The sequence below is a fragment of the Paenibacillus sp. FSL L8-0470 genome (assembly GCF_038008625.1).
Lineage (GTDB): Bacteria > Bacillota > Bacilli > Paenibacillales > Paenibacillaceae > Paenibacillus_AQ.
Genome location: NZ_JBBOZM010000001.1, coordinates 3,328,075 through 3,443,417, shown reverse-complemented (window position 1 = coordinate 3,443,417; position 115,343 = coordinate 3,328,075). Strand labels below are relative to the sequence as shown.

Annotated in this window: 111 protein-coding genes and 3 pseudogenes (2 of these 114 only partly in view); 18 read left to right on the top strand and 96 right to left on the bottom strand. The window is 49.1% G+C overall.

Features of this window, described 5'->3' with window-relative positions:
• A protein-coding gene (locus NST99_RS15680; RefSeq protein ID WP_038591439.1) for a ferritin crosses the window boundary here: on the bottom strand, positions 1–44 show its 5' end (the start). It extends 460 nt beyond the left edge of the window; only the first 44 of its 504 coding nucleotides appear in the window; it begins with the start codon at positions 42–44; its stop codon lies off the left edge, out of view.
• 115 nt (positions 45–159) lie between these two features.
• Here NST99_RS15680 and nagZ point away from each other — a divergent pair, with 115 nt between their 5' ends.
• Complete coding sequence (gene nagZ, locus NST99_RS15675) at positions 160–1,491, top strand: beta-N-acetylhexosaminidase (protein ID WP_341092908.1); 1,332 nt, start codon at positions 160–162, stop codon at positions 1,489–1,491.
• A gap of 88 nt (positions 1,492–1,579) precedes the next feature.
• Here nagZ and NST99_RS15670 read toward each other — a convergent pair whose 3' ends face one another.
• The 5 genes from NST99_RS15670 to NST99_RS15650 form a co-directional block, all read right to left on the bottom strand.
• Positions 1,580–2,680: an efflux RND transporter periplasmic adaptor subunit gene (locus NST99_RS15670; RefSeq protein WP_341092907.1), complete on the bottom strand. Its 1,101-nt coding sequence runs from the start codon at positions 2,678–2,680 to the stop codon at positions 1,580–1,582.
• A 29-nt stretch (positions 2,681–2,709) separates the two neighbouring features.
• Positions 2,710–4,092 carry an ABC transporter permease gene (locus NST99_RS15665; protein ID WP_341092905.1) on the bottom strand — a complete coding sequence of 461 codons (1,383 nt, stop codon included), beginning with the start codon at positions 4,090–4,092 and terminating at the stop codon, positions 2,710–2,712.
• On the bottom strand, positions 4,089–4,802 hold the full coding sequence (locus NST99_RS15660) for an ABC transporter ATP-binding protein (protein WP_341092903.1): 714 nt from the start codon (positions 4,800–4,802) through the stop codon (positions 4,089–4,091). The genes NST99_RS15665 and NST99_RS15660 overlap by 4 nt, the downstream gene beginning before the upstream one ends.
• Positions 4,803–4,825: 23 nt before the next feature.
• On the bottom strand, positions 4,826–7,420 hold the full coding sequence (locus NST99_RS15655; RefSeq protein WP_341092901.1) for a hypothetical protein: 2,595 nt from the start codon (positions 7,418–7,420) through the stop codon (positions 4,826–4,828).
• A 185-nt stretch (positions 7,421–7,605) separates the two neighbouring features.
• Complete coding sequence (locus NST99_RS15650) at positions 7,606–8,439, bottom strand: helix-turn-helix transcriptional regulator (protein ID WP_341092900.1); 834 nt, start codon at positions 8,437–8,439, stop codon at positions 7,606–7,608.
• 147 nt (positions 8,440–8,586) lie between these two features.
• Between NST99_RS15650 and NST99_RS15645 the strand changes: the two genes are divergently transcribed.
• From NST99_RS15645 to NST99_RS15635, 3 genes are all read left to right on the top strand, one after another.
• Positions 8,587–10,641, top strand: a complete 2,055-nt coding sequence (locus tag NST99_RS15645) for a beta-galactosidase (protein ID WP_341092899.1) — start codon at positions 8,587–8,589, stop codon at positions 10,639–10,641.
• Positions 10,642–10,927: 286 nt separating this feature from the next.
• The gene (locus tag NST99_RS15640; RefSeq protein ID WP_341092898.1) at positions 10,928–11,665 is read left to right on the top strand and encodes an AzlC family ABC transporter permease; all 738 of its coding nucleotides are present in this window, start codon (positions 10,928–10,930) and stop codon (positions 11,663–11,665) included.
• The gene (locus NST99_RS15635; protein WP_341092896.1) at positions 11,656–11,982 is read left to right on the top strand and encodes an AzlD domain-containing protein; all 327 of its coding nucleotides are present in this window, start codon (positions 11,656–11,658) and stop codon (positions 11,980–11,982) included. The genes NST99_RS15640 and NST99_RS15635 overlap by 10 nt, the downstream gene beginning before the upstream one ends.
• A gap of 28 nt (positions 11,983–12,010) precedes the next feature.
• Here NST99_RS15635 and NST99_RS15630 read toward each other — a convergent pair whose 3' ends face one another.
• The 11 genes and pseudogenes from NST99_RS15630 to NST99_RS15580 all read right to left on the bottom strand — a co-directional run bounded on the left by NST99_RS15630 (position 12,011) and on the right by NST99_RS15580 (position 25,213).
• Positions 12,011–12,934 carry an alpha/beta hydrolase gene (locus NST99_RS15630; protein ID WP_341092894.1) on the bottom strand — a complete coding sequence of 308 codons (924 nt, stop codon included), beginning with the start codon at positions 12,932–12,934 and terminating at the stop codon, positions 12,011–12,013.
• 88 nt (positions 12,935–13,022) lie between these two features.
• Positions 13,023–13,430: a MerR family transcriptional regulator gene (locus NST99_RS15625; protein ID WP_341092892.1), complete on the bottom strand. Its 408-nt coding sequence runs from the start codon at positions 13,428–13,430 to the stop codon at positions 13,023–13,025.
• A 246-nt stretch (positions 13,431–13,676) separates the two neighbouring features.
• Positions 13,677–15,002, bottom strand: a complete 1,326-nt coding sequence (locus tag NST99_RS15620) for a hypothetical protein (protein ID WP_341092890.1) — start codon at positions 15,000–15,002, stop codon at positions 13,677–13,679.
• Entirely contained in the window at positions 14,999–16,087 is a 1,089-nt protein-coding gene (locus tag NST99_RS15615; protein ID WP_341092889.1) for a DUF58 domain-containing protein, read from the bottom strand. The genes NST99_RS15620 and NST99_RS15615 overlap by 4 nt, the downstream gene beginning before the upstream one ends.
• Positions 16,088–16,090: 3 nt before the next feature.
• The gene (locus NST99_RS15610) at positions 16,091–17,068 is read right to left on the bottom strand and encodes an AAA family ATPase (protein WP_341092888.1); all 978 of its coding nucleotides are present in this window, start codon (positions 17,066–17,068) and stop codon (positions 16,091–16,093) included.
• A 94-nt stretch (positions 17,069–17,162) separates the two neighbouring features.
• Positions 17,163–18,254 (bottom strand): GerAB/ArcD/ProY family transporter, encoded by a 1,092-nt coding sequence (locus tag NST99_RS15605; RefSeq protein ID WP_341092886.1) that lies wholly within the window; start codon positions 18,252–18,254, stop codon positions 17,163–17,165.
• 21 nt (positions 18,255–18,275) lie between these two features.
• Positions 18,276–19,436 (bottom strand): Ger(x)C family spore germination protein, encoded by a 1,161-nt coding sequence (locus tag NST99_RS15600; RefSeq protein ID WP_341092884.1) that lies wholly within the window; start codon positions 19,434–19,436, stop codon positions 18,276–18,278.
• Positions 19,433–20,881, bottom strand: a complete 1,449-nt coding sequence (locus tag NST99_RS15595; RefSeq protein WP_341092883.1) for a spore germination protein — start codon at positions 20,879–20,881, stop codon at positions 19,433–19,435. The genes NST99_RS15600 and NST99_RS15595 overlap by 4 nt, the downstream gene beginning before the upstream one ends.
• A gap of 145 nt (positions 20,882–21,026) precedes the next feature.
• The gene (locus NST99_RS15590) at positions 21,027–22,010 is read right to left on the bottom strand and encodes an aldo/keto reductase (protein WP_341092881.1); all 984 of its coding nucleotides are present in this window, start codon (positions 22,008–22,010) and stop codon (positions 21,027–21,029) included.
• A gap of 122 nt (positions 22,011–22,132) precedes the next feature.
• A pseudogene (locus NST99_RS15585) lies at positions 22,133–23,311 on the bottom strand (right-handed parallel beta-helix repeat-containing protein); the annotation flags it as partial.
• A gap of 1,041 nt (positions 23,312–24,352) precedes the next feature.
• A complete protein-coding gene (locus NST99_RS15580; protein WP_341092880.1) occupies positions 24,353–25,213 on the bottom strand; it encodes a DUF421 domain-containing protein in 861 nt (286 codons plus the stop codon).
• A gap of 207 nt (positions 25,214–25,420) precedes the next feature.
• Between NST99_RS15580 and NST99_RS15575 the strand changes: the two genes are divergently transcribed.
• Complete coding sequence (locus NST99_RS15575) at positions 25,421–25,627, top strand: DUF1657 domain-containing protein (RefSeq protein WP_341092879.1); 207 nt, start codon at positions 25,421–25,423, stop codon at positions 25,625–25,627.
• Positions 25,628–25,777: 150 nt separating this feature from the next.
• On the opposite strand, the gene NST99_RS15570 is transcribed toward NST99_RS15575, so the two are convergent.
• Positions 25,778–26,824: a Gfo/Idh/MocA family protein gene (locus tag NST99_RS15570; protein WP_341092878.1), complete on the bottom strand. Its 1,047-nt coding sequence runs from the start codon at positions 26,822–26,824 to the stop codon at positions 25,778–25,780.
• Between the two features lie 22 nt (positions 26,825–26,846).
• Positions 26,847–27,734, bottom strand: a complete 888-nt coding sequence (locus NST99_RS15565) for a sugar phosphate isomerase/epimerase family protein (RefSeq protein ID WP_341092877.1) — start codon at positions 27,732–27,734, stop codon at positions 26,847–26,849.
• A gap of 125 nt (positions 27,735–27,859) precedes the next feature.
• Between NST99_RS15565 and NST99_RS15560 the strand changes: the two genes are divergently transcribed.
• Positions 27,860–28,747 (top strand): helix-turn-helix transcriptional regulator, encoded by an 888-nt coding sequence (locus NST99_RS15560; RefSeq protein WP_341092876.1) that lies wholly within the window; start codon positions 27,860–27,862, stop codon positions 28,745–28,747.
• Between the two features lie 36 nt (positions 28,748–28,783).
• On the opposite strand, the gene NST99_RS15555 is transcribed toward NST99_RS15560, so the two are convergent.
• The 3 genes from NST99_RS15555 to NST99_RS15545 all read right to left on the bottom strand — a co-directional run bounded on the left by NST99_RS15555 (position 28,784) and on the right by NST99_RS15545 (position 31,336).
• Positions 28,784–29,944: a Gfo/Idh/MocA family protein gene (locus tag NST99_RS15555; RefSeq protein WP_341092875.1), complete on the bottom strand. Its 1,161-nt coding sequence runs from the start codon at positions 29,942–29,944 to the stop codon at positions 28,784–28,786.
• A 17-nt stretch (positions 29,945–29,961) separates the two neighbouring features.
• Positions 29,962–30,336, bottom strand: a complete 375-nt coding sequence (locus NST99_RS15550; RefSeq protein ID WP_341092873.1) for a hypothetical protein — start codon at positions 30,334–30,336, stop codon at positions 29,962–29,964.
• Positions 30,337–30,457: 121 nt separating this feature from the next.
• Positions 30,458–31,336, bottom strand: coding sequence for a LysR family transcriptional regulator (locus tag NST99_RS15545; protein ID WP_341092872.1), 879 nt, complete (start codon positions 31,334–31,336; stop codon positions 30,458–30,460).
• 126 nt (positions 31,337–31,462) lie between these two features.
• On the opposite strand from NST99_RS15545, the gene NST99_RS15540 reads away from it, so the two are divergent.
• Positions 31,463–32,365, top strand: coding sequence for a DMT family transporter (locus NST99_RS15540; RefSeq protein WP_341092871.1), 903 nt, complete (start codon positions 31,463–31,465; stop codon positions 32,363–32,365).
• A 38-nt stretch (positions 32,366–32,403) separates the two neighbouring features.
• Here the strand turns inward: NST99_RS15540 and NST99_RS15535 are convergent, their stop codons facing one another.
• From NST99_RS15535 to NST99_RS15450, 18 genes and pseudogenes are all read right to left on the bottom strand, one after another.
• Positions 32,404–33,174 carry a M15 family metallopeptidase gene (locus NST99_RS15535; protein WP_341092869.1) on the bottom strand — a complete coding sequence of 257 codons (771 nt, stop codon included), beginning with the start codon at positions 33,172–33,174 and terminating at the stop codon, positions 32,404–32,406.
• Positions 33,175–33,200: 26 nt separating this feature from the next.
• Complete coding sequence (locus NST99_RS15530) at positions 33,201–34,142, bottom strand: hypothetical protein (protein ID WP_341092868.1); 942 nt, start codon at positions 34,140–34,142, stop codon at positions 33,201–33,203.
• Entirely contained in the window at positions 34,139–35,476 is a 1,338-nt protein-coding gene (locus NST99_RS15525; protein ID WP_341092867.1) for an FtsW/RodA/SpoVE family cell cycle protein, read from the bottom strand. Before NST99_RS15525 ends, NST99_RS15530 begins: the two co-directional genes overlap by 4 nt.
• A complete protein-coding gene (locus NST99_RS15520; RefSeq protein ID WP_341092864.1) occupies positions 35,476–35,808 on the bottom strand; it encodes a PadR family transcriptional regulator in 333 nt (110 codons plus the stop codon). The genes NST99_RS15525 and NST99_RS15520 overlap by 1 nt, the downstream gene beginning before the upstream one ends.
• Before the next feature lie 164 nt (positions 35,809–35,972).
• Complete coding sequence (locus tag NST99_RS15515; protein ID WP_341097661.1) at positions 35,973–37,427, bottom strand: DHA2 family efflux MFS transporter permease subunit; 1,455 nt, start codon at positions 37,425–37,427, stop codon at positions 35,973–35,975.
• Positions 37,428–37,488: 61 nt separating this feature from the next.
• Complete coding sequence (locus NST99_RS15510; protein ID WP_341092863.1) at positions 37,489–38,058, bottom strand: TetR/AcrR family transcriptional regulator; 570 nt, start codon at positions 38,056–38,058, stop codon at positions 37,489–37,491.
• A gap of 116 nt (positions 38,059–38,174) precedes the next feature.
• Positions 38,175–38,831, bottom strand: a complete 657-nt coding sequence (locus NST99_RS15505; RefSeq protein WP_341092862.1) for a response regulator transcription factor — start codon at positions 38,829–38,831, stop codon at positions 38,175–38,177.
• Entirely contained in the window at positions 38,831–39,991 is a 1,161-nt protein-coding gene (locus NST99_RS15500) for a sensor histidine kinase (protein ID WP_341092861.1), read from the bottom strand. Before NST99_RS15500 ends, NST99_RS15505 begins: the two co-directional genes overlap by 1 nt.
• A gap of 31 nt (positions 39,992–40,022) precedes the next feature.
• Complete coding sequence (locus NST99_RS15495) at positions 40,023–40,802, bottom strand: CPBP family intramembrane glutamic endopeptidase (protein ID WP_341092860.1); 780 nt, start codon at positions 40,800–40,802, stop codon at positions 40,023–40,025.
• A gap of 209 nt (positions 40,803–41,011) precedes the next feature.
• Positions 41,012–41,090 (bottom strand): annotated as a pseudogene (locus NST99_RS15490) (phosphotransferase-like protein); the annotation flags it as partial.
• 32 nt (positions 41,091–41,122) lie between these two features.
• Complete coding sequence (locus tag NST99_RS15485) at positions 41,123–41,404, bottom strand: hypothetical protein (protein ID WP_341092858.1); 282 nt, start codon at positions 41,402–41,404, stop codon at positions 41,123–41,125.
• A gap of 94 nt (positions 41,405–41,498) precedes the next feature.
• Positions 41,499–42,155: a uridine kinase family protein gene (locus NST99_RS15480; RefSeq protein ID WP_341092857.1), complete on the bottom strand. Its 657-nt coding sequence runs from the start codon at positions 42,153–42,155 to the stop codon at positions 41,499–41,501.
• Positions 42,156–42,418: 263 nt separating this feature from the next.
• Positions 42,419–43,299, bottom strand: a pseudogene (locus tag NST99_RS15475) (RNA-guided endonuclease TnpB family protein); the annotation flags it as partial.
• Positions 43,300–43,497: 198 nt separating this feature from the next.
• Positions 43,498–43,671, bottom strand: coding sequence for a hypothetical protein (locus NST99_RS15470; protein ID WP_341092856.1), 174 nt, complete (start codon positions 43,669–43,671; stop codon positions 43,498–43,500).
• Between the two features lie 257 nt (positions 43,672–43,928).
• Positions 43,929–44,741, bottom strand: coding sequence for a nucleotidyltransferase domain-containing protein (locus NST99_RS15465; RefSeq protein ID WP_341092855.1), 813 nt, complete (start codon positions 44,739–44,741; stop codon positions 43,929–43,931).
• Between the two features lie 573 nt (positions 44,742–45,314).
• Entirely contained in the window at positions 45,315–46,397 is a 1,083-nt protein-coding gene (locus NST99_RS15460) for a hypothetical protein (RefSeq protein WP_341092854.1), read from the bottom strand.
• A 60-nt stretch (positions 46,398–46,457) separates the two neighbouring features.
• Positions 46,458–47,750, bottom strand: a complete 1,293-nt coding sequence (locus tag NST99_RS15455; RefSeq protein ID WP_341092853.1) for a sensor histidine kinase — start codon at positions 47,748–47,750, stop codon at positions 46,458–46,460.
• 80 nt (positions 47,751–47,830) lie between these two features.
• The gene (locus NST99_RS15450; RefSeq protein ID WP_341092852.1) at positions 47,831–48,490 is read right to left on the bottom strand and encodes a response regulator transcription factor; all 660 of its coding nucleotides are present in this window, start codon (positions 48,488–48,490) and stop codon (positions 47,831–47,833) included.
• A gap of 390 nt (positions 48,491–48,880) precedes the next feature.
• Here NST99_RS15450 and NST99_RS15445 point away from each other — a divergent pair, with 390 nt between their 5' ends.
• Positions 48,881–49,321, top strand: coding sequence for a DUF4395 domain-containing protein (locus NST99_RS15445; RefSeq protein WP_341092851.1), 441 nt, complete (start codon positions 48,881–48,883; stop codon positions 49,319–49,321).
• A 135-nt stretch (positions 49,322–49,456) separates the two neighbouring features.
• Here NST99_RS15445 and NST99_RS15440 read toward each other — a convergent pair whose 3' ends face one another.
• From NST99_RS15440 to NST99_RS15385, 12 genes are all read right to left on the bottom strand, one after another.
• Entirely contained in the window at positions 49,457–49,993 is a 537-nt protein-coding gene (locus NST99_RS15440; RefSeq protein WP_341092850.1) for a hypothetical protein, read from the bottom strand.
• A gap of 71 nt (positions 49,994–50,064) precedes the next feature.
• Positions 50,065–50,577, bottom strand: coding sequence for a GNAT family N-acetyltransferase (locus NST99_RS15435; protein WP_341092849.1), 513 nt, complete (start codon positions 50,575–50,577; stop codon positions 50,065–50,067).
• 49 nt (positions 50,578–50,626) lie between these two features.
• On the bottom strand, positions 50,627–50,779 hold the full coding sequence (locus tag NST99_RS15430) for a hypothetical protein (protein WP_341092848.1): 153 nt from the start codon (positions 50,777–50,779) through the stop codon (positions 50,627–50,629).
• A gap of 72 nt (positions 50,780–50,851) precedes the next feature.
• Positions 50,852–51,619, bottom strand: coding sequence for an ROK family protein (locus NST99_RS15425; RefSeq protein ID WP_341092847.1), 768 nt, complete (start codon positions 51,617–51,619; stop codon positions 50,852–50,854).
• Positions 51,591–51,818, bottom strand: coding sequence for a hypothetical protein (locus NST99_RS15420; RefSeq protein ID WP_341092846.1), 228 nt, complete (start codon positions 51,816–51,818; stop codon positions 51,591–51,593). The genes NST99_RS15425 and NST99_RS15420 overlap by 29 nt, the downstream gene beginning before the upstream one ends.
• Before the next feature lie 82 nt (positions 51,819–51,900).
• Positions 51,901–53,430, bottom strand: a complete 1,530-nt coding sequence (gene pdxR / locus NST99_RS15415) for a MocR-like pyridoxine biosynthesis transcription factor PdxR (protein WP_341092844.1) — start codon at positions 53,428–53,430, stop codon at positions 51,901–51,903.
• 29 nt (positions 53,431–53,459) lie between these two features.
• Entirely contained in the window at positions 53,460–53,774 is a 315-nt protein-coding gene (locus NST99_RS15410; protein ID WP_341092842.1) for an AzlD domain-containing protein, read from the bottom strand.
• Positions 53,771–54,514, bottom strand: coding sequence for an AzlC family ABC transporter permease (locus tag NST99_RS15405; RefSeq protein WP_341092841.1), 744 nt, complete (start codon positions 54,512–54,514; stop codon positions 53,771–53,773). Before NST99_RS15405 ends, NST99_RS15410 begins: the two co-directional genes overlap by 4 nt.
• Positions 54,515–54,696: 182 nt before the next feature.
• Positions 54,697–55,440: an ABC transporter permease gene (locus NST99_RS15400; protein WP_341097660.1), complete on the bottom strand. Its 744-nt coding sequence runs from the start codon at positions 55,438–55,440 to the stop codon at positions 54,697–54,699.
• 49 nt (positions 55,441–55,489) lie between these two features.
• A complete protein-coding gene (locus NST99_RS15395; RefSeq protein WP_341097659.1) occupies positions 55,490–56,284 on the bottom strand; it encodes an ABC transporter permease in 795 nt (264 codons plus the stop codon).
• Between the two features lie 70 nt (positions 56,285–56,354).
• Positions 56,355–57,419, bottom strand: coding sequence for an ABC transporter ATP-binding protein (locus tag NST99_RS15390; RefSeq protein ID WP_340898532.1), 1,065 nt, complete (start codon positions 57,417–57,419; stop codon positions 56,355–56,357).
• Positions 57,420–57,584: 165 nt separating this feature from the next.
• A complete protein-coding gene (locus tag NST99_RS15385) occupies positions 57,585–58,367 on the bottom strand; it encodes a GTP cyclohydrolase II (protein WP_076109261.1) in 783 nt (260 codons plus the stop codon).
• 166 nt (positions 58,368–58,533) lie between these two features.
• Between NST99_RS15385 and NST99_RS15380 the strand changes: the two genes are divergently transcribed.
• The gene (locus NST99_RS15380) at positions 58,534–58,860 is read left to right on the top strand and encodes a winged helix-turn-helix transcriptional regulator (RefSeq protein WP_038591312.1); all 327 of its coding nucleotides are present in this window, start codon (positions 58,534–58,536) and stop codon (positions 58,858–58,860) included.
• Between the two features lie 95 nt (positions 58,861–58,955).
• Here the strand turns inward: NST99_RS15380 and NST99_RS15375 are convergent, their stop codons facing one another.
• The 5 genes from NST99_RS15375 to NST99_RS15355 all read right to left on the bottom strand — a co-directional run bounded on the left by NST99_RS15375 (position 58,956) and on the right by NST99_RS15355 (position 62,946).
• Positions 58,956–59,843, bottom strand: a complete 888-nt coding sequence (locus NST99_RS15375; protein WP_341092839.1) for an ABC transporter permease — start codon at positions 59,841–59,843, stop codon at positions 58,956–58,958.
• Entirely contained in the window at positions 59,840–60,829 is a 990-nt protein-coding gene (locus tag NST99_RS15370) for an ABC transporter ATP-binding protein (protein WP_341092838.1), read from the bottom strand. Before NST99_RS15370 ends, NST99_RS15375 begins: the two co-directional genes overlap by 4 nt.
• Positions 60,826–61,947 (bottom strand): hypothetical protein, encoded by a 1,122-nt coding sequence (locus tag NST99_RS15365; RefSeq protein ID WP_341092837.1) that lies wholly within the window; start codon positions 61,945–61,947, stop codon positions 60,826–60,828. The genes NST99_RS15370 and NST99_RS15365 overlap by 4 nt, the downstream gene beginning before the upstream one ends.
• A gap of 52 nt (positions 61,948–61,999) precedes the next feature.
• Entirely contained in the window at positions 62,000–62,524 is a 525-nt protein-coding gene (locus NST99_RS15360; protein ID WP_341092836.1) for a sigma-70 family RNA polymerase sigma factor, read from the bottom strand.
• A gap of 146 nt (positions 62,525–62,670) precedes the next feature.
• Entirely contained in the window at positions 62,671–62,946 is a 276-nt protein-coding gene (locus tag NST99_RS15355) for a hypothetical protein (protein WP_341092835.1), read from the bottom strand.
• Between the two features lie 206 nt (positions 62,947–63,152).
• Here NST99_RS15355 and NST99_RS15350 point away from each other — a divergent pair, with 206 nt between their 5' ends.
• Positions 63,153–63,764 carry an Ltp family lipoprotein gene (locus NST99_RS15350; RefSeq protein WP_341092834.1) on the top strand — a complete coding sequence of 204 codons (612 nt, stop codon included), beginning with the start codon at positions 63,153–63,155 and terminating at the stop codon, positions 63,762–63,764.
• On the opposite strand, the gene NST99_RS15345 is transcribed toward NST99_RS15350, so the two are convergent.
• The gene (locus tag NST99_RS15345; protein ID WP_341092833.1) at positions 63,756–64,103 is read right to left on the bottom strand and encodes a hypothetical protein; all 348 of its coding nucleotides are present in this window, start codon (positions 64,101–64,103) and stop codon (positions 63,756–63,758) included. The two genes, NST99_RS15350 and NST99_RS15345, sit on opposite strands and share 9 nt — an antisense overlap.
• Before the next feature lie 86 nt (positions 64,104–64,189).
• On the opposite strand from NST99_RS15345, the gene NST99_RS15340 reads away from it, so the two are divergent.
• Positions 64,190–64,822: a hypothetical protein gene (locus NST99_RS15340; RefSeq protein WP_341092832.1), complete on the top strand. Its 633-nt coding sequence runs from the start codon at positions 64,190–64,192 to the stop codon at positions 64,820–64,822.
• Between the two features lie 200 nt (positions 64,823–65,022).
• Complete coding sequence (locus NST99_RS33730) at positions 65,023–65,208, top strand: ImmA/IrrE family metallo-endopeptidase (protein WP_445745031.1); 186 nt, start codon at positions 65,023–65,025, stop codon at positions 65,206–65,208.
• Between the two features lie 197 nt (positions 65,209–65,405).
• On the opposite strand, the gene NST99_RS15335 is transcribed toward NST99_RS33730, so the two are convergent.
• The 6 genes from NST99_RS15335 to NST99_RS15310 all read right to left on the bottom strand — a co-directional run bounded on the left by NST99_RS15335 (position 65,406) and on the right by NST99_RS15310 (position 72,118).
• Entirely contained in the window at positions 65,406–65,720 is a 315-nt protein-coding gene (locus NST99_RS15335) for a hypothetical protein (RefSeq protein WP_341092831.1), read from the bottom strand.
• Positions 65,721–65,835: 115 nt separating this feature from the next.
• Entirely contained in the window at positions 65,836–67,290 is a 1,455-nt protein-coding gene (gene nagE / locus NST99_RS15330) for an N-acetylglucosamine-specific PTS transporter subunit IIBC (protein ID WP_341092830.1), read from the bottom strand.
• A 34-nt stretch (positions 67,291–67,324) separates the two neighbouring features.
• Positions 67,325–67,843 carry a PTS sugar transporter subunit IIA gene (locus NST99_RS15325; protein ID WP_341092829.1) on the bottom strand — a complete coding sequence of 173 codons (519 nt, stop codon included), beginning with the start codon at positions 67,841–67,843 and terminating at the stop codon, positions 67,325–67,327.
• 22 nt (positions 67,844–67,865) lie between these two features.
• Positions 67,866–68,732, bottom strand: coding sequence for a PRD domain-containing protein (locus tag NST99_RS15320; protein WP_076109252.1), 867 nt, complete (start codon positions 68,730–68,732; stop codon positions 67,866–67,868).
• Between the two features lie 211 nt (positions 68,733–68,943).
• Positions 68,944–71,691, bottom strand: coding sequence for a CHASE3 domain-containing protein (locus tag NST99_RS15315; RefSeq protein ID WP_341092826.1), 2,748 nt, complete (start codon positions 71,689–71,691; stop codon positions 68,944–68,946).
• Positions 71,692–71,734: 43 nt separating this feature from the next.
• Positions 71,735–72,118 (bottom strand): DivIVA domain-containing protein, encoded by a 384-nt coding sequence (locus tag NST99_RS15310; RefSeq protein WP_038591281.1) that lies wholly within the window; start codon positions 72,116–72,118, stop codon positions 71,735–71,737.
• Positions 72,119–72,304: 186 nt separating this feature from the next.
• On the opposite strand from NST99_RS15310, the gene NST99_RS15305 reads away from it, so the two are divergent.
• Positions 72,305–72,868, top strand: coding sequence for a conjugal transfer protein TraR (locus tag NST99_RS15305; protein ID WP_341092823.1), 564 nt, complete (start codon positions 72,305–72,307; stop codon positions 72,866–72,868).
• Positions 72,869–72,870: 2 nt separating this feature from the next.
• Here NST99_RS15305 and NST99_RS15300 read toward each other — a convergent pair whose 3' ends face one another.
• The 11 genes from NST99_RS15300 to NST99_RS15250 all read right to left on the bottom strand — a co-directional run bounded on the left by NST99_RS15300 (position 72,871) and on the right by NST99_RS15250 (position 86,109).
• Positions 72,871–73,230, bottom strand: a complete 360-nt coding sequence (locus NST99_RS15300) for a helix-turn-helix transcriptional regulator (RefSeq protein ID WP_020432045.1) — start codon at positions 73,228–73,230, stop codon at positions 72,871–72,873.
• A gap of 902 nt (positions 73,231–74,132) precedes the next feature.
• Positions 74,133–75,425: a group II intron reverse transcriptase/maturase gene (gene ltrA, locus NST99_RS15295; RefSeq protein WP_341092822.1), complete on the bottom strand. Its 1,293-nt coding sequence runs from the start codon at positions 75,423–75,425 to the stop codon at positions 74,133–74,135.
• A gap of 640 nt (positions 75,426–76,065) precedes the next feature.
• Positions 76,066–76,641, bottom strand: coding sequence for a general stress protein (locus NST99_RS15290; protein WP_341092820.1), 576 nt, complete (start codon positions 76,639–76,641; stop codon positions 76,066–76,068).
• Between the two features lie 339 nt (positions 76,642–76,980).
• Positions 76,981–79,470: an ATP-dependent helicase HrpB gene (gene hrpB, locus NST99_RS15285; protein WP_341092819.1), complete on the bottom strand. Its 2,490-nt coding sequence runs from the start codon at positions 79,468–79,470 to the stop codon at positions 76,981–76,983.
• 191 nt (positions 79,471–79,661) lie between these two features.
• Positions 79,662–80,054, bottom strand: a complete 393-nt coding sequence (locus NST99_RS15280) for a DnaJ family domain-containing protein (protein WP_445745030.1) — start codon at positions 80,052–80,054, stop codon at positions 79,662–79,664.
• A gap of 71 nt (positions 80,055–80,125) precedes the next feature.
• Positions 80,126–80,509 (bottom strand): GIY-YIG nuclease family protein, encoded by a 384-nt coding sequence (locus NST99_RS15275; RefSeq protein WP_341092817.1) that lies wholly within the window; start codon positions 80,507–80,509, stop codon positions 80,126–80,128.
• A gap of 49 nt (positions 80,510–80,558) precedes the next feature.
• On the bottom strand, positions 80,559–81,383 hold the full coding sequence (locus tag NST99_RS15270; protein ID WP_341092816.1) for a DUF2087 domain-containing protein: 825 nt from the start codon (positions 81,381–81,383) through the stop codon (positions 80,559–80,561).
• A gap of 362 nt (positions 81,384–81,745) precedes the next feature.
• On the bottom strand, positions 81,746–82,555 hold the full coding sequence (locus NST99_RS15265; RefSeq protein ID WP_038591254.1) for an SDR family oxidoreductase: 810 nt from the start codon (positions 82,553–82,555) through the stop codon (positions 81,746–81,748).
• Between the two features lie 206 nt (positions 82,556–82,761).
• Positions 82,762–83,628: a transglutaminase family protein gene (locus NST99_RS15260; RefSeq protein ID WP_341092814.1), complete on the bottom strand. Its 867-nt coding sequence runs from the start codon at positions 83,626–83,628 to the stop codon at positions 82,762–82,764.
• The gene (locus tag NST99_RS15255) at positions 83,625–84,578 is read right to left on the bottom strand and encodes an alpha-E domain-containing protein (RefSeq protein ID WP_341092813.1); all 954 of its coding nucleotides are present in this window, start codon (positions 84,576–84,578) and stop codon (positions 83,625–83,627) included. The genes NST99_RS15260 and NST99_RS15255 overlap by 4 nt, the downstream gene beginning before the upstream one ends.
• Positions 84,579–84,645: 67 nt before the next feature.
• A complete protein-coding gene (locus tag NST99_RS15250) occupies positions 84,646–86,109 on the bottom strand; it encodes a circularly permuted type 2 ATP-grasp protein (protein WP_341092811.1) in 1,464 nt (487 codons plus the stop codon).
• A 517-nt stretch (positions 86,110–86,626) separates the two neighbouring features.
• Between NST99_RS15250 and NST99_RS15245 the strand changes: the two genes are divergently transcribed.
• Positions 86,627–87,771 (top strand): IS3 family transposase gene (locus tag NST99_RS15245; protein ID WP_341092810.1). Its coding sequence is split into 2 segments (ribosomal slippage): positions 86,627–86,900 and positions 86,900–87,771, totalling 1,146 coding nucleotides; the frame shifts between segments, so codons are not numbered across the junction.
• A gap of 111 nt (positions 87,772–87,882) precedes the next feature.
• Here NST99_RS15245 and ftsY read toward each other — a convergent pair.
• Both ftsY and smc read right to left on the bottom strand, forming a co-directional pair.
• Positions 87,883–88,881, bottom strand: coding sequence for a signal recognition particle-docking protein FtsY (gene ftsY, locus NST99_RS15240; protein ID WP_341092808.1), 999 nt, complete (start codon positions 88,879–88,881; stop codon positions 87,883–87,885).
• A gap of 67 nt (positions 88,882–88,948) precedes the next feature.
• On the bottom strand, positions 88,949–92,518 hold the full coding sequence (smc, locus tag NST99_RS15235; protein ID WP_341092806.1) for a chromosome segregation protein SMC: 3,570 nt from the start codon (positions 92,516–92,518) through the stop codon (positions 88,949–88,951).
• 270 nt (positions 92,519–92,788) lie between these two features.
• Between smc and fdhD the strand changes: the two genes are divergently transcribed.
• From fdhD to hydG, 3 genes are all read left to right on the top strand, one after another.
• Positions 92,789–93,544: a formate dehydrogenase accessory sulfurtransferase FdhD gene (gene fdhD / locus NST99_RS15230; protein WP_341097658.1), complete on the top strand. Its 756-nt coding sequence runs from the start codon at positions 92,789–92,791 to the stop codon at positions 93,542–93,544.
• 121 nt (positions 93,545–93,665) lie between these two features.
• The gene (hydE, locus tag NST99_RS15225; protein ID WP_341092805.1) at positions 93,666–94,742 is read left to right on the top strand and encodes a [FeFe] hydrogenase H-cluster radical SAM maturase HydE; all 1,077 of its coding nucleotides are present in this window, start codon (positions 93,666–93,668) and stop codon (positions 94,740–94,742) included.
• Between the two features lie 100 nt (positions 94,743–94,842).
• Positions 94,843–96,258: a [FeFe] hydrogenase H-cluster radical SAM maturase HydG gene (gene hydG / locus NST99_RS15220; protein WP_341092803.1), complete on the top strand. Its 1,416-nt coding sequence runs from the start codon at positions 94,843–94,845 to the stop codon at positions 96,256–96,258.
• An 88-nt stretch (positions 96,259–96,346) separates the two neighbouring features.
• Here the strand turns inward: hydG and hydF are convergent, their stop codons facing one another.
• The 18 genes from hydF to NST99_RS15130 form a co-directional block, all read right to left on the bottom strand.
• Entirely contained in the window at positions 96,347–97,615 is a 1,269-nt protein-coding gene (hydF, locus tag NST99_RS15215) for a [FeFe] hydrogenase H-cluster maturation GTPase HydF (RefSeq protein WP_341092802.1), read from the bottom strand.
• Positions 97,616–97,645: 30 nt separating this feature from the next.
• Complete coding sequence (locus NST99_RS15210) at positions 97,646–99,067, bottom strand: aspartate ammonia-lyase (protein ID WP_341092800.1); 1,422 nt, start codon at positions 99,065–99,067, stop codon at positions 97,646–97,648.
• A gap of 7 nt (positions 99,068–99,074) precedes the next feature.
• The gene (gene moaA / locus NST99_RS15205; RefSeq protein WP_445744968.1) at positions 99,075–100,115 is read right to left on the bottom strand and encodes a GTP 3',8-cyclase MoaA; all 1,041 of its coding nucleotides are present in this window, start codon (positions 100,113–100,115) and stop codon (positions 99,075–99,077) included.
• A gap of 27 nt (positions 100,116–100,142) precedes the next feature.
• On the bottom strand, positions 100,143–100,727 hold the full coding sequence (locus NST99_RS15200; RefSeq protein ID WP_341092797.1) for a 4Fe-4S dicluster domain-containing protein: 585 nt from the start codon (positions 100,725–100,727) through the stop codon (positions 100,143–100,145).
• Positions 100,724–102,121, bottom strand: a complete 1,398-nt coding sequence (locus NST99_RS15195; RefSeq protein WP_341092796.1) for a [FeFe] hydrogenase, group A — start codon at positions 102,119–102,121, stop codon at positions 100,724–100,726. The genes NST99_RS15200 and NST99_RS15195 overlap by 4 nt, the downstream gene beginning before the upstream one ends.
• A 32-nt stretch (positions 102,122–102,153) precedes the next feature.
• Positions 102,154–102,744: a 4Fe-4S dicluster domain-containing protein gene (locus NST99_RS15190; protein ID WP_341092794.1), complete on the bottom strand. Its 591-nt coding sequence runs from the start codon at positions 102,742–102,744 to the stop codon at positions 102,154–102,156.
• The gene (fdhF, locus tag NST99_RS15185) at positions 102,741–104,885 is read right to left on the bottom strand and encodes a formate dehydrogenase subunit alpha (RefSeq protein ID WP_341092793.1); all 2,145 of its coding nucleotides are present in this window, start codon (positions 104,883–104,885) and stop codon (positions 102,741–102,743) included. The genes NST99_RS15190 and fdhF overlap by 4 nt, the downstream gene beginning before the upstream one ends.
• A 133-nt stretch (positions 104,886–105,018) precedes the next feature.
• The gene (locus NST99_RS15180; RefSeq protein WP_341092792.1) at positions 105,019–105,336 is read right to left on the bottom strand and encodes a Na-translocating system protein MpsC family protein; all 318 of its coding nucleotides are present in this window, start codon (positions 105,334–105,336) and stop codon (positions 105,019–105,021) included.
• Positions 105,337–105,647: 311 nt separating this feature from the next.
• Positions 105,648–106,352 carry a ribonuclease III gene (gene rnc / locus NST99_RS15175; RefSeq protein WP_038591210.1) on the bottom strand — a complete coding sequence of 235 codons (705 nt, stop codon included), beginning with the start codon at positions 106,350–106,352 and terminating at the stop codon, positions 105,648–105,650.
• Positions 106,353–106,364: 12 nt separating this feature from the next.
• On the bottom strand, positions 106,365–107,603 hold the full coding sequence (gene fabF / locus NST99_RS15170) for a beta-ketoacyl-ACP synthase II (protein WP_076109231.1): 1,239 nt from the start codon (positions 107,601–107,603) through the stop codon (positions 106,365–106,367).
• 221 nt (positions 107,604–107,824) lie between these two features.
• Positions 107,825–108,058 carry an acyl carrier protein gene (locus NST99_RS15165; protein WP_019911228.1) on the bottom strand — a complete coding sequence of 78 codons (234 nt, stop codon included), beginning with the start codon at positions 108,056–108,058 and terminating at the stop codon, positions 107,825–107,827.
• A 121-nt stretch (positions 108,059–108,179) separates the two neighbouring features.
• Entirely contained in the window at positions 108,180–108,929 is a 750-nt protein-coding gene (gene fabG / locus NST99_RS15160; RefSeq protein ID WP_341092791.1) for a 3-oxoacyl-ACP reductase FabG, read from the bottom strand.
• A 34-nt stretch (positions 108,930–108,963) separates the two neighbouring features.
• Positions 108,964–109,896 (bottom strand): ACP S-malonyltransferase, encoded by a 933-nt coding sequence (gene fabD, locus NST99_RS15155; RefSeq protein WP_341092790.1) that lies wholly within the window; start codon positions 109,894–109,896, stop codon positions 108,964–108,966.
• Between the two features lie 97 nt (positions 109,897–109,993).
• Positions 109,994–110,983 (bottom strand): beta-ketoacyl-ACP synthase III, encoded by a 990-nt coding sequence (locus tag NST99_RS15150; RefSeq protein WP_341092788.1) that lies wholly within the window; start codon positions 110,981–110,983, stop codon positions 109,994–109,996.
• An 8-nt stretch (positions 110,984–110,991) separates the two neighbouring features.
• Entirely contained in the window at positions 110,992–111,981 is a 990-nt protein-coding gene (gene plsX, locus NST99_RS15145; RefSeq protein ID WP_341097657.1) for a phosphate acyltransferase PlsX, read from the bottom strand.
• A complete protein-coding gene (fapR, locus tag NST99_RS15140; RefSeq protein ID WP_076109228.1) occupies positions 111,965–112,561 on the bottom strand; it encodes a transcription factor FapR in 597 nt (198 codons plus the stop codon). The genes plsX and fapR overlap by 17 nt, the downstream gene beginning before the upstream one ends.
• A 267-nt stretch (positions 112,562–112,828) precedes the next feature.
• A complete protein-coding gene (gene rpmF / locus NST99_RS15135) occupies positions 112,829–113,002 on the bottom strand; it encodes a 50S ribosomal protein L32 (protein ID WP_019911234.1) in 174 nt (57 codons plus the stop codon).
• Between the two features lie 62 nt (positions 113,003–113,064).
• On the bottom strand, positions 113,065–113,574 hold the full coding sequence (locus NST99_RS15130) for a YceD family protein (protein ID WP_341092786.1): 510 nt from the start codon (positions 113,572–113,574) through the stop codon (positions 113,065–113,067).
• 148 nt (positions 113,575–113,722) lie between these two features.
• On the opposite strand from NST99_RS15130, the gene NST99_RS15125 reads away from it, so the two are divergent.
• Positions 113,723–114,961 carry a nucleotidyltransferase gene (locus NST99_RS15125; RefSeq protein WP_341092785.1) on the top strand — a complete coding sequence of 413 codons (1,239 nt, stop codon included), beginning with the start codon at positions 113,723–113,725 and terminating at the stop codon, positions 114,959–114,961.
• Here the strand turns inward: NST99_RS15125 and NST99_RS15120 are convergent.
• Positions 114,951–115,343, bottom strand: the final stretch of a protein-coding gene (locus tag NST99_RS15120) for a SepM family pheromone-processing serine protease (RefSeq protein ID WP_341092784.1). 645 nt of this gene lie beyond the right edge of the window; 393 of the gene's 1,038 nt are visible here — the last part of the coding sequence; its start codon lies beyond the right edge, outside the window; it ends in the stop codon at positions 114,951–114,953. The genes NST99_RS15125 and NST99_RS15120 overlap by 11 nt on opposite strands.

Sequence of the window (115,343 nt, the reverse complement as noted above, 5' to 3'; positions counted from 1 at the left end):
AAATTCATCTGCTCATTCAATGTATTCATTAATTCTTCCTTCATGGGTCCCTCACCTCGTCCTTTAGAGTAATTTGCTTGAAACAAGCTTTATGTAAATTCTCCTCCATCTTATCATCCATGCCAGTGAATCGGCAAACGAAAGGAAGATTAATTGCGAATGAAAATGATTTGGCTGAAATACCGGCACTTCACCCCGCGAGACTGGAGCAGACTCTTTCCTGTGACTGCCGTACTTACCGTCTTGCTTGCCATCAGCGGATGCGCAGGAAGCGCCAATATGCAGACAGGAAATATTTCTCCCACGGACTACATAACCGCAGCACCTTCCGCAACAGCGGCTGCAACAGCAACAGCAACAGCGACACCAATGCAATCAGCGGCCAGCGGCAGCGATACAATTGATGGCAAATTGGCAAATATGACACTGGAGGAGAAAATCGGGCAAATGCTCCTGGTCGGCATTGACGGCACCGAGCTAGATACCCAGGCAAAAAGGATGATTGCCGAAGACAAGGTCGGCGGAATTATCCTGTATAAAGACAACATCAGTAACCTGAAGGGCATGGTCAGCCTGATCAATGACCTGAAGAAGAGCAACGCGGAGAATCCGGTTCCGCTGTTCATGAGCGTAGATCAGGAGGGCGGCAAGGTCAGCCGCATGCCTGATGAATATGCCGCAATTCCGTCAAACGGGAGCGTTGGCGCAGCCAACAATTCCAGTGCTGCCGGAACGATGGGCAAGCTGCTCGCCAGAGAGCTGCTGTCAGCCGGGTTTAATATGGATTTTGCCCCTGTGCTGGATATAAACAGCAATCCCGATAATCCTGTAATCGGCGACCGTTCCTTCGGAAACACTGCGGACCTCGTCAGCAGATTAGGAATTGCTGAGATGAAAGGAATCGCCAGTGAAGGCGTTGTGCCGGTTGTTAAACATTTCCCCGGGCATGGCGACACATCCGTCGACTCCCATCTGGAACTGCCGGTCGTGAACAAAACTGCTGCGGAGCTGGCCAAACTGGAATGGCAGCCGTTCGAGGCAGCCATTCAGGAGAATGCGGATGCGGTAATGGTTGCGCACATTCTTTTTCCAGAGCTTGATGCTGATAAGCCTGCTTCTTTGTCCAGGGCCATTATCGGAGACTTGCTGCGTGAAGAGATGGGCTTTCAGGGAGTGGTTATTACCGATGACCTCACCATGGGCGCCATCACCGGGCACTACACGCTGGCTGCCGCAGCTGTCGATACCGTACAGGCGGGCAGTGATATCCTTCTTGTCGCCCATGAATACGGGAATGAGCAAGCGGTTCGGAAAGCGCTGCTGGACAGTGTTAAAAGCGGCATCCTCGAGGAGTCACGAATTGATGAGAGTGTCTACCGCATTCTTGCACTGAAGGATAAATACCGTCTGACCGACCAGCGGACAGCCGTACCCGATCTGATGAAGCTCAACCAGAATATCACAAGCTGGCGAAGTTCGCTTAACAAGTAACAAAAAGGCTGTTGAGACACTCTCAACAGCCTTCAACAAGCTAAACGGGCAGCCTGTTGTTATATCAACAGACTGCCCGTTATTTGTACTACTGAATAACTACTTTATCCCCGGGCTTTAGACCAGAAATAACTTCCGTCTTGTCCGTAGTTTCCAATCCGACCTTGATTTCCTGCCGTACATACTGTTCGTTTCCTTTATCCAGCATTACATATGCCAGATCTCCTTCATGCATAACAGCGATGCTGGAGACTACCGTGGCTTTCTCTTTACGCAACGTCTCAATTTCGCCGCTAAGGCTGAGGCCGCCGATTAAATGTTCATCCGGCTGGAGAGAAATAACCACCTCAAATTGCGGCAACTGGCTTGCTGCTGAGTTCTGCCCGCTGGTTGTAGTGGCGAATTTCGATACCTCTGTCACTTCACCTTTAAGCGTAAGATTCTTCATTGCAGTCATCTTGACTTTAACCTTCATGCCCTTCTTGATGCGGAAGATGTCCTGTTCCCCGACCTGTGCAATAAATTCAAGCTTGCTGAGATCAACAATCTTGCCGATGTACTGATTGTCCGTCACCATCTGCGGCCGTTCTTTACTGCTGTCATACAGGAAAATGCCAGTTGCAGGCGCATGATAGACCGCCGATTTGAGCTTATTCCTTTTGTCCGCCAGCTCCCGCTCTTGAATGCCTGCGTTGACCTTATTCAATTCCTCATTCATTCGGGCCGTTTCCTGGGCTGCCAGCGCTTTGAGCCGCTCTGCTTCAGTTCCGATTGGAGCTGCAGTTTCCGCGTCCTGTTGGCTGACGAATGAATTCAGTTCCCCCTCCAGCTGCGCTTTGCGAATGGCAGCCTCTGTGGTGGCAATTTCGTTTTGCAATGTGCTTTGGTCCAGAGTGAATAGCACATCTCCCTTTTTCACCTGGCCGGCGTTCTCCACCTTCCACGCTGTAACCTTTGAAGCGTAAGGAGCGTAGACCAGAGTCTCCTCTTGATACTGTGATTTCCCCTTCACCTGAACAGTACTCGTTATGGTCTCCTGAGTAACCGGAAAGCTGATCGCTTGCGTAGGCTCCATAACCATCTGAGGTTCTTCTTTTTTGATCACTTTGGTGAACAGTAAATATCCCCCTACACCCACGATGGCCGCAATAATGACCCATTTCAGAGTCTTTTTAATTATCCTCTTCATTGTTCGGCGTCCTTTCAATTTAAAAATAGCTAGTCCCGCTTAATAGCAGTAAGCGCATCTGTTCTTGAAGCGCTGATCGCCGGATAGATCCCCGACAGCACACCTGTCATAATAGCAAATACAAGTCCGATAGGAAGGTTCGTTTCCGGAATAATGAAATGTATACCATCACCAGCTGTACCCACAAGCCTGTTGAGACCGTATACGATCAAGTAAGAAAAGAGGACACCCAATAGTCCGCCCAAAAGCCCGAGCAGTGCAGCTTCCGTGATAAACATATTGCGGATCTGCCCCATATTCGCGCCCAGCACCTTCATAATCCCAATCTGCCGTCTACGCTGATGGGTGGACATGGTCATGGCAACAATAATGGAAATGGAAGCAATGACTAGAATAAAAACACCTATTCCAAGCGCTGCCATTTTGATTGTATCAAATTGCTCTTTAAGCTGATCCATCTGATATAGATTGTTGCTGGTGGTTAAAGACAGCTTCTGAATCATCTGTTCTACCTGCTTAATGTTGTCAACGTCGTCCACCTTAACCGTCACTGAGGTGTAATTACCTTCCTCAGGCACATTAATGACCGACATATTGTCAAAAGCAAGCTCTTTCCCGAGTTGAACCGCAGTATCCTGAGAGATATACATAATCTTGTCATAAGAAGCACGTTCATCACTAGTTCCCGTCGGTTTAGCCAGGATCCCCCCTACTTGCAGCGGTGAGCTGAGCTTGATGGCTCCTGAAGCGCTGCTATAGTCCTGCGCCTGTATCTGAAGCTGCTGCCTATACATTTCTGAAGGGAGCAGGCTCATACTGGTGTATTGAGCATTTAATTCCTGGTTAAAAGGATCTGCCGAAAGACGCTCATAGAGCTTCATACGGGTTTCATTGTCAATCAGGCCAAGTGTTGCCCCATAATTCAGCACAGTCATACCCGGGAGATTTGAGCCTCCTCCCTGTTTGAAGGTATGGCCGTACTTATTCAGCATCTCTAAGTCTGTTGCAATGACTCTGGCATCGCCTATTTTGTTGTCGACCGTGACAATCTGCATGTAGCCGACATCTTGAAACGGTGCGGCTGCGACTACATGATCCAGACCGCGGATAATCTCAAGCTTCTGCTCCGTCAGCTTACCTGGATTCAGGTTCTCGTTTGTTTCGGCAGGAGCCTTACTGCTGTCTCCGCCGCCATGCGAGGGGATACCGCCGCCTGGAGAGACCATAATTTCATCCATTTTAAAACTGCGATTGACCTCCTCGGTCATATAGTTCTGTGCGGATTGTCCAACACTAAGCGCAACAATGATTGCTGCACAACCGATGGAAAGTCCGGTCATACACAGCCCGGTAACCACCTTGCGCCGTTTGACCTGATCCCAGGCCATACGGGTTATATCTCTGATCTTCACTGCGTCTCCTCCTCTTGAGGTTCCGCTTCTGCTGCCTTTTGCTCTTCGGTAATTAAATAACCGTCCCGCAGGGAAAAGATGCGCTGCATTTGCTCTGCTACCTCATGTTCATGCGTGACAACAATAAAAGTAGTGTTCATCGTCCGGTTGAGCTTGAGCAGGATGTCGATGATTTCTTCCTCAGTCTTGGAGTCCAGATTCCCTGTCGGCTCATCCGCGAAGATAACCGATGGCTCCGTAATCAGCGAGCGGGCAATACTTACCCGCTGCTGCTGGCCACCGGACAGCTGGGAAGGAAATAAATCAGCTTTGTCCGGTATGCCGACCTGCTCCAGCAGCGCAAGCGCCTTTTGCTTACGGATTGATGGCGAGACGGACTGGAACACAAGCGGCAACTCCACATTCTCGCGCACGGTAAGACTGGTAATGAGCTCATAGGCTTGAAAGATAAATCCGATATGCTTGCGGCGAAACACGGAAAGCTTGTTTTCTCCCATCTTAACAATATCATGATCCGCAATGAAGATATGGCCTTCAGTCGGTTTCATAAGACCGGCCATCAGGTTCAGCATTGTAGATTTCCCGGAACCGGAACTGCCCAGCAGGGCAACCATTTCACCCTGCTTTACATTGAAGCTGATATCGTGAAGCACGGCGGTCCATTCGTTGCCGGTCTTAAAAGAGTGCTTGATATTTTCTACTCGCAACATAGAAGCTGCTCCTTCTTCCATTGTCATTTAGCGTTGGTATCTTTCTCAGTTATCAGCTGGCGGTCGATGAACAGGTTGAACACCTGGCCCCCAAGCTCCTGCCGCTCGCCTTGGAATTCATCAAATAAAGTTAATTTGTAAGTGCCGCCCTTGAGCTTCATGTACAGACTTTTGCTGAAGGACATCGAGAAGGTATTGCTCTTTCCTTCTGTCAGATCTGTACCTATAGTCAGCACTTTATCCTGTGTTACGCCAAAGGGATCCGTCATTCTAAGCACAAGCTTATGTCCTAAATCGCCACTGTCGATGCTGTTATCCCGGGTTAGATCATAGGTCATTGTGATGTTGATGGTGTCGTTTAGTTCCAAAAGTCTGCCTTCTGAGTTGATGACCGATAAATTATAGGGGAAGAAAGTGATCTTCGTTAAATTGCTTGCCGGCGCAGTGGTTTTAGGTGTGAGCAGCAGGGCGCTTGCATTAATAAAGCCGGTAGCCTCTTGTCCGCTCTCACTTAATTTGTTTCCTGTCACCCCGGAGCCTAATACCAGTGAGATGTCCTCGGCACTTACCGCCTTCGGCAGCTTCGCCCAGAATGAAACCAGCTGCATACCCCCAGGTGTTGCAGCATTGTCGGGTTGATTAGGTTTCGCATCAAAGAACTGCCCGTCCTTCGTTCTGTAATACGCCTGCAGACGGGCCATCTTGCTTTGTCTTTTCTCCTGGCTGCTTATGAGCAGTTCCGTGTACACAATTTTGGAGTTGGTCCCCTCGTAAACCGTCGTACGGCTCTCCTGAACATTGGCATTTTTACCTTTGCCGCTGATTTTGTAGGTGCCTCCGCGGTCAATATTATCTATTGCATTCAGTGAATTACTCATGCTGAGGTCCAGGAACGGCACCTTCTCGGTATTGACGGTACTGAATAAATTGATTCGTACATTTTCGAATTCCTCTGTATACGGAACCTTGGACAAGACTACAATCTCAGCGGACTTGCCCGGAGCCAGTGTTGCCGCCTCTTTATCGATCAGCAGATCCGTGGTCGCCGCTAAATCGTTAGTACCCAGCTTAATCGCTCCCGTAAGTTCGGGAAGCGTAAGGGTTACGGACTGGGTGTTGGTGATGTTCAGCTTGGCCATGACGATATCATCATCCTTCCAAGGATAACGTTGTAAAGACGTCAGGTTGTAAGAGAAGGAGCCAAATTGATTCGTGCGATTATAGACCTCCCCCTTTTGTACATCAGCACGAAGCGCATAAGGAATGGTAAAGTAGGCTACCGGAAAAATTAGTTTGGGAGACGCCGCCGCTACCGTCCCAGGTGTACCAGCGGGTTCGCCAGTGGTTGGGCCGGTGGTTGGGCCGGCCGTTTCTGTGGCACTGACAGCTTCAATCATCTGCAGCTGCAGCCCGGCTTGTTCGACCTCAAGGGGGACCTGCACCGTAAGCGGAACAACCTTTGTTTCCAACGGTTTTAGCGTGAGCCCGCTGAGTGCCTTGGCGTTCACCGGAAATGCTGTACCTTTGGTCGACTTCACGGCAAGCTCGTAACTCGGCAGGGTCACCGCCTTGTTGCCGGCGTTCTTCAGACGTAACTGAAAGGACCATACTCCGTGGGCGTCTTCTGAATAAACCGAAGCATTCACCAGCTGCATTTCCACGGTATTGCTGTTAATACCGACTTTTTTGACAGCACTTGGATTCACAACAAAATTAGGAGTAGACGCAACTGGAAGCTTGAAAGACATTTTGGGAAGCTCAAGCTTCAGGGTCTCATCCTTTTGTGTAAACTGCAGCTTCATGTTGTTGGTATTCAGGGCTGCGGGAATTTCCGCCAAATAGTAAATGCTCTTTTTCTCCTGCGGCTGAATCTTGTAACCTGCCTGTGCGCTGTTCACTGTCAGCTCGAAAGAGGTGCCGCTTGCCGTTTGGAGATATGGCGTGTATCCGGCTTCATTCAGAACCTTACTGCCCTTATTGGTAATGCTCAGTCCTACCTTGGCGTACACTTTTCCGCTAAATTTATAGAGCTGCAGGGAATCCGCACTTGCTGTAACTGGAATGTCATTCATAGTGGTGCTCAGGATCTTGCCGCGTTCAGCGGCTGTGGAATAGCCCGCCGGAATCGCCAGAGAACCCGCATTCTTTAGATACCCCTTGGCTTTGGCGTCCCATACGTACATGGCAATCTTCATTCCCTGCAGCGAAGTCGTTTGACCGACATTGACATAGTAGGTCACGCGCAGGCTGTCCTTGGCTCCGACCTTTTTCTTAAGCGCATCAGCAGTTACTGGATTAGCGGGAATGGCTGAACCTCCCGGAGTGACTACACGCGGAAAATAATGCGTCATATTGGCACTAGAACTGCCGTTGTTAGAGAGCTTAAGCGTATAGGCCAGAATATTGCCACCGGTTTGCGGCCAAATATTAACATCCTCCAATGCGGCAGTGACTCCTTGGCCTAATTGAATCGGATTGACTTTGACGGTTGCTGTTGTTGCTGCTGCTGGTGTTGTGCCTGCTGCTTCCGAAGAAGGAGCCGCTATCCCTCCGGCCACTTGACCGAGAACGATGGTGCTTAAGAGCAGAGCAACGTATGTATTTTTATGCTTTCTCACTTTCTTTCCCCTCCCAAGTCTATTAACTAGAATTATTATAGTTGTTGGCTGGAAGGTAAATGTAACCAAGTTGTAACTCTATGATGCGAATTTGTAACCTTTTTGTGCCAATGTTGCAAAAAAACAGCGCAACATGCGCTGTTTTCAGAACGGTGACCGTTAATATACCCTAATCGTTTGCGTCACTAAGAGCCGAAAGTCCGGCGGTACTGGCTCGGAGGCATACCTTCTGCCAGCTTGAACATTTTGATGAAGTAGCTGGATTGATGAAATCCGGTCTGATCTGCAATCTGCGCAACAGACAAATCGGAAGACACCAGCAGAAGCTTAGCCCTGGCCAGACGGCAGTCACTCAAATAACGGTTCGGTGTCTTACCCATGATGGACCGGAAGAGCCGCAAAAAGTGATAGCTGCTGTAACCCGCAAGCCTAGACATGCTCTCCAGTGTCCAGGGACGCTGGCAATCCTTATGAATCATGTCGGCTGTACGCCTAATGGAATGTCGGATCTCCAGGGGCACCGATCCATGAAGCGGCTCGGAATTTTGCAACAGTGTAACCAGAATTTCATAAAGTAAAGCCGAGAAACGAGGTTCACTCCGGGTTTCATGGACTGCGCTAAGCTCGAACAGCTCATCAAAAATAGACTCCAGCCCGGCATCTGGATCGAATGTAAAGAAATAACCCCGCGACTGATCTGCTTCCTCCAGTAGCGGCAAGGAAATGGCTGTATTGAAGTGAACCCAGCGCACTTCCCAGGGTCTGCGGGGATCAGAGCCATATTGCTGATATGCCCCTCTAGGGAACAGAAAGCCGCTTCCCCTTCCCATGGGAATCCGTTCTCCCTCCTGAAAAACATAACCCGTCCCTTCAAATACCAGATGGAGATTGTAGCTGTTCAGTACTCCCTCGCTTCTCCGTTCCGCATGCTGCGGAAAATGATTGTAATGCCCGAGAAATTCCGGATAGCATACATAGTGGGCGTAAGCCGGGGCGGGCAAGACCCATTGCTTTTTCATTTCGTCCCCCCTCTATTCTATACTTGGAAAGCAAACACGCAATATAGTCATATAATAGCAATATTATGTTATATCAGTTTTCATGTACCTGATAATACAATGGATTTGTAGAATATTCAAAGCATAATTTTACACTTGGAGGAACCTATGAAGAAACCAGTAGCAGCAGATCGGTTCGAGCTGGGCGTATGTTATTACCCCGAGCATTGGCCGGAAGAGATGTGGGAAGATGATTACCGCCGGATGGTGGAAACAGGCTTCACGATTGTCCGTATGGGTGAATTCGCCTGGTCCATTTTTGAACCGGAAGAAGGCGTGTATCAGTTTGAACTGTTCGACCGCGCCATTGATCTGGCTTACCGCCATGGACTCAAGGTGGTATTGGGTACACCGACGGCTACGCCTCCTGCCTGGCTTACCGAACGATACCCGGAAGTACTTAATGTGACTTATGAAGGTGTTACGCTCCAGCATGGCATGCGCCGGCATTACAATTACAGCAGCCCCAAATACCGCGAGTTATGCGCCCGGATTGTAGCTCAGCTTGCAGCACATTATGGCAATCACCCTGGAGTAACCGGCTGGCAGATCGACAACGAGCTGAACTGCGAGATCAGTGAATTCTATTCCGAAAGTGATCACAAGTCTTTCCGGAAGTGGCTGCAAGATAAATATGGCTCCTTGGAAAAACTGAATGAGGCATGGGGTTCAGTCTTCTGGAATCAGAGCTACACTAACTGGTCTCAGGTCTTTTTACCACGCCCTACCCCGGTCCCAAGACAGCCTAATCCGCATCAGGCGCTGGACGAGAAGCGGTTTATCTCTGATAATACGATTTCGTTTGCCAAGAATCAGGCCGACATTATCCGTGCAGCTGCGCCGGATCAATGGGTTACGACGAACGGGTTATTCGGCCATTTGGACAGTCATCAAATGAGTAATGAGCTGCTGGACTTTTTTAGCTATGATTCATACCCTCAGTTCTCCAGCATTCATACTGATCCTGCTGAACGAAATCCTCTGGGTGACCGGAGCTGGAGCCTGTCCCTCAGTGTTGTGCGTTCCATCAGCCCCAACTTCTGCATCATGGAACAACAATCCGGTCCAGGCGGCTGGGTGAACCGCATGGACATGCCCTCACCTAAACCGGGGCAGATGCGGCTTTGGACATACCAATCCATCGCCCATGGCGCAGATATGGTGCTGTACTTCCGCTGGAGAACGGCAACCATGGGCAATGAGATCTATTGGCATGGCCTCAATGATTACCATAATCAGCCCAACCGGAGAGTCCGGGAAGCGGCGCGCATCGGCCAGGAGCTGGCGGCATCCGGCAAAGAGATCATCGGGACACATGCTGAGGCCACAGTAGCCATTCTGCGGGATTATGACAATGAATGGGACGGTGAATATGATGTCTGGCACGGTCCTTTCATGTGGCAGAGCAACAAGGAATGGTTCAAAGCTCTGCAGCGGCAGCATATTCCCAGTGATATAATCTACTTGGGCCGCACTACAACCGTAGAGGAACTAGCCCGTTATCAAGTGCTGGTCTACCCGCATCCGGCCATCATGACAGATGAAACAGCGGCATTGTTGGATGAATATGTGCAGCAAGGCGGGAAACTGATCTTCGGTTGCCGGACCGGATACAAGGATAAGCGCGGACATTGCTATATGCGGCCTTTTCCCGGGGCGGCAAGACAGCTCTGCGGGGTAACAGTGGAAGAATTCACTGTTGTTAAAGGTACACGGCGTCCCACCTTTATCAGTTGGACTGAAGAACCTGAAGCACTGACGGGAGCCGACGCTTTTAACGATATCCTTCACGTGGAAGAAGACAGCGTGGAAGTCATGGCGACGTACGCTTCCGATTATTATAAAGGAAAACCGGCCGTTACCCGAAATCTCCGCGGTAAAGGTGAGGTGTGGTATTACGGAGCTGTATTCAATGAAGAAGCTGCGACAAGAATCATTGGTGCTCTAAATCTACGTTCACCGGCTGAACATTGGCTGGAGCTGCCAAGTGAGGTCGAGCTGCAAATCCGTCAAGGCGAATCCGCCAGCCTCACCTTCCTGCTGAACTACAGCGAAGAGCCTGCAGTGATCTCACTCAAAGAACAGAGAACAGATTTACTAACAGGAGAAAACATTTCGGGAACCTACAGTATGGAAGGGTTCGGTGTGCTGGTGCTCAAATAAGAGGATTAATTCAAGTAGAAAGTCCCGCTGCAGATAGTTTTGCAGCGGGACTTTTTCGTGAAGTTAGTGCACAGATTACATTACTTGAAGCAAACAGATGATCTCTCCATCAATCACTTCTTCGCTGACTTTCTTGTTCCCCAATGCCTCATGCATGCCTCAAGCCGATTCATTATCAGGTATTACAGAAATAATACCCTTGCAAACCACCGTTAATTGTTAGATATTAATATAATCTGTTTTTATTTCATCTTGATGATTCCATTGATAAAAAGGAGGAGCAACCATGAAACTGGAGCCTGTACAGGCGTCAGAAACTATTGACGTACAGGGCAAGGAGGAAAGCTTCCTGCAGGGAGTTAAGGATTGTATCCCCACTTTGCTCGGATATTTAAGTATCGGCTTTGCCGCCGGGGTTGTCGAGAAAACGGCCGGTCTTTCCATCGCTGAAATAGCTATGATTTCCATCATTCTCTACGCCGGTTCCGCCCAATTCATCGCGGCGGGAATGATAGCCGCAGGAAGCACGGGGGCCAGCATCATCATTACGATCCTGCTTGTGAATCTGCGCCACCTGCTGTTAAGTGCTGCGTTGTCCCCTTATTTCCGCCACCTCACACCCATGAGAAACCTGCTGATAGGCGCACTCTTAACCGATGAAACCTTTGGTGTCGCCATTCAGGAGAGTGCGAGAAAAAAACACATCAGCGAGAAATGGATGCATGGACTTAATGTCACCGCCTACCTGAATTGGTTGTTCGCGAACCTCGCAGGTGCTGTTCTGGGACAGTGGATCTCAAGCCCGGAGCAGTGGGGACTGGATTTCGCGCTTCCGGCTATGTTCATCGGACTACTGGTACTGACCATACTTAGTAGAAACAAATATGCACTGGATCTTATTGTAGGAGCTATTGCCGTAGTGGTTACGGTCGGTGTCTCCATCCTGTGGTCGCCTAATTTCGGTGTGATCGCTGCAGCTCTAATTGCACCTACGATAGGGTTGGTAATGCAAAAATGGAAATAAGACTGGATATCTTCTTGATTATCTTCGGAGCCGCATTGGTTACGTTCATTCCGCGGGTACTTCCGATGATGCTGCTAAGCCGGATCACCATTCCCGAATGGGGGATGCGCTGGTTGAGTTATGTACCCATTGCGATTATGTCAGCGCTCGTCGCCCAGGAGCTGTTCATTAAGGAAGGCAAATTCACTTCACTGTCATCGAATGTGGAACTGATCGCCGCCTTGCCCACCTTCTGGGTGGCCATAAAGACGCGCAGTTTGCTGGGAACCGTGCTTACCGGGGTTCTCTCACTCATGCTTCTGCGCTTGTTACTGTAACTCCTCGTGATTGCTGTTATCAGGCAAGTTAGCTGTTTTTTCCCCAGATTCTCCCTGTATGGCTGCCGATGTTCATGATCGCCTGCTGCGCTTCGGGCAGCAGGGCGGCCATGAATTGAAATACACTCCACATGTTCTTCCATACTTCCAGTGTAACCTCTACTCCATCAGCACGTGCGCGATCGGCCAAACGTTCCGCATCACTGAGCAGCACTTCTTGATCGCCAACCTGAATGTACAGATGGGGCAAACCGTGCAGATTGAGCCGTAACGGAGAGAGTATCGCTGGCTTCTCCCCGGAAGAACCTCCTAAGTAATCCTCCAGAATTCTCTGATTGCCCTCCCGGCTCCCCGTAGGATCTGAATCAGCCAAACTATCATAAGAATATCCGTCCAAATGTACGAGATCACTATGCGGCGAGAGCAGAAACGCCCCTGCAGGCAGCTTCTCCCCTGCATCCCGCACACTGATCATTGTCATCAAAGCCAGAGTGGCCCCTACCGAATCGCCGCCAAGGATAATGTCATCCGGCGAATATCCCTCCGCCAGCATCCAGCGGTATGCATTGAGGCAATCTTCATTTGCGGCCGGATAACGATGCTCCGGGGCAAGCCGATATTCCACTGTAAGTACAGGAACACTGCAGGCTGCAGATAATCTTGCTGCCAGATCACGATAGATCTCACAGTTCCCGGAGATAAACCCTCCTCCGTGAAAATATAGGATTGCTCGTTTTCTTCCTTCCGTTTCAATGCAAGGAGCGATGACCCATTCAGCAGCGAACTGCCGGATCGTTACTCTCTTCACTTGAACATCACCCGGAAGCGCCGGCAATTGCTTGGCAGCTTCGGCCATTTCAGAACGAATTTGCTCTGCCGGCTTTCCTAAACTGCTTCCTGTTTGTTTTAAGAAGCTTTTCATAGCTTGAAGCTGTTCGATCGGTGTCTGCATCCTATTCATTCCTCCTACAAGGTTTTGTCTGGATTGTAAACCCTGTAGTATGGTACGCAGTCAAGAGGCAATCTGTATTCTAGGTTCTTTATGGCTCCATCTTAAGAATATGCAAGGTTTCCTGCACCCCCGGATGTCTCTCGGCAGATTCGAGGTTGCTCTTCAGATCGCCTAACAGCGCCTTCGTCTTTTCCCGCTTTGATATTTCGAGGTCAATGCTAATGACTTTCTGCTCAATAACTGCGATAAAATCAGCGATCCCGATACTTCCGTCTGCCGACTTCACCAGTGCCTTCTTGATCTCTCTCAGCGTAAACCCGCAAGACTTGGCATTCTGGATAAAGACGATTCGATTCAATGTCTCTTGCGTATATTGCCGGTAACCGGATGCCGTCCGCTGTGGTGCCGGAAGCAACCCGTGCTTCTCATAATATCTAAGCGTTTCAATATTCACGTTAGCCTCTTTTGCCAGCTCCCCGCGCAAATATCGGGCCATCCTCTCCACTCCTCTCCGTATCCAACTATATAGACTGAACTTATAATTCTTCTATTTTGGGAATGACCGTGACTACAGAGAATGTTTGGACTTCCGGCCGCTGTTAGGTTTGGATTTCCTGAAATAACCGCGAATCGCGGTAGAAATCCAAACCTAAAGGCGGACGCTGTCGCTCCTGCAGTTCCAAAATTCCCCTCCGCCACTTTTCCCTACATGTAATTCTCAAGTTCAATCTATATATGAGATTTATTTCAGCCGGTCCTTCAAAGCTGAAACTTCAGCTGCCTGCGGCTCCTCCTCTCCGTATCTCGCCTGATTGTAAAGCCTAAGCAAACCTTCCGGAACTGCCGGGGTATTGCTGTCTCCATTACGGCGGCGGTTCTTCCCACCAGTCCATTCCTCCACATCCGCTCCCGTCTCTTGTGGAGTAAGAAATCCTTTCACTTCATATCCTTCGTTCCGATTGCCGTTAAGCCAACGGCGATACATCCAGCGTACCCGCTCACGGCCTCCATCCATTCCTTCCCAGCGGTCACTGTGTCTACGCAGCTTCAACCGGCTGCTCCAGTAATCCCGAATGCCTTGCACAGTCTTTCCCCAGGCGAAGATGCTCTCTTCTTCATCCTGAAAGGCATGATGCTCCTGCGGCGTTTCTCTCCGCAGCATGGACAGCAGGGCATCCAGTGCTCTGCGCAGCACTCCGCCTGTATTTCTGTAAAGCCAACGCAAGCCATAATAAAGCAAAGCTAGAATTGCCGCCGCTCCAATGGCATAAAACAAGACTTCGAAGATCATTGCCAGCAAACCCGGTTCATGAGTCTCGGCCGGAGGCAGCTCTAGTGGCTGCGCCGGAGGAGCAGCTTCAGGCTGAATCGGCTCCTCTGTTCCGTTAAACAAGGCGATGATCCAGTTCAAAAACATCCGGACTGTATTCCATAGAAGCATGCCTACAGCTTTGCCCCCGCCTGCCGCAAGCAAGCCGGCCACGACAATAAACAGCAAGACAAACATCCGGTTATGCCGTCTTATCCCTGCAGGCAGGCGCGCAGATTCACCGGCAAAAGAGCTGTAGCGAAGAAAGCTGGTATTCGTATCCAACAGTACTAATACCAGACACAGACTTCCACACCAGGTTAACAAGGACAGGTTGGACTCAAGTACAGGAATCCGGGTATTGATGATTGTAGCTGTAAAATAAACGGCAATTCCGGCAATGTACATTCCATTCCGGTTATTCCGGGAAGCGGCAGTCATCCCCAGATAAGCAAACAACACGCTGCAAGCAATAAAAGGAAGTGCAAAAATGGACAATTCACCGAATAAAAATCCTGACGCCACCCCCAGTAGAAGAGCGGAAAGCAGCTGCTTCCACTTCCGGTTGCATAAATGCCGCAGCAGCACCCCGGCCAGCGCCAGGAGAGGCAGAATGTACATCCATGGAAGGACAGCCTGCCCGGACTGCTGGTAGCTTTGAAGCAGAACCCATACCGGAAGAAATAGAAGCCATTCTATGAGACAAGCCAGCCATAAAGTCATAGACACTTTCATTCGGGGACCTCTAGCAGTGTTCATGCATACTCTCTCCCCTCATCCGGAATGTCGAGCCATTCCACTCCATTTCCCAGCAGTCTTAACTGCTCAGCTGCCAGCTCAAGCTCTGGGCCCCGGTGACAGGTAATAATCAGATAATCATTATCTTTATGCCCTTCTTCAGCTACTAACTCCAGTAGTCTTGACATAGGCAGCGTCCTGTCCAGGTTCAGCCGGGCCAAGAGCCCCAGTACATCCTCAAGTTGGCCCATCGGGTCTGCAGTCACCGGCTCCCGTTCACCTCCACCGTCCATTCTCCCGTTGCTAAGCAGCCCGGTGTCGATCCCGTGCCCTACTGCATATTCTGCTATCGTCGCTGCATAACGGATTCCCAGCTCAATTCGTTCCTTATCTGTAACGGTTCTCCACATGGAGTCACTGATCTCAACATTCAGACAGAGGAACAGCCGGGAATCGGCGGTGTAATCTTTTTGATGCACCTGCATATGCCCGGTTCTGGCCGTTGCCTTCCAGTTAATAGACGCAAGCGAATCCCCTGGACTGTACTCTCGGGTTCCGGCCGTCAGAAAAGGATCTTCAATAATCCATCTTTTGACCGGCAGTTCTCCCAGCCAGCTGTGTATCGGCAGAGGTAGCTCATAAAGGTCTATAATCTCCGGATAAACCAGCAGTTCCAATTGCAGGGAAAACGCCTTGCTGTTCCGGCTCATGCCAAAGAGGTCTCCGGTGGTCATCGTGACGCTTTCCAGCTTGAACAAGCCTCTTTGCTGACAACGGACTTGATGGCGACGTTTGATATGGCGGTAAGACCTCAGAAAAAACATACTTACGTGGTTCTGATAAATCTCCCCGCTGCTGACACCGAGATTCTCCTGGCTGCCGAACTCCAGACCCCGGGCTATGCTGGACTCCAGCCGCAGCCAGGGCAATGGGAGCAGCTTATTGTTGGCTATCTCCTCAACCATCTCCACCTGCTCTCCTTCATAAGCGGTTTTGGCCGAGAAATAGCGGGTGTAGCTGACTTTCTTCAGCGCATGCCGCTGATAGACAGCAGAAATCAACAGCAGCATCAGGAGTGTGCTGAGGATGAACCAGGGCAGTGCCATCTCTTACTCCACCCTTCCGCCGCTTGTAGCCGGGAGCGGCTCTGCCGGCACCTCCACTTCGCGCAGCTTCTGGAGCACCAGCTCTACCGCTTGCCCCTCCCGGGACCCCGGGCCGCGCTGCAGCACCAGCCGGTGGGCAAGGACGGGAACTGCCACTGCCTTGATATCATCCGGAATCACATAATTCCTGCCTTGAATCAATGCATACCCCTGGGAAGCACGCAGCAAGGCGAAGCCAGCCCGCGGGCTGGCTCCCAGCTTAACCCCCGGTGCAGTGCGGGTCGCTTCGACGATCCGGATCATATAAGCCAGCAAATCGTCACTGACATTCACTGCAGCCGTAAGCTGCTGAATCTCTTGAATCTGCCGGGCGGTTGCTACCGCAGTCGTGTGATCAAGCGGATTGTTCTGGCGGAACCGCTGTAGAATATGAACCCCTTGCTCAAAGGTTGGATAGCCGGTCATGATCCGCATCAGAAATCGGTCAAGCTGCGCTTCCGGCAGCGGGAAAGTTCCCTGACTGTCAACCGGATTCTGTGTAGCAATGACGAGAAACGGCGCTTCCAGCTCATGGGTCACACCATCGATCGTAATCTGCCGCTCCTCCATGCATTCCAGCAGGCTGGACTGGGTCCGCGGCGTGGCCCGGTTGATCTCATCGGCCAAGAGAATGCCGGCGAATACCGGGCCCGGACGGAATTGAAACTCCCCGGTCTTCTGATTATAGTAGTTGATGCCGCTTAAGTCAGAGGGCAATAAGTCCGGAGTGAACTGAATCCGCTTGAACGTACAGTCCAGCGAGCGGGCCAGTGTTTTGGCGAGCAGCGTTTTGCCTGTGCCCGGAACATCCTCCAGCAGCACATGTCCATTGGCGAGCAATGCTGTCAGCAGAAGGTTCACACCTTCCTCTTTGCCGACAATTACTTTAGCCAGATTGACTCTTATCGATTCTATTAATTGAGTTGCTTCTTGAAGATTCATAAATCAGGCACCATCCCATCGCTTTAGTGGTATGTATTAATTCCTAATCATACCAGAAAGCGCCTCCAATTTATAATAGATAAGTCTCCTGCGGTTATGTGGACGCCGTACTTATCTTGGAGCGGATGAAAGCAACAATGAAGTAATACACGGGGATGCATTCCACAATCAGCCAAATAATCACAGTGCCAAAGGCATTGTAATTCTTGTTGAATTGAGTGACATTGAGCGAATACAGATAGGCAATTGTGATCGAACCGATCGTCAGGAAAGGGATCATCACTTTTTTTGCTTTCTGCTTGGTCAAGTACAAAGCACATTTATGCGCTACATATATCAAAAAAGCGCTGTGTATAAACATCGAAGCAGACCAAAGCCCGATGAGCAGCGGGTCCGAATTGCCCTTTAAATCATCATGTGAAGTACTGCGGATCAATTGCAAATAAGGAAATTGAAGCTCCTTGCCAAAATGCGGGCCAAAATTCAGTATGGTCATCACCCAGATAATGAGTACGGTCAACATCACCGCAATTCCCGCAGCAATCAACCGTTTCAGCATTTTGTTGCTGATTTGGATATCCGGGGCAATAAACAATAACACCACCCATTCTCCGTACCAGGACGTTGTCATAATTGAATCCTTGAAGGCAACGCCTGGATCAGGGTAATGAAACAAAGCAGGAAGCATCGAGAAATCAGCGTTGGACAGAAACAAATAATAGCTAAAAGCGGTGGATAAAAGAAAGATCAGAAATATCCCGTCGGTCATGTAGGCCATCGTCGAAAAACCTAGGTATGCCGTATACATAATCACCAGCCCAATTACAATCTGAATAAACAGCGGTGGTGTCCCGCGCAAATAATTTGCACCGAAGAACAATACGAAATTTTCAATATCAAAGGAGACATAATAAACACACCAGATCAGCAGCAGAAGAACCATTACCCCATGCAGCCATTTGCCCATAATCTCCTTGCCAAAATCGACCCACACCTCTCCGGGTTTAAGCATCCCCACCTGAACCGTACAAAAAAGCGGAATGATTCCGAGCCCACAGCCTGCAATAATCGGAATCCAGCCCTGGAAGCCTGAGGTTGAGAGTAAACCCGGAATCAAAAACATCGAGCTCTGTGAGCCTAGAAAGACAACTGTAAAGCGGAACATCTGCCATTTGGATGTAGTCATAACGTCTCCTTGGAAATTCATTTATCTCTCCGAACCAAAATCTTCGATTGTGAAGTCAGCCGTTACCTTAATCTCAGCATTAGCGTAATAATCAGTCCAGCGTTCACGGAGCTTATTCCACGCCTTCGGATATTTCCATTCCACCACCATTCCAAGCTGTAGAACGTCAACCTGTGCCTCTTGAACAGACCGGACCGAATTCGAAATTTCTTTTACAATCCACTCCTGCAGTTTTCTTTTTATTAAGGGACTAAGATCATTAGCACTACGCCCCTCGGAGTCTTCAAGAAAAGTAATACTTGCTCTCCCTTTCACCTTTATTTGAAAGACAGGGCCTTCGCTTGTCATTTTCACAGTTCTTGAGGCGGAGTTGCTTTGGAATATAGCGCTGGCGGAACCCTTACCTTCCTCATCCCAGGTTATCGTATATTCAGGCAGCTCCAATCTTCCGGCCAGACGTCCCGCCCCCCATGCCAAAGCCCTGCTCTGCTTTACATCCAGAATCCCCTTCATTTTAGCGTCCTGGAACAGCATAACCCCTTGCACACCTGCCCAATACTCCGTTTTCCCTTGCTCGCTTGTTTCTTCTTTCTTACCGAATGACAGATAATTCATCGCATACCCCATATCTGAGGCTTCAGCTAACAGGCAATCCTTAACGCTTGTACTGAACAGGATATTCTCATTCGCAATATTCATCAGCACCTGGTCGGGATTCTGTTCGAACACAGGAGTTAACTTAAAAATATCTTTGGCTTTCCCGGGAGCAGCCATGATATATGTGTCCAGGGGAAATTCAGGTTTTCTTTCGAACCATTCCAGCACCTTCCCGATTCCCTGCTGGGCATATTCCTTTCCCAAGACGACAATTTTGATATGGGAGATCTCCAAATGGCGTGAAAGATCTTTTTGAATCATGATAGTCGCATCCTGAATAGTACGCGCGGTCTTTGAGACCAAAGTGTAGGCTTTGCCGTCTCCGGTTCCGCTCCCTGCTTGCGTACCTGACATCAGCCTATTGGGTAGAGGTGAGCTGATGGATACCTCAACTGTTCCGGGTTCTTTGCCAACATCAATATATAATCCATAAATAAAAGTCAATTCATCGAGCTCCACCTTAGACCAGCAGCCAGTCAGATTCAGCAGCATTAGGATAATGACGGCTTGCTTTATAAGTTTCATTGCCGCTTCTGTCTCCTTTGATTCTTCCTGTCTGTAAAGGATGTGCTGCGCTTATTCATGAACGGGGTTGGAACACGAAGCAGTGTATCCTTCCAATCCTGTAATACAAGTGGAGCGACCGGCTGCAAATAAGGAGTTCCAAAGGATTTAAGGTTGGCCAAATGGCCGTAAATCATAAAAGCAGCCACAAATACGCCCAATAACCCCATCGTTCCACCCAGGATCAGGAGCACAAAACGCAGTAATCTGAAAGTCAAACCCAGCTCCAAATGGGGAATGATATAAGAAGCAATCCCGGTAATGGAAACGACAATAACCATCGGTGCAGAAACAATACCCGCTTGAACCGCAGCCTGCCCAATTACGATACCGCCAATGATGGATACCGTCTGCCCTACTGGCTTAGGAATCCGGGTTCCTGCTTCTCTAAGTGCTTCAAAGGTCAGCTCCATGATCAGCGCTTCGGTCAAGGCAGAGAAAGGGATGTTTTCTCTTGCCGCGGCAATGGTTATCAAAAGATCAGAAGGAATGATCTGCGAATGAAAGGTTGTAATCGCAACATACAACGCAGGCAGCAGCATGGATATAATAGAAAAAAAGAAGCGGACCAGCCGGATCCAGCTGCCAGCATAAAAGCTTTGGTAATAATCCTCGGAGGATTGCAGCAGTGAGAACAAAGTTACCGGTGTCAGCAGAGCGGATGGAGTCCCATCCTGCAGCAGTCCCACCCGCCCTTCCATTAAAGAGGCTGCCACTGAGTCAGGGCGTTCTGTATACTGGAACACGGGAAAAGGCGAGAAGCTCCCCTGTTTCATATGCTCTGCCAAATAACTGATGCCAAGTACACCGTCGATCGACATTTTGCGTAACGTATCTTCTATTGAAGCCAGAAGCTCAGGCTTATACAGGCCTTCGATATACACCACATACACATCGGTTTTTGTATATTTGCCGATAGAGAAATGTTTGGTCTTTAGATCGGCATGTTTAATCTTGTGGCGCAGCAGCGATAAATTGGTGTCAATATCTTCGATGAAGGCCTCCTGGGGGCCGATGACAACCAGCTCGTTCTGTGATTCCGATACGGAACGTTTCTGATAGTGGGCAATCTCGAAATAATATAAATAGGGCAGCCCTTCGATACAGAGGACCGGATTGCCGCTGACTATCAGCTCTACCGCCCGATCGGAGTCAAATACCTTAATATAAGGAATGGCAAAAGCAGATCCCCGGTCGAGCCGTTCCAGAAAATTCGGCCAATCCGGTTCGGAATTCGCTTCGGATTTGAGCGGTGATGACACAAACTCCTGCAGGCTCAGTGTATCTACAATGGACGGAATATAGACCAGCATGCAGGTATGACCATATACGATAATAGACTGGTATACGGCATCGCTGCATCCTGTAAGCTGCTCTTTTATATTCTCCAGTATGCTGGCTGTCATCTCGCTTCACCTCCTCTGATCTTTAGAGAATCATACTTAGTTTTCCAATAGTTCATGAAGTTATGCATCTATTCCCTTTCCGCTCGCAGCACAAAGAGCCTGCTCACCAGCAGGCTCTTAAGGTTAATGCATCATGGGTAAAGATTCAGTTCAATCCCCCGATTACCGGATGCGGGATATACGGTTCTTCCAGTCTGCGGACTTCTTCCGGGGTCAGACGAAGGGACACCGCTGCTGCAGCATCCTCCAGGTGCGCCATCTTGGTGGCTCCGACAATCGGAGCGGCCACAGGTTTCTTCTGGAGCACCCAAGCCAAGGCCACCTGAGCACGCGGGACAGCCCGTTCCTCGGCGATTTCCTTCACCCGAAGTGCGACAATCCGGTCCGCCTCTTCCATTTGTGAATAAAGCTGCTTGGCGAATTCATCGCGCTCGGAACGGGGGCTCGATTCTTCCCAGTCCCTTGTAAGGCGGCCGCGGGCCAACGGACTCCAGGGAATCACGCCGATGCCTTCCGCTTCACAAAGCGGCAGCATTTCCCGTTCCTCCTCACGGTACAGCAGATTCACATAATTCTGCATGCTGACAAAACGGGTCCAGCCATGCTGCTCTGCAACGTACAGCGCCTTGAGAAACTGCCAGGCATACATGGAGGAAGCTCCGATATAACGGGCTTTCCCCGCCTTCACAACATCATGCAGGGCCTCCATCGTCTCTTCGATAGGCGTCTGGTTATCCCAGCGGTGGATTTGATACAAGTCCACATAATCCGTTCCCAGCCGCTTAAGACTGTGGTCAATTTCACTAAGTATCGCTTTGCGTGACAACCCGCCGCCATTGGGTCCCGGCCGCATTCTGCCGTGCACCTTGGTGGCAATGACCACTTCATCGCGGGAGGCAAAATCCTTCAGCGCCCGCCCAAGTATCTCCTCACTGGTTCCGTCCGAATATACATTGGCAGTATCAAAGAAATTAATGCCCAGCTCCAGCGCCTTTTGGATAAACGGACGACACTCCCGCTCATTCAGTGTCCAGGCATGCGACCCGCGTTCAGGAATGCCATAACTCATGCAGCCGAGGCAAACCCGCGAGACATCCAGACCGGTAGATCCCAGTTTCACATATTCCAAGATCAACAACTTCCTCTCTATACCAAATGTAATAATAGCCATTCCACTATAGTATAGCGCCGTTAACCGAGAAATAAAAACGCTCTTCCATCCAGTCCGGTTTACCCTCCTTGCTATAAAGATTACTGCAGCGTAGCTCCGATATTCGTGCCGCTTGGTGTGCCCGAGCCAATGAGGTCACTGCCGCTGGCCAGTTTCAGGAAGTTGCCGAGTGTGAAGGAACCATCCGCATTTCTGACGACTGAAGGAGTCAAGCTGGCGAAGTCGGTACTGCTCGCGGCCAGTCCCTTGGCATTCGTGCTGGCATTGCTCTTCCACCAGACATTGGTGCTGAGAACATCTGTACCGCTGGTTTTGTCACTGGAGCCGCCGGCAAAGCTCAGATTATTGGTAAACTGGTGTGTCCCTGTGTCAAAAGCAAAATTGCTTTGCCCATTGCTCCAAGAGGTATTGCCAGTAAGCTGAATGGAGCCCGGATTGCTATTGTAGGTGAAACCATGTTTTTTATTCTGGAAGGCGATGCTGTTCTGCACAATATGATTCACAGAAATTTTCTCCCCGCCCAGCTTGAATCCGTTGCCGTCACTGTTTGCCGTGCTGCTTCCATCTGAGGTTTGGCCATTTTTGTAGGCAATGCTGTTCTTGATCGTCACTACGCCAATCGGGCCTGTTTCCGATTTGGTATATAAATCCCAGCCGTCATCTGTATTCCATGCGGCAATACACTTGTCAAAGACGTTGCCCGGTCCAATCGTCAGCTTGGCGGCAAAACCATCAGCATCCTCCCCGTTGTCCGGGTCGAAATTGTCGTGGGAGTATACTCCGATGATCTGGTTATAGCTGGGCCAGTCGCTCATATTGGAGAGTGAGGAGGAATAGCGGCTAATCTGCAGCCCTGAATCCCGGTTATGGTGCATTTCTACATTCTCAATGATATTATAATTGCCGCCAATGAAGATCCCGTTATCTCCGGCACCTTTGATCTCAAGCCCCTTTACCTTCCAATAATGGCCATAAATCTGCAGTCCGCGTTCAGTAGACCCAAAGGATTCGGCGAAGAAATCAAGCACTGGTTTTTCGTTTCCGTAAGCCACAATATTTTTGCGCAAACTGGTGCTTCCGCTGTTCTCCCGTTCAATTGTCACTGGAGCGGAAAAAGTATAGGTTCCCCCGCGCAGATAGATAGTCTCTCCCGGGGCTACTCTGGTAATAGCTGAAGCCAGGGTCGTAGGACTGCCGATGGTTCCGGCATTTCCGGCCGCTCCATTCGGTGAGACATACAGTGAACCCGTTGCCGGAGTGGGTGCCGTTGTTGGTGCCACGGTTGGTGTTGGTGTAACGGTTGCTGTTGCTGTGGGTACAACTGTCGGAGTAGCCGATGGTGCTGGAGTAGGACTGGCCGTAGCCGTCGGTGCCACGGTTGCAGTTGCGGTAGGTGAAGGAGTTGGTGTCGTGGAATCCATAGTAGAAACAACTACATTGTCGAACTTGGCTGCTGTTTTATAAGCGACCAGTCCGATACCGCCGGAAGTCAAGTTGTTATCGTGTGCATTCAGTTGCAAGACATTATTCACATAAAAGTTGATCGTGCTTTCGCTTAGCTCTAGCTTAACCGTGTACACTGTACCGGCAGTGACAGGAAAGTCCGTTTTAGTGGCAAGTGTAGTGCTGGAGCCGCCGACCTTCTTTCGGATTTCCAGCGTACCTCCATTGCTGTTGGATAGCGAAGCCGCGTAATAATTATTGCCATCTGTATAACGGCCGCAGAGATAAGTGCGGTTTGTGCCGTTAAAGTTGTCAATTTTAACATCTGCCTGCACGCTGTAGTCAGTCCAGCTACTGTTTCCCGCCGAGGAGCGCCCTTCCGTATTGCCCGATTGATAATAGACATGAGAGCTTCCTTCCTGCACCACTGTCCATGAGCCTGACGTATGGGTCCAGCTGCCGGCATTGCCGGATTCAAAATCATCACTGAAGATGCTTGCCGCTTGAACAGATGGAATACTTCCACCCACCCCTGCGAGAACCAGCATAGCCGAAAGCGCAATCATTGCAGAGAATGCAAATCGTTTTTTTATTTTCACGTTAACATTTACCTCCAATAGGGTATATTCTTTCAGTACCTGTTGCGGTATTTACGAATTCATCCCTGTTTCCGCTTCTTCAAATCAGCACAGTATCTATCCCGGCATAGCATCACCCCTGATTATTACAGTTATGTGATATATTGAACACCGGGATAATCATCCACGGTGTACATTGCTGAGCATATGAAAAGCCAACAAAAAACATTCGTTTTTGTTGGCCTGCTCGTCTTGTAGGGCTATATGGACTTAAACTATTCAGCTTTGGATATAAGGTTTCAAACTTTGCAGCAGTGTCTGCAGCTTGCCGGAGCACTCTTCGTACATCTGTTTGGCTTCCTTATTGTTGGTGGAAAGGCTGAACAGTTCCAGATCGGCTTCACATTTCTTCAGCAGTGCGTATAGCTGGGGTTTATCCTGCGGCTTGGGCACCTGTACCTTGTCCGCATATAGATCCACGGTAAGTTCGCCATAGGAATCCACCTGGCCGAGGTATACATTTTCAGCGGTTAAACCCTGCTTTTCAAGCTGGCCCTGCAGCCAGCCACGGGACAGATTCAACGTGTCCAAAGGTTCATCCAAGATCTTGCCGTCCATAATGACGGCTTGTGATTCCTTTTCAGGAGCCACTTTAATGCCCATATCTTTTGGTGTCAGCGCCTGATTCTCCCGGGTAAGCAGGACGTTAATTGCTCCATCCGATTCCATGATCGCAAATTCAACATCTGCCAATTTGAAGACATCCTTCTTCCGCAGCTCCTCCAGCAATTCGTCAGTTGTTAAACGCTCTTTTTTCATATTTCCTTCCAGAATTTTGCCGTCTTTGATTAGCACAGTTGACTTGAAGTCAATGAAATCCCTGGCCTTCTTGCTCTTGATTTGCAGAAACTCGATACCAAGGGAGAATGCCACCCAGACGATCAGCGCAATTAATCCCAAATGCCATGTTTTATCGGTATCGAGGGATATGTAAGCCGCCAAGCTACCTACTGTAATTCCAGTGATATATTCGAAAAAAGACAGCTGCGAAACTTGTCTCTTCCCCAGCAGCTTTGTCAAAAAGAAGAGCACAACCACCGCGAAAATTGTCCGCCAAATCACCTCAAGCCATTCCGGCATGATTACTACCTCCTAAGTTTAGAATCACCGCATGTCAACACGCTCATTATTTGTTAAAAGGCGCAGACCTAACCAAGAAATAATTTCTTATTTAATCCAAAAGACCAATGCTTTAAATTACTATTTTTTTCCTGTATTTCTGCACCTTAACCTGTGGATACTATGACTCGTTCAGTTTGCTAACTACCTAAGAGGAGGCAATATCTAATGACTGTATCTTCACAAGTGAAGACTTGCCTGTCATCGCTGAAAAGCGCGCAAGCGAGTCTGGAGCAATTCGCGATGGAGACTCAAAACGAGCAGGCTAAAACTTTGTTCACAAGTGCGGCGGAACAGACGCAGCAAATTGTGCAGCAGGTTGAAGGACGAGTAACCGAATTGGAACAAGAGGAGCCTCAATACAAAGGCTTCTAGGATGTAATCTTTACTCAATAAACAAAAAGCAGCCGTATTTGCAGACATGTCTGCGGATACGGCTGCTTTATTTACGTGAACACTTGTGCGACAACAGGCGTGTTCAGGTTCGCACAACTTTGCCACCTGCTTCTACCCAAGCTGCATTTGCTACGCAGAACGGTTCATGACCTCAGCAATTTCAAGCTTGCGGCCGGTCTTGGCACTCTCAAGGGCGCCGAATACCATCGCCATGCTGTAGCGGTTATCCCTGCAGTCTGTTTCAGCAGGACGCTGCTCGGAGAGCGAAAGGAACATCTCTTCCAGACAGCCATGATGGAAGGTCTCATCCATCGAAACGGCCTGTGCTTCAACCTGCTCATAGTCACGGATGAACTTGCCGGACTGGTCACCACCTGCGATTACTTCAGCATATGGCATGCCTGCACCATCCCAGAGAATAACCCCTTTCTCCCCCTGAATCCGCCACGACGCTTCCCAAGAGGTGGGTGCACCTTCCGCACACCAGGACCCTTGGTAGCAAAATACAGAGCCATCCGACATTTCGAAGATGCAAATAGCGGCGGCTTGGCCTTCATACCAGGAGCCGGGTGGATTAAATTCCTGGCAGTACACTGTAACCGGATCAGCTCCGCTGATGAAACGGGCCTGATCGAAGGTGTGGATGGCCATGTCCAGCAGGAGCGGACTGCTCATCACCTCGCGGAAACCGCCGAAATGGGGTGCGAGAAAGAAACTCGCTCCGATATAACCCGTCCGGCCGACCGTACCTGCTTCGATTAGCCCGCGCAGCGAGCGGATGCGCGGATCGTACCTGCGGTTCTGCATGACAGCATGTGTTCGTCCGGTACGTTCCGACAACGCGACAATCTCATTACACTCCTCTATCGTTTCAGCCAAGGGCTTCTCGCTGAACACGTCACATTCCAGTTCAAGTGATGTACTTGCGATAGAATAATGACTGGACGGAACTGTGACGTCAAACACAAGGTTGGCACCCGTTTCTATAATGGCCTGCCGTATCTCCGTAAAGGCCGGAGTGGAAAGCCCATATTTCCCGGCCATAGCCTGTGCCGACTCCAGCTGGATATCTACTAGGGCAACGATTTCGACCTCCGGGCGTTTCAACGCATAGCTGATCCATTCATTGGCCATTCCTCCGCAACCGGCAATCGCTACACGGTATTTTGCTCTCATTGGTAGTTCCCTGCTTTCTGTATTAGACCGGATTGGGTACAAAGCTACCGCCGCGGCAGTGTTTCAAATAGTTCAGAGCATGAACTTGTCCGGTCATCTCCAGCTCATCACGATATACCGGGTCATGCCAGCCTTCAATGTCGATGGTACCTTTGTAACCGGCTTGGCGCAATATCGTGATCACATCAGCCCAGTTCGTGTCTCCAAAACCCGGGGTCCGGTGCCATACATAAGGCTTCGGACCATGAATGCCGTATTCCTTGACAATGTCCCAGGCGATTGTAGCATCCTTCCCATGGACATGGAATATTTTATCCGTCCACTTGCGCAGCTGCGGGAGCGGATCAATCAGGGCGACCATCTGGTGGCAGGGCTCCCACTCCAAACCGAGGTTATCTGCCGGAACCGCGTTGAACATCTTTTCCCAGGCTTTAGGATTATGCGCAATATTCCAGTCTCCGGAGTCCCAATTGCCGCCCATCGAGCAGTTCTCAAATGCTATTCGAACCCCCCGGTCAGCCGCTCTCTTGGAAAGTTCCCCGAAGACCTGCGTGAATTTAGGTATTGATTCATCTATTGACTGCCCTGTCAGACGTCCTGTGAACCCGGATACCATACCGGTGCCGAAGAGATGGGCATGATCAATCAAACGTTCCCAGCTGGCCAGGGTATCCGCATTATCGCCGGAACCGGTTAGCGGGTTGCCGAATATGCCGACTGAGGAGATGACAAAATCATGCTCAGCAGCCAGTTCCCGCACACGCGCCGCGGTTTCTGTCAGATTCGTCTCTCCGGTGGTCTGCCAAAAGGTAAGACTGAAGGATTCAAATCCGTGTCCAATAATTTGTGGAATTACTCTTACAGCATCTCCCCCACCAACCAGTGTTCCAATTCTCATAGTATCTTCCATCTTGTGTACCACTCCAATATTGGTTTATATTAAGTTCAGCAAATCAAGTATATAGCTCATTTGGTGAGAATTCTCGTCTTATCTTGTGTTAATATAGCTCAATATTGGGGGAGTTGAAAGAAGTCATGACTTATCCAAAGGAGCTTAAGGAATACCCTCAGCTCGAAGAGAAAACCTATCCGTTCCGCCTTTTTTTTAATGAGTGCCGGGAGGCAAAAGTGGAACAGAATATCCTTTTCTTGCATTGGCATGAGCATTTCGAAATCATTGTGATGCAGGAAGGCCATGCGATCTTTCATGTGGACAGCAAACCTTATGAAGCCGGGCCGGGTGATGTGATTATTGTTCCTTCAGGCGGTTTGCATGTCGGTTACAGTTTATACAGCGGAGATATTTCTTACGTATCCATCGTGTTCCATGCTTCACTGTTCAAAGACAGAAACCAGGACTCCCAGCATGAGCAATTCGTAGCACCCTATTTGAATAACCGTTTTCAGTTTCCGGTCAAACCCGCCGATCTGAACCCGGCTTGCTTCTGTTATTATCCCCTGCTGCAAGCCATCATTGCCGAGGTGCGCAGTAAAGGCCCTGCTTTTCAACTGGTCGTGAAGAACCAATTGCATTTGTTCTTTACCCTGCTGTCGCGCAGCTTTCCGCCGCAGCAATTGTCAGAAAGGCATCAGAGCGAGCGCCATTCCATTAACCGCGAACGATTTAAACCGCTGCTGGAGTATCTGGAAGCTCATTTTGATGAGAAGATCTCGATTGAATGGGCTGCAAAGTTTGTCAATCTGAATCCTTATCACTTCTGCAAAACCTTCAAAAAGCTGACCGGACGCACCTTTATCGACTATGTGAACTTAAGCCGGATCCATGAAGCTGAACGTCTGCTGCTGGATTCGGATTTGAGTGTGACAGAAATTGCCGGGAGAGTGGGCTGCGACAACCCCAATTATTTCACCAAGCTCTACAAGCAATACAAAGGGATTACTCCTTCCGGGGCGCGCAAATAGTTCTCTCCTACATCTATAATGATGTTTTATTGATAATTACATTTCGGATATTTCCACCCAGCGTCTCTGTTCAATAGAACGTTCAACAGCTTCCAGAACAGCCTGACATTTTACTCCGTCATGGAAGTTTGGCTCCGGCTGGCGTCCTTCCGCAATGGCGGTGGAGAGCTCCAGCATCTCGTGGATAAACGTATGCTCGAACCCGATGGTATGGCCCGGCGGCCACCAGGCTTCGGCATAATCATGGGCCGGATCGGTGGCAAGCACACGCCGGAAGCCCTGTACATCCTCGTCGTCCGAGGTTAAGTACACCTCCAGCTCATTCATCCGTTCGAAATCGAATTTCACGCTGCCCAGACTGCCGTTAATCTCAAAGGAATTGGTCGAGCGGTGACCCGCAGCAAAACGGGTAGCTTCAAAGCTGCCCAAAGCACCACTTACAAACCGGGCCAGAAACAGTGTCGCATCGTCAACGGTCACTTCTCCTTTGGGGGCATCTTTGCTTGCCTTCGCACTTAGGCCGGTCATCTCAGCGGCTAGCGGACGCTCTTTGATAAAGGTCTCGCTCATTCCGATTACTTCCTGCATATCGCCGACCAGGAAATGGGCAAGATCAATTAAGTGTGCTCCAAGATCGCCATGCGAGCCGGAACCGGCAATCTCCTTCTGCAATCTCCACACCAGCGGGAAATCCGGATCTATAATCCAGTCCTGCAGAAACCAGGCACGGAAATGATAGATCTTCCCGAGTCTTCCGCTCTCTATCAGCCGCTTCGCCAGCCTGACTGCCGGTGAGAACCGGTAATTGAAGCCCACCATATGAATGATGCCCGCATCCGTCGCAGCCTCCAGCATTTCACGGGAATCCGCAAGATTCAGCGCCAGCGGCTTTTCGCAGAAAATATGCTTGCCTGCTTTGGCTGCCGCCAGAGCAATTTCCTTATGGGCATTGCTGGGCGCGTTGATATCAATGAGATCAATATCCTCGCGGGAGATGAGCTCTTTCCAGTCGGTCACACTATCAGACCAGCCGAGCTGTAAAGCTGCTTCTTGCACCGCAGCGGTATTCCTCCCGCATATCATAGACATCTCAGGTCTCAGTGTCTGCGGAAAAAACATGGGAAGGCTGCGGTAGGCGTTGCTGTGGGCTTTGCCCATAAACTTGTAGCCAATCATTCCGATGCGAAGCTGTTTCATCTTATTCCTCCTTAGGTTCACTTTTCTTTGATGAAGCACGAACGACGAATTCCGTGGCAAATGACTTTGTAACCGCTTAATGTACACGCGTACATTCTTTCATGCCGTTTCACATTCGTCAACCTGAAATTCCTTTCGCCCTTTAAATACTTCCCCCAAATCAGTTCGCCGCTTCGGGCATCAATGTATCTCAATTTACGGTTGACGAATCCAGAAGAAGGCTCAGACCGTGAAATAGTAACAAGTTCGTAAATCAGCCGGTATACCGGCCGCTCCGCATTAGAATCCTTAATCCATTTAAGCTTGACATCCATATAACGCTTATAGATTTCTAAGGCTACCTCGGGTGTTAGAAGCGGGGCAAGCCTGTGCTCATCCAACGGTTGGAGCATCCCGCGTTGGCGTGCTGTCTTCCATCACCAAACGGTAATGCTGGGGAATTGCGACAATGTTCATTGCTTGCGTGCGCAGTCTATCAAAGTTTGCTTCCATTTCAACCTCCAGCCAATTGAGTTACTCCGGATAATCTTTCAGCCAAACCTGTACATGCTTCAAAAAACGCCGGGTTGCCGGTGATGCATACTTCATAGAATGAACGGCAATACCAAGCGAACGAAAACTGCGCTCCTCCAGCTCCAGCATAGCTACATTATGATTCTGGCGCGAGATGACCATTTCAGGGAGAACACTGATGCCGAGACCATTTTCCACCATTGCAATGATGGCATAATCATCTCCGGCCGTGAATTTGATATTCGGCTGGATTCCCGCCCGCTCAAATACACGTCTGGCATCATAATCCGATCCGGCCTTCTGGATAATGAAATCCTCATAGGCCATTTGCGCAAGCGGCATATATGGTGCTTTGCTCAAGGGATGTTCTTGGGAGAGAATGGCCAGCATCCGGTCCTGTTTCAGGGGAAACACCTCAAATTTATCCCGGGTGGGGAGTGAAATAAAACCGCAGTCGACGACTCCAGCCTCAATCCACTGCTCAATCTCCAGATAGCCGCCCTCCATCAGCTTGAATTCAATATATGGGTATTCCTTGCGGAACTCTTTAATCATCCCCGGCAGCCAATGCACAGACACACTGGTAAACGTGCCAATCGTAATCGTCCCCGTTTCCAGCCCGTGAATGTCGGCAACCTGCTGCTTCAACTGCTCATTCCATTTCAGAATTTCACGGATAGGCTGCACTACCTGCTCACCGTTGACTGTTAATTTGACCCCTGAGCGGTTTCTTACCAGCAGCGAAAAGCCGAATTCCATCTCTAGACTGCTGATGGTATGACTGATCCCGGACTGGGTAAAGCCCAGAACATCAGCAGCTTTAGTCAGGCTGCCCAGCTCCACAACCTTCAGAAACACCTCATATTTAGTGATGCTCAAGGACTCCGTCCCCCTTCTTAACTTTCATGAATTTTTCTCATGCTTCCTATGATAAACATTCAGTTACCTTATGTAATAAGCCATATTATACTATAATCACTTGACGTAAAGAAGGATGATGACGAGATGAAGCCGCTTAAGGCTGAGCTAATGCTCATTGTAGTAACGATGTTCTGGGGTTCCTCCTACATCTTCATGAAGATGGGACTGGATACACTGGGGGAATTTAATCTGATTGCACTGCGTTTCGGACTTGCTTTTGTGCTGGCGGCCATTTTGTTTCACAAGCGTCTACGCAGAATAGACCTTAGAACCCTGAAATATGGAGCACTGCTCGGATTCCTGCTGCTGGTCGTATTCACCTGCATCACCTTCGGACTGAAGACGACTACTACCTCCAATGCCGGATTTCTGGTCGCTTTGACCGTTATTTTTGTTCCACTGATTGATGTACTTGTTTTCAAAAAAAGAGTCGCTCCCCCGCAGATCTTTGGCGCTGTGCTGGCCATTTCGGGGATCGGGCTCCTGACCTTAAATTCCTCGCTGCATGTGCAGCCGGGTGACCTGCTGTGCATCCTGTCAGCAGTATTTTATGCTGTACAGATCCTGGTCACAGGAAAAGCGGTAAAAACCTGCGACTCCTTGAATATCGGCATTTTGCAGTTAGGTTTTGCCGGTGGGTACGCCCTTGTGCTGTCTGCTGTCTTCGAGACACCGTCATTGCCGTCTTCCATGCCAGGCTGGATTGCCATTCTTGCGCTTGGCATTCTCTGCAGCGCCTGCGGCTTTATCTTACAGCCGGTAGCCCAGAAGTACACTACCCCGACACGTACCGGCCTGATCTTCTCCCTCGAGCCTGTGTTTGCTGCCTTTTTCGGCTTCTGGTTTGCCGGGGAACAGCTGTCCATGCAAGGTTACACCGGGGCAGCGCTAGTGCTGCTGGGGATCGTCGCCTCCGAACTGCTGGGAAAAATGCCGCTGAACGCCAGCATGAACCGAATGCCGGGAAAACGCAGGGCGGATTTGTGAAACAGTCATGGCTATGGAGGCTTTGCGTAGCATGCTTGTTATTCTACATTAAAGGTAAAGTACTGTTTCGGAAAAGGCTCTTTAATCAGCGTAAAATGCCACCACTCTTTGCTGTACGGCTTAAACCCATGCTTCACCATAGCCTCTTTCAAAAGCTTGCGGTTGGCATGCTGCTCGGCGCTGACCAGTGAAGTATTATAATAGGAGATCTCGCCGAAAAAATCATACGGGCTGCCCATATCGACCAGGGCACCCGTTTTTTTGTCGGCGAGAGACAGATCAACCGTGCTGCCTCTGGAATGTCCCGACTTTTTGGCGATAAAACCAAGCTTGAAGAGATTTTGTTTGTCCAGCTTCGGATAATACTGCAGCTTCATCTTAATGTCTCCGGCATCCTGCGACCAGCGGACAAAATGATTAACTGCTTTTTGCGGGCGGTAAGCGTCATATATTCTAAGAATGTATCCTTTTCGCTCCAAATCGTCACTAACCTTCTTCAATGCCGTCGCCGCCGTTTTCGAGAAGATCGCCAGAGGAGCTTTGTACCCGTCAATCCGTGTACCGGTAAAATTATTACAGCTATAATAACGAATTTCATATTGTGCGGTTGGAATGATCTCATCCAGATAAACAAAACCATTGGGCAGGTTCTTCTTCTTCTGGGTGCTAACTTGCTGTGCTGATGCGCCTGCCTTCTGTCCGGGTTCACCTGCCGCTGTTGCAGAGCTTTCGGTGTTGCCTGAGGTCATCCCCAAGATCAGTAAGAGCATGATCACCGTCAGCCTTTTGCCTGTCCTATGCTGCTTCATAATTTAGATAGAGCTCCTTCCTTCCCCTAGTTCGGGTCCAAGTACGTATTGATAAACTTTTGAACATCAGGAGTAAACTCATTGTTATTGCGGTCGAGCAGTGCAAGCAGCTCCTCTATGGTTCTGAGAAGTTCGCTGTCTCCGCTGCCGGTCAGAATTGCAGCTTCATAAGCTTGCCGGAGTTCAGAGTTAATAATAACCGGCCCCCCCTCCTCGATATAATCATACGCAGGTGAATTGCCGGAGCCAATGAACAGATTTACTTTTTTACTCCACAGTGCAAGTTTGACCGCTTCAAGCCTGTCAGAGAGCGGATACCTGCTAACGAATTCTTCCATTACAAGTGTCCTCGCCAAAAGCTCATTCCAGCTAATTATGATTGCAGCCTCCTTGAGACTAGGCCTGTTCGATTCTGCTGCCATCATATCTAAATATGTTCCTATGTCAGTCTTTATATAAGGCTTAAATGCCTTATAGCTTTCATAATTCATTGCCGGATAGTACATGCCTTCACTGGTTCTGATTATATACCCGTTATCTCGTCCTTCAATTAGTACTGCACGTATCTTGGGATCTTTAATGTTGTTTAGCAAGGAGGCATAGGTAAGTCCATTTTTCCGAACTGCTGCGTCAATCGCCTGCCGAACGGCCTCCGCTTCTAACTTCCCCCTATATTTTGGCAATTCTGCTTTCTGCGCATTTTCTAACTGCAAAGTCATTTGGGTAGCATACCAAAGCCCGGCTTCGTCAATATGATTGATGAGATAGCTGCGCGCCTTAGCGAGTGTGGAAGACTGCTGTACATACGTCTGGAATTGTTTGTAAACGGCTGCGGATTGCTGTGTACCAGCGGCGTAAGCAGGCTGAGCTACGAATGCTGAGTATCCTGCCGCCGCACCCAGAAGAATGGATAAGCTGAGCAGGATCTTTCTATTCCAATGTGAACCGAATTGGCTCTTCTGTGTCATAATGCCCCCCGTATAGTACGTGATTCATGTTCAGCAGGAGTGATATCCTTGCGCCGGTAGATGCCCATAAGCAGTCCAAGCGCCGCATATTCAATGAGAACATGGCCGCCATAGCTCATGAACGGAAATGGAATGCTGGTCAGAATTATTTTGCCGCTTAGCACCAGCAGACCGTAGAACAGTCCCATAGCAAGTATGAGTGATAGAGCAATAATAACACTCTTGCCATAATCATCTTTCACTGCCTGAATTGAAGAGAAGAGCTTGATTAAAAACCAAAGAGTTATACCCAGCAGCACCAGCCCGCCGCCCCAGCCGAAGCAGTATACCAGATAAGCAGGAAGCATATCTGAATATGCATAGGACAGCCTCTCGAATTCAGCACCGAAGCCATGTCCGCTCCAGCCTGCTGATGCAATTACCTCATTCAGGGTCTGATAGACAAAACCACTGGACTCCGGATTGATATTGTAATTGATTGCACCCAGAATCCGGTCTCTCATCTGTTGATTATTCCACGCATACCGGAGGCCCGCCGCTAGAAAAAAACCACCGATCAACGTCGAACGCAACCAGGCCCCGGAAAGCCAAGTATACAATATCAGAGAACAGGCCAAATACAGCAACAACACTGGTATGGGGCCAGCAATGATGTAGGCCGCCGCCGGTCCAAGGAGAATAACTAACTCCGGGAGCAAATTCCGCTTAGTTCCCAGTTTGCCATCCGCTTTAAATTTTGAGAAGATGCCTGCCAGCGCAACCAGCACAATATATGGACTATAGGAGACCAGGTTGAGCACGATTCCCCAAAAAACCAAAAAATAAGTCCGGCTCCCGTTCACATAGAGGCCCCATTTCAAACTTGCGATTATCCCTGCTATTGAAAAGATGTACAGCAGCCAGGACAGCTTTTGAAGCCTGCGGAAATTGATGAAATAGCAGGCAGTCATTAAAGCAATCCCGATCAACATAAAGCTAAATTGCTTCGGCAGAAAGCTTGCAGGAACTCTCGGGTTGTTCATAAAGCTTGCTTCCAATGAGCTCATCCCCAGCAATCCAATCACAGAGAACAACAGCAAAGCTCCCAGCAAACCCCATGGAGTTTTTGGTTTATGAATATGATGAAGATCCTTTCCCACAGCTTTTGGATCACCCATTTGCGCAATCGCCAAAACTTCTGCTTCTGCTTGGGATGCACCAAGACTTTCCTGCTCAAGCATTAGATCCTCCAAATGACCGCTAAGCTCGCTGCGGATCTCGGCATGCATTTTCTTGGCTTTGACTTCACCGCATACGTTGTCCAAATACTGCTCCAGCCCACTTTTCGACTCCACTATGCTCCACCCTCCCCAAGTACAGTATCCACCGCTTTTTTAAATAAGCGCCACTCGGACTGTTTCTCCTTCAGCTCCTCCGCGCCTTCCTTCAATATCCGGTAATATTTGCGCTTCCGCCCCTCAACCTCCACCCAGTAAGACTCTACCCAGCGCTCACTTTCCATCGCATGAAGAATGGGATACAGTGTGCCTTCTTTTAAAGAAAACACACCTTCCGAACGTTGCTCCAGCTCCCTGATCAGTTCATATCCGTACTGCGGCTTGTCCAGCAGCAGCGTTAGTATCAATGTCCCTGTGCTGCCCTTCAGCATTTCTTTGCTGACTTTCATTTTGTTAACACTCCCTTCAGGATTCAAATAGACCAAAGTCTGACACCGTTTCTCAATACATCGTTATTCTATGTATACTATACTTTATTTTACAAATAACGTCCAGCATATGGAAAAAGCACACCCGCGCTGCGGATGTGCTTCTAAAACTGCAAATGTTCTTATTAGTGCATAATGCCTTGTGCTTTGTGCTGTACAATGACACGTTTCAGGAAGAAGGCGACAACCAGTCCAACAATAGCCATAATCATTCCGAAGATAAAGGCGTTCTGAACCCCATGTGTAAATGCCGGAACAATATTGATAGGATCGGCTGGATTAGTTACGGTCTTCATGAAGCTCTTCGAGCCAGCGGTCATGATGCTGACTGCCAAGGCAGTACCGATTGCACCGGCTACCTGCTGAAGTGTATTCATAATGGCAGTTCCATCGGGATAATATTGCAGCGGCAGCTGGTTAATCCCGTTCGTCTGGGCAGGCATCATAATCATCGAAATCCCGATCATCAGCGCACTATGAAGCACGATAACGAACACAACGGTGGATGTTGGAGTGATACTGGAGAAGAACCACAGGGATACCGCTACAAGGACCAACCCTGGAATCACGAGCCACTTAGGTCCATATTTATCGAACAAGCGTCCCATGATCGGCGACATCAGACCATTAATAATTCCGCCAGGAAGCAGGAGCAGGCCGGCTTTAAAGGCAGTATAACCTTGGCCTTGCTGCAGATACATCGGAAGAATCAGCATGGATGAAAGGATAACCATCATACAGATGAAGACCATAAGCACGCCGACTGTAAACATAGGATATTTGAATGCACGCAGATTAATCATCGGCTGCTTCATCGTTAATTGGCGAACAGCGAACAGCACGAGTGCTACTACACCGATAGCGATGGCAATAATAACTTTCGGGCTTCCCCAGCCCGCTTCTTCACCGGCACTGCTGAATCCGTAGACAATGCCTCCAAAACCTAACGAAGACAGCAGAATGGAAAGTGCATCAATTTTCGGCTTCGTCACTTCAGAAACGTTCTGCATAAACAGAATTCCGAAGATCAGTGCAGCAACCAGGAACGGCAGCGACAGCCAGAAAATCCAGTGCCAGCTTAAGCTCTCAATCAATAGTCCGGCAATGGTTGGGCCGATTGCTGGAGCAACCATGATCACGAGTCCTATCAATCCCATCGCGCCCCCTCTTTTCTCGGCAGGGATGATGAGCAGAATCGTATTGAACATCAACGGCAGGAGCAGTGCAGTTCCCATCGCTTGAACGACGCGTGCCGTAAGCAGAAACTCAAAACTTGGCGAAATGGCAGCCAGGAAGGTTCCCAGAATTGAGAAGCTTACTGCAGCGATAAACAACTGTCTTGTTGTGAACCATTGCAGCAGCAGGCCTGAAATCGGAACGAGAATTCCGAGTGTCAGCAAGTAAGCTGTTGTCAGCCATTGGGCCGTTGTAGGTGTGATATTCAGAACCTGCATTAAATCCGTCAACGCCACGTTCAACGCAGTCTCACTGAACATGCCGATAAATCCGGCGAGCAATAAGGACACGAGGATCGGAATTGTCTTGAACTTTCTTTCTGGGGTTTGCTTCTTTCCTTGCATCGTTGCTTCCACTCTTGTATCCTCCTGAAAATGTATAGTTTTCTCTCTATATGCTTTCTTGTCAATCCAGTATGGCTGGTATAGCTCTAGCAGCAGCAAGCAGCGGCTGTGTATTGCGGTGTGTCAACGTCTGGTGCAGTGCACCTTCAAACAATGAGATCACAACGGAAGCTTTATCGGCTGCCATTTGTTGATCTTTACCCTCAGCAAGCAGCCGTTGCATGACGACGTCCTGCCAGTCGTTAAATACGGCTTGGCATGCCGTCCGCAGCTCCTCGCTGACGCAGGAGGTTTCTACAGATAGCCAGAAGCTGAACGGAACAACACCTTTAAAGGTTGAGCTCTCAGCAGCAGCAGCCATTTCCAGAATAAAATCTTGAATCGCGATTGCCGCACTTTTGCCATTCTCCACATAATGACGCAGCTGCTTAGCAACGATCTCACTGGTCCGGTTAATGCAGGTCAAGGCCAGCTCCTCTTTGCCATGGGGAAAATAATAATATAGCGATCCCTTCGGCGATTCGCTGTCTTTAATGATCTGACTTAGCCCGGTGGCATGATAGCCTTGGGTGAAAAACAACCTTGAAGCGGTGTTCACAATCGCCTCTCGTGCATTGTGCTTGTTCGACAAGCTCTACACTTCCTTTTACTTTTATAACAATCGGTCTACATAATAAAACCACGGAAGAGGCCTAAATGTCAACGCGAAATTATTTTAAAATTAAACTTTACGGTGCCTCCACTCTCTCATGTTGATAAATATCTTTTTAATAACAAGACTGCTTTAGCCCGGTCATTGGTACCGATCTTGGAATAAATGTCACTTAAATAGTTCTTTACCGTTCCTTGAGTCAAAAATAATTTTCCGGCAATTTCCTTTGAGTTATACCCTTCAATAAGCAGCCTTGCAAGGTCAAGTTCTTTTTGCGTTAGCTCAAGTTCCTTACCTGCTTTTTCAAACCCCCTGTTCTTATTGCGGATCGTGAGAGCAAGCTTTTTTGCCACTTTACCAGTAAGCAGCACATTTCCGGAAAGCGCTTCATCGATGGATTGAACAAGCTTTTCTCCATCAATGTCTTTAAGCAAATAACCGGAAGCTCCGTTGCATAAAGCCTCTATAATATACTCATCATCGTCGAAGGTCGTTAAGATGAGTATGATCACATGCGGGTGAAGCTCCTTAATGGCTTCGGTTGCCTTTACGCCTCCCATACCCGGCATACGGATGTCCATCAGGATGACATCCGGAACAACCGAGTGAAGCCGTTCAAGCGCTTCTTCGCCGGTTTGAGCCGTCCCAACGATCTCTATCTCCGATCTTATCGAAAGCAAAGTTTCCAGACCTTCAAGCATAATTTTATGATCATCCACAAGCATGACGCTGATTTTGCGATCGCTATCCATTAACCGTCCCCCCTTGCAACAGGCATCCGGACATGGAGTGCAAATCCCTTCATAGGCTCACTTTGCACAGTTAATTGACCTCCAATGGCCTCAATTCTTTCTTCCATCGTTTTCAGACCAAACCCATATATGAATGAATCGCTGCCGATTCCATTGTCCTTTACCCTAATATGAATCGTATCTTGCTGCTCAAGGACAGAGATCTCCATTGCACTTGCTTTGCCATGTTTTAGCGCATTGGTGATCGATTCCTTTATGAAGTTGATCATAACATACTTCTGAATAGAGATTAGATGGGTGACCTCCTCGTAATGCAAAATAAATTGAACGCCCGTCTGCTTCTCCGTATCGGTCATGATCTTCTGTATTCCTTCCTTAAGCCCCAAGTCGCCAATAGTCCCTTCCTTTGCTTTTAATGTTTTGACAACCTGACGGATATTACCGAGCCCTTGCTTCAGCTGCTCGCGTGCGATGAGGATCTTCCGAAGAGATTCCTCCGGTTTTCTATCGAAGAGCAGTTGGGCTCCCTCAAGGGCGACGATCGCTGTAGTTAACGTGTGTCCCACCGTATCATGAACCTCTTCCGCAATCCTCGTTCTCTCTTTTAATGCGGCCACCTCTTCTCTCGTTTTAGCTTCCTGGATCAACGATTCGTTTAATCGAAGGTTCATATCCCTTTGATTGAGCAGCAGCTTGGTGCTCCAGATTGGTATTACCAAAAACGAATAGCTCAATATATGGAACATATTCCGCCATAAATCTTCTCCGCCTGGTGACCACAAAAAAATGTAGGCTAAATATCCGCCATAGGCAAACGGAAAAGCGTACCACGACTTGTAGTTCAAGAGAAGATCCGCAATAAAGAGAACAAATACGATACTCTCGATTTCTGTTCTGCTTCCCAGGAATAGAAGAAAGAGGAGAACGATTTCGACAATCGGGGATATGGCTACAATGGGATGATACTCGGGATGATTTAACACTCGTTTCGAGTGTCTTAAGAAATAAAGCGCGATCAGGATCGTAACCACCGCAAAGCCTTTATATAGAGATAAAACAAAGTAAAGCAATAGCAGGACCACGTAAGAGCATGCCAGTCCATAGAAAAATAATCTCGATACTTTCGTATTGCTTAGGGTATGAACTGTTGAAATATTCATGAAACCACACATCCTTTAGAAATCGCTCACTTCACAGCATGATTCCTAGAATGGCCGCAATAACGCCTACAAGCACTGGTATGGCTTCCACCCCATGAATAATGACGGATGGCCAAAAGCTGCGATATCTGACATTTAAAAAGCCGAAAAAAATCGATCCGATGAGAATCATAGGGATATCTGTTATTTTATGCAGGTGGTAAAAAGCGAACAAAACGCCGTTCATGGCCCAATCCCATCTTCCAAAGGCTCCCTTCATCTGCGGCAGCAGAATGCCACGGAAGAACAACTCTTCTCCCAGTAAATAATTAAACAAACAACTGACAAGCGCAATACCGAGCAGATACCAGGCACCGACAAATTCAGGAGCCATCAGATTTTGTATCTTTGTATACTCCTGAGGAGCCATAAACGGGAAAATCCGGTTGAGCGCTTCTCCTACAAACTGGAACATACCTGAGTTTTCAAAGAAAAAAGCGTATAGGATGATTGGAAGCGTAAATGTATAAGCGACTTTGTAAACTTTAAATTTTTTCGGATGAACCGGATGATTCAGCCACAGTCTTTTTTTCAGCTTCTCCCAGCTTAAACTGCCCAGTTCTTTTTTCAAGATGATGACAGATAGTACAAACTGCCAGATCATGCCGACAATCATAAGCATCCAAAAGACAATAAGCGGATGAAAACTGACGATTGGCACCAGAAACGGCATCAGTCCGAATCGAATAAAGAACATTGGCAACGTGACTAAAGCCCATAAACCCAATATTTTTCCAACACTATACTGCTTGATTTCTATTTCGTTATTCAACCTTCCCGCTCCTTCTTGACTAATTTATTTCCCGTAGTAAATATATTTAAGAAGACCGTCATATGATAAGTGACGATCGTCATAAACCATCCGAAAGAAGGAAGTTCTCCCCACAATTGGACGGTGCTTTCGTCGTTCAGTTATTAGCAAAAAAAAACCTCAATCCCGAAGGAAAGAGGGTCTTAAAATGATGTGCTTACTGTGCGATTTTAACTGTAATGCATCTACTATAGATGTTTTCCCAGAACTCGTAACACCGTTTAAAAATACGATTCTACCTTTGCTCATCCTGTTTATACCCCTTATTAGTTGCAATGTACTTACTTACGCCTCTTAGGGCTAGTCCTTCTCAATAACTTCCCTATATAATAAACAACTATTCCAAGTAGCATCAAAACAGTGACTTCTATCATTCTCCACATTGGACTATATGCATTTCCAAATGCGATTTCACGTTGTAGATAATCAAGCGATTTGTACTTATCTACAATATCTGGAACAGAGTTCATTGTAAGATACACCCCTTGAATAAATTGAATAGCATAATAAACAAATACAAATATTAGTCCTACAATTAGTGCTCGAAATAATGGTTTTTTCATAGTGACCTCCTTGTTATCAGTACCTCTTTTCACCCATTTGTAGCATGCATTATTTATGTCGACTTTCCATATAATCTCAATTTCCAATCTCTCTTTATTTCCATTTTAAATTAAAACAGCCTTTTTCAAGAATATACTCTTGATTGGAATTTTTTAAAACTACATCAAATTTTTGATGATACGGGTGCATAAATAAATCATATTGAATTCTACGCTCTTCATGCGATTTTCTTAAATAATTAATATCTGTTCCTCTTTCAGAAACATCACGTATACTCCTTCTCATCAACTCGGTTTCTCCATCCGTATATAAGTAAACTTTCAGGTCATACAAATTTGGGTCTGTAAAGGCTACACTCATGCCTTCCACTATATTTATTTTGTTGTGTGAAGATATTAACGTACTCTTTGTATAATTCGTGCCTATCGTATAAAAATCTAAACCATCTCTTAACATATGAATGTCTCTCTCTAAAGCGAATATATTATGAGCAGCATGGTGACAAGCAGTCATTTTTTCATGATGATGTTCATTGTTATATTCATAGTCGATAAAAGTGTATTTCCTAAGCTGAGAGCTGATAATATAGGGGTCAGTATTAATATAATTCACATCATCATGTTCCAGAAGCTTTAAAAAATTATGGGCAAACGTTGTCTTTCCAGATGCACCATGACCCGAAATCCCAATGATGACTCTTTTAACCTCACCGTTAATCAAATTGGCTATCTTATGTAATACCTGATCCATATTTACCCCCATTTTATTCTATTAATTGATGTTCATTATTTTTTAATTATAAGGCAGTTTCCATACAAAAGTAGGTAATTTGCACAAAAAAAGCGCAGAGTTGTTGGTTTCAACACTACGCTTTTTTGGGTTATGCGGTCATCTTTTTTTTAACTTTCCGAGCTAGTTTTAATGCACCCTGATCGATATATTTCATATAATAATGCGACATAATGCGACGAATTGAATCTCCACCACTTAGCTGACGCTTGGAGGGGTGGATGGGTTCGTCCATACCAGGATGCTTTATACGTCAGCTGACGCATCCATTCGCCCCAGGACGCATCAGCGATGGACTTGGAGAGTTTGGGATTTTGAATCATATTCGCCACACGCAGATGTTCGATGCTGATCGTTTGGCACTCACGGATCAGCTTCGTTGTCATCTTGTGGAGAAAATCGTTCCGGGAATTTGCAGTGTGTTCGTGAATACGGGCAATGTGTTGCTTGGCTTTCTTCCAGTTGGAGCCCCCTGGTGTGCGTCTCGTCAAACGCCGCTGCCACAGCGCAAGCTTTTTCTCGTATTGACGGTAAAACCTGGGGTTGGCAAAATGCTCCCCGCTTGAGCACACAGCGTATTCCTTAAGCCCCAAGTCAATGCCGATATGTGCATCTGCTTGACAAAATACTTATCGCTGGCGTTTTGCCGTACCGTAGCGGACAGTATACGACCCTCCAGCTTCCGAGAGTTGGCGAAACGCATCCAGCCGAGCTTGGGAAGCTTCAATCGGTTGACTTCAATGGCGATATTTCCGTTCGTGAATTTCGTGGTGTAGCTTTGTACTGGATGCTTCCGGCTTTTGAAGCGCGGCGCTTGATTTTGCTTTTTGAAAAAGCGGTCAAAGCTATCTGCCACATGCCGAACGGCAGACTGTAAAGCAATACTATCGACTTCTTTGAGCCAGTCATATTGTGTTTTTAGGACGGGGAGCTGTGTCGCACAGGTCTGATAGGACAACCCTTTGCCTGTCTCGGCATAGGTTTGGTTCCACTCTTCCAGGAAATGATTGAATACAAAGCGGCAACAGCCAAACATTCGACGACTGAGTTGCTGTTGCCCGGTATTCGGGTAGATGCGGTATTTATAGGCTTGATGAACGATCATGTGCGACACCCCCTTTTGTAGTATTTTCTCACAATATAGCACATATGTTCGCTGAATAGGTGAAAACGCCTATTCATCTCCGCCTATAGAGGTCGGAATCTTTTCGGCTTTTGAAGATAAAACTATTATAACATGCGACGCTGCGCGCTTAAATGCACACCGTGAACCATATTTTATAATACCAATTTGTTCCATACATCAATTATCAACGATTATGGAGTTACCAATCTGCTGTTCAATCTTTGCAAAAGCATCACTGTATGCTTTGGGCAGTGGGTGTTCAAAACGCTCACGGGTAGCCCCCAATTCATCATCTGCTAATAAACGGACAATTGCAGGAAGATGGTTTACATTTGCAGTTTTGAATTCCATAAGGACCTCCAATATCTCACTGTTAAATTACTATATTACAATGGTATACCTTATTCAACAATCCCCCCAACGTTGCAGCTTCTTTCACTGTAGCCCCCGTCAGATGAGCAACTATTCCGCTCCCCCCTTAGAAGCTATTACATCTATGTTTGCTTCTAAAGGGAGGTTTTAATCTACTAACCTGCGTGAGCTTTCGTTTCCTGTTAACGGAAAAGTTATTATTAACTTTCTTTTTATAGACTATAAAGATTTTAACTTTAGTGAATAGTTGTTTCGAGAGTTCTATCCAGATCATGTGATGCTTCTATTATGGCTGGCTCCAAATTACTCAGCCATTCGGAATACTCTAGACATGTTACCATGGATGGATCCTTCCTTAGCTTCTTACATCGCTTCAAATTCTCTTTCCATCCGCCACTAAGATGTAATAGCCCCCAATCTGCTGCCTGGCTTTTAGACAGGATGACACCTTCCTGCCACCAAGCTATAAATTTGGAAGCTAACAGAAGCCAGTCAACGGAATGTAGGCTATTTCCCTTGCCAAACTTCCGCATGCACTTGGCATATTCTTTAAAAAAGCTAATGAACTCTTCCCTCGAGTACGATGGCACATTGTCTAGATGGGACTTACCATACAACAAGATACTCTGCTCCTTGATCGTGTACAGGGTGAACAGATCTAATTGATTTTCCGTCCAGACGGATTCACGCTTTGTTCCCCACCACAAGCCGCTGCCCTTTTCCCCACTCAGCATACTAATCGTAAGAAAGGCACCCTCAAGCATATCGGTGTAGAGGTTGGGAACCTGTCTATCGACGGATCTTCTAAGAAGGGATGATCTGTAAATGGATCTTTGTTTGTTTAAAAGTTCGATTTCATTTTGGCTAAGGTCCTCACCAATTACAACGAGAAAATCCAAATCCCCGTATCCCGGGGATAAATCATTGTGAATGGCCGAACCGTAAAGGTAAATGCTTCGCAACTTTCTATTAAGAATGGCTCGGATATCATCGACAAATATGGACAAGGTTCGCTCAAGTGTTTCGTCTTCAAATGATTGGATCAACATTAAGATCACTCCATTTTGAATTTCTATTTTTAGTTTTTGCCAATACTATAATACCACCATATTGGAACCCTATCTTCTGTCCTATAGTTAGCAAAGGCTGTCGTATGGATCCGCGGCAGCCTGTTCTTGGAATTATGATGGTATAATTTCTACGTTAGTTCAACAATCAATTTATCCACGTGTTCCTAAGCCACCGAATGAATACCTCAGGTTCGTTTGGGTCAATATCCCATCGTCTTTTATAGTCCGACTTTTAATCAAATCATCAATGAGCCGATCGGTTACATCACTGCTCGTTGTTCACTGAACTATCGTTCGCGGCTAGCTCAACCGGTCATACCCATAGATACCTTTATTGCTACTTCAGCCATCTCTTATAGTTTAACAGTAGCTAATCCTTTATGTTTAGAAATGGTTTCAGGTTTTTGTGTAATTCTATATAAAACTCGATTTTCTTCTGACACCCGGAACGAATAATGCCCTTCCGGCTTCCTGCAGGGAAGCGAAAGGGCTGAAAAGTTTGTTTTCTCGTTATTTGGAACTTTGTAATCGATTTTTTGAAACGGTTCCTGCTTAATCGGCCTTGTCGGCAGCGTCATAGAGAAGGCAGCGCAGGGCCTGATTCGGATAGCGGAATTCCGCTGTATAGCTGCTTCCGTCTTCCAACAACAGTTTTACTGCTACCATCCCGCGTTTGTTGTTAACCTCGGTATCAGTCAGATATGCTTTGACGATAGTTCTGGTTTCCCCCTGCTTGTCCGTAACGACCTGGGTGGCTTTGTGAATCCAGCTGGCATCCTTTTGAATGGCACTGGCGGCGGCTTTGTCGATGGGAGTTCTTTTCAGCGCCACATTAATTGCTGTCGTATCCATCACGACCCCGGTTTTCGCATCAATTATAACGTGATATTGCCAAAATTCCTTGCCTTGCCCTCGCAGGGTTTGCCACTTATAAGGAGACCAATGAACGCTCCAGGTTGGATGTTTGTCCAGTCTTAGTTCATCTAGAATAACTGTCGTTTGCAGCTTGGAAATATCGGCATCAAACAGCTTGCGCACACTTTCAGCCGCCAGCGCCTGCGCTTCAGCCTTGCTGAATTCCTGCGGCAGGGGGGGCGCCGTCACAGTTCGTTTGGACGAGATGTAATTGACCCGATAGGCCCAGTCAATCAGCTGCAGCAGCTCTTCATCGGTCAAACTCCGCTCCGGGTATGTGTATGTATTGGTCTCCAAATCCAGATACATTTCTGCCTGCCCCGGCTTTAACGGCAGCTGCTGTTTGGGGCGGAGCCCATCATACACATACTGGTCATCCAGAACCAGTCTGCGTTTCCCTTCTGATTCGGTCATTTCCCGGCCTGAAGTATGAGGATCGCCCGGCTTGTCTATGAAGTCATAGATCTGCTGGATTTGCGCCTCAGTCATCTGCTTAAGCAGGTCTTCTTTCACAGTGGACACCGGCGCCGGTGCCTCCACTTTCAGCACAGGGACGGTGCTTCCGGTTAAAGCCAGCTGGGCACTACCCTGAATTTCCGGACTGTTCTTGGCGACGACTGCGGAGTTCACAAAGCTTGGGACGAGAGTCGCACTAACTGCGAGCACGGCTGCTGAGAATAGGATAACAGCTAACGTAGCGGACACTTTGTTCTTGCTCAATTGTATTACCTCCATTGGGATCAAAGATGTTAAATCTGTCTATACCTTAATCCCAAGATGTTATGGAGTAGGAGGACAGTTGTTATGGAGTTGTAAAAAGATGCGGATGCTTGTCCCTTCACCAAGAACAGACTTCAGCTCAACTCTGGCTTGATGCGCCTCGGCAATTTGCCGGCATAAGGAGAGACCGAGACCGGCATTGCCATAGGTCCGTGAACGTGCCGGGTCCGCCCGATAGAACGGCTCGAAGGCACGCTTGCTCTGTTCCGCCGTCATCCCGCTTCCGCTGTCACGCACTTCCAGCACAGCCTCCCCGTTCTGATTATAGGCTAGCAAGCGGATCTGGCAGCCTGGCTTTGAAGCATGCATGGCATTTTCGATCAAATTCACCAGAAAGGATGCCAGCAGATCCGCATCTCCCCACACGGTGGGGATGGAGCTGTCAATCTGTAACAGTATTCCGTTCTCTGTTAATTTTTGCTGTTCCGTCTGCACTACCGCCTCGAACAGTCCGGAAACATCCACCTCTGACTGCACCAGAGGCTGGTGCCGGAGGACTGACAAATCAAGCAGCTTAAAGGCAAGGTTCTTCAGCCTGACCGTTTCACTCCAAATATAGCGGCCGGCCTTTATCTGTTCTTCCTGGCCAATGTTCGCCGAAGTGAGAAATTCAGCGAATCCCTGCATACTGGTCAGCGGTGTACGCAGTTCATGGGCAAGATTATCGACCATCCGCTGTTTATCCTCGGCCATGTCGGAGAGATCAGTCATCCGCTGCTCCACCACCGAAGCCATCCGGTTGAAATTGAAGGCCAGTTCCCCGAATTCATCTCTGCTATGCAGCTCCACACGGTTTGAATAATCACCTTCGGCAATCGTCTTGGTCGTCTCCGACAGCTGCTTGAGCGGCTTGGTCAGTTGGCGGATAAGGAGATAGAGCAGCAGCGCCAGCACCGGACCTACAATCCAGTTAATCATTACAAAGAAGCGGTTTAGCTCCTGCTGCTGGGCATACAGCCCGCTGATGTCGCGCTTATAGGCAAGCTCCAAATGCTGGTAAGGAGCAGGAAGCGGCATGGATAACCGGATGGTATGTTCATCCTGCATACCGTCCTTTCTGCCCGTATTCGGGTAGATTAGCCGTCCGTTCTCCCGCAGCTCCAAGCCAATTCCTTGTGTACGGTAGTGTTCACCATATGACTCAGCCACACTGAGCAGCAAGACAGGGGTGAGGGTGATGCCCCGTGCCAGGATAGAATCAAGATTCTCGTATATATTATTCGCAATCAGCAGCTGCTCGCTGGCCGCCCGCTTGGTCTCGCTGGCCATGTTCAGCTGCCAGCTTTTTTTCATCACCATAATTACACTTACATCGAGGGCTGCTATGAAGAGCACGAGGACGGAGAGGAGAATCTTATGCCAGAACCGCATGGCTAGACCTGAACTTCCAGGCGGTAGCCCAGCTTGAATACGGTTTTGATTCGTTCTTCCCAGCCTAGTTTTTTGCGCAGCTGACGGATATGGACATCCACGGTGCGGGTGTCGCCGGCAAAATCATAACCCCAGGCCAATTCAAGCAGTTTTTCCCTAGAGAGGGCTATATTCCGGTTGCGGATCAATACTTCGAGCAGCTCAAATTCCCGGGTGGTCAAATCCACCGGCAACTGGTCTACCCGGACCTGACGTTCCGGAAACCGGACCTCCACCTCATCGCAAATAAAAGCAGAGGCAGTTTGTTCATTCCTGCGCAGAACGACATTGATACGGGCCAGCAGCTCAAGGATTTCAAAGGGTTTAATAATATAATCATCCGCACCTAACTCGAACCCTTTGATGCGGTCTGCCAATGCATTTTTGGCCGTAATCAGAATTACCGGAATCCGCAAGTGGGCAATCTGCTGCATCACTTCAAACCCGTCCATACCGGGAAGCATCACATCAAGCAGAATAAGATCCGTTCGCTCCTGTTCTAGAATTCCTGAAACCTCTGAACCGGTATAAACTTTGGAATATGTGTGTCCGACCAGCTTAAGGTTCATGGAAATCAAATCGCTGATCGGCTGTTCATCTTCAACCACTAGTATATGGGCCATCCACTGAATATCCTCCTGATTCCTAAAATAGCGAAAATTTCTGTTCGCATAGACTTCATCCGCTAGCATCAGCTTACAAATTTAGCGCGAATTCTTTACAATCCGTATCGATAAAGCCTCAGTCGACCAGCACAATATAGATCATATTCAACCCTTCTTTCCTGTGTTGTTAACTATTTACACTTTAACATACCAGATTTCAGAATTCTTCATGACTCTTTCGGTTTGGCGCTGGAAGTCACGTTTAAGTCTTTTTTTTGCAGAAGGTAATTGGCAGACAAAAAAAACTAAAGGATGGAAATTTTGAGATTAAAAAAGTCTTTTCTGATTGCTAGTGGCAGAGGGATCCGCTATAATTTAATAAATTCCAATGCGAAAGGTGTGAATTAGATGGGCAAAGATATCAAATCCAAAGGAATCCCCAGACCATTGGTCAAAACCAACCAGGCAGTTATCGTGATCTCCGTACTATTAACCTGGCTTACAGGACAACATTGGATACTTGCGATTCCCCTAGCCGCCGGCTTGTCCGGTTTACTGTTCGGATACAATCCCGTGATGAAGGTTGGGGTAAATTTCCTCAAGAAAGAACGCTCTGCTTATGTGCACGAAGATTGGGAGCAGCAGCAATTTAATCAAAGTATAGCCGTCTTCTGTCTTGCCGCTGGTCTGATCAGCTTCCTGGCAGGCTGGAATATTGCCGCATATAGCTTCACCGCATTGGTAGCGGTCGCAGCAACTGTCGCTATTCTTGGATTCTGCATTGGCTGCTTTATCCATTACCAGTGGAGAATGTACAACTACAGACGCAAACAGGGAAGCACTCAATAACGCTGTATAGCGTGTAATGACAGCAGCCGCAGCAGACATTGTTACCGGCAACAACAAAACAAGCAGCAATGAGACCTGGGTCTTCACTGCTGCTTGAGACTGGCATTGAATGTGCTGGCCAACTCCTGCCACAGGTTATTTCCTCTCTTCGTCGCCCGCATCATCCCAGCGATGGCGAAATTTCTCAAGCCTTGGATGAACAGTAGATGGAGTTTCGCTCAGAATAAGCCGAAGCTTCACGATCCACTCCTCAAAGGAGGAATAAGAAGCAAACAAATTAGCCATCTCTGGTGTCAGATACAGGAAATACGGCGAAGGATACACGTCGCTAATATGACGGAGCGCAGAATCGAGCGGCGTATATTTCTTCCGTTTTCCCTCCAGTGTTTCCACAGTGATAAATGAAAGTCCCTGTTCTCTTCTCCACTCATGCAAACGGTCTTCCCGCTTATAATAAGCCTGTACAGGCTCCTTCGTCATCCGCCTTACTGTTTCTTCATGCAACGGATACAGCACCAGCTTGGTGAATTTGCGCTCCGTAGCCGTCCGGGCTGCCTCAGCCAGCTCCTGATCACTTATATGCTCAAAGGAATCATAGAAAACTAGCGTTCCTTTGCGTTCGCTGGCCGGTGGTTCATAGCCATAGGGTACATGCTGGATCTCTCGTTTCATTTTCGCCCTCCTGCTTGTTCTGTCCGCTCTATATAGCATAGCATGCGCTATTTTGATCGGAATTAAATGTTTTATGATTTGGTTTTGATTAAAAAGAGCGTCAGGTCATCGTCCACACAAATTTGGCTTCCTGGAACTACGGGCATATCGTTATACATTATCCCTCTGCCGTCGGGGACAAAGCCGCGCTTGATGTACATTCTTTGTGCAGTGCCATAGTCAGCATACAACCCGAAGCCTATACCTATCGTGTCCGACTGCATAAATGCCTCTTTTTCCAGCGCCTCGATAAGCAGACTTCCTATGCCCAGCTTGCGGAGCGGGGGGATAATGTCAAAGTTCTGGATTTCAGGGATTCCGTGCTCTCTAAAGTATGGGTACTGCGGGTGAAGCACCACATGGCCCCAGCCTGCAAGCTTACTCTCAAGAAACACCAGGAGCGTCACTCTTTCTTTACTACGGTTTTCTTCCCAGCAGCTTTTGATATACTCTAGTGGTTTACTGATATCGTGATCAAATAAACCTTCATAGATCATCTCTATGTCTTCTTGGGTCATAGGACGGATCTGTACAGGTAAACTCATGGCATGTCTTCCTCCATTCAAGCAGAATGCTGCTTTTTTTCAGTGTTTGCTATTCACTCTGCTGTCCATTAATCTGTTTATAGATATGAGTATCGGGAATAGATGTATAAACAGACGAGATGGGCTGTTCCGTTGGATCTTCACTTTCCGGCAGTGCTTGGGCAAACTTAACAGGCTCCTCAAATCGGATTACATAGTCCATTTCTGGAGCGGAAAGCGGCTGTTCGATATCATTTTCGATTTTATCAATACTCCAGTGTGATAGATTTAAGCTTCATTCCTGAACCTTCTTATACGCGTAGTATGCAGCCCCCAGCGTTCCGGCCCTGCTGCCAAGCTGAGCCTGAACAATCCTGCATTTGCCGCCCGCCAGTTTCAGTGCATGCGCATTTACCGTTTCCCGGGCGCTGCGCAGCAGCCTGTCCCCTGCCGCCGCCATTCCCCCGCCGATAATGACCACGTCCGGGTTCAGCAGATTAATGACATTGGCCAGTCCAAACCCAAGCAAAACCCCTGTCTCATGCATCACCTCGACAGCCAGGCTGTCCTCAAGATCATACGCCTCAGAGATCATCAGAGCGGTTATGGCATCATTATTACCGGTTGTCCACGTCTGAATGATGCTGGTTCTGCCTTCACCCAGCTTTTCCTTAAAAGTGTTGACCATGCCTACAGCGGACACGTACCTCCCAAGACAGCCGGAGCTTCCGCAGCGGCAAGGGCGACCGTTCCTGTACATGTTCATATGCCCGATTTCCCCGGCACTGAAGGTAGTACCGTAAAGCACCGTGTCCTGAGCGATGATTCCTGAACCTAGTCCCGTTCCTAGCGTAAGCAACACCTGATTTCTATACCCTCTGCCTGCGCCAAACTGCCATTCACCGTACAGGTTGGCTCGCACATCGTTATCGATAAATACAGGAAAGCTGAAGAACTTTTTCATTTCATTTACAATATGTATGTTTTCCCAATCCGGAAAATTGGGAGAGAAGATGGACAGTCCCTCTTCCGGATCAAGCAAACCGGGGACACCCATTCCCATGCATTGGATCTGCTCCAAAGCAACTCCATGCTCCTCCGTCAAGATGAACCGCATTTCGGATCCGTTCGAGCACAAATGCCGGTCCTTTCGCGGCTTCAGTAGCCGTTGACAATTCCCGGATTACTGTAAAATCGGTATCAAACAGTCCTGCTTTGATATTCGTTCCACCCAAATCTACCCCAAGGATATATGATTTCATCCAGTACCTCCTCAATTCCGCCAATTTCATTTTTATGTTAGTGATGATCTTTCAACTTTTTCAAAACCCTACAAGTGCCATATCAGTGCAAGCCCATTGTCTTCGCATCGGCTTCCGCCCTGCGGATCGCCTGCACCCCGCTCTCCAGCTGGCTTTCCGTAAGATTGGAGTAGCCCAGCAGAAATACGGGCTTCTGCGGCTTGGAGCCCACGAAGTATGAAGAGGCTGGATAGATACGTACGCCATACCGAAGCGCAGCTGCCGCTATATCATTTTCATTTGCCGGTGAATCCAGCTCAACCAGCACATGCAGGCCTGCCTCTTCACCAAACGTACGCACCCGCGGGCCAAACTCCTTCTTCAGACTGTGAAGCAGACAACTTCTGCGCCCGGCGTAGAGCTTATTCATTCGGGCAACATGACGGGCATATTGTCCAGACTTCAAAAATTCAGCCAGCGCTTCCTGATCCAGAGCAGGAGACATCCGGTCGGCAAGCCATTTGACCGCCAGAAATCCCGGGATCATGGATGGGGGCAGGATAATATAGCCTATGCGGAGCGCCGGAAACAGGATTTTGCTGAAGCTGCCGATGTAGGCCACCCTGCTGCCGGAATCCAGACCGGCAAGTGCTGACAGCTTCGGACCATCGTATCTGTATTCGCTGTCGTAATCATCTTCAATAATTAATGCGTCATGCGACTTTGCCCATTTCAGAAGCTGAATCCTGCGGCTTAATGACATCGTTGCCCCGAGCGGGAACTGATGGGATGGCGTGACATAAATCAGCTTTGGAACCTTGCCCTGACCTGTTTCAGCCGCTTGAAGAACACGTTTGTCGAAGTCTTCAACGGTTATGCCTTCCTCATCCACCGTTACCGGTATAATCTCAGCGCCGGAGAACCTGAATATTTCGCGTATCGTATGGTGGGTGGGATCTTCCATAATCACGCCGTCGCCTTTGCTCAAACATAACCTCGCCAAAATATCCAAAGCCTGCGTTGCCCCCGCTGTAATCACAATTTGCTCAGCAGTCACGGGAATGGAACGTGTTGAACGCAGCAGCCGGGCAATTTCCTGGCGCAAGGAAAATGAGCCTTCCGCAGGTCCATAGCCCAGTGTCTGAGGGGTGGCGCTGCGGCAGGCGTTCATGAGCGCTTTCTGCCAGCTGTCCATGGGAAAGGCATCCCAGGCAGGCACACCATGGCGGAAATCACAAAACACGGCACCAGGGCCTGCATGATCCATGATTGGATCAGGTATAAGCAAAGAGAGGTCCAGTTCATTCTTTAAGTGAACTTGAGGGTCCTCCTGCACTGTCATTTCCATGACAGGGTCATCGCCTGATGAACCGTGCTCAGACTGCAGACCCGTAACGAACGTTCCCGCACCTTTGCGCATTTCCAGGTAGCCTTCCGCTTGAAGCAGCTCATATGCCTGCAGAACCACGCTTCGTGAGAGGGATAACTGCTTAGCCAGCATTCTCGTTGGCGGCAAAGGATCGCCTCCACTTAAAGCTCCGGAATGGATAGCTGTCCGAATCTGCTCATAGATCTGCCGGTTTAAAGGTACTGCCCTATCTCTGTCCAGCGTGATCAGCAGCTCATGCTTCATCGGTCACCCCTCCACATTTTCATCATTTATCAGAAATTTAATGATATCACCTTTACTATAACTGCCGCTGTTACCGCACCCAGAACAACAAGCAGCAGCGGTATTTTACGGACTAAGACCAGTATAACAGCGGCAGCGCCGGAAGCGATACCGATCAGCGGAGCTTTAGGATCTACCTGGAAGATTCCCGGCACCGTTAAGGCACTCAGTACAGCCAGCGGCAAATGATCCAGCATCATCTTGATTTTACCGGTTTTCGGAAGGAAATCACGGGTAAGCAGCAGCGGCGTGAATCGCAGCAAAAAGGTGATCAGCGCCATGCCAACAATCACGGCAATGTTCATGCGGCCTCCTCCACAGCCCTGTTAACCCGAACTGGAATGAGAAGGCCGGCAGCCATTCCTGCCAGCATGGCGGCAAGCACAGCGGAACTCCCAAGGTAGGGCTGCAGAAGCCAGGAGAACAACGCCGAGCACAGGCAAATCACCAGATTGCGCCTGTTGCCCCGCAGCTGAGGAACAATTAATGCAATCAATAAAGCATATAGCGAGGTGTTCAGCGCGGGTAAAAAAGCGGCCGGAATATAGGCTGCAAGGGATATACCAGCCGCTGTGGACACAAGATTCGCAGCATATGGAGGAATTTGCAGGCCAAGAAGATAATGCAGCGGCAACTCCGGTGTTTGCCCGTCCGCTGCTTCCTGCCCTAAACTCTGCTTATCGCTTAGCATACTTACCGCATAGACCTCTTCTGTTAGACTGAAGCCGATCCACGCCTTCACCGCAGTACTGAGGTTTCGTCTGACCGACCCTGAAAAGGACAAACTGATCATCAGGTATCTTAAATTAATAACCAAGGTCAGCAGCAATATAAGAGGCGCCGCCGTCCCTGCCGCAAGCAGCTTGACGCCAGCAAATTGGCTTGTGCCCGCATACATCAGTGCCGACATCAGAAAAACCTCCAGACTTCCAAGACCAAGTCCCTTGCCGACCAGCCCAAAAGTAAAACAGGCAGGAATAAAACCGGCGACAATCGGCAAAGAATCCAAACACCCTTTTTTAAACTCGGCTCCAACGACACCCATGTTTGATCACTCCCTTAGCACATTTAAACCACACAGCCAGCTTACCTGTTCGGTCTGTACCGGGAAATAACCACTTTGCATTCTATCCACCATACCAATTCTATTGAGGCAAAAAAAGGACAGACAGGGTGTCTTTCCTCCTGTCTGCCTTGCTGATACTATTTTATAGCTGATAAGCTGCTTTAGGAGCCTGCTCCCTTATACCGTTTAACCCCGTAGTTCCAAGAAACAAGGCCAAGGCAAAGGAATACCGCACCGACTACAGGAGTCAGCAGCGCCATTCCTCGCATCTCATCCCGTTCCAGAAAGAGCGCCGCCGGGTAAATACCGACGAAGGCGAACGGAATTACCCAGGTGAGCAGTACCTGAATAGCCCGGTTGTAGATTGTGACCGGATAACGGCCATAGCTCTGAATATTGTACATCAGCGGCAGAATGCCGGTCGGGGCATCGGAATAGAATGACAATGAAGTCAGCGTGGTGTAAATCCCCGTATAGATGGCTACCGCACTAAGCGTAAGGAGGATCATTGCCGGTATCGTCCACCACTCGAACGGCAGTCCGAGGTTCGCACCGCTGATTGCCATAATAATCAGTCCAATGATCGAACCAAACAGGGCTGGCGGGTCTACATTCTCCAGAAAGATCTGAAAAAGGTTATGCGCCGGCCGGGTCAGAATCCGGTCCATTTCGCCTTTGACAATATAGCGCTCACTGAAGCCCCACATGTTCACGAAGCAGCTGAAGACGCCGTACGGGACCATAAAGAAGCCGTATACGAACACCACTTCATTTTGATTCCAGCCGCCCAGGCTGTCGGTATGCATAAAGATCACAAGGATAAAAATAAAATTAGTCGCTTGAAACAGCAGATCCGAAATGACCTCCACCCAGAAATCGGCGCGGTAGGTCAACCGGGTCTTCATATAATTTTTCAAATATTCGATTAACAATCCCAGATAATACAAACCTTCCTCACCCTCCCTGCACGAACAGCCGCTGACGCGCCGCGTGGTATAGCCAGACAATTGGAATCAGCAGCACCAGGAACCAGAACACCTGGACACCGAGCACATTCCATATGCCCACACCCTGTACCCGGCCCGTAAATACGGAACCCGGAAGGTAGGTAATGGCTTGGAAGGGCAGAACCTTCAGCACACCGGACAGCCAGTCCGGGAACAAGCTGATCGGGATAATCAGGCCGGAGAACAGGTCTACAATGACCCGCTTCATGCGCATCATGCCTTCATTGTTCTCCACGAAGAAAGCGGACAGCCCTGTGATAACGTTAATCTGTGAACTGATCAGGAAGCTGAAGAAGAGCATGACCAGAAAGCCGGCCCAGGCCGAAGGCTCTGTCGGCAATTGCACCGGAAATAACAGAATGGCGATGACCATCCCCGGAATCATCAGCATCATGAAGCGGAATAACCCTTCGCCGAGTCCCTGCATCATTTTGACCAATACGTAGTTATAAGGACGAATGAACTGGATGGCGATGCTGCCGTCACGGATATCCGTGGAGATCTCCCGGTCCAGGTTGTTGAAATAAAAGGCGCGCGCCATCCACGAGACGGCCACATAGGTGGTCATCTGCGCTCCTGTAAACCCGCCAAGTGACTCCCCGTTCCCATAAATGGCCTTCCAGGTGAAATAGTTCACCCCAATATTAAGCGTATAGATTAGAATCCCTGAATAATAGTTAACACGGTAAGCGAGCATGGTTAGAAAGCGGATGCGGATAAAATCAAAATAAGCGCCCAGCAGAAGTCTGCGTCCATTTTCCGGCTGTCCTCCAGAGGAAGAGGAGCCACCCGCGGAGCTGGAAACAGCGGCGTTAAGCTTGTCCGACATGTATGACCTCTTTCTCTTCCTGCAAAGCCGCGATCATCTCTTCCGGTTTCTCCGCCGATCCGGACTGATAAATGCTGCGGACAATATCGTCCGTGTTGGTTTCGATAATCTTGATGTCTGTTATGTCCGCCTGGCCTACCACGCGTCCCAGCACATCCGATACATTCAGCTCCAGCGGAATCCAGACTTTGGCGGCGAGGTCGTTCTCGGCCGTCCAGGTCACCGGCATGCCTTCCGTCCATTGCATAATCCGGCTGAGCTTTGTAGCTGTGCCAAATTGGAATACCACCTCACGCCCGGTTCCCCAGCGCTGTTTCAAGTCCTCCAGACCGCCGTCATAAATAATCCGCCCATCATCGAGCATAATGACCCGTGAACAGAGCGCTTCAATGTCCTGCAGATCATGAGTAGTCAGCAGAATGGTTGTTCCATGCTCCCGGTTCATGTCCTTCAGAAACTCGCGGATCTCCGATTTCACGACAATGTCGAGACCAATGGTCGGTTCATCCAGGAACAGAATCGAGGGGTTATGGAGCAATGCTGCCACAAGCTCGCAGCGCATCCGCTGGCCGAGACTAAGCTTGCGGACCGGCCGGTTCAGCAGATCCTGCAGCTCCAGACGCTCCACTAGCTCATCGAGCCGCTTTTTGAAATCTTGTTCGGAGACCCGGTATACCTTGCGCAGCAGCTGAAAAGACTCGATCACGCCGATATCCCACCACAACTGGCTGCGCTGCCCGAAGACTACCCCGATGTTCTGCACAAATTTCTCACGTTCGGCATACGGAACAAACCCGCCTACAGTCAAGCTGCCAGCGGTCGGAACGAGAATGCCGGTGAGCATTTTAATCGTGGTCGATTTGCCTGCACCGTTCTCACCGATATATCCGCAGATTTCACCTTGAGGAATCGTGAACGAAATGTCCTTCACTGCCGTCACTTCGGAGTATTCCCTCTTAAACAAATCAGCGAAGGCCCCTTTGAGGCCCTCGCGGTTCTTTTGGACTTTAAACGTTTTGCGTAAGTCCTGCACTTGAATGGCGTTCATATTGTACCTCGCTAAGCTAAAGATTGGGTTCAGTACCCCATTATAATGCACGGATTACAAAAGCACTACCCGTTTATCGTAAAATAAGCAGAAACGGTTATACCGTCCATTTACAAACGGCATCCGTTTCTGCGGGGAAATCAGGAATGTAGCTGGATAACAGCATTATTTGGCGACTCTGCCTTCAAAGAAATCGTTACTTTTCACAGCTTCCAAGTGGCCGGACCGCGTTACCTTTGTGCGCAGGTACTTCTCATTGAATACGGAAACGTCACCCCATAGCGGAATTCTTTTCACCGTGTTCATGCCGGCAGCCTTCAAGGCGTCCATCTTCTTAGGGTTGTTCGTAATCAGTGTCACCGGTTTGCTGCGCAGATGCTGCAGTACGCTGATGGCATCCTTATAGTCTCTGGAATCATCGGCAAAGCCAAGCTCCAGATTGGCTTCCACAGTATCATAACCTTCTTCCTGAAGAATATAGGCCATTGCCTTGCTGAACAGACCAATGCCTCGTCCTTCATGATTGGCCAGGTAGAACAACGCACCGGAGCCGTGCTGGGCAATCATCTTCATCGACTGGCGCAGCTGGAAGCCGCAATCACAGCGCTTGCTGCCGAAAATATCGCCGGTATGGCAGATGCTGTGCATGCGGATCAAAGCTTCGTCCGAGTCTTCGAAATCACCGTAAACGAGTACACTGGACTGCTGACTATCAGCAAGATTCATGGAAGACAAACGGGAAATCAATAATTCAGTTGCTTCTATAGAATCCCCGCCCTGCAATTCAACGTCATCCGATTTCAACCAGCTGTACCATTTAAAAGTGACTGTTTCTCCATCGAGATTCACCGGCAGCGTAATCGGTCCGACCAGTATATTAGTGGAATCATCCATCGTTATCCGTTTGATCTTATTCTGCAATATAGAAAGGATATCAGGTTTAATCATAAGTGCACCGTCCTAAAGTTTTAAATATTTTTAATTTTAACTTCGAGTAACTATTTGTAAGTTAGTTTATCATTGTAATATAACTTCGTCAAGTTATAATATATATTTAAATAATTATGATTACTTATTGTAAGTTTATGATATAATGAATGCAGAGGTGATCTTAATGAATGACTTCGAGATGTGTCCACGCTTTGAAAAAGCAGTAGATGTGCTTAGCAAACGTTGGGTTGCACTGATCGTATTTGTATTAATGAATGGCCCTCGCCGGTTTGGTGAAATCGAGAGCTGCTTGTCCAATCTCAGCGGAAAGGTTTTGTCTGACCGCTTGAAGGAAATGGAAAATGAGGGCATTATCACGCGTACAGTTTATCCTGAAATGCCTGTACGCATTGAATATTCGCTGACGGACAAAGGCACTGCCCTGGCTCCTATTCTTGGAGAAATCAGCAACTGGTCTACAGAGTGGATTGAGATCGGCGCAACCAAATGATATGGGGTCCGCAGCATCAATAGCGCCCTTTTTTGTTCCGGCAGCCGGAATAAAAAGGGCGCTTATTGTTGTTCATATTTTCTGGAAAACCGTATTTATAAATCTTTCCGCTGAAACCGCAGCAAGCCGATTGTGAAAAGAGCAGCAGTATAAACCGCAGCGTAGACCACAAATGAATTCGAGGGAACTGAGTTCAAATTAAGAAGTGAAAAAGCGCTGCCACTGAACGAGACCATACCGCCAAGATCGTCCAGACTGAACAGCACTGCCGTCATTTTGCGCTGCAAACCATCAACCGGCATGAGCATTGACATGAAGCCTGTCATATTGTTTAGCATATGAAGTGCATCGCCTTCCAGGCCCAGCGATGAGCTCACCTTATCAATCATGCCTCCCAGAAAGCCCGCACCGTAAAGCATCGTCATAAATACCCCGTTCCCGAGCGCGGAAAAAAATCCCGAGCCCAGCATCGACAATGTGATCAACAGCGGAACACTTGAAGCAAAAATCAGGAAGGCTTTAACCAAGGCTGACATATCTCTAGGTATTGCGGCATGGGCATTCGTAATGAATAGAATAGCCGCGAAAAGTATCAGTGCGTAGAGTAACCCCAGCGTGACATAGCCAAGCCAGCGGCCGAGATACCATTTCCAGCGTGGAATCGGTCTGGGCAGCATCGCCTGCATCACTCCCTGCTCCGCTTCCCCGGCAATGGCCGAGAAGGAGCTGAAGATCGCCAGAAAAGCGATGACAAACGATCCGAAGAAAAACCCTAACGTCAGTATAAATGCCCCATTCGTAAACCGTTCAATAAGAATACTGCCATTCATGATCCCGGACCCGCCGCCAAAACGTCGATCTCCTCCGATAGTGCCGGCCACAAACCAGAAAGCAAACAGGAAGATCACTGTCATCACCAGGGTCAGCATCATCACCCTTTTGCGGAGCATTTCCTTCCAGGTCATCCCGAGTATAATTCTCATTCCCGCTCCCCCCTGTGACTCAGTCCGGATACCGCATCCATAAACCATTCCTCCAGACGCTCTTTTTTACGTTTCACTTCATATAAAGTCAAACCCTGTTCTATAAAAACCGCATTCAGCCAGCCCACCTGCTCTTCACTTTCCAGCTCTGCTTCCAGCCATACAATTCCACTGTCAGGAGCCGTTCCCTGCAAGGAGTCCCGTTCCTGCTTGTCTTCACCCGAAGAGATGTTGATGGACAGTCCGGTAAAATCATTCAGCCAGGACAGCAAAAAAGGCGAAAAGCCGCCCACTTTAAAATGCCAGCTCGTTCGCTTATTTAATATTTCTGATACTGTGCCGTGCCGCAGGATAAGACCGTTATTCAGCAGTGCCATCCGGTCGCACAGCACCTCAACATCCTCAAGCAGATGAGAGTTGAGAAAAATAGTGATCCCGCGCTCCTTCAAGCGCTCCAGAATACCCCTGACTTCCATGCGTCCAATCGGGTCGAGCGCAGATGAAGGTTCATCCAGGAAAACGATCTCCGGCTCGTTCACCAGCGCGCAAGCCAGTCCCAGCCGCTGCTGCATTCCCTTGGAGTAATGCTTGACCCTGTCCCGTCCGCGTTGTCCAATCCCCACCTCATTAAGCAGCTGAGGAATTCTTTGATCGGCCACAGTTTTATCAATCCGGCATAATCTGGCATGGAGCCGCACGACCTCTTCCCCGGTCAGCCATTCCTGATAGCGGTACAGCTCCGGCAGATAACCGATCTTCATCTTGGCTTCCATCGTACCAATTTTATGTCCTAACAAAGAGGCGCTTCCGCCTGTAGGATGGATAAGTCCAACCAGCATCTTCACAAAGGTGCTTTTCCCGGCACCGTTGGGGCCGAGGAAGCCAAAGGCTTCCCCTTTCCCCACACGAATCGTTACATCCCGGCAACCACGCCCGTTGCTGTATTCTTTGGTCAACGAGTTGGCTTCTATTGCGGGAATGCTCATGATGTGATCAGCTCCTGCAGTTTCGTCATAAACTTATCTTTGTCCGAATACACTTCTCCTCCGGAGAATTCAAACAACTGGCCGTTCTTCACCCAAGTCGCACTATATTGCGCTCCACTGCTATATTCGTTTTTATTAAAAATAACCGGTGTCCCGTCAATAGTGATTTCTTCTGAGAACTGCCCCTTAATCAGCGGCAATGGAATGTCGCCAGATAGAATCCGGCTTTGCTGCAAACTGGATTTCAGATGATCCGGGAGAAGCGGAAAGTCAAGGACAGCCTTTACGGCTTCTTCTATGTCGATAGACGGATCTACCGTCACTACTGGCGTATTCATCTGAGTAAAGCTCGCCCAATGCTGATTGTCCGTGGATAAATCGTAGCGGACGATCTCAGGAATAGCCAGAGTTATCGGCTTGCCATCTATAGATTCCGGTAGCAATTGATCTGATCCCAGGCGCAGCAACGCTTCGTTAACTGCGTCGACGTTCAGCATAAGGGTCATCTCCTGGGAAGGACTAATCCAAGCAGACTTGACTTGGTCAAAGCCTTCCCCGCTGACTGCGCTGTACCCCAGCGTTTTCTGCAAATCATTAATAGGCACCGCTCCATCGATGGTTCCGGACGAACTCGAGACCGCTCCGAATTTACTGGCAGCTTCGCCGACAGTTCCCCCCTCGGCAATCTGATTGAAGATATTCCGCAGATCGCTTTCATTCACAACTGTTGGTTCCTGCATCCGGAATTGGTTCAGGATTGCTGCCATAGCCGTGCTTCCTACCGGAGTGGCGAGAATAGCAGCGAAGATAGCTACACTGGCCGCTGTTGCCGCCCACTTCCGCCGGCGGTTCATCTGAGGCCGTCGAGTCCGTCTTCCCGTTTTCTTGCCTTCCGTAGCAGAATCAGCCTGCCCTGTTATCTGCGTCATTGCATCCCTACTGCCGGCTGTACCTGCTGTAGAAGCAGCATTTATTAAGGGATCATTGTGTGTCGTTGATTGTTGGCCCCATGCTGCCCATACCGGATTTACCGGTTCCTGCGCAATGCTATCTTGCAGCCTGGCCCAAGCTTCATCCATGTTCAGCTGATCTGATTCATGTTTTATAGGATTAGTCATTGTTCGTTCCTCCTAAGTAATATATGAAGCAAAATTCCAAACGCCGCTGTCCTCACGGTCTAGTCGTCTGTGGGAGCGTCTCTACCGCGTGCTGCCTTAGCTTCGTTGTGGCCCTGCTTAGCAGTGTTCCGACAACCGGCGGCTTTACACCGAGTTCTCCGGCGATCTCTGCGTAGCTGTAACCCGAATACCTCAGCAACAGCGCCTGTCTGTCTCTGTCCGGCAGGCTTTCCAGCCAGGTCCTGACATCCTCCTGGTCCAGCTTGGCGAGCACCACCTCTTCACCTGTAGGAGGCGAGGCCCCAATATCGAAGAGGAGCTCCTGCTTATTTTGCAGCCGCCGTTCTCTGGCTACTTTATTCAAATAATCATATCCGATCCGGGTAAGCACTCTATGCAGCCAGGCACCGAGCGCTCCGGGGTCATCCGGCGGATTGCGGTAAAGTCTTAAAAATACATCCTGGGCTAAATCGTCCGCTGCCGTCTCATCACGTACCAAAGCAGCAAGTTTGCGCCGTACCACAGGATAGTGTTCATAAAATAGAGCTTTGAATATATCAGATTCCGGAATATCCATTGTTTTAATCCTCCTTATCAGCTGCAGCTATAAGTAAGACGAAGCCTGGAGCTTTTTTGTATCAGAGAACGTCAAAAACATCTTACCACAAACAAAAAAAGCAGCCCCTTTTTATGAAAAAAGGAACTGCTGCTATCTTCAAATAATTAACGAATTTTGAGGGTTGCTCCCTTCCCTTTAGGCGGCGCCTCCAAAGTTATATCAATGGGCTTTTTATAATCATACATTGCTTTGCAGCATAAAGGCATACTATGACTTGATCCAGGATAACCACCAAGTTCTCGGTACATATCTCCAGAAACAATATCTGCATACTCCGCACCGGCATTACGCGCTTCATCTATTCGCCGTTTAACTTCCCTTCTAAAATCCTCAACCTTCCACATTATGTATGTGACGATAGGGGAAATTTTCCTGAACACAAATAAATACCCTGCCATTGCTGGCCGGTAGGGAACCGGCCGAAACTCACTCCCCGATTTTGGAGAGTGAGTCGCGGGAACCCGCTACGAGTCGGTCGTGCATGGCTGGCCTTTATATATAATGTCCTTTGTAATATACATAGTAAATATTACCCATTTCTGATAGACTATTTTTGTAATTTATTATCAGAATTAGGGGGAACAACATGAAAAAGCCGATTTATAAAAAATGGTGGTTTTGGGTTATAATGATTCTTGTGATTGGAGTTATTGGGAGTATGGGTGACGATAAAGACTCTGCTGATCCATCGCCCTCAGCTACTGTAGAACCCGCTAAAGCAGCTGTAGCCGAGGCTACGACGGAACCTACAAGTCAACCATCTGCCTCGAGTGAAGAAGAAAAGAAAGCCGCTGAGGAAAAGGCTAAGAAGGCTGAAGAGGAGAAAAAGGCCAAGGAGGCCGAGGAAGCAAAAAAAGCTGCTGATGCTGAAGCCAAGGCAAAAGAGAAAAGTATCCCTAGGGAATACAAGGCGGCATTAAAGAAAGCGGAAATGTATGCAGAAAATATGAATATGTCAAAGACAGGCGTTTATGATCAGTTGACTTCTGAATATGGAGAGAATTTTGATAAAAAAGCCGCTAAATATGCCATTGATAACATTGTATTTGATTGGAAAGAAAATGCATTGAAAAAGGCACAATTATATGCAGAAGAAATGAGTATGTCAGATTCGGCTATTTACGATCAATTGATTTCAGAATACGGAGAAAAATTTACCAAAGAAGAAGCAAAATACGCAATAGATAATTTAAAATAAGATAAAATAAGCAAAAAAGCCCGCCGACCAGTTTGAAGTGCACCCCTTAGAATAGACATTGGAATAAACCCCCTGTTTTATTTGATGAAATCTAAGTGGTGCATTTTTTAATGGTGAAAAAAGGACAGAAGTTAACAACGTATAATATGAGACGAAGCCTGAAGCTATACGCTTGCACGTTAAAGTCTTTTTAGGATAGCCAGCATCATCAAGCACAGCGCGCCGATTACGGTAATCAATCATATAAGTCCATTTGTTGGCGGAGACAACAGATTCCATAAGCTCGACCTCGCCAAGGTCCGCAAGGTCCAGATCAGGAAACAAACTATCATCCGCCATTGCCGGCAAGAATGCTTAAGGAAATAGAAGACACAAAAAAATAAGCAAATCCCTCAGCCGATGAGGATAATTTAAGGAAGATTTTTATGGAACAACCCAACGAACCCGTTTTATTACAGAAACAACAACCACGCCAAGTTACTAATGGAACAAAGATTTTTCTCATTTCAACGCTTCTTCTAATAACTGTAGCTTCTGTCACCTTTTCGATTTTCTCTTTTATGAAAAGTCGTTCTATAGAAGAAAAATTTAATGAACTATCAAACAAGTTTGAATTAGCCGATAGTGAATTTAAGACCCAAAATCAAGCTTTTCAATCACAAGATATAACAAATAAACAATTTATTAATGCGCTAGTTTTTAACGCTCTCCAACATGCTATGGAAGATGGTGTCGTTACTGATAATTTTGTAATCAATAAAATAACTTTCCGGAAGACTCTTTCAGCTATGGGTACCAGCGGATCTGATATTGACTTATCAACCCAACCATTAATTGATGCGAAGTATGAAGGGCAAGGGCATTTTGATTTAACGGATAGAGAATTAAAAGTAATGATTGAGGATTTATTGAAGGATACAGAAACTTATTTTGAATCAATTCGTGAAATTTATATAGATTACCTACCTGAATGGAAAAGCCTTTCCCATACCGTCAGCATACAAAATTACGAATTAGGTACATATTCAGATGGTGTATTCAAACTAAAGGGCGAATGAAAAATATTAATAAAGCCAGCAATGGCTTTTATCTTTACCTCAAAATAGAACATACGTACTCATCCGAGGTAATTACATGATTTTTCCAACTACTTCAAACCTCCTCTGGAACAATGGATCGAGGAACACTACAGGTCAAATGGTGTATGTGCACCTATCGATCTTGATATAGACAAGATTGCCGCGATCTTCGGAGTGACATCATTTATTACGACAATAGCCCATTTAGCGAGAATGAGAATAGGGTTATTTTTATCGACAGACGAGACAACTACATAGAACAGCGAAAAACATTCTTTCATGAGCTTTGCCACGTCATCCGTTACTCCGGTGATCAACGATGGATGCCGGAAATGTTTCGCGAAGCCCAAGAAAATGATTTATGATGTATGCTATTATCCCATTCTTCATGCTTGAGCAGATGCCAATACCTACGCGTAAAAGTGAAGCTGTTGAAGGGAACTTTGTGTTGACCGATGATGACGGCTTACGCTTCACCCTTAATAAACTCAATTATCGGATGCAGCGAATATGTCATTTTTTTATTATTTTGCATGACCAACTAATGGTGTCAATTCATCTGTTATCTAATCTTGATATATCTCTCCTGTATTTGCTTAGCCAGTGTAATCCGCTCCATCTTCAACTCCCAAATCTTTTCTTTCCACCGGTAACTGTCCTCAGCATCCTCATGTTCCCTCAACTTGGCGAACAATTCCATCAGCATCAGGTTTATATGATCAAACCGGTTCCAGAGTTCCTGGACATGCTCCACTCTTTCCCGTTCTTCGGAAGCTTCCTTGAAGTTCTTTAATTTCTCAATGATGTCTGCCTGCCACTGTCCATCGTTAATTGCTTTGGCGTAGTTATATAGATCCAGATAATCATTGACTGACATGTGTACCGACTCCTTACTTCTTTTATACCAAGTATTATACTCGGTATTATATATATTACAAGAGGCGCCTCACAAAAAAAATGCGGACATCAGAGATGCCCGCACATGATAGTTATTACATAAGCTTCTTTATATCATCCTTAATCTGTTCTGATTTTGGACCAAATACGATTTGCACCGCACCTTGACCAAGTCTCATAACCCCTGAAGCGCCAAGCTGTTTAAGTGCAGCATCTTTTACCGCCTTATCATCGTTTACGATTAACCGCAGCCGTGTAATGCAGGCATCAATATTCCGGATGTTGGACGGTCCGCCGATGTTTTCCAGAATTTTTGCGGCTTGGGAAGAAACGGCTGCCGAAGCCCCGCCAACGGACACTTCCACAATTTCATCCTCGGTCTCATCTTCCCGCCCAGGCGTCTTCAGCTTAAATTTCACAATAATGAAGCGGAAGAGCACATAATAGAAGGCGAAGAACGCAAGTCCGATCGGGATTAGCATCCATGCATTAGTAGTAAGCTTTAGGTGCAGCAAGGAATCAATCAAACCGGCGGAGAACCCGAAGCCCATCTTAACATCAAGGATGTACATCAGGGCCATTGATAATCCTGTCAAAATGGCATGCACCAGATATAAAAGCGGAGCAACAAACATAAAGGAAAACTCAAGCGGTTCGGTAATACCTGTTAAAAAGGAAGCAATGGCGGAACCAATAAAGATTGAGGCTACCAGTTTACGTTTCTCCGGTTTTGCGGTATGGATAAAAGCAAAGGCTGCACCAGGCAGAGCAAACATCATAATCGGGAAGAACCCGGTCATGAACATACCTGCAGTTTTGTCTCCGGCGAAGAAACGTGTCAAGTCCCCGTGTACCAGTTCACCGGCTGCATTGGTAAAGTCACCAATTTGAAACCAGGCTATGGTGTTGAGTACGTGGTGTAATCCGATAGGGATCAGCAAGCGGTTGGCTGTACCGAAGATAAATGCGCCCACCGCGCCGAGACCCACAACCCAGTTCCCGAAATCGCTGATTACATCCTGTATAGGACTCCAGATCATACCTACGAATATGGCAAGCACCATCATGGAACCGGCAGTCACAATCGGCACAAAACGTTTGCCTGCGAAGAATCCCAGCCAGTCCGGCATCTTGATATTGTGGTACTTTTTATAGAGGAAGGCCGCCCATGCACCGGCGAAGATCCCTCCAAGCACTCCCATATTCAGCACAACGTTGTCGTTGATAAATGAGAACTGCAAGGGTACTATTTCCAGAACTTTGGTGAGAACCAGATATGAAATAAGTGCAGACAATGCCGCTACAGCGTCTCCGGCGAACCCTATAGCCACACCGATGGCAAATATTAAAGCGAGATTGCTGAATATGGCGCCCGCGCCAGCATTCAGGAATGGAGCAACATATTGATTCAGGAATCCGCCTACATTAGCCCCCAGATGCCAATCTTTTTCGTAATTAATCAAAGCTAACCCTTGCAGAATCCCTGCTGCCGGCAATGTTGCGACCGGAAGCATCAGAGACTTACCTAACTTTTGTAAAAAAGCTAACATAATATCATCCCCTTGGTTTCATGATTGGTTCTGCTCAAGTATGCCAGTGCTTTGAAGCCACCCGTAGAACGATATTCGTACCCGCTGTGACTGCACCATAGAGGCACTCTACTTCCGGTAGATGTTCCTCCATACTCGTTACGATTACCGGCGAGATTGTTGCAAGTCCTGCCGCCTGTATAGCGTTAAGATCAAATTCAATCAAGGTCTGCCCTGCCTTTACGCTGTCTCCGGTAACAACATGGCTGACAAATCCGTTGCCTTTCAGGCTGACCGTGTCGATTCCGATATGTAACAGCAGCTGTAATCCGGACGGATGCTCAAGAATCAATGCGTGATTCGATTTCACGATATGGGCAATCTTACCGTCAAACGGAGCCTTCAGCCTCCCCTCAGCAGGTTCAATTGCAATTCCGCTGCCCATGTGTCCGCCGGCAAAGGTATCATCAGGGACCTGATTCAAAGGAACCGCTTGCCCGCTAATAGGAGCTGTAATTTCTATGATCTGTTCAGTATGCTGCTCTTCTTTTTTGGATTTCCATTTGGGAAACATCCGCGCCACTCCTCGCAAGCTGCTATTTGTTCTTCTCTAAAGTTTGGAATAGCCGGTGCAAGTGCATCGCCAGGAAACATAATTCTTCATCAGGAACTTCCACTTCCAGTGAACTTTGCATTACTTTCCCGAGTTTCTGCGCCAGCTTATATTCCGCTTTATACTCCTTCTTAATGTGCTTCACGAAGGGATTATCTATTAAGGATCCCTGCAGTATCCGTTCCAGCGAAAAACGCAGATGAATCATCAACCGGACATGGTTCATACTGCCGTGCTCAAAGGTAATCTTCCGCTCCTCCCGGATCATCTCAATCAATTCATTCACGATATTGGAGGCTTTCACCAGCTGTCCAACCGGAACATTGCTCACAGCAGAGTATACATGATAGGTGAGGAACCCTACTTCGTCCTCAGGAATCTGTATTTTAAACTCTTCACTGATTTTTTCTGCCGCTTTGAAAGCGATCTCAAATTCCTTCGGGAAAGTCATTTTGGTTTCCTGTAAAAAAGGATTAATAATATCCATCCCGCCCCTCAGACGGTAGATGGTAAACTGGATGTGACTCGGGAGCGCCAAATAAATCTTGTCGTTTAACTTGCCGGGAAACTGACAGGTGATATCTCCGATAATCTCATCGGTGATTTTCATTATTTTAGGATCAATGTCCTCAAGCAGTATTTGATACTGGCTCCATTCTTCCCGGTCTTCCAGGCGAAACAGCTTTTCGATCCGGTGATCGTTGCTTTCAATCACACCGGCATCCTTCACCGCAAAGCCGATGCCTTTGCCAATAATGACATACTCCTTGCCATTCTTTTCTCCCTGGACCATTACAACGTTATTCCCAATCACACGCTGCACTTGAAATTGTTCGATTTCCCGTGACAAGTTCTCCCCTCCTCCCCCTAATATTCAAGCTACAGGCAACAAAAAAAGCCAAGAACCGTCTCAAATGAATGAAGACAATCCTTGGCTCATGCCCTTTACGGTAACACGCCAACTACATATAAATGATCATTTATGAGCCTATCATAAATCATAGTTCATATCGCCGTCAATGGTAATTTTTCAAAAGTCAAGCAAACTCATAAGCCTAAGCTTATTCAACTGTAATCCATCGGCACATTCGGGTAATCACGTCTTTCATTACTACGGGTTTACTTATGAAATCAGTTGCGCCCGCCGCCAGGCACTTCTCACGGTCCTCTTTCATAGTTTTAGCTGAAATTGCAATAATCGGCAGATCCGGAAGCAGGAGTTCTTCACGGATGATAGACAGAGTATCATAACCATCCAGATTCGGCATCATAATATCGAGCAGTACGATATCCACATTTGCCTGTTCCCTGACAATCTGTAAACACTCAAAGCCTGACTGTGCCGTCAGGATATTCATCTGATAAGGCTCCAGCCCTTGCTTAAGAGCATAAATATTACGAAGATCATCATCAACAATCAGCACAGTCCTGCCTTGAAGCATCTCATATTGTTTCTCAAACAAACTTGTGTCCACAGTTATAGTGGCCTTCTCAGGCTTTTGAGTGACTTCCCGCTCCCGTGCCGCCGCAACGGATGACCAGGAGCCCGGAGGCTGAAGTCCATCCTCCATGTCAGCTTCAAGGCAACGGCAAGGAAGAAATAGTGTAAAGGTGCTGCCTTGGCCCAGCTCGCTTTGCAGTGAAATATACCCGCCCAGTAATCTGGCCAGCTGCAGGGAGATTGACAGACCCAATCCGGTTCCCCCAAATTTGCGTACAGTTGAACCGTCTGCCTGCATGAAAGCTTCAAAAATCAGCTCACGATGCTCTTCCGAAATCCCGATTCCCGTATCCTTGACGGAGAAAGCCAAAACTGGCTCAGTTGGGTTATACTGCGGGTCAGAATAAGCTTCGATCCGGGTAATGTCAACTTGCACGGAACCTTCCTCCGTAAACTTAAAGGCATTGGAGAGCAGATTGCGCAGAATTTGATGCAGCCGCATTTCGTCGGTATAAAAAAGATCTGGTACCTCTCCACCGATGTTCACAGAAAACTCCAATCTCTGTTGTTCGGCGGTTTTACCAAAATACCCCTTTAGCAATGTAGGCAGCTCCGTAAGATTAACCGCATCCATTTCCACCATCATTTTGCCGGCTTCAACCTTGGACAGATCGAGAATATCGTTGATCATGACCAGCAAATCAGTGCCGGAATTGTGAATGACCGAAGCATAGCCTTGTTCTTCCTCGTTTAAGTTATTATTGCGGTTCTCGGCCAGCAGTTGGGATAGGATAAGCATACTATTCAGCGGAGTACGCAGCTCATGCGACATATTCGCCAGAAATTCCGATTTATAGCGGGAGCTTAACTCCAGCTGCTCATTATATCTTTCCAGTTCCACTGCGGCATTCTCTGCAACGGCCTTCTGATTCTCCAGTTCCCGGTTGACCGTGAGCAATTCATTCGTTTGATTTTGCAATTCTTCGGTCTGCACCTGCAATTCCTCAGATTGCACCTGCAATTCTTCCGATTGAACTTGCAGCTCTTCATTCATAACCTGAGAATCATGGTACAGCTTCTGGATTTCCATACGGGTCATCACTGAATTCACAGAAACCGCCATCATGTCCAGAAGCTTGGACAAAAGCTCATGGTGATACGATGCCCATTGGGTCAATGAGGCTACTTCTAAAACAGCCACAGTTTTATTCTCAAATATAATCGGTGCAATGACTGCGAAGCGGGGAGCCGTTCTGCCCAGGGCAGAATTAATGCTGATATAATTCTCCGGCAAATCTTCAACTATTTTAATACGTTTATCTACTGCACATTGTCCCACAAGACCCACACCGGGTAAGATCGAATCTTCTGCAAACGGGAATTCTGTTTTCTCAGCACCGGCATAGGAATACATACATTTATAACGTTCCTTATGATCCATAACATAAATGGCACCGTATTGCATCTCAAGGGTTGTTGCCAGTTTATTCATAAAAGACCTGCATAACAAATAAATATCTGTAGCTTCCTGCAGAATTACGGACATGGCAGTCTGCTGCTCACTGCTCCACTGTTCCAGCTGCACAGTATCCAGCAGACTATTTGTAGCTTCACCAAGATCATAGATTTCATCCATGGTCTTTACCTTTATCCGCTCAGACATACTGCCGCCTCCAGCGATCCCATTAATCGCCCGGATCACATGCTGCAGCGGATTAACAATACTTGCAGAGATTAAATACGTAATCAAGAGCGTTAGCAGCGCAACCAGTGTCCATAGAATATACATGGTTATCAGAAGTCTGCTATTGCTCTCCTTCAAATTCGAAATCCGTTCATTGGTTAGCTTCCGCTCGTTATCCCGGAAATAGTCGGACTGCGAGCGGATCGAGTCAATAACCGATTTGCCGGTATCATTACGAAAAAACTTAGCTATGGCTTGATCCTCACCATTCCGCTTTAGATCTACTACTGGCTGTCCGGCCAGATCAATCCATAATTGAATATTTTCTTTAATAACGCCTAAATTCCGCAGCTGGTCCGGATTGTCTGCAATCAGACCATTCAGCTTGGCAAGATTGATCTGCCAAGCTGCAAGGCCGCTATTAAATGGAACCAGGTAGGAATTGTCTCCGGTGAGCGCATATCCCCTTTGTCCGGTCTCCATATCCAAGACATTTTTTTCAATTTGATATGTAAGCTCGTGCACTTCTATATCATGGTCACTCAGGAAAACTGTTTCCTTCTCAAGATCGGTAATTCTACTGGATACGATCAGCAGAAAAAGGCCTAGCATTAATAAAATCAAGACATAGCCTACCGCAATTTTGCCACGGATCTTTAAGCTCCAAGTTTGCTTCTTGGGCAAAGGTTTCAACCTCCATCTTGCATCCCGATATATACTTTTATTGTCACAAGTAGCCTTCACTTTGTGGCAGTCTATCTTTTAATTGACGGATATTGTTTTCAAGTTTGATGATAACATCCTCCAACTCTCTCGGATCAATTCCTCTAACGATCGGAGGAGCAACTGGAATCGCCTTGGTCTCAGCTTTCATTTCGCGTAATTCAATCTGCTGTTCTTGCCACTTATCCATCAAATCGGCAATCGTCGCATAAAATCGTTCGTAATCCTTGATTACGCTGTCCAGAAAAGTGTCTACTTCCTCCGCATCATAACCACGAAGCTTCATACCAAATTCCTTCTCATGAATCGTCAGTGCATCAAGTGTAATGCCGAGCTGGCTGAACAGCTTTCTCTGCTTGTCCAATCGGCGTTTCATATGTTCATCCATTTAAGTGACCTCCAAGTTATCTGTGTTCTCCGGCAGTAACCATTATAACAGGCTGAGTGCAACCTGAAAATATCACTAAAGTTGCAGTTCTGATTTCATAGCTTCATTGATTGCCCTCCCCGCGAAAAGGGTAAGGTAAGAATACATCAGCAATACTACTCTTTTCGCAGAAAGGAAGATCACATAATGGGCCACTTAAGTAACTCGCAGCTGGCCACACTTAAAGCTGCTTTAGAAGAGCGCAAGGAAGAATTAGAACAACATTTCTCCAGTAATGGTGAAGAAAACAGCCTGCTCGGTGATTCGCTCAAAATCTCAACCGGTGAACTCTCCTCCGTCGACAACCATCCGGCTGACACAGGCACAGAGACCTTCGAAAGAAGCAGAGATTTGGGTATTAACAAAGCTCTTACAGAAGAATTAGAAGAGATAGAAGCAGCGCTGCAGCGAATGAAGGATGGGACCTACGGTGTCTGCACCGCCAGCAAACAAAACATCCCTTATGAACGTTTAGAGGCCATTCCTTACACAGCCTATGCCGTAGAATACTCTCCCGGCAGAGAGCTCTCAAGCGACCGTCCCGTAGAAGAACAGGTAATGACACCTCCTCCTGCCGGGGCAGGCGAGGGACGACAGGAGCATAGCGGAAGATTTGATGATGCCGGGGCCTGGGATTCCGTTGAGGACTACGGCAGCGCCAGCTCTCCGGTCACACCTCCCGGGCAGGATGCAGAAAAAGAGGATTCCTGACTTTAGAAATTATCCGCTACCGCCTTGTTTAATATACCGAGGCAGCGGTCAAGATCTGTCTTCACCTGCTTCTTATAGAGCCTGGCTTTTTCCTCCCCATCGGCCGTGAAATGATATAAGACAATTTCCTGGAAATCGACCTTAGGATCATTCCCCTTCAACTGTTTAGTGCGGTAAAGTATTCCTTGCTGCACCAGTTCATGGAGCGCACGGTAGATTTCACTTTGGGGAGGAGAATAGCCATGAGCTTTGAAATCTCTCCGCAAATCCTCCAGCATTTGATAACCGTATCCCTTGTGCTGTTCTACCATCGTAATCAGATATACTTTAATAAAAGCCCGCTGGGCAATCATAAATGCCATCGGCAACCCCTCCTTGTAGTGGAATGACTTTACTTGTATTTTTACAAACCTCTTCAGGAAACTCTATTAAACACTCTATCGTATATAACTCTAGTAAAGCACTATTTACCAATTTTCACAACCTGAAGCCCCTGCTTGCTTGGGGTTTACTTTTTCCTTGTTTAATGACATAAGTGAAGACAAAATGGTGGTTATTCTCGCTGAAATGTGGGTGAGTGATTTTTATGGTTTTTCTATTGTGAATTTTTCATATGTTGAAATTAGGGTTATAGTAGTTGCTGTGATGGATGGTGCGCTGCCGCCGTGTTCAAGAACCCTTAGGCGAAGAGAAGAAAACAGCTAGGGAATAGAGTTGCGACAAGGTGGAACAGATTGGGAAGTAGGTGGAACAAAATGAAAATCACACTAACCTCAAATGGGCATGCTTATTTGAGGTTAGTGTGAAATGGTTGACTTAAATAGGTGTACTAGATTGAACTATATTGTTGTGTAACTTCTGGATTCCGCATTAGCGAGTGTGTGGCGAATTCAAAAGCAGTTTATGCCTCTCATTCCGTCATTTAGCCCATGTGCGGCAAATTCAGATGCATATATGCCTCTAATTCCGCCATTTAGCCCATGTGCAGCAAATTCAGATGCATATGTGCCTCTCATTTCATCCATAACTGTCGCACCGATTTCTAATGTGCTTTCTGTGCAGCATACTGACAAAGTTTCGACGCTTTTATGCGATCAAGTAGCCGCGCATGTGGCTCATCAAATTTTCGAGTGATCCACAACTTTCACAATGCATGATCTTCTCTAGAGTAAAGGGCTGGCCTAACCAGCCCCTCCTCATCAAACCGTACGTGAGGTTTTCCCTCATACGGCTTTCCGATGTTCATCAATCATGGGCATGCAGATCACAATAGCGTTTTCAATCCATACATGTTGGCAATATACTTGACCTCAGATCGTGAGCTCATCCAAATCCCTCGTTGTCTCTTCTTCGCGTACCACCGGGTTAATCGCTGCAGAATATACCAATCCAACTTGGCTAATCTCTTTTGGCTGTAGTTCGTGTAGTAGTAATTTCTCCATCCTTGAATCTTTGGATTGAGCCACTTTACATGCTCCGCGAATGATTTCGATCGCATACTCGGTGGAGCCAGTCTTTCTTTGACCACTCCTCGAATGCGTTCCTCCGCCTTTTTCGTTAGCCACTGCTGCGTGGTGTAGTACACCTTGCCTTGGGACGTTTCTGCTTTGGTCTTCCGGTGATGCATTCCTAAGAAGTCGAATCCTTCCTCTCCTGTCCATAGGCCTACGATGCGGGTTTTGGTTGGGTGTAGGGTCAACTCCAGACGTTCCATGATTCTGTGTATGAGCTCATACGCATGTTCGGCGTCCTTTTTGGTTTTACAGACCACTACAAAATCGTCTGCATACCTTGTCAGTTCTCCCACTCTACTTCCGTGTTTCTCCCACAGTCGGTCAAAGTAGTCCAGATAGATATTCGCCAGAAGCGGTGAAATGACTCCACCTTGCGGTGTTCCTAAATCGGAACGCCTTACGTTTCCTTCTTCCATCACTCCCGCATGAAGCCACTTCCGTATTAATTTTAGGATCCGCCTGTCGTTGATACGCATCTGTACCAATTTCATAAGCTTCTCTTGATTAATATTGTCGAAGTAACCTTGGATATCGACGTCGACTACCCAATTCCCTTTGCGGTTGCAGGCTTTCCGGATTCGCTCTAGCGCTCCTTTCGCGCTTCGCTTCGGACGAAATCCGAAGGATACTTCTTCGAAGTCTGCTTCAAAGATCGGTTCAATCACGAGTTTCGTTGCCATTTGTATGACTCGGTCGCGCACAGTTGGTATGCCTAGCGGTCTTGGCTTCCCATCTTTCTTCGGGATATAGTGCCGCCGTACGGGCTGCGGATGGTAATTGCCTTCTTTCAGTTCTCGCTCGCATTCCTTGAGGAAACTTGTTTCTCCTTGTTCCTCAATATCTGCGAGCGTCACGGCATCCACTCCCGCAGCTCCCTTGTTCGCTTTCACCCGTTTCCAGGCTTCGCACAGTACATCCCAGCGGTAGACTTTGTCGTACAGGGCATGGAATTTACGCTTATTGTTCTCCTTGGCCGCATGACCTAGCTTTTCTTGGAGTTGTTGAACTTTTTCCTTGGGTGTCGTTAGCCGGTTGGCATTCACTCACTCGTACCTCCTCCAAAAGCATAAACAAAGCAGGGCTCCTTCCCTCCCTAAGGTTATGTTGTCCTTAGGTTCTTCGGTACTATGAGCCCCTCGGACTCCCTTCCCACAGACGGTTCATTTCATCTTCTGGACTTATAGAGCGCCTCTTTACGGGTTTCTAAAAAAAAAAAATCCCGTGTGGGGGAGGGTCTCCCCAGTTCACTGCATTATCTTTCAAACCATGCCGTTCCCTATACGCCGGAGGATTCTTCACTGTTGTTCCAAGTTCTGTACAGTTTCCTTGGCCTTCGTCTATTGTACCGAGACTCGGCACCCTCTCTTCCCCTTCGCAGGGCCTTTTTGACGACGCGGCAGGATTCACTTGATGTTGCGGCCTGGATTGTTGCTCGCCCGGTCTCTGACCGATACTTTTGTCGATGCGCTTCTACACACAGATTTCGCCATGAGCAGGCATCCTAGCTACAAAGGTGGCTTGGCCCCTCCTTTGGTTGGACTTTCACCAACTAGATAATGCGTGCTTCTGGGCACGCATACAATAAAAAAACGGTTCTTCCGGCTTGTCAGCGGAAGAACCGTTTTTGTTAGTTCAAATATGGGGTCAAGAAGACTGATAAAGCCCCTTGCAATCTAACTTTATTTACAATCTGTTACGGTTATAAGTATCGGTTGTATCCCTGTTGTTCAAGGTGCCATCCACTGTAGGATCGCTGTAGACGTTATTGTATCGACTGGAATTCAGAGATTGGCTGCCGCTGAATACCTGGTGGATATCCCGGCCCCTGCCGTTGTCATCTACGAGAACAAGAATTTTGCCGCTGTCGACATATCCTTCATATTCCTTAGCTTCATCCTCAGGAATACCGAGACCAATCAATCCGCCTACCAGACCACCGGCACCTGCACCAATAGCTGCTCCAGTGAGTGTTGCTACAATAGGTCCAGCCGCCAGAATGGGACCAATCCCCGGAATGGCCAATGCCCCGATTCCTGCGAGCAACCCGGTAATTCCGCCTACCACACCACCTGTAGCCGCGCCTGTCGCTACCCCTTCGGGAGCCATCGTGCCTGTATCATCAGAAATACTTCTTAATTCATCGCGGTCTCTTGTGATTACTGAGATCTCGTCATTGCTGACTCCTCGACTTTGAAGCCCTTCAATTGCTCTGGTCGCTTCTTGTTCCGTATCGAAAACTCCTACAATTTTGTTAGTCACTTGAAGCCCTCCTTCGTAATTGTGGTTCGCTACATTATTACCCTTTAGCGGCTGAACCAAACAGTTTACAGGAGCAAGACTTCACAATTCCCTGAAAATTCATAGTTTTGTTATTCTGCGTACAATAGGCGTCCCTAATCAACAAGCTGCATCCGTGCAGGTCGATTCATCGTTCTTATTTGACAGGGTGTATCCGTGTGAGACGATACATCGTCCCTATTTAACCGGGTGTATCCGTGTGGGACGATTCATCGTCCCTATTTAACCGGGTGTATCCGTGTGGGACGATTCATCGTCCCTATTTAACCGGGTGTATCCGTGTGGGACGATTCATCGTCCCTATTTAACCGGACGGGTCCGGTTTGTAGGCGCCGCCTGCAGCGGATCATCCGGCCAATAATGCTTGGGATATCTGCCTTTGAGATCCTTCTTAACCTCGAAATAGGTACTGCGCCAAAAGCTCGCCAGATCGGAGGTGACCTGCATCGGCCGTCTCGCCGGTGACAGCAGGTGCAGCAGTACAGGAACTTGCCCCATGCCGATTCTCGGTGTATCTACCTGCCCGAACATCTCCTGAAGCCTTACTGCCAGTACAGGCGCGCCAGGATTGCTGTAATCCAGTGGTATCCGAGATCCGCTGGGCACCGAGATATGTGTCGGAGCTTCCTTGTCAAGCTTCTGTCTGCTGTTCCAGTCCAGCATTCCTTCAAGCGCCCGGCTTAAGGGAAGACGCTGAAGATCACGCAGGTTGCGCATGCCTTGGATGAAGGGCCTCAGCCATTCATCCAGCGAGCCAAGCAAGGCTTCATCCGCCACATCAGGCCAATCCGTCCGCAGTCCATGCATGAAAGCCATCCGCTGCCGCAACTGCACTGTTCCTTTATCCCAAGGCAATAGCTCCAGACCTTCTGCGGATATCACCCCCAGCAGGACATCCTCCGTCTCTTCTGCCGTAGGCCGCTCATGCGAGGTCTCTTTCAATACCAGAGCGCCCAGCAGCGTACGCCGGCGCGCCTTGACGCTTCCGCTCTCTTTGTCCCAGTAAACCTCCCGTTCCTCAGTAAAACTGCCCGCATGATGACGGAACAGCTCTTCTTCAGGCAGATCTGCGGCCAGCATGATTCGCCCCTGTCCGGCGCGGTCGTCCACGCCGGCTGCAACAATATAGGGCGAACGCGACAGGGGCTGCCCTTCCCGCATCGCCGCCCCCCGGCCGCCGGCCAGCAGAAACGCGCCATCGCCGCGTTTCTGCCCGACCCGGTCGGGATAGGCGAACGACAGCAGCAGCCCTGTGGCGCTGCTGTCTCGGGGCACTTCCGGCGCGGCTTGCAGCTGCGCCAGGAGATTCCGGCTCTCGCGCTGCACCGCGCGCAAGATCGCCGGGTCCGCTCCGCCCGTCTCGGCGGAGCGCTCGAACCTAAGCAGCGCCTCCACGCGCAGCGTGAGGTCGCTGTCCGCAGCGGCGGGACCCTTGAAGAGGTCCCGCTCCTGCAGCAGCGCCGCCAGCCGGCAGGCGAGCGGCGCGGCGCCAAGCTCTGCCGCGCGCAGCAGCATATGCGCGGCACGCGGGTGCGCGCCAAGCGCGGCCATGCTGCGGCCGTGCGGCGTGATGGCGCCGCTGGCATCCAGCGCGCCGAGCTGGCGCAGCAGCGCAGCGCCCTGCGCGTAAGGCGCGGCGGGCGGCGCGTCCAGCCAGGGCAGCGCGGCAGGATCGCGTACGCCCCACAGCGCCAGCTCCAGCGCGAGCTGCGCCAGGTCGGTTTCCATGATTTCCGGTACGTTGTCGTCCGGAAGACGTAGATGCTCCTCGCTGCTCCACAGCCGGTAGCAGACTCCCGGAGCAGTCCGCCCGGCACGGCCACGGCGTTGGTCAGCCGATGCCTTCGAGACCGGCACTGTTGTCAACCGCGGCATGCCGGTGCGCGGAGAGAATACCTGCGTACGCCGCTGTCCGGTGTCAATCACCGTGCGCACCCCTTCGATGGTCAAGCTTGTTTCGGCGATGGAAGTCGCCAATACAACCTTGCGCTCACCCGGCACGGCTGGAGCCACTGCCGCATCCTGCATGGCCTGCGGGAGCTGGCCATAAAGCAGCCGCAGCACCGTCCCTTGGGGAAGCGCCCCGCTCTGCAGCTCACGTTCCGTACGGCGGATCTCCCGTTCGCCGGGCAGGAACACCAGTACATCACCGGGCTGCTCATCCAGGGCCCGGCGGACTGCCGCAGCCGCAGCAAGCTCCAGTTGCGTGGTGCCTGATCCCGGAACATAAATCGTCTCCACCGGATAGGTGCGGCCGGGACAATCCACTACCGGCGCTCCGCCAAGCAGCGCCGACACCCGTTCTCCATCCAGTGTAGCCGACATTATGAGAATACGCAGATCTTCACGCAGCACAGACTGGGCCTCCAGCGTCAGTGCCAGCCCGAGGTCAGCATGTAAACTGCGCTCATGAAATTCATCAAAAATAATAAGTCCAACATCGCCAAGCGAAGGATCGCTTTGCAGCATTCTAGTCAGCACACCTTCGGTCACAACAACAATCCGTGTGTTTTTGCCAACCTTGCTGTCCATACGCATCCGGTAGCCTACCGTCTGTCCCACACTCTCTCCAAGGCAGGCTGCCATATAGACAGCCGCTGAACGGGCTGCAAGCCTTCTGGGCTCCAGCATTAGAATACTCTTGCCAGACATCCAAGGCTCCTCCAAAAAAGCCGGAGGGGTTCCGGTCGTCTTCCCCGCACCGGGTTCGGCAATAAGTACAGCTGCTTTTTTCTTATTCAGTATCAATTTCAGGTCAGGAAGCACCTGCATAATAGGAAGCTGTTTCATCTTTTCTCTCCATAATCTGTGATTAACTTGGTATAATTGGCAGCGCATATTGCATCTATCCTGCCTAATCATCATGGGCGAAACGATCTTAAATTTCAAGATGCTTCATAAAGTTGCATTCGAACTCTCCCAACCGGATACAGATATGCCGAAAGACAACAAAATAAGCCTGCGCCCCTCCGGGCGCAGACTTATTCTTCTTCACTCAGCAGCTTCTGACGAATTTTATCGCCGTATTCCAGAATGGAGCTGCTGCTCTCCAGCCCCCGCTGCCTCAGCAGTTCCTGCAGCCGAAGTCTCTTTATGGAGAGCTTGTTCTCCAGCGTTTTCTGCTCACCGGAACCAGTATCCCCGCTATTGCGGCATGCTGCCAGCAGTTCCTCAAGGGTTACACATTCCTTACGCAGTGTGACCTCTTCCGGCAGCAGTCCGGCATTTTTCATAATCTTGAATGACATCCGCAGTTCCTCAGGAACCCCCGACAAGTCCTCCAGCTCCAGCGGCTTTCCAGACCCGGGAAGATCCTTGAATTCCCCGCTCCGCATCGCTTCCTGAATCCGCTGCTCCGCCAGCCATGACAGCATGCCCATATCGTACCGCTCCTTGTGTTCACAACCCGTTTTGCTTCTTATTTTAACACAGGCGCTACGTCATTTCATTTCTGCTTCGGTTTATGATAACCACGGTCTCCGTAGGGAGACAGCTGATCCATCCATTTGCTCTCCAGCTCAGGAAGCTGCTTTCTGTATTTGGCCAGCTCGGACACGGATGCCACAAAATCCTCCTCCGGTTTGATTTGTTCCAGAATCTCAAAACGGAAGGACTCTTCCCCGTACGCTACCCAGTCGGCCATCAGCGATTTATTGTCATGGCTGTTAATATCGAGCATAAATTTATGCTTATTCCATACGCCTTCCAGGTTAAGGCTGCTGCCTACAAAAGACTTATCGTTCTTCGTATTCACAATCCGGTATACACCCATCGGCCGATGAGAGTGGGCATAATCATAGGCCAGTTCTTTGCGTCTTGCTTTTTCCATTTTTCCTGATCTCTCCTTCAATAATAAGCTCTGTCCCGGGGCACAGGCTCTATAATTTAACCCAGTAGCTGCTGCCGTCATCCTCGCGGTCCAGCAGGCCATAATCAATCAGATAGCGCCGCAGTGTGACATGATCGGGGAAGGCTTCACCCAGAATGGCGTTAACCTCTTTCTCACTGTATTTGCGGCCGGCGGCAAACCTCTTAATCAGCTGGCGAAGAATGGCGGCTTTCCGCTTCTGCTTCTTGGGAAATTCGGATAACGGGCCATCCAGTCCCTCCTTAAAATAAGTCCCAAGGATCTCAGCATTCTCCTCTTCCGTAATAGCAAAACGTTCATCGACCATGGAAGTCGAGCGCGGGATACTTACAAATGGTGAAGAAACACCCGGTTTCTCCTCAGCCAGCTCCATGACGGCAAGAAACAATTTGGCTTGCTTGACCTTCTCACGCAGTGTGAACCGGTGATTCCGCACCGTGGAAGTACTGCCGATTCCAAGCTCCTTGGCGACCTCTCCGTCACTTAGGCTCTGATGAAATGCAAGCAGCAGCCCTTTCTGCAGATCCGTCAGCCCTATAAGCTTCTTATCCATTCCGAGCAGCCAATTAAACATGGTGCCATGAACATTGGCCACATGAAGCGCAGCATACTTCTCTGCCTCATAGTAATGGTTGTCATCCTTATAGATAATACCCTTCTCATATTCTTCACCGCATACCAGACAGGTATAGATTCCCGAACGGTCTCGCGTCTCATAAATATAACCTTGCTTTAGCTCCTCAATCGAGGCATTCCAGAATTTTTCCGAAATACTGACTGAACCCTTTCCTTCCGGCAACTCAATCACCCAATCCACTTTATATAATATAGACATATTATCATTTTGTTTGTTATTTTACAACCATCTAATTAGATTGTTTAGTTTTTATTCTTGTGAAAAAATAAAAAACACCACCTTTCGGCAGTGCTTCATTCCTCTTATTGATCAGCATCCGATTCTATGAAATACCCTAGAGTGTAGCCGAGGCTTGTTTCAGCAATGCACCCAGCAGCTCATAATCAACCGTATAGCATAATATTACTTATGAGTCCGGGTCAATCCAGGCATGGACCATAACCTGTAAGTTTTACAACAAGAAAAATACAGCAAACAGCCTCAACCCTGATCATTGATCTGATCACCGTTTAAGGCTGTTTGCTGGGAAGCAGATGATTTATCACCCGCTGCGTTATGGGTTAGGACAACAGGGATTCTGCACCGTCGATCACAATCTGCGCACCCGTTATATGAATGGATTCATCCGAGGCCAGGAAAGCAACCAGATCCGCTACATTTTCCGGCTTGCCCGGTCCATCTGCGAGTGGCTGTGCCCCTTCCGGAAATTCAATTGGAATCACGATAGCTTCCATATCCTCATTAAATTCCGTGCTCTCATCAATATTGGTGGAGATCGCCCCCGGACAGATTACATTGACCCGGATTTTGAATTTGGCCAGCTCCAGTGCCGCCATCTTGGCAAAGGCTACCTGACCGGCTTTAGTTGTGCTGTATGGGGACCAGCCGAAGCTGGCGAATCTGCTGTTGCCGTTAATCGAGCTGGTGATAATGATGCTGCCTTTCCCTTTATCCTTCAGATGGGGAATACTGTACTTCAGCGTCAGGAAGGTTCCGGTCAGATTGACCGATATAGTACGTTCCCAATCACTAAGGCTGAGTTCCTCAATCGGACCCACTGCTCCGTTGATTCCAGCATTGGCGAACACAACATCAAGACCTCCGAAATGCTCAACAGTCCTGCGCACTGCTTCTTTCATCCGTTCCTCATCCGAGGTGTCTACGTCAATGGCCAGTGCACAATCCTTGCGGAGCTTGTTCAGCTTCTGCTCCAGGATCGAAGTACGCTCATTCACCAGATCAAACAAGGCTACATTTGCCCCTTCGCGCGCCATTTGAATCGCCGTCGCTCTGCCGATTCCCGAGCCCGCACCTGTGATTATGGCTGTTTTTCCAAGAAAACGCTGCTTTTTAGCTATATTTGGGCTCATATGTACACTCTCCTTCCGATTCGTCCATCTAAGTGGCTCTGTTTCAAGATTACCCAAATCGGCCTTGATTATAATCAGGTTATGCAAAATTTGTGCAAACCAGCAGCAAGTTGCACTAAAAATGCACAAAACAAGAGGATATGACCCGGTTGTCTCAATTAGATATAAAACTAAGCCCCACAATGTGGGGCCTGGATTCTGCACATTTAGTTTCCCAGCTGACGGACATCCACCTTCACGGTGAGCGTGCCCGATACTCCGCGGTAGACACCTTTGACCGGTACAATATCCTTGTAATCACGGCCATGCCCAAGTTTGATATAACGCCAGCTTACTTCCGCATTATTGGTGGGATCAAAACCAAGCCAGCCCGTGCCGGGAATATGCGTCTCTACCCAGGCATGCGAAGCCTGCTCGAAATTGGCATTGGCTCCCTGCAAATCACCGACAAAATGATACCCGCTAACATATCTGGAAGGCAGACCGACACTGCGGCAGACTGCAATCATCAAGTGTGCGTAATCCTGGCAGACGCCGCGCTTCAGCTTTAATGCTTTTTTCACAGTCGTGTTCACACTGGTTGCCTCGGGATCATACGTAAATTGCTCGTAGATGGTCGAAGACAGCTTTTTGGTCCACTCGTACATATCATCGGCTTCGTCAAAGGGATGCTGTGAAGCAAATTCAACCAGCTCAGGAGTCACTTCCGTATAACGTGTCGGCAAGATGAACTCAACATAGCGGTTCTGGAATTTCTCATCATTGAGCAGTCTCACCTGCTCTTCCAGCGGAAGATGCGGCAGATCGTTACCCTGTGCTTTATCTAAAGTCACTACGGTCGCCTTTGTATGGATGACCATCTCCGTATGCGGCTTATTCACGGAATAAGCATGAACCCGGTTGCCGAAGAAATCCTCGTAAGTCAGCAAATTGGCGGGGGGAAACACCTCAACCTCATGATGGTAGCAGGACTGGCGGTAATTCGTGCGCGGCGTCAGCCTGATTTCATTGACACTGTCCGTAACCGGCTCGGGATAGCTGTAGGTGGTCGTATGATGGATCTGAATTTTCATATCCGCACTCCTTCGCGGCGAAAAAAGGCGCCTTCCATCGTTTTCCCCAGTCTCTGGCATGATAACATCAGCGAATGCAGTACATCCTCGACGAGATCACCGGACATTTCTTCTTTTTCCATATAATCCAGCTCTGCTTTGATCTTTCCGGCCTGGCGAATGACTTTCTCATGCCCGGAGCCCTTCTCAGAAGTATCCAGCTCGAGTTTAGCTAAATGCTCCTCTAATTTATGGAATGAAAAGCGGATCGAACGGGGAAAAGAGGCATTCACAATGAGGAACTCCAGAATACTCTCCGGTGACATGGCATCTGCATAATACCTTCGGAAGGATTGATATCCGCTCACGGATTTCAGCACCGCCTGAAGCTGGGTATAAATCGCGTTAATATCCTTAGACTTGCACTGTACAGTGACCGCCTGCAGAATCCGCGTCGTGTTCTCTGCCCGTTCCAGAAAGCGGCCGCTCTCAATAAAATGCCATTCATTCCCCCTCAGCATGACAGACATCTCTGCCCCGAGGAACATCGCCGCCCGCTCTTTGACCTGCTGATAGAAATGATGCGGACCCCGCATAATATCCGCTACCGACTGCTCTGCGAGCCACAGATTAAAACCGTTGGCTATATCCCACAGCTCGCTTGGCAAATGCTGACGCAGAGTGCGCAAATTGTTGCGCGCTTGATGAACACAAGAGAATAACGAATTGGAATTGCCCAGATCCAGCGTAATGAAGGACAACACATCCTGTTCCGAAAAGCTGTCAAATTGCCGCAGGTATTCATTTCTGACACCGAGCGCATCAATCAGCCTTGACCATTTATTCCCTTCCGCCTGGAAGTCCGCTTCCTGTTGAATATGATAATGCACATCGATAAGCCGCGCATGATTCTCTGCCCGTTCAATATACCGGCCAATCCAAAACAAAGCCTCCGCATTACGGTTCAGCATCTTCGCCACTCCCTCATCTAACATAGTGATTCGGCATTTTATGCTCCAGAAGCCATATGCATTTCCCTCAGGCCATTACCCAGGTATCCTTGACCCCACCGCCTTGTGAAGAATTCACGACCAGCGAGCCTTCCTTCATGGCAACCCGGGTTAACCCTCCGGGAATCACATGCGGTTTGCGGTCCGCACCCATGAGCACGAATGCACGGAGATCAACATGACGCGGAGCCATTGTCCCTCCTGACAATACCGGCGCTCTCGAGAGCGACATAATCGGCTGAGCGATGTAACGGGCAGGGTCAGCGAGAATCTTGAGCCGGAAATCAACCAGTTCCTCCTTGGTAGCTTCACTTCCAATCAGCATGCCATAGCCGCCGGAGAGTGAGGTCTCCTTCACGACCATCTCCGCAAGATTATCGAGCACATACTGGCGTTCCTGCGGACGTGATAACAGGTAGGTGGGGACATTGCCCAGAATCGGCTCTTCATTGAGATAATACCGGATCATATCTGGAACATAGACATATATGGCTTTGTCATCGGCTACTCCGGTTCCCGGTGCATTGGCGATGGCAATGTTGCCTGCCCTGTAGGCATTCATCAGTCCGGCGACACCAAGCAGGGAGCTGGGCTGGAACGCCAGCGGATCGATATAGTCATCATCCAAACGCCGGTACAACACATCTACACGGCGCAGCCCATTCATTTCTTTCAGATAAATTTTGAGGTCCTGGGTCACCAGATCACGGCCTTCTACAAGATGAATGCCCATCTGTTGTGCCAGGAAAGCATGTTCATAATAAGCGGAGTTATATTCTCCCGGGGTCAGAAGCGCAATAACCGGATCTTTGGTCCTCGACGGAGATAAACTCCGCAGCACAGACAGAAAACGGTTTAAGCTATGATCCACATCCCGGATGGAGCTGGCGAAAGACAATTCGGGGAAAAGCTGATTCATGAGTGATCTGCCTTTAAACAGGTAGGAAAAGCCGGAAGGAGTACGCAGGTTGTCTTCGAGCACATAATACTCTCCGTCATGATGGCGGATCAGGTCAATGCCGGAGGTAGTGACATAAGCACCGCCGGGAACTCGCAGTCCCGCCATCTCCGGCCGGAAATAACAGTTGGAGATAATCATGCGGCGCGGGACAATCCCGTCCTTTACAATGTATTGCTCGTGGTAAATATCATGGATAAACAGGTTCAAAGCCGAGATCCGCTGGACAATGCCAGCCTCAAGCCTCTCCCATTCCCCCTTGGGGATAATCCGCGGAATCATATCGAAAGGAATCGTTCGTTCCATCGGATGATCCTGTGCCGGGTTGTACAGCGTAAAGGTTATACCTTCTTCCATCATCCGGCGCTGCAGCAGCTTCTGCTTGCCTTGCAGCTCTTCAGGGCTCATCCCGGAAAACATGCGGTTCACATGTTTGTAATGAGGACGGATGCTTCGTTCACCGGCATACATTTCATCATAGAAATGCTGTAGCGGATACGGAGACAGACCGGGCAAAGGATCAAGTTTGGACATGAGCCCGACTCCTTTCGAATCATTATAATGTGTGATGTTTGTTGACAAGCTGGTTCGTAATTTGAGAATTAAGTATGAAAATATTAAATACTACTCTCATAATACGTAAATAATATTGTTCATGTCAATATATATAACAACAAAATGGAGTTTATACCCCATCTATAATCGTGGAATCGCTTCCTTTTTCATGAGTTTAGTTTTCGGGAGCACGAAAGTGAATTATACTTTGAATTGTATGCAGGTGAGCTGACAAGCAGTACTATTATGAATTTTTCATATAATGTTTTTTTAGTATAGGTATCCAAATGTAAAAGCATCCGTTCCTTCTATTTAAAAAGGGCCAGCTTTTTCACAAAAAAACCTGGGGGCAGTTGTTTTTTCACACAATCAGTCATGATAAAAGCCCTGCAGAACGTGAAGGGACTGACCCCGTAACGTGAGACATATCAAAACACCTTCAAGAGAATGGAACCCTGTCGTAAGATAGGGAGATAATCTTGGAGGTGTTTTTGCGTTGGCAACTAGAGTGAGTTACCCGGTAGAATTAAAGATGAAAGCCATCGAGATGAGATTGGCAGGAGTTCCGGTAAGAGAGGTAATGGAGCAACTCGGAATACGGAACAAGACACAGTTAAAGACATGGATGAGATGGTATCGAAAAGGCGAAGTACATCGTCTGGAGCAGCCCGTGGGTAAACAGTACAGCTACGGAAAAGGTCCAGAACACTCTACGGAGCTAGAAAAAGTAAAGGCGGAGAACCGATTCTTAAAGCAGCAATTGGACGTGCTAAAAAAGTACAGGGAACTGGAAAGGGGGTGGAACCACAAGTCGTCATTGCCTGGATCGAGTCCATTCGAGAAGAAGTAACGGTGACTGAGGCCTGCGCATGGCTTGGGATTGCAAGAGCCACCTACTACCGCTGGAAAGCAGCCGTAGAAACCGAGCGTTCAGATGCTACAGTAGAGAAGATAAGGCAGGTTTGCGCACAGCATAAATTCCGATATGGGTACCGGAAAATCACTGCACTCCTTCGGGCAGAAGAATCCATAAACCACAAACGTGTTCAACAGATTATGCAGCGTGAAGGGCTACAGTGCCGCGTAAGGATGAAGAAACGCAAGACCACGGGGCAGCCCGCACATCCAGTAGAAAATCTGCTAAAGCGGCAATTCCATGCAGAGGGGCATCTGCAAAAGCTCGTCACGGACATTACCTATTTACCGTTTGGAGGCAAGATGTTGTACCTCTCGAGCATTCTGGACCTGTACAATGGGGAGATTGTGGCTTACAGTATAGCGGACAAGCAAGACACGTCTTTGGTTTTGGATACGCTGAATCAACTTCCAAAACGGGCAAATATGCTGCTTCATAGCGACCAAGGCAGCGTGTACACGTCTCAGGTGTACCAGGCTGCAGTAAAAGGAAAAGGCATTACCATGAGCATGTCCCGCAAGGGAACGCCCGCTGATAATGCCCCCATCGAATCGTTTCATTCCACCCTAAAGTCTGAAACGTTCTACCTCGAAGATCTCACGTGTACAACGACGGCAATCGTTGAACAGACCGTTCGAGACTACATTACTTACTATAACTCAATTCGAATTCAAGCGAAACTAAATAACCAGTCGCCAGTGGATTTCCGGCGACTGGCTGCTTAAACTTGCAAGGTGTTTTGATCCCTGTCTCATGTACGGGGGTCAGTCCCGAACCGTTCTGCAGGGCTTTTATGGTAATCACAGTTCATCCTCGTTTGAAGCGCCTGCGGCGAGTTACTCCTGCGCTTCCTTCTGATCTTCGTCAGAGATCATCCCGGCGAACAGGGCATGGACGAACTGTCCGGAATCAAATGGCTGCAAATCCTCCATTTTCTCGCCCAGCCCAACCAGCTTCACCGGCAGATTCATTTCCTGGCGGATCGCCACAACAATTCCGCCTTTGGCGGTCCCGTCCAGCTTGGTCAACACCAGGCCGGTAACTCCACTTTTTTCACCAAAAAGCTTCGCCTGCGTCAAGGCATTCTGACCGGTAGTCGCATCCAGCACCATCAGCACCTCATGCGGGGCGCTGGGAATTTCACGCTGAATGACCCGGAAGATCTTGTTCAGCTCTTCCATCAGGTTGCTCTTGTTCTGCAGTCTTCCCGCCGTATCGCAAATCAGCACATCCACATTCCGCTGTTTGGCTGCCTGCACGGCATCGAACATTACTGCAGCCGGGTCAGAGCCCGCCTGCTGCTTAATGACGTCCACACCGGCCCGTTGGCCCCAGACCTCAAGCTGCTCAATCGCTCCGGCCCGGAAGGTATCGCCTGCGGCAAGAAGAACCTTTTTACCCTCCTGTTTGTAGCGGTGTGCCAGCTTGCCGATTGTTGTTGTCTTGCCGACACCGTTTACGCCGACGAACAGAATAACGGTGATTCCGTCCGGATTCTCTTTCAGACTGTTGTCGTCATCACCGCGCAGCAGCTCCATCAGTTTGCGGGAGAGGATCGGCTGCAGCTCCGACGCATCCTCAATCCGTTTCTGCTTCACTTCAGCCCGAAGCTCTTCAACAAGTGACATTACCGTATTTACCCCGACATCGGCACCGATCAGAATCTCTTCCAGTTCCTCATAAAACTCTTCATCTATTTTTTTACGGCGGGTGATGAGGTCGGATACCTTCTCAACGAAACCCTTGCGGGTCTTCTCCAGACCGTCGCGGAACTGTTTGGTAACCGTTTCGGTTTTACCGGAAATACTTTCTTTCAGTTTCTTAAAAAAACTCATGCTCTTCCTCCTCTTATCGTTAAGACACCAGATTCCCCGGTTCTTTTCCGAAATACAATGCTTCCATTCAGGCAATCTCCGCTTCCTCATCCTCCAGCTTCACCGAGACAAGCTTCGATACGCCGCCTTCTTCCATCGTTACACCATACAGCACATCCGCTTCCTCCATGGTTCCTTTGCGGTGGGTAACCACGATAAACTGTGTCTGCTCCGAGAACTCGCGCAGATACTGGGCAAAGCGGACTACGTTCGCTTCATCCAGTGCCGCTTCCACCTCATCCAGCACACAGAAAGGCACCGGTTTGACCTGCAGGATAGCGAACAGCAGTGCCATAGCGGTCAATGCGCGTTCACCGCCTGACAACAGCTGCAGATTCTGCAGTTTCTTGCCGGGAGGCTGGGCGACAATATCTATGCCTGTGTCGAGCATATGCTCGGGATCAAGCAGCATCAGGTCCGCCCGTCCGCCGCCGAACAGCTTCGAGAAAACCGTGCCGAATTCACGGCGGATGGCATCAAAGGTCTGCTTGAAGCGTTTGGACATCTCTTCTTCCATCTCATGAATGACATGGTAAAGTGTTGTCTTGGCCTCGACCAGATCATCCTTCTGGCCGCTGAGGAAAGTATAACGTTCATGCACGCGCTGATACTCCTCGATGGCCCCCAGGTTCACTTCGCCAAGCGAAGATATACTGCGCTTCAGACGCTGCACCTCCAGCAGTGCAGCCGGCACATCCTCGGGAACCGGATAACGCTGCTTCGCCAATTCATAACTCAGCTCATAATCATCGCTCAGTTTACGGAGAATGTTGTCCAGCTCAACATCAAGCCGTCCTACAGCTACCTCGGTGGAACGCAGCTTGTCCTCCACGGCCTTTAAAGCCTGCCGCTGGTCTTTGGTTTCACCTTCGGCGAGCTCCAGCTTACGGGTTAACGCCGCGCGTTCAGCGCGCGCCAAGTCAAGCGTACCCGCCGTCTCTTCTTTCTTCAGGCGGTAGTTGTTCAGATCTTCCTTCTGTTTAACCGCTTCGCGTGAATTCTCTTCGAGATCCTTCTCAATGGTCATAAGCAGACTGCGGCTCTGGCGCAGCTCTTTATCCTGCGATCCGGCATCTTGCCTCATGCGTCTAAGCTGTTCCTCCAGTGAGAATATCTCCTGGTCCAGCTTACCCTCACTTACCTTCATGCCGGTCAGCTTACCCTGGAGCTCTTCCTTAGCCGTTTCACTCGCCTTACGCTCCGATTCGGCATTGCGGATGGCCTCATGGGAATCCTTCTCTTCTTTCTCCAGCCGTGCAAGCTCGGCAACCGCCTGATTCCGGCTCTCGTCCAGACTGCGGACTTCACTCTCAAATCCGCTGCGTTCGGCACCCGCACCATCCACCTGCTCCTGAACATGGCGCAGTTCCTGTTCGAGCTGCTTCAAATCACCGGAGACCCGTTGCTCCTCCAGACGTTTCTCGTCACCGTCATGGCGCAGCTGCTCCAGCTTCTTCGCAGCGTTCTCCTGCTCCTCGCGAAGTTTGGCCATGCCTTGCTTCAGCTTGACAATCTGACGTTCGCTTTCTTCAATTTCACCGAACAGCTGGTCGAGCTGGCGTTTACGGCTCAGCAGGCTGTTGTTCTTCTTATGCTGGCTGCCCCCGGTCATCGAACCGCCGGCATTGACAACATCGCCTTCCAGCGTAACTACACGGTAACGGTATTGGCATTTGGCGGCGATCCGGTTAGCCTGTTCCAGACTTTCTGCAATCACGACATTTCCGAGCAAGCTGCCGACAATGCTTGCGTATTTGTCCTCATAACCGACCAGCTCACTGCCGATGCCAACGAAACCTTCGGCACCTTCCACCATACTGCGGTCACTGCCGGTAATCTGCCGGGGCCGGATGACATCCAGCGGCAGAAATGTAGCCCGTCCCAGCTGGCGCTGCTTCAGGAAGGCAATCGCTTGACGGGAGACGGCTTCATTATCCATAACCACATGCTGAAGCGATGCGCCTAGCGCTGTTTCCACGGCCAGCTCCAGCCGTTCCGGCACGGAGATCAGCTCCGCTACTGCACCGTGCACACCGCTTAGCTGGCCTTTGCGCGCTCCCTTAAGGACCTCTTTGACTCCAAGCATAAATCCGTCAAAATCATCCTGCATTTCCTTCATCGTCTCATGCCGGGAAACCTGGGCTTCACGCTTCTGTTCCCATTTACGGAGTCCGCTCTGCGTTTCCTCCAGCAGCTTCTGGCGTTTACTGGTCTGCTCGCTCTCCGTGATATAGGCGCCGCGCAGCGTTCCAATCTCTTTGCCGAGAGTGGCAATGGTATCCTTCAGACCCTTCTGCGAAGCAGACAGCTCCGCGAGCCGCGCAACCCATTTGCCGCTTTCCTCAACGCTGCGGCTCATCCGCCGCTCCAAGGCTTCCTTCTGCTGATCCGCGTAACGAATTTCGTTGCGAGCCTGGGCCATCAGGTTCATCAGCTCAAGCAAGGCGCTTTTCAGCTTCTCTTCCTTGCTCTGGCTAATCCCCCCGGCCACTCCTTCCAGCCGGGCTTCCTCATCTGCCAGTTGAGCGCGCAGCTCCTCCAGAGCCTGTCTTGACTGCTGCAGCTTATGCTCCAGCTCTGCCAGCTCGCGCTGTCTACCCTCTGAGCGTTCACCTACCGAGCCGAGTGTAAGCATCAATTGCTCGCGGTTGTTCTCCAGGTTGCGCTTGCGCTCCTTCAGCACTTCGCCGTAACCTTCACTTTTCTCGTTGGCTTCACTGTAACGAAGCAGCTGTTCCTGCAGCTGTTCTACCTGCGCCTCCAGCGCCCGAAGCTCAGAACGCCCGCTCTCCAGCTTAGCGTCATGGGCCGAAACGACAGTGGACAGCTCAAGCTGTTCTACCTGCAGCGTTTCAAGCCGGGCATTGCCTTCCTTCCAGGCGGTATGAATGCCTTCTATCTGGTGCACATACACGGAGATTTCCAGCTGCTTCAGCTGCTCGCGCAGCTCCTTATAGCGGATAGCCTTCTCTGATTGATCCTTGAGCGGGCCTACCTGATCCTCCAGCTCGCTGATCAAATCATGAATCCGAAGCAGATTCTGCTCAGTTTCGTCCAGCTTCCGGCCCGCATCTTTTTTGCGAGATTTATACTTAACAATACCTGAGGCCTCTTCAAAAATACCGCGGCGATCCTCGGAACGCGTACTCAGAATTTCTTCAATCCGGCCTTGTCCGATAATCGAATAAGCCTCGCGTCCGATGCCGGTATCCATAAACAGCTCTGTGATATCCTTCAGCCTGCAGGCCTGCTTATTGATTAAATATTCACTTTCACCGCTGCGGTGCACACGGCGCGTTACTGTAACTTCGCTGAAATCGAGCGGCAGGACATGATCCTCATTGTCCAGCGTGAGCGACACCTCACCGTAATTCACGGCTTTGCGTGCATCACTTCCGGCAAAGATAATATCCTCCATCTTGCCGCCGCGCAGCGATTTGGCGCTCTGCTCACCGAGCACCCAGCGGATGCCGTCGGAAATATTGCTTTTACCGCTGCCGTTCGGGCCAACGACGGCCGTTATGCCGCGTACAAATTCCATTTCCGTTTTGTCGGCAAATGATTTAAAGCCCGCTAATTCAATCCGTTTCAAAAACATAACTCGCCTATCACCTCTGACCCATTATACCATAGCGTTCAACTCCTAAAATAGCTCTGATTCATGATGAACACAAAGGCAGTGTGTGAGATATTAAATTGACACTTTTTAGAAAAAGTGATGTAGTAAGGGTGTGTTTTTAGATGGTATTATTTATCATTTGAGGAATTTTTGAGATATTCAAATTTCTAACGAAAAAGGGTGATTGCATTGGAACTGGGATCCGAGCGGCATGGGGAAATTATACGTTACCGCAGTGGCCATATCACGATGGAGGAAGATCTTATCGTAACGGAACATCCGGTCACAATCAAAATAAACGGCGATGAATTCGTTACTCTGGTATGCACGCCTGAATATATCGAGGACATGGTTATCGGTTATTTGGCATCCGAAGGAATCATTAGAGGGTTCCATGATATCAAGGCGATTTGGAGTCAGGAAGAAGAAGGTTTCGTCCACGTAACTATAGACCACTTAAGCCCATTACACCGTCAGCTATTCGCCAAGCGATATGTAACTTCCTGTTGCGGGTCTAGCCGGCATGGCTTCGTCTACATTAATGATGCCAGAACGGCCAAAATTGCGGACGGGGTACATGTGTCACTTTCTTTCGGCGATTGTTTCCGCTTAATGGAAGAGGTGCAAACCGGATCAGAGCTGTTCCACCGCACCGGTGGCGTTCATTCTGCTGCAATTTGCGATACCGGCGGGGTGCTGCTGGCCCGCAGTGACATTGGGCGTCATAATGCACTAGACAAAATTTACGGCTACTGCCTGAAGCAACATTTGAAGCTCAATGACAAAATTGTTGTTTTCAGCGGACGGATCTCTTCGGAAATCTTATTGAAAGTAGCCAAAATAGGCTGTGAAATGATTTTGTCCAAATCTGCCCCCACCGGACTAGCACTTGAGCTGGCGGAACAGCTGGGAATCACCACCGTTGGTTTTATTCGTCAGAATTCATGTAATGTGTATACCCGTCCGGATCGTATCTCCGGCTGTCCCACTTTCCCTCCTCCATGAACCTCAAATTTCAAGCACAAAACTCACTGTTCTCTATTTTTACTTTTGTTACAATTTTTTCTAGGGGTTCGCAATTGTTATTTTTTGGTTATATGATTAATCCCCTCCAGGATAGGGAGTGATGTCAACGGAACAATTGCTGGATCGATTATATGAAGAAGAATCACTGGAAGCTCAAGAGATCATTGCTGTGCTGAGGAACCCGGACCAAAATCTAAAAAAGCGGCTTCATCACCTGGCCCATCTGAGAAGAATGGAACGTTATGGCGACCGTGTATTTTTGCGTGGGCTGATCGAGTTCTCCAATATTTGCAAACAAAACTGCCTGTATTGCGGCATACGCTCCGGCAATAAGACAGTCAGCCGCTATCGGCTCCAACCTGAAGAAATCTTGGAATGCTGCCGGGAAGGGTATGAACTGGGCTATCGTACCTTTGTTCTGCAGAGCGGAGAAGACGACTGGTACACCACTGAGAAGCTGGCCGAGCTCATTACACGCATCAAAACGCTCTATCCGGATACCGCGGTAACCCTGTCGATTGGTGAACGGGATGATGAGACTTACGCTACACTGCTCGCGGCCGGAGCTGACCGTTACTTACTGCGCCATGAGACGGCCTCCCGTAAGCTGTACCAAGCCCTGCACCCGACCATGACCTTTGACAGCCGCCGGAATCGGTTGGAGGCGCTCAAGTCCCTCGGCTATCAGGTGGGTGCAGGCTTCATGGTTGGTTTACCAGGCCAAACGCCCGGAGATTTAGCTGAAGACCTGCTGTATCTTAAGGCGCTTCAACCGGATATGATCGGCATTGGCCCTTTTTTGCCGCATCAGGCCACACCCTTAAAGGACGAGCCGGCCGGAACAGTAATAAATACACTGGATATGATTGCTCTTGCCCGGCTCTTCGTGCCGAATGCCCTAATCCCTGCTACAACAGCCATGGGAACCGCTCACCCGAACGGGCGGGAGCTGGCGTTGCAAGCAGGCGCAAATGTGGTCATGCCTAATCTCTCTCCATTGACTGTACGAGCCCAATATACGCTCTACAATAACAAAATCTGTATGGGCGACGAATCCGCCCAATGCAGATTCTGTCTTGAACAGCGGATTGAAGCTGCCGGATTCCATGTGGATATGGGCCGGGGAGATAGTCTGAATCATCTATCCCGTTCTTCTGCACAGCATGTTCCATTGTAAGGAAGCCACCGAATCAGCCTGTTGTCATCTCGAAATCGAGTTGGAAGAGTCCAAGTCTGCTTGTCAATCTATTAATGAACCCAGAAAGAAGTGGATGTTCGTGAGCCGAGTTAATGAAAGTCGTCCGGCGGATTTCATTCAGGACGAAGAGATCAAAGAAGCGCTGCGCTTTGGAGAAAATGCCGGATCAGATCGGGCCAAGGTGTCCGCAATTCTTGAGAAAGCCAGACAATGTAAAGGACTGACCTCACAAGAAGCAGCTGTCCTCTTAAATGTGGAAGATCAGGAAACACTCAATGAGATTTATCAGGTATCCAGAGCTATCAAGGAGCAGATCTACGGCAACCGGATTGTATTGTTCGCACCGCTCTATGTCAGCAACTACTGTGTCAATAATTGCGTATACTGCGGTTACAAACATTCCAATTCTGAATTCACACGCAGCCGCTTAACCTCAGATGAAATTGCCCAGGAAGTTACCGTTCTGCAGTCTCTGGGACACAAACGGCTTGTGCTGGAAGCGGGTGAGGATCCCCGCAATTGTTCCATCGAGTATATTCTCGACTGCATAAAGACCATTTACGTTACGAAGCTGGACAATGGCAGTATCCGCCGGATCAATGTCAACATCGCTGCAACCACATTCGATGACTATATCAAGCTGGCTGAGGCGGGAATTGGAACTTATATTTTATTTCAGGAGACTTATCATAGACCTAGTTACAAGCAATACCATCCGCAAGGACCCAAAAGTGATTATGATTGGCATACGACCGCCATGGACAGGGCCATGAAAGCCGGTATCGAGGATGTTGGTATTGGTGTTCTGTATGGGCTCTATGATTATAAATATGAAACGATAGCTATGTTAAAACATGCCGAGCATCTGGAACAGGCCTATGGCTGCGGACCGCATACGATTTCCGTCCCCCGCCTGCGCGAAGCAGAGAATGTGAACCTGGACAATTACCCGTACTTAGTCAGCGATCCGGATTTCGCCAAAATCGTCGCCGTTCTGCGAATAGCCGTTCCCTATACAGGTATGATACTCTCTACACGCGAAGACGCTGAATTTCGGGATCAGATCATCAAACTCGGCATTTCCCAGATCAGCGCAGGCTCCGCCACAGGTGTTGGCGCATACAGTGTGAACAAAGATAAAGATGACAAACCGCAATTCATGGTCGGCGATCACCGCTCCCCTATGGAAATTATCAAAAATCTCTGCCAGGACGGGTATGTGCCGAGTTACTGCACCGCCTGTTACCGGGAAGGCCGAACGGGAGACCGTTTCATGCAGCTGGCCAAATCCGGCCAAATCCATAATGTCTGCCAGCCGAACTCCCTGATGACGTTTCAGGAATACCTGCTGGATTACGCCGATGAGGAGATGCGGGCCATTGGAGAGCAGACGATTCATGACAATCTGGAGCGCATTCCCAAGGAATCGGTCAAAAAAGCGACCTTAAAGCAACTTCAGCGTATCCATAACGGCGAACGAGATCTACGGTTTTAGGCCGCACCCAATGTACGCTGTCACAAAAAGGGGGTGTTCCAGCAGCCATCCAGATGGCTTTTGGAGCACCCCCGCTTTAATATACGCATTAATGGTTATATACCCCCTCCTCCCAGGCCAGCATTGCGGACGGAAACATTTCGATGGCTCTTGGGAATACCCCCTGCACGTAGGCAATAAATACACCATAATTCACAATCGGAACACCCGCATGTTCCGCCTCTTCAAGCCTCCCCAGCATCGCCCTGCGGTTCAACATACACGCTCCGCAGTGAATGATCAGTGAATAACCGCCGAGTCCTGCGGGGAAATCGCTGCCTGCGGCATGTTCAATTTGAAGCTGCCTGCCTGTCAGTTCCCGCAGCCAGCGGGGAATCTTCACGGAAGCAATATCATCGGATTGCCGGTGATGCGTGCAGGCTTCCGCAATGAGCACCCGGTCTCCATCCTGCAAACGACCAATAGCGCGAACCCCGCGTACAAGCTGAGGAAGATCCCCCTTGTAGCGGGCAAACAATATGGAAAAGGACGTGAGCGGGATATCCTTTGGGGTATCTGCCTGAACCTTAAGAAATGCCTGTGAATCCGTGATGACCACATTTGGCTTGCGCCCCAGCGTCTTGAGTGTGTGTCCAAGCTCCTGTTCCTTGGTGACAACAGCAACCGCATCACATTCCATGATGTCACGAATGGTCTGCTGCTGGGGCAGAATCAGTCTTCCTTTGGGTGCTGCCTTATCAATCGGCACTACCAGAACAGCCAAGTCTCCGGGATTCAGCAGGTCTCCCACTAGCCGGAACCGGTCTTCGTCCCTCGGCAGCTCCCTGACGATTGCGGCTTTTAAATCCGTGATCCCAGTATTGCTGAGAGCACTGAATAGTACCGGCTTCAAATGAAGCTGCTCTTCTACCTTTGCCTTTGCCGCCACTACAGTGTGTTCCTCACCGTTACCATGCTCTTCGAGTAAGTCTATTTTGTTCAATAGTAGAATGACCGGAATCTTCTTCACGGACAGGGTCTGTAAAAGGTTGTGCTCAAATCCGGCTACTCCGTGGACAGCATCTATCACCAGCAACGCCAGATCGGTTTTGCTCAGAACCTGATTTGTTTTGCGAATCCGCTGTTCGCCCAAACTTCCGCTATCATCCAATCCGGCGGTATCAATGAGCACTACCGGTCCCACCGGCAGCAGCTCCATCGGTTGATAGACCGGATCTGTCGTTGTCCCGCTTACGGGAGAAACAATGGATGTCTCCTGACCGCCTAAAGCGTTAATCACACTGGACTTGCCGGCATTCCGCCGTCCAAAGACTGCAATGTGCATTCGTTCTCCACGCGGGGTATTATTTAAGCTCATAACATGCGCTCCTTCGTTATCCTAGAACCTTTATAAATCTCCTAATCTTCCAGGGATGCCTGGTTTGGTAACCTCCAGCGGGTGCAGAATGGCATCGATCTGCTTTTTCGTCATCAGTCCGCGTTCCAGCAATATCTCTTTTAACGGCCGGCCCGAGGCCGCCGCAGACGTAGCCAGTTCAGCCGCGGCGTCATAACCCAGATACGTCACCGCTGCGGCAGCCATGACGCCGGAGCGTTCCAAATGCTCGAGACAATGCGCAGTATCGACTTTCAACCCACGCACGCATCGCTCATGAAAGAGCCGTACAGCCCCAGTAAGAATTTCAAGAGATTCAAGCAGAGATTCTGCGATTAAAGGGGCAAAGGCATTCAGCTCCAGCTGTCCGCTGGCCGCCGCCAAAGTGACTGCTGTATCATTGGAGATCACCTTCATAGCAACTGACCCGGCCATCTCTGCGATGACCGGGTTCATTTTACCGGGCAGGATCGAAGAACCTACCTGCATAGGCGGCAGGATGTATTCTGCAATTCCGCCGGAGGGCCCGGAATTAAGCAGCCGGAAATCGCCGGATATCTTCAGCAAGTTCACCGCAGCGGCTTTGAGCAAACCTGAGACTTCCACAAACACATCCATATTCTGTGTGCCATCCATCGGAAAATCGCTGCGGCACAGCCCCATTCCGGTTAGTTCCCGCAGCTCTTCCGCAATGGCATAAATATAAGCAAGGGGGGCATTCATTCCTGTGCCCACTGCCGTTCCTCCAAGGTTAATCTCCCGCAGCCGTTCCTCCGCCTTGTACAGCCGCCACCTGTCCCGTGCAACCGCTTTGGCATAAGCACCAAAGCTTTGTCCGGCCATGATGGGCAGTGCGTCCATGAGTTGAGTCCGTCCTAACCTTAACACATCGGCGTATTCCCGCTCCTTCTCCTGCAATGCCTCCTGAAGAGAGGCGAACTCTTCACTAAGCGAGCGAAGCAGCGGAATCATCGCAATTCGCATGGCAGTGGGATACACGTCATTGGTAGATTGATAGAGATTCACATGATCTATCGGATGGATCAGCCGGTAATCCCCTTTATGCCCACCAAGTTTCTCGATGGCCAGATTGGCTATAACCTCGTTAACGTTCATGTTCGTACTCGTTCCCGCTCCGCCCTGATACGCATCCACAATAAAGTATTTATCCATCTGGCCTTGCAGAATTTCATCGCAAGCGGATAGAATACCCGCAGCCGCCTGCTCGGAAATCCCCCCTTGCCTGCCATTCACTTTGGCTGCCGCTTTCTTCACCATTACAATGGCCCGCGTGATCCGCGGATTCACCTGCCGGCCGCTGACCGCAAAATTATCCCGCGCCCTTACCGCGTGAATTCCATAATAAGCCCCACTGGGAACCGCTTCACTCCCTAAAGCATCCGATTCCACCCGAAACGTTGGATCGTCGTCCAATTGTTTTTCACCCCCCAATTTGCGACATCAGACGCATTGTGGCCTTCTGGGGTGGCTTGGTGCCCGGTTGGTCCATCATAATATGCTGGCCAGGTTTGGCTTCCAAGGCGCGCAGGAACAATTGCTTCAGCAGCTCTGATTGAGCGATGTAAGGCCGGATGTACAGCTCTTCGTTCCAGAAGAGGCACGGCTTAACGTGGCCATTTGCTGTAATACGCAGCCGGTTACACGAATTACAGAAATGCTGGCTGACCGGATGAATCAAGCCAAATTGCCCTGGCGCACCTTGGATGCGAAAATAACGGGCAGGGCCGGAATCTGCTGCTTTTTCAGCCGGCTCATCAGTTGTCCTACCCGAGTCCGGGCCTGCTTCAAGACTAAAACCAGCCTTGGCACAACGCTCCAGTATTCCATCCAAAGGCATATATCCCGCTTCCCATCCGTTGATATCATGACCCATGGGCATATACTCAATAAAGCGTACGTGCAGCGGATATTTCTGAGTCAGCTGCAGAAAGGATTCAATTTCATCATCGTTTACACCTTTCATCAAGACCATATTCAGCTTGAGTACCTCGAAGCCAGCCTTAAAACCAGCTGCTAAAGCATGCAACACCTTGCTGACATCGCCGCCCCCAGTGATTCTGGAATAGCGTTCTGGAATTAGAGAATCCAGGCTGACGTTGAGATCTGTAAGCCCGGCATCACGCAGCTTCTGCACTTTGGGGGCGAGCAGCAGTCCATTCGTGGTCAGACCGACACGTTCGATCCCTGAGATGGCCCTTAACCTGGCCACCAGTTCTTCCAGGTTCGGACGCATCAACGGTTCTCCTCCGGTAAGACGCACCTTGGTTACCCCCATCTCAGCGAGTACCCTTACGATCCGTTCAATTTCGTCAAAGGTAAGCGGGTTACTCTCCACAGCCTTTTCTACTCTGCCCGGATTGCAATACTGACAGCCCAAGTTGCAGCGCTCAGTAACGGAGATACGTACATAATTATGTAAACGACCAAAGTGATCGACCAAGATATCGGACAAACGCTCCACCTTGCTTTCTGCGTAATAGTGACTGAATTAGAGGCGCGAAAAACCGCCGAACTGCTGCAATGACTGCGCACTGGCCAGTCTTTTCCGGGAAATGGAATCCTCAATCTGGCTTGGAACGATAAATTGGAGAGCATTTGTGGGGCATACCCGCACACATTCCGGGCCCTTGCCGCTGTCTTCACACAAATCACATTTGTTCGCAACGATTCTCTCCTTGCGGCTCCATGCACCCGAAGTATTGGAACGAAGCCCGGATTGAAGTTGCTTTTGGCCACTTTTATGTGCCGGAACCATCGTAATCGCCCCATAAGGACATACCAGCATACAGGTCTTGCAACCAATGCAGCTATCCTGATTGATGAAAATGCTGTTGTCTTTGCTCGTAATGGACCCATTAGGGCACACATTAGCACAAGGAGCATCCTCGCAATGTCTGCACTGCACCGGTGCCGTAACTTCGTCGGTCTCGACGACAGTCAACCGTGGATAGAAGTCAGCACCGCTCTCTTCCTGAAGGAACATATTATTCCCGGAATGTGCAACTACGCAGGCCACTTCACAAGTATGGCAACCTATACATTTATCGGGATCGGCAATGACAAACCCGTTCATGACATCTCCTCCTTAAGACTTCTGTCAACAAATTTGGTATGCAGCAAATGATGTGAAGTATGGCCTAACGGTTCACCTAAGAAGTCCTTATATAATTTGATAATATCTGGATTCTCATGGGATTTGCGGACCTTCTGATGAGAGTCGTGGCGGTAGACGGCACTCTTTCTGGCCTGATAAGCAATTTTCCGCTGCGTTTCCAACAGGAGCTTGGGCTGTCCGCCGCCGCTGACACAGCCTTCGGGACAAGCCATCACTTCAATGAAATGATACGGGCAGGTGCCATCTGCAACTTTTGCCAAAACAGCATCCACATATTTCAGTCCTGCAACTACTGCCACTTTGAGCTCCAAATCGCCAATCTGAACTTCTGCCGTCCGGATGCCTTCCTCTCCCCTGACAAAATCCAATTGCAGATTGGGTATCTGCTCATGGGTGATCAGTTCATACCCCGTTCGTATCGCAGCTTCCATCACACCGCCTGTGACGCCGAAGATCGAGCCTGCTCCAGAGTATTTGCCCAGCGGTGAATCAAATGGCTCGTCGGGAAGATGAATGAAATCGATGCCTTGATCCTTGATTAAGCTGGCCAGTTCCCTTGTAGTAATAACAAGATCCACTTCCCGGCAACCATCCACACTCATTTCTTCTCTGCTGCATTCAAATTTCTTACAGGTACAGGGCATAACCGCGACGCTGAAAATATCCGAAGGTGCAATTCCATCCAGCTCCGCTCCGTAGGTCTTGAACAAGGCTCCACCCATTTGCATCGGGGACTTGCAGCTGGACAAATGCTCCAGCAGCTCCGGTGCTGCCGTCTCCGCATGCTTCACCCAGGCTGGACAGCAGGAGGTGAACATTGGCAGCCGCTCTCCTGACATCACTCTGCCAATCAGCTCTGAGCCCTCTTCCATAATCGTCACGTCCGCAGCAAAATTTGTATCATAAATCCGGTCAAACTTCAGCCGTCTCAGCGCAGCCGCCATTTTCCCCGGGGTTAAAGTGCCGAAGGGCAGCCCAAACTCCTCCGCCAGAGATACTCGGATCGCAGGAGCGCACTGCACCACCTTGAACCGTTTCGGATCAGCCAGAACAGCTTTTACCTTCTGGATATCCCCTGACGAATAAGCAGCGAACAAAGGCTCACGCACGTTGGGGAGCTGTCCTCTTTCCTGTAACTTTACCGCTCGTGAGGCTGCCGTCGACTCGTTGTCCGCAGCATAAGCGGTACAAATCTGCACACACTGTCCACAAACGACGCAGCGATGAGCATCAATAGTCTGCGGGTGGCCCGGTTCGCCAATAATGGCATCTACAGGACATACAGCCGCGCAACGTCTGCAGCCGGTACATAATTGTTCGTCAATATGAATGATTGGATCCTTATACGGCATAGTGCAACCTTCTTTTCTGAATTGAAGTGGTATTACAGTCGCATAGCTGCTGCTGTCCGCGACCTGGATACACTGTTATCCGGATGAACCAGTGACAGTGCCTCTACCGGACAGACCTCTACACAAGCCGGAATGTTCCCCATAGCTCCGTCCTTATGGTCCCTGGTCTGGCATAAATCACATTTATAGGCGATCACTTTGGCGCTACGTACCATCGCACTATGCTGCCGCTCCTTTAGTTGAATCTGCGGGACTACCTTGCCGTTGCTGTATGCTTTATACAGACTGATGGCACCAAACGGACAAGCCATGGCACAGCCTTTGCAGCCTATGCAACTCTCTTCATGAATAACTATTATCCCCTCCTCCTGCCGGATCACCTGAACCGGACAGGCTTCTGCACAAGGCGCATTCTCGCACTGACGGCATTGGACCGGCAGTGTGAAGCTCTCTGTTCGAATGACATGCAGGCGGGGAATCACCGGTACCGTAACGGTACCCACAGCCGCCCCAACCCCATTGTGATCGTTATGAACTGCGAAACATGCCAGTTCACACGCCTTGCAGCCTATGCATTTGCCCGCTTCGGCAATGACAAACGGATTCGGCTGTACATTATTCATACCGGTCTCGCCTCCACATGCATCTGCGCTCTGAGCGCCTCATATTCCTGCTGAACCTGTTGTTCTGCGCGCAGTTGATCTGCAATTTTCTCAATGCGGATCGCACAATACTTGTATTCCGGGGTTTTGGATACCGGGTCCAGATAATCACCCGTCAGCTCATTGCAGGCCCCAATCCAGAAATGGTAGGTCATATAGGTGGCCCCGGTTTTAACACGGTTGCTGATCTGTGCCCGGGCTAACACTCTGCCACGGCGGGATACAACATGTACAAGCTGGCCGTCTTCAATCCCTAAGCTTGATCCGTCCGCCGGGCTCATCTGGATGAAACCAGGCTCATCCGACAGTTGACTGAGGGCACGGCAGTTGCCGGTCATCGTCCGAACCGAATAATGCCCTACCTCACGCACTGTGGACAAGGACAACGGATATTCTTGATCCGGCTGTTCCAGCGGTGCCCTCCATTCACAGGCAAACAGCTGTCCTTTGCCGCTGGAAGTGGTAAACCGGTTCCCTTCATATAAATACGGTGTGCCCGGATGATCTTCTGACGGACAAGGCCACTGAACACTGCCCTGTTCTTCCATCTTCCGATAACTGGCTCCGGCAAACGACGGGGAGAGCCCCCTCATTTCATCCCATATTTCTTCCGTGTTCCGGTAGGACATCGGGTATCCCATCGCCGTGGCAAGCTCGCTGATAATTTGCCAATCGGGCTTTACTTCACCGGGAGGCTCGATGGCCTTTCTGATGCGTTGGAATCCACGGTCGGCTGAAGAGTAGACCCCATCATGCTCACCCCAGGAGGTGGCCGGCAAAATCACATCGGCATGCAGGGCTGTCTTGTTCATGAAGATGTCCTGGACTATTACAAATTCTAATTTATCCAGCGTCTCTCTCACTTCTGAGGCATTCGGATCGCTCTGCACCGGATCTTCGCCAAAAATATAATAGGCCTTCACCTTGTCTTCCTTTAGAACGAGATGAGGAATTTCGGTAATCCGATACCCGACTTTGCGAGGCAAAGCCACTCCCCAGGCCTTTTCAAATTTTTTACGGATCTTGTCATCCGTAACAGACTGGTATCCCGGATAGACATTTGGCAATGCCCCCATATCGCAGGAACCCTGTACATTATTTTGGCCGCGGACCGGACCAATCCCGACGGCAGGTCTGCCAAAGTTGCCGGTCAGAAGCGCCAGTGAGGCCAGACCCTTTACAACGTCCACGGCTTGGGCAAATTGACATACCCCCATACCGTACAGGATCATCGCCTTGTTCGCACTCGCATATTGCCGCATTACTTTGCGGATCTCAGCCGCTTGCACACCTGTAATGCTCTCCGCATATTCAGGTGTATATTTCTGTACACTGGCTTTATATTCCGCAAAACCTTCTACATATTTCTCAACATACTGCTTGTCGTATAACTCCTCAGCAATTAACACATGACCAAAGGCATTGACAAGCGCCATGTTCGTTCCGCCTTTAAGGGGCAGCCAAGTATCTGCAATGCGGGCCGACTCCGTCTTGCGGGGATCGGTTACGATGATCGTTGCGCCCTTCTGCTTCGCACTAACAATTCTTCTCGCCACAATGGGATGGGTAACCGCTGCATTGTATCCAAAAATAAACAACAGATCCGTGTCCTCAATTTCAGGAATTGAATTGGACATTGCGCCATCCCCTAGCGAATAGGTAAGCCCAGCTACGGACGGCCCGTGACATACCCTAGCGCAATGGTCAACATTATTGGTTCCGATAACAGCGCGCATAAATTTTTGCATGACATAATTGGCTTCATTTCCCGGGCCACGGGCTGAACCGGTTCCCATGATTGCATCCGGTCCATACTTTTCCTTGATTGCTGTTAGTTTCTCGGCTGTATACTGAATGGCTTCTTCCCAGGATACCTCTGCCAGTGTCCCTGCTTTACGAATCATCGGCTTGCGGATACGGGCGGTAAGAATCTGCGGATCATTCAGAAAATCCCATCCATAATGACCCTTAAGGCACAGATTCCCTTCGTTCGTTCTTCCATCCGCTGGTTCAGCGCCTACGATTTTCCCCTCCTCAACAAGTAAATTCATCTGACAACCACTTCCGCAATACGGACATACAGTCAGCACTTTATTCTCCATAGTTCCTCACCACTCCTTGTGATTTTTTGCACAATTATAGCAACACAAAAATAAGCCAATACAAGGTATAATCAGAAATACACAATGTACTGGCTTATTAAAAAGCTAAGGAGCAAAAGTCCATTCTCTCTAATCAAACCGATTTATTCAATTGAATAATGATTGCCCTATCCCCTTGATTTGGGTCTTCGATCTTCCATGTATATGTAAAGGGGCTGCCAAGCGTTTCTACGATCTCTGCCATAAACTCTCTCTCCAAATAAGGCTTCAGCACTTTCCAGTATTCTGTAACTAAATGTACCGCACCTTCTTTGAGCAAAATTTCAGATAAACTAGAGAGAATTCCACGAATCTCAATAATGATTAAGGACTCATACTCCATCCTAACCTTTACATTCTCCGGACCTTTGCCGCGATAATGCTTCACAATCTTAACTGCAAGTCTTCGCATCTTCTCCTGACATTCAAATACAGTCTCAGGCATCACTACATCCCAGCCTCAACATCCCTATTATGGTAATTTATTTAATTAATTACATGTTAAACCTATCCAATAAAGATTGTCAAACCACAAAAAAGGGCAAATCCTTTCATTTCAACGTGAATTCATCCACTTCTTACACGATATCCATTAATTCCTAAAAAGCTTGTTCAATCTAACTATATTTAAAAAAGAGCAGCAAAGGTCTAAATTCCGCTTTTCCTGCCGGATTCAGACCTTTACCGCTCTTTGCTAGCTACCTTATCTAAGTTCCACATCACTCAGGCGCCGTCTTCCTTCAGACGCAAAAGTGCTGCAGCCGCAGCCTGTTGTTCCGCTTCCTTCTTGGATCGGCCGCTGCCCTTGCCGAGTGACTGGCTGGACATATATACTTCAGAGACGAATTCGCGCTCATGCGCCGGTCCCCGTTCTTCAATAATCCGATATTCCAGCGTACCCAATCCGTGATGCTGTATCAGCTCCTGAAGCTCCGTCTTGAAATCGCTCATCTGCATTTGCAGCTTGCCGTCCGTCTCCACCAGTGGAAATACATGATGATCAAGAAACCGCCGCGCCGTTTCCAGCCCTTGGTCGAGATAAAGCGCTCCCACGAAGGATTCAAACACATCGGCCAGCAAGGCCGGGCGAGTACGTCCGCCCGTAAGTTCTTCCCCTTTGCCCAGCAATACATATTTGCCGAAACCCAAGCTCTCAGCGAACTTGACCAGTGAAGGCTCGCATACAATAGCGGCCCGCAGCTTAGTCAATTCCCCCTCCGGTCTGTCCGGCAGCAACTTATACAAATATTCAGAAACCGTAAGCTCCAGAACAGCGTCTCCGAGAAACTCTAGACGCTCATTGTCCTGATGCTGATTGAAACGGTGTTCATTCACATAAGAGGCATGGGTAAAGGCCTGCTTCAGAAGTACAGCATCGTGAAATTGGATTTGAAGTTGACTTTGTAGCTGCTTCAGGTCTCCTTTCACTGCACTGTCCCCTTACTGATTATATTTTTTGAGAATTACGGTTGCGTTATGTCCTCCGAATCCGAACGAATTCGACATAACAATATTCAGATCAGCTTTGCGCGGTTCATTCGGAACATAATCCAGATCACATTCCGGATCAGGATTGTCCAGATTGATGGTTGGCGCAATGATGTTATTTTGCAGGGAAAGACCACAAATGATTGCTTCCACACCGCCGGCAGCACCAAGCAAATGACCTGTCATTGATTTCGTGGAGCTGATTGCAACCTTGTAAGCATGATCTCCAAGCGCCTTCTTCACGGCAGCCGTTTCCGATCTGTCGCCTACTGGCGTAGAAGTGCCATGCGCATTGATGTAATCAATCTCTTCCGGTGCGATACCGGCATCTCGGATCGCCATCTTCATACAGCGTGCTGCGCCGTCAGGATCCGGCTCCGTCATATGATGGGCATCCGCACTCAGACCGTAGCCGATCACTTCGGCATAGATCTTCGCCCCGCGTTTCTCGGCATGCTCCAGCGATTCCAGAATCAGAATCCCGGCACCCTCACCCATTACAAAACCGTCACGGCCGCTGTCAAATGGACGGCTGGCCTTCTCCGGCTCGTCGTTACGGGTGGACATCGCCCGCATGGCACAGAACCCTGCCATCCCTGTCGGGCGGATGGTAGCTTCGGAACCGCCGCAGATCATCGCATCCGCGTCACCGCGCTGGATCAGGCGGAAGGATTCCCCTATGGAGTGGCTTCCTGTTGCACAGGCTGTCACAGTTGTTGTATTGGGACCTTTTGCACCAAGATTGATCGACAGCTGGCCGGAGCCCATATTGGCAATCATCATGGGAATAAAGAACGGGCTGACCCGTTTTGGTCCCTTTTCCAGCAGGAGATTATGATTGTCTTCCCAAGTACCCAGACCTCCGATACCTGATCCGACGGACACACCAATTCTCTCCGCATCAATATCTTCACCAATCTTAAGTCCGCTGTCCTTCAGCGCATCTTCTCCGGCTGCTACCGCGAACTGAACGAAACGGTCCATCTTACGGGCTTCCTTGCGGCCAAAACGCTCTTCCGCATCAAAGTCTTTAACCGAAGCTGCTATTTGCGTAGTGTATTCACTGACATCAAAGGCTTCAACCTTGGAAACACCGGATTTCCCGCTCATGAGGCTATCCCAGAACGTATCCAAATCTTTACCCAGTGACGTCATCACGCCCATACCGGTAATAACCACTCTATGACTCAAACGCAATCACCCCATCTGTAGGCTGTATACTTCAACATAATTGAACATACATGCTCTCTGAATAGTCTATATAAACTGCAGTCGCCGCAAAAATCAACCCCTCTGCGGTTCTGTTATTTTCCCCGTAAAGGTGCAAATATGCATCCTTTTGCATTTCATTTGTGCTGTAAAATGAGGAGAAGTCCCGCCCTAGCAGGGACGGGACCCTCAATCATATGACTCTAGGTATGAGATTGTATGTACTTCACAACTTCACCCACGGTCGTAATCTTCTCTGCATCTTCATCAGAGATTTCCATATCGAATTCATCTTCCAATTCCATAACCAATTCTACTACATCAAGAGAATCAGCACCTAAATCATCTTTGAAAGACGCTTCTAATGTTACCTCAGCTTCATCGGCACCTAAGCGGTCGATGACAATGCGTTTTACACGCTCCAATACATCGGACATCCGGTTCACCTCCTCTTTTGGTATTATACGAGATATGAAGTCAAAATACCATAGAGCGTAAAAAACGCTTTCCGGGCGCTTCTTCCCGCTTCTCCCTTAATCCCTATACGCTGGTTTGGTCTTACATGTACATACCGCCGTCCACATGAAGTGTCTGACCGGTCATGTAAGCAGCCCCTTCCGAGGCCAAAAATACCGCCGCCATAGCAATGTCCTCCGGCCGCCCAAGCTCAGCAAGGGGAATTCCCTTAATCAGCTCACTGCGGACTTCATCGGACAACTCACGGGTCATATCAGTGTCAATAAAACCGGGAGCGATACAGTTCACGGTGATTCCCCGTGAAGACAGCTCGCGGGCCGCAGCTTTCGTCATGCCGATTACCCCTGCTTTTGCAGCAGTATAGTTAATCTGCCCAGGATTCCCCGTCACACCCACAACCGAAGAAATATTTATGATCCGCCCGTAACGCTGCTTCATCATCGGACGTGTGACTGCTTTTAGACAGTTGAACACGCCTTTGAGATTCGTTTCGATGACCTGATCAAATTCCTCTTCCTTCATGCGCATAATCAGGTTGTCCCTGGTGATGCCGGCATTATTAACGAGGATGTCAATCTTGCCCCAAGTGTTCAAGACCTCTTTGACGAGATTCTCCGCCTCATCGCTTTTGCCTACATTCCCCTTCAGGGCAATCCCCTCGGAGCCTAGCTCTGCTATCCGGGCTACTGTTTCCTGCGCTGCAGCTTCACTTCCGGAATAGTTCACGGCCACTTTTACGCCATGCTCTGCAAGTGCAAGCGCTATGCTGCGGCCGATGCCGCGGGAGCCACCGGTTACAAGGGCTGTCTGGCCTCTTAATGCTGAGAACATTCTGTATTCCCCCTCCCTTTATCCTTCGCTGTGGTTAAGCTAAGCCATTGACTGTCTGGATGCTTTCCAGACTGTTAATATTGACCACCTTGACATTCTTGTCAATTTTGCGGATCAGTCCTGCCAACACACTGCCAGAGCCAATCTCAACAAAGGTGTCCACACCGGCTGCAATCAGCCACTCTATACTGTCCTGCCAGAGTACTGGCGAGAACACCTGGCGTACCAGCAGCCTCTGGATTTCCTCGGGATCGGTAACCGGCGAGGCAGTAACATTGGCAATTACAGGAACTGAAGGCGCATTAAAGTTTACACCTTTCAGTTCAGCTGCCAGACGCTCGGCAGCTTCCTTCATCAAAGAAGAGTGGAACGGTCCGCTGACTTCGAGCGGAATCGCCCGCTTGCCTCCGGCTTCTTTCACACGCTGAACGACAGCATTCACACCTTCGAGCGATCCGGACACTACAATCTGACCCGGACAGTTGACGTTTGCCAATTCAACCGGGTTGCCCTCTGCGGAAATATTGTTGCACAGCTCAGCCAAAGCTTCGCGTTCTGCACCCAATACAGCCGCCATAGCGCCCTGTCCGCCAGGAACCGCCTCTTCCATGAAACGTCCGCGGAGACGTACGAGGCTGACTGCATCCTCATAAGACAGTACGCCTGAAGCCACAAGAGCGCTGTATTCACCGAGACTGTGACCCGCAACGTAGTCTGGCTTCAGTCCATGCTTATTCAGTGCTTCCAGATAAGCTACACTGGTTGTTACAAGCGCAGGCTGAGTGTTTACCGTCTGCTTGAGTTCGCTGTCCGGACCTTCAAATACAAGTTTACTCAGCGGAAACCCAAGCACTTCATCGCCCTTCTCGAACACCGCACGGCTATCCGGCAGAGCGTCATATACATCCTTACCCATCCCAACTGCCTGTGCACCCTGGCCGGGAAAGACAAATGCGATTTTACCCATAAGTTCGAAATCCTTCCCGTAAACGGTGCAGCTGCCGGGCTTGCAAATCAAGCGGCAGGCACACCGAGTTCTTTGAATTCATTGCTCGTTTATATGTTTACCATTTCAGTACCGAGGCACCCCAAGTTAGGCCGCCGCCGAAGCCAACCATCAGCACGGTGTCGCCTTCCTTCATCCGGCCCTCTTCCGCTGCTTCAACCAGCGCAAGCGGAATCGAAGCCGCAGACGTATTGGCGTATCTGTCCACGTTGATTACGCATTTGTCTTCCGGCAGATCCAAACGCTGCATAGCCGATTGAATGATGCGGATATTCGCCTGGTGCGGCACGAACAGATCAATGTCTTCCTTCGTGAGACCTGCTTTGGTAAGCACACGCTCGGTAGCAGTACCCATCACCCGAACGGCGAACTTGAACACCTCACGGCCGTTCATGTAGATGAAATGCTTCTTATCGTCTATCGTCTGCTGGGAAGCCGGCATACGCGAACCGCCCGCTTCCATCTTCAGCAGACTGCCGCCGGAGCCTTCGGCACCGAGATCAAAGGATTGAAAACCTCTGCCTTCCGGAACTTCGCCGAGAATAACCGCTCCTGCACCGTCTCCGAACAACACGCAAGTGTTGCGGTCCGTGTAATCCGTAATCCGCGACAAGGTATCCGCTCCGATGATCAAAGCATTGTTATACATCCCGTTCTGGATAAATCCGGTTGCTGTTGCCAGACTGTAAACGAAGCCGGAACAGGCTGCGGACAAGTCAAAGGCCGCTGCTCCTTTGGCCCCCAGTTTGTCCTGCAGAATGCAGGCTGTTGACGGAAACGAGCTGTCAGGTGTGACTGTTGCTATAATAATCAGATCCAGATCCTCCGCCTTCATGCCTGCTGATTCCAGCGCCTTCAGCGCAGCTTCATAAGCAAGATCCGAGGTCGCCTCATGCGGAGCGGCAATATGCCGTTCACGGATCCCTGTCCGGCTGACAATCCATTCATCATTCGTTTCGACTATCTTTTCCAAATCACTGTTGGTTAATATTTTTTCGGGCACATATTTTCCTGTACCAATTATTCCTACCGGACGCAACTGTTTCATATCGTCACTCACTTCCCGCTAATTTCCTTGGATATGCTGGACACGAGACCCGCCTGCAGCGCAATCCGCGCTTGTCTCACTGCATTCTTGACCGCATTGCCGTCAGATGAACCGTGCCCCTTCACTACCAGACCGCTTAGACCGAGCAGCGGCGCTCCGCCGTGCTCCTTGTAATCCATCTTACCTTTAAGGCTTCTGAGCTCCGGCATTAGTATAGCCGCACCCAGCTTGGTTTTGAGCGAACGGCTGAACTGTTCCTTCAGCAGAGAGAACATAGCGCCCGCCGTACCTTCAAGTGTCTTCAAAAGAATGTTACCCGCAAACCCGTCACAAACAAGCACATCACAATTGCCCGTCAGCACATCACGTGCTTCAACATTGCCGACAAAGTGAATTCCCGGCAAAGCGGCTAGCAGAGGATACGCTTCTTTGGTCAATTCATTCCCTTTACCCGGCTCAGTCCCCACATTCAGCAGCCCTACGCGCGGCTTAGCAATTCCGTGCACTTTGCTGCGGTAGATGCTGCCCATCAGCGCGTATTGTGCAAGGTGCTGGGGCTTGGCATCCATATTGGCCCCCAGATCAAGGGCAAGTACGCCAACATCATCGAGCGTCGGAATCATCGGAGCAAGCGCCGGGCGCTCTATTCCATCCATTCTCCCCACCACAAGCAGTCCCGTGGTCATCAGTGCGCCTGTGTTCCCGGAAGAGATCATAGCATCGGCTTCCCCTTCACGCACCATGCGTCCAGCCACAACCATGGATGAATCCTTCTTGCGGCGGACTGCTTTGACCGGCTCTTCATCGGAGCCAATCACTTCCCCCGCATGACGCACCATCACATTGGACGGCTTATTCTTCAGCAGCGGCTCAAGTCTGGCTTCGTCACCGACGAGCACAATCTGCGTATCGCTCCATTCCGCGGCCGCGGACAATGCCCCTTCCACATTGCATTCAGGAGCATTATCGCCTCCCATGGCATCAATGGCGATCAGCACTGCGGTTTCCCCCTTCGCTGTATTCTTCAATTGCGGACCGGTACACTACAAAATGGCCCTGAAACACGAGTTCTTCTCCGACATACGTAAATACGTCCACCTCAGCTTTGCCGTTCCGGCCAGCAAGCGAACGCACCTGCGCTTTGGCAATACATTTCTCGCCTAACCGGACCATGCGCACAAACCGGATGTCGGCTGAAGCGGTCAGGGCAATTTCGTCATTAATCACGGCAACCGCCAGCGAATTGGCCTGTCCGAACACGTAGTGGCCGCGAGCGATCCCGTTCCTGGAGAAGACATGCTCCTCACGAATTTCAAATATGGAAATGCCGCTCTTGTCCAGCTGCAGATCGACAATATCACCGACCACTTCATCCGCAGGCAAGGAGCGCACCTGATCATAAGAATGTTCAGCCATTTGCTTCATCCGTTCACGCAGCTCCGGAATCCCCAGCTCCAGCCGGTCCAGACGAATGGTCTGAATACTCACCTTGAGCTGCCGGGTCAACTCCCGGTCGGTCACAAATGGATTGCCATCGATAATACCCAGCAGCTGCTGCTGGCGCTCTTTCTTGGACATCCGCTCTATGGCGGCTCACCTCCTGGCACATGCTGAACTTAGCATCCGGCCGCGAGAAGGCCGCTATCAATCCATATAAAGGTCATAAACTTCGTTTAGAACCTGGTACTAATATGTAGTATAAAGCATGCTGCGGCAAAAATAAAGCTTTGCCTGAAAAGCGGCATAACCACGCGGCTTCAGCCACACAGGTAACGGAGGGGATTTTTACCCATCCCCAAAAAAATAGCACCCCACCATTAGATGAAGTGCTACTCTTATTAGAAACTATTGTTTGATGATCTCTCTTGCTTTGTAGGTTCCGCAAACTTTGCATACGTGGTGAGCCAGTTTCAGCTCTCCGCATTGTTCGCATTTCACCATGCCCGGCACAACCAGTTTGAAGTGGGTGCGGCGTTTGTCACGGCGTGTTTTGGACGTTCTCCGTTGAGGTACTGCCATTGTGTTACACCTCCTAATTCGGTTTTAACCCGCCTATCGCGGGATTTGGTCTTAGTCATACTTCATTTGAAAAAGTCTTTCAACCCAGCGAGTCGAGGATCGATCACTGTGTTGTCGCAACTGCAGGTGCCTTCGTTCAAGTTTTGTCCGCATTTCTGACAAAGACCAAGACAGTCTGCCTTGCACAATACCGAATCCGGCAAGTGCAGTACGAAGTTTTCTTCCACGAACGGGACAAGCTCCACAGTCTCATCTTTGATGTAAATGAGTTCATCATCTTCATCTTCGGGAAGAATTGGCTCCTTAAGCCACTTGAAAGTCTCCGCAAAAGGAATGTTCAGCTTACTGTTGACCTCGGTGAGACAACGTGAACATAACATGTCCACCTCTCCACTCAGTCTTCCCACCACGTTCACACAATCGGTATCCGCGGGCAGCGCTTTAAGGTCCACCAAGAGCGGTGCAACAGCAAGTATATCCTTTCGCCCTTTGACAAGCTCGCTGACATCCATAGTTTCATGAATATTCAGTGGCTCATCGGCATTTGCCATTTTGCGAAAGTGAATCTTCATAATCATCACTCCAAACAAACAAAATTTATTATACCTATTATTACCGAACTTTGTCAACCACTTTCCCTTTATATTGTTTCAGGAAGAGGGACAATTATGATATAACTATTAAATCACCATATTTCTCAGAATACGGAGTGAAGCAGCTTTGACAACCGTCGGCATAATTGCAGAATACAACCCTTTACATAACGGGCATGTCCATCATTTCAACGAAGCCAAAAAAATCTCCGGCGCGGACAGCGTAATCGTCGTCATGAGCGGCCCGTTCACCCAGCGCGGCGAGCCGGCTGCGGTCAGTAAACGGGCCCGTACGGAGATGGCGCTGCATATGGGCGCCGATCTCGTGATTGAACTGCCGGTCGCTTATGCGCTTCAACCGGCAGAGTGGTTCGCCTTCGGAGCTGTATCCCTGCTGGAAGCGACCGGGGTCGTGGACAGCCTGTGCTTCGGCTCCGAAGCCGGCACTTTGGGTGAGCTGCTGCCGCTGGCCGGATTTCTGGCCGAAGAAAGCAGCGAGCTTCAGAGCGAGATCCGCCGCCTCATGGCGCTAGGCACGAGTTTCCCCGCCGCATATAGCGCAGCAGCGGCGGCAGTCTGGGAAGGGTCTCTCCTTGGAGAGAAGAAACCCTTCGATGCCGAAGAACTGCTGCGGCAGCCAAACAACAGTCTCGGCCTGCATTACCTGATCGCCCTGCGGCGTCTCGGCAGTGTCATCAGACCTCTTACTGTGCCGCGCACTGGCGCAGGCTTCCATGACCCGCTGCAGGCGGGGTCTTCGATTGCCAGCGCCACAGCGATCCGCCAGCTTCTTAATGAAGGCGGCTCACCTGCAGAATTCATGCCAGAATATAGCGTGTCCATCCTGGAAAGAGAGCATGCAGCCGGCAGAGGTCCTTTGAACCTGGAAGACTTCCGCATCCAGCTCCGTCATGTGCTGACTACGCATACTGCCGCAGAGCTGAGGTCCCTGCAGGATATGAATGAAGGGCTTGAGAACCGGCTGCTGAGAGTCATGCCGCAGCTTGAACAATTCTCGGTCAGCGCATTGCTACAACTATTAAAGAGCAGACGCTACACGCATACACGGCTGCAGAGATTGCTGCTGCATGCCCTGCTGAATCACAGCAGGGAGGAAACGACCCCTTCCCGTCTGGCTCAAGGCCCCGGTTACATTCGGGTTCTGGGGTTCAGCGAGAGCGGCAGAAAGCTGCTCAAGAACATGAAGAGAAGTGCCTCACTTCCCGTTGTCCTGAGTCCTGCCCATTTCTCACACCCCATGCTTGAACGCGATCTCCAAGCCTCCGCCGCGTATGCCGGAGCTTTCACCAATCCTCAGCGTGCTGATTTGTACAGCGATTTCTTACTGCCGCCGGTTAGGGTTTGACCGGCAGCTCTTCCATATATTTCAGTGCCTCATCCAGAGTGGATACAGGCACCAGCTTCATAGATGTGCCTATTTTATCCGCTCTGGCTTTGGCTTCATCATAATTCTTAACCGGCACGAAAAAAATCTCCGCATCCTCCCGGTCTGCAGCAACAATCTTATGCTTCACTCCGCCAATGGCTCCTACCTTGCCTTCAGCGTCAATAGTTCCTGTTCCCGCTACCCGATGACCTTTGGTTAAATCGCCTTTGGTAAGCTGGTTATAAATTTCCATCGTAAACATTAGGCCTGCCGAGGGTCCTCCAACACTGGTATCCACAAAGCTGACCGCTTTTCCTGCTTCCTTCGGCTGTACCTTCTGCACCGCGCCAATCACAACCCC

What these genes read in the sequence shown, in the direction of transcription:
- NST99_RS15485 (WP_341092858.1), bottom strand. Translation starts at nt 41,404, where the DNA reads ATGAAAAAACCATTATTTCGAGCACTAATTGTAGGACTAATATTTGTA.
- NST99_RS15345 (WP_341092833.1), bottom strand. Translation starts at nt 64,103, where the DNA reads ATGGCGGATGATAGTTTGTTTCCTGATCTGGACCTTGCGGACCTTGGC.
- NST99_RS15650 (WP_341092900.1), bottom strand. Translation starts at nt 8,439, where the DNA reads ATGAAAAAGCAATGGGTCTTGCCCGCCCCGGCTTACGCCCACTATGTA.
- ftsY (WP_341092808.1), bottom strand. Translation starts at nt 88,881, where the DNA reads ATGAGTTTTTTTAAGAAACTGAAAGAAAGTATTTCCGGTAAAACCGAA.
- fabD (WP_341092790.1), bottom strand. Translation starts at nt 109,896, where the DNA reads ATGGGTAAAATCGCATTTGTCTTTCCCGGCCAGGGTGCACAGGCAGTT.
- NST99_RS15620 (WP_341092890.1), bottom strand. Translation starts at nt 15,002, where the DNA reads ATGAACACTGCTAGAGGTCCCCGAATGAAAGTGTCTATGACTTTATGG.
- NST99_RS15360 (WP_341092836.1), bottom strand. Translation starts at nt 62,524, where the DNA reads ATGGATATTCCGGAATCTGATATATTCAAAGCTCTATTTTATGAACAC.
- NST99_RS15605 (WP_341092886.1), bottom strand. Translation starts at nt 18,254, where the DNA reads ATGACTACATCCAAATGGCAGATGTTCCGCTTTACAGTTGTCTTTCTA.
- NST99_RS15270 (WP_341092816.1), bottom strand. Translation starts at nt 81,383, where the DNA reads ATGTCTATATTATATAAAGTGGATTGGGTGATTGAGTTGCCGGAAGGA.
- NST99_RS15660 (WP_341092903.1), bottom strand. Translation starts at nt 4,802, where the DNA reads ATGTTGCGAGTAGAAAATATCAAGCACTCTTTTAAGACCGGCAACGAA.
- hrpB (WP_341092819.1), bottom strand. Translation starts at nt 79,470, where the DNA reads ATGAAACAGCTTCCTATTATGCAGGTGCTTCCTGACCTGAAATTGATA.
- NST99_RS15350 (WP_341092834.1), top strand. Translation starts at nt 63,153, where the DNA reads ATGAAAAAGCCGATTTATAAAAAATGGTGGTTTTGGGTTATAATGATT.
- fabG (WP_341092791.1), bottom strand. Translation starts at nt 108,929, where the DNA reads ATGTTCTCAGCATTAAGAGGCCAGACAGCCCTTGTAACCGGTGGCTCC.
- nagE (WP_341092830.1), bottom strand. Translation starts at nt 67,290, where the DNA reads ATGTTAGCTTTTTTACAAAAGTTAGGTAAGTCTCTGATGCTTCCGGTC.
- rpmF (WP_019911234.1), bottom strand. Translation starts at nt 113,002, where the DNA reads ATGGCAGTACCTCAACGGAGAACGTCCAAAACACGCCGTGACAAACGC.
- NST99_RS15555 (WP_341092875.1), bottom strand. Translation starts at nt 29,944, where the DNA reads ATGAAACAGCTTCGCATCGGAATGATTGGCTACAAGTTTATGGGCAAA.
- NST99_RS15565 (WP_341092877.1), bottom strand. Translation starts at nt 27,734, where the DNA reads ATGGAAGATACTATGAGAATTGGAACACTGGTTGGTGGGGGAGATGCT.
- NST99_RS15615 (WP_341092889.1), bottom strand. Translation starts at nt 16,087, where the DNA reads ATGGCACTGCCCTGGTTCATCCTCAGCACACTCCTGATGCTGCTGTTG.
- NST99_RS15300 (WP_020432045.1), bottom strand. Translation starts at nt 73,230, where the DNA reads ATGGCATTTATGATTGCCCAGCGGGCTTTTATTAAAGTATATCTGATT.
- NST99_RS15180 (WP_341092792.1), bottom strand. Translation starts at nt 105,336, where the DNA reads ATGCGAAGACTTGCAGTTAAGATTGTGAAGCATTATCGCGGCAAAGGT.
- NST99_RS15190 (WP_341092794.1), bottom strand. Translation starts at nt 102,744, where the DNA reads ATGAATAATGTACAGCCGAATCCGTTTGTCATTGCCGAAGCGGGCAAA.
- NST99_RS15400 (WP_341097660.1), bottom strand. Translation starts at nt 55,440, where the DNA reads ATGAAGACCCGGTTGACCTACCGCGCCGATTTCTGGGTGGAGGTCATT.
- NST99_RS15420 (WP_341092846.1), bottom strand. Translation starts at nt 51,818, where the DNA reads ATGAAATCATATATCCTTGGGGTAGATTTGGGTGGAACGAATATCAAA.
- NST99_RS15385 (WP_076109261.1), bottom strand. Translation starts at nt 58,367, where the DNA reads ATGATTAAACCTGATATCCTTTCTATATTGCAGAATAAGATCAAACGG.
- NST99_RS15505 (WP_341092862.1), bottom strand. Translation starts at nt 38,831, where the DNA reads ATGGATAGCGATCGCAAAATCAGCGTCATGCTTGTGGATGATCATAAA.
- NST99_RS15500 (WP_341092861.1), bottom strand. Translation starts at nt 39,991, where the DNA reads ATGAATATTTCAACAGTTCATACCCTAAGCAATACGAAAGTATCGAGA.
- NST99_RS15450 (WP_341092852.1), bottom strand. Translation starts at nt 48,490, where the DNA reads ATGGCCCATATACTAGTGGTTGAAGATGAACAGCCGATCAGCGATTTG.
- NST99_RS15260 (WP_341092814.1), bottom strand. Translation starts at nt 83,628, where the DNA reads ATGAAAATTCAGATCCATCATACGACCACCTACAGCTATCCCGAGCCG.
- NST99_RS15150 (WP_341092788.1), bottom strand. Translation starts at nt 110,983, where the DNA reads ATGAAACAGTTGCGTCCGGTAGGAATAATTGGTACAGGAAAATATGTG.
- NST99_RS15310 (WP_038591281.1), bottom strand. Translation starts at nt 72,118, where the DNA reads ATGGATGAACATATGAAACGCCGATTGGACAAGCAGAGAAAGCTGTTC.
- NST99_RS15130 (WP_341092786.1), bottom strand. Translation starts at nt 113,574, where the DNA reads ATGAAGATTCACTTTCGCAAAATGGCAAATGCCGATGAGCCACTGAAT.
- NST99_RS15375 (WP_341092839.1), bottom strand. Translation starts at nt 59,843, where the DNA reads ATGAGAATTATACTCGGGATGACCTGGAAGGAAATGCTCCGCAAAAGG.
- NST99_RS15455 (WP_341092853.1), bottom strand. Translation starts at nt 47,750, where the DNA reads ATGAAAAAAAGCTGGCAGCTGAACATGGCCAGCGAGACCAAGCGGGCG.
- NST99_RS15625 (WP_341092892.1), bottom strand. Translation starts at nt 13,430, where the DNA reads ATGGCCCGATATTTGCGCGGGGAGCTGGCAAAAGAGGCTAACGTGAAT.
- NST99_RS15250 (WP_341092811.1), bottom strand. Translation starts at nt 86,109, where the DNA reads ATGTCCAAACTTGATCCTTTGCCCGGTCTGTCTCCGTATCCGCTACAG.
- NST99_RS15195 (WP_341092796.1), bottom strand. Translation starts at nt 102,121, where the DNA reads ATGCCGTATAAGGATCCAATCATTCATATTGACGAACAATTATGTACC.
- NST99_RS15365 (WP_341092837.1), bottom strand. Translation starts at nt 61,947, where the DNA reads ATGACTAATCCTATAAAACATGAATCAGATCAGCTGAACATGGATGAA.
- fdhD (WP_341097658.1), top strand. Translation starts at nt 92,789, where the DNA reads ATGGAGGAAGATCTTATCGTAACGGAACATCCGGTCACAATCAAAATA.
- NST99_RS15540 (WP_341092871.1), top strand. Translation starts at nt 31,463, where the DNA reads ATGAAGCCGCTTAAGGCTGAGCTAATGCTCATTGTAGTAACGATGTTC.
- NST99_RS15630 (WP_341092894.1), bottom strand. Translation starts at nt 12,934, where the DNA reads ATGCAGACACCGATCGAACAGCTTCAAGCTATGAAAAGCTTCTTAAAA.
- NST99_RS15390 (WP_340898532.1), bottom strand. Translation starts at nt 57,419, where the DNA reads ATGAACGCCATTCAAGTGCAGGACTTACGCAAAACGTTTAAAGTCCAA.
- NST99_RS15515 (WP_341097661.1), bottom strand. Translation starts at nt 37,427, where the DNA reads ATGCAAGGAAAGAAGCAAACCCCAGAAAGAAAGTTCAAGACAATTCCG.
- hydE (WP_341092805.1), top strand. Translation starts at nt 93,666, where the DNA reads ATGTCAACGGAACAATTGCTGGATCGATTATATGAAGAAGAATCACTG.
- NST99_RS15440 (WP_341092850.1), bottom strand. Translation starts at nt 49,993, where the DNA reads ATGAAACGAGAGATCCAGCATGTACCCTATGGCTATGAACCACCGGCC.
- NST99_RS15470 (WP_341092856.1), bottom strand. Translation starts at nt 43,671, where the DNA reads ATGGAATTCAAAACTGCAAATGTAAACCATCTTCCTGCAATTGTCCGT.
- NST99_RS15465 (WP_341092855.1), bottom strand. Translation starts at nt 44,741, where the DNA reads ATGTTGATCCAATCATTTGAAGACGAAACACTTGAGCGAACCTTGTCC.
- NST99_RS15410 (WP_341092842.1), bottom strand. Translation starts at nt 53,774, where the DNA reads ATGAACATTGCCGTGATTGTTGGCATGGCGCTGATCACCTTTTTGCTG.
- NST99_RS15600 (WP_341092884.1), bottom strand. Translation starts at nt 19,436, where the DNA reads ATGAAACTTATAAAGCAAGCCGTCATTATCCTAATGCTGCTGAATCTG.
- NST99_RS15405 (WP_341092841.1), bottom strand. Translation starts at nt 54,514, where the DNA reads ATGGGTGTCGTTGGAGCCGAGTTTAAAAAAGGGTGTTTGGATTCTTTG.
- NST99_RS15380 (WP_038591312.1), top strand. Translation starts at nt 58,534, where the DNA reads ATGAATGACTTCGAGATGTGTCCACGCTTTGAAAAAGCAGTAGATGTG.
- NST99_RS15535 (WP_341092869.1), bottom strand. Translation starts at nt 33,174, where the DNA reads ATGAAGCAGCATAGGACAGGCAAAAGGCTGACGGTGATCATGCTCTTA.
- NST99_RS15280 (WP_445745030.1), bottom strand. Translation starts at nt 80,054, where the DNA reads ATGCTGTCATGGCTGGCGGAGCAGCGGATTCAGGAAGCGATGCGGAGC.
- NST99_RS15670 (WP_341092907.1), bottom strand. Translation starts at nt 2,680, where the DNA reads ATGAAGAGGATAATTAAAAAGACTCTGAAATGGGTCATTATTGCGGCC.
- NST99_RS15325 (WP_341092829.1), bottom strand. Translation starts at nt 67,843, where the DNA reads ATGTTTCCCAAATGGAAATCCAAAAAAGAAGAGCAGCATACTGAACAG.
- NST99_RS15370 (WP_341092838.1), bottom strand. Translation starts at nt 60,829, where the DNA reads ATGAGCATTCCCGCAATAGAAGCCAACTCGTTGACCAAAGAATACAGC.
- NST99_RS15275 (WP_341092817.1), bottom strand. Translation starts at nt 80,509, where the DNA reads ATGGAAAAAGCAAGACGCAAAGAACTGGCCTATGATTATGCCCACTCT.
- NST99_RS15165 (WP_019911228.1), bottom strand. Translation starts at nt 108,058, where the DNA reads ATGTCCGATGTATTGGAGCGTGTAAAACGCATTGTCATCGACCGCTTA.
- NST99_RS15645 (WP_341092899.1), top strand. Translation starts at nt 8,587, where the DNA reads ATGAAGAAACCAGTAGCAGCAGATCGGTTCGAGCTGGGCGTATGTTAT.
- smc (WP_341092806.1), bottom strand. Translation starts at nt 92,518, where the DNA reads ATGTTTTTGAAACGGATTGAATTAGCGGGCTTTAAATCATTTGCCGAC.
- NST99_RS15610 (WP_341092888.1), bottom strand. Translation starts at nt 17,068, where the DNA reads ATGAATCTTCAAGAAGCAACTCAATTAATAGAATCGATAAGAGTCAAT.
- NST99_RS15580 (WP_341092880.1), bottom strand. Translation starts at nt 25,213, where the DNA reads ATGCCGGAATGGCTTGAGGTGATTTGGCGGACAATTTTCGCGGTGGTT.
- NST99_RS15335 (WP_341092831.1), bottom strand. Translation starts at nt 65,720, where the DNA reads ATGTCAGTCAATGATTATCTGGATCTATATAACTACGCCAAAGCAATT.
- NST99_RS15480 (WP_341092857.1), bottom strand. Translation starts at nt 42,155, where the DNA reads ATGGATCAGGTATTACATAAGATAGCCAATTTGATTAACGGTGAGGTT.
- NST99_RS15530 (WP_341092868.1), bottom strand. Translation starts at nt 34,142, where the DNA reads ATGACACAGAAGAGCCAATTCGGTTCACATTGGAATAGAAAGATCCTG.
- fapR (WP_076109228.1), bottom strand. Translation starts at nt 112,561, where the DNA reads ATGTCCAAGAAAGAGCGCCAGCAGCAGCTGCTGGGTATTATCGATGGC.
- NST99_RS15560 (WP_341092876.1), top strand. Translation starts at nt 27,860, where the DNA reads ATGACTTATCCAAAGGAGCTTAAGGAATACCCTCAGCTCGAAGAGAAA.
- NST99_RS15570 (WP_341092878.1), bottom strand. Translation starts at nt 26,824, where the DNA reads ATGAGAGCAAAATACCGTGTAGCGATTGCCGGTTGCGGAGGAATGGCC.
- hydF (WP_341092802.1), bottom strand. Translation starts at nt 97,615, where the DNA reads ATGAGCTTAAATAATACCCCGCGTGGAGAACGAATGCACATTGCAGTC.
- NST99_RS15595 (WP_341092883.1), bottom strand. Translation starts at nt 20,881, where the DNA reads ATGACAGCCAGCATACTGGAGAATATAAAAGAGCAGCTTACAGGATGC.
- nagZ (WP_341092908.1), top strand. Translation starts at nt 160, where the DNA reads ATGAAAATGATTTGGCTGAAATACCGGCACTTCACCCCGCGAGACTGG.
- NST99_RS15640 (WP_341092898.1), top strand. Translation starts at nt 10,928, where the DNA reads ATGAAACTGGAGCCTGTACAGGCGTCAGAAACTATTGACGTACAGGGC.
- NST99_RS15550 (WP_341092873.1), bottom strand. Translation starts at nt 30,336, where the DNA reads ATGCTCCAACCGTTGGATGAGCACAGGCTTGCCCCGCTTCTAACACCC.
- NST99_RS15575 (WP_341092879.1), top strand. Translation starts at nt 25,421, where the DNA reads ATGACTGTATCTTCACAAGTGAAGACTTGCCTGTCATCGCTGAAAAGC.
- NST99_RS15520 (WP_341092864.1), bottom strand. Translation starts at nt 35,808, where the DNA reads ATGAAAGTCAGCAAAGAAATGCTGAAGGGCAGCACAGGGACATTGATA.
- NST99_RS15265 (WP_038591254.1), bottom strand. Translation starts at nt 82,555, where the DNA reads ATGAGCCCAAATATAGCTAAAAAGCAGCGTTTTCTTGGAAAAACAGCC.
- NST99_RS15435 (WP_341092849.1), bottom strand. Translation starts at nt 50,577, where the DNA reads ATGAGTTTACCTGTACAGATCCGTCCTATGACCCAAGAAGACATAGAG.
- NST99_RS15430 (WP_341092848.1), bottom strand. Translation starts at nt 50,779, where the DNA reads ATGGACTATGTAATCCGATTTGAGGAGCCTGTTAAGTTTGCCCAAGCA.
- NST99_RS15255 (WP_341092813.1), bottom strand. Translation starts at nt 84,578, where the DNA reads ATGCTGAACCGTAATGCGGAGGCTTTGTTTTGGATTGGCCGGTATATT.
- NST99_RS15200 (WP_341092797.1), bottom strand. Translation starts at nt 100,727, where the DNA reads ATGAACGGGTTTGTCATTGCCGATCCCGATAAATGTATAGGTTGCCAT.
- NST99_RS15340 (WP_341092832.1), top strand. Translation starts at nt 64,190, where the DNA reads ATGGAACAACCCAACGAACCCGTTTTATTACAGAAACAACAACCACGC.
- NST99_RS15635 (WP_341092896.1), top strand. Translation starts at nt 11,656, where the DNA reads ATGGAAATAAGACTGGATATCTTCTTGATTATCTTCGGAGCCGCATTG.
- NST99_RS15425 (WP_341092847.1), bottom strand. Translation starts at nt 51,619, where the DNA reads ATGGGAATGGGTGTCCCCGGTTTGCTTGATCCGGAAGAGGGACTGTCC.
- NST99_RS15305 (WP_341092823.1), top strand. Translation starts at nt 72,305, where the DNA reads ATGGGCCACTTAAGTAACTCGCAGCTGGCCACACTTAAAGCTGCTTTA.
- fdhF (WP_341092793.1), bottom strand. Translation starts at nt 104,885, where the DNA reads ATGGAGAATAAAGTGCTGACTGTATGTCCGTATTGCGGAAGTGGTTGT.
- NST99_RS15445 (WP_341092851.1), top strand. Translation starts at nt 48,881, where the DNA reads ATGGGCAAAGATATCAAATCCAAAGGAATCCCCAGACCATTGGTCAAA.
- pdxR (WP_341092844.1), bottom strand. Translation starts at nt 53,430, where the DNA reads ATGAAGCATGAGCTGCTGATCACGCTGGACAGAGATAGGGCAGTACCT.